A 113497-nucleotide genomic window follows, 5' to 3' on the forward strand; every position below is an offset into this window, starting at 1 on the left:
GAGGTAGTCGGCGCCGCGCATCAGCCCGCCCGCCGCCGATTGCAGAGCGAGCGTGCTGGCCTCGTCTCCCGGCAGCCCGGCGAGGAAGCGCCCGACGGAGAGTCCGGCCGGCCACGGGATGCCGAGTGCTCCGGCGGTGGCCCGCAGCCCTTCGACGGCGCCGGTGTCGGCCGGCGGCAGTGTGCGGAGCAGGCCGACCCCGGCCTGGGCCATGATCGTCCCCGCGCAGCTGCCCGCGAGCAACGAGACCTGTGAGTTCCACATGTCGGCGGGGGTGTGCGGCTCGAGATCCAGACGCCAGCCACGCGCAGTGCGGGTGACCGTCTGGTCCGGCAGGTCGAGTTCGACGGCGCCGCGGTTCAGCGCGACCTCGTGACGCAACTCCCCGAAGGCCGGCAGCGACGCGATCGAGGGGTGCAGGCGTCCGGCTGCGGCATCTGCGGTGACCCCGGCGTAGTCCAGGCGGGCGACCGACCGGATACGGCTGCGCCGCACCAACACATCGGTCACCGAACCGTCGGCGGAGACTCCGATGGTCCACAGCACGCACGGTCGCACCTGTTCGGGCAGAAGCGATCCTGCTCCCTCCGACAACTCTCGGGGGTGCAGGGGCACGGAACCGTCCGGGAAGTACACCGTCGACCCGCGGCGGCGGCTCTCCTGGTCGAGCGCACCCTCGGGGACGACGAGGGCGGCGACGTCGGCGATCGCGTAGTCCACGACGAACCCGTCCCCGTCCGGGGTGATGCGCACCGCCTGGTCGAGGTCTTTCGACGACGGAGGGTCGATGGTGACGAACGGGAGATGAGTGTGGTCCTCGCGGGTGTCGGCGAAACGGTCGACCGCGGCGCGAGCTTCGGCCAGCGCGTCGTCGCCGTACTCCTCGTCCACGCCCAGTTCGTTGCGGATGCCGGCGAAGTCGATGTCGGGGGCGGAGAGGATGCGCTTCACCCCAGTGACACTAACGCGCGGCCGGCCCGGACCGGCGGGCGCGGAATCGCGCGGACCGAGCGATGGGGCGAACGAGCCGGCACATAAGCCGGATCCTGTACCCGCTCCGGCCTCGCGACCGGTACGGGTGGCGACCATCCATCTGGGCACACCGTCGCCGGGTACCTCGAGCGGCCCACCCGCGGACTGGGGCGAGCAGCCCTCATGACGTCCGCGCACACGCACCTCGCGGTGCGTGCTTCGGCCTTGCTCCGGGTGGGGTTTACCTAGCCGGCACGGTCACCCGTGCCGCTGGTGCGCTCTTACCGCACCGTTTCACCCTTACCGACCTCACGGCCGGCGGTCTGTTCTCTGTGGCACTGTCCCGCGGGTCACCCCGGGTTGCCGTTGACAACCACCCTGCTCTGCGGAGTCCGGACTTTCCTCGATGAACGGCGTGACGGGAGCCCGCCCGTTCCGCTCATCGCGGCCGCCCGGCCGACTCGTTCGCGCACTCAGGATACGCCGGAGCCCTTCGCGGGCCGCGGGCGGCAGGCGACGAGCAACCGCCTGTCAGGAGCGCCAGTGCGCGGCGTCGTTGACGAGCCGCACGACCGACCCACCATCGCCGAAGAATTCCGCGATGGACACCGACGCGAGATCCAGATGAAGACGGAACAATAATTCGGGTCCGACGCCCAGGGCATCACGCAACATCGACTTGATGGGTGTCACATGCGACACCAGCACGACCGTCTGGCCCGAATAGCGCTTCAGCAGTTCATTTTTCGTGTCGACTATCCGGTCGGCAACCTGCGCGAAGCTCTCCCCGCCGGGAGGGGGCAGGGTGATGTCGGACAGCCATGCGCGATGGGTCTCGGGGTCACGTGCCGCGGCTTCGGCGAACGTCAGCCCCTCCCACTCGCCGAAGTCGGTCTCGATGAGCCCGGCGTGTTCGACGATCTCCACACCCGTGCGCGCGGCGACTTCTTCGGCGGTGGATCGGGTCCGGCTCAGCGGCGAGGTGACGATGGCCGCGATCGAACCCTCGCGGGCGACCCTGTCGGCCGCGGCCCGCGCCTGGCGGCGTCCCTCCTCGGTGAGCTCGGGGTTGCCGCGGCCCGAGTAGCGCCGCTCCACCGACAACGCGGTCTGGCCGTGACGCAACAGGATGAACCGTGTCGGCGCCCCCTGCTGTCCCTGCCAGGACGGCGGTGTCGCGGCCGGACCCGGCGCCGCGTCGGTGCGCTCACTCGGCGTCGCCGTCACGCGGTCAGAGTCCCGATTCCGCGGTGCGCACGAGGACCGCCCCGCACTCCTCGCAGCGGATCACCTCGTCGGAGGCGGCGGCGGCGATCGTGGCGATGGTCCCGCGATCCAACTCCATCCGGCACGCGCCGCAGCGTCGGGCGCGCAGCAGTCCGGCACCGATGCGACCGTTGGCACGCTGCTTGTCGTACACCCCCAGCAGGGCCGGATCGATCTCGGCCACAAGAGACTCGCGGCGTTCCCGGGCGTGCGCGAGGTCGTCGTCGATGGTCACCAGCGACTTGTCCCGGCGGACCTGCGCCTCGGCGACCTTCTCCTCGAGGTGGCTGATGGTGGCGGCGGCGCGGGAGCGTTCCGCCTCGACCGCTTCCTGCTGCTCCATCAGCGTCAGCAACTCGTCTTCGAGCACCGAGCGGCGACGCCCGAGCCCGGCCAGCTCGTGCTGCAGCTCCGACAGGGCCTTCGGGGCCAGCCCGCCTCCGCTGAGCAGTGCCGAGTCCTTCGCCTCCCGGTTGGTCATCCCGGTGACCTCGGAGTCGATGCGGCGGTATTCGCGACCGAGGTCCTCGGCGGCTATCTCGGCGCGCACGAGGTCGTCCCGGGCGGCGTCGATCGCACTGTTGTGTTCGGCGATCTCGGCGTCCTCGGGCAAGGTCTTGCGTCGATGCGCGAGTCGATTGATCTCGGCATCGGAGTCCGCGAGATCGAGTAGCAGTCGTTGCACGGCGGCATCGACTTTCATTGCGGCCTCCTGTCTCTGAAGTCCCCCCACCGTACGCGGCGGGGTGGTGTGCACCGGCGGCGGCTCGGCTTTCGCAGGGCTCAGACCGAGCTGTGCAGAACGAACGGATCGGTGGGCTCGTCGAACACCGTGACCTCGATGCCGAGTTCGGCGTCGAGAAGTGCTGCCACCTGTGCGCACCAGGGGAACTCGGTCGCCCAGTGCCCGGCGTCGATCAGGGCCGGACCGCCGTCGCGGAGGCTCTCGTCGGCGGGGTGGTGCCGGAGGTCGGACGTCACATAGACGTCCACACCGAGACCGCCGACACGGCCGAGCAGCGAATCCCCGGCGCCCCCGCACACCGCGACGGTGCGCACCAGTGCGTCCGGGTCACCCGCCGCGCGGACACCCGCGGGGGTCCGCAGAACCCGCGCCGCCATGGCGGTGAAATCCCGCAGTGTCATCGGCTCGACAAGCGTCCCGACTCGTCCCAGGCCGACGTCGCTGCCGAACTCGGCCAGTTCGAACACGTCGAACGCCGGTTCCTCGTAAGGGTGGGAGTTGCGCAATGCGCGCAGCACCCCGGACCGTGACCCGCGGGTGGCGACCATCTCCACGCGCGCCTCGTCGACGTGCGTCCGCATGCCGACCTCGCCGATCGTCGGCGACGCCGACTCGCCCGCCTCGAACTGTCCCGTGCCGACGACCGTCCACGAACAGTCCCGGTAGTCGCCGATGGTCCCGGCACCGGCGGCGAACATCGCCTCGCTCACCTGCTCGACATTGCCCTCGGGCACCATCACCACCCATTTGTCCATCGGGTCAACCGGTTTGGGCTCGATCGGCACGGTGTCGAACACACCGAGACGGTCGGCGAGGGCGTCGGACACTCCGGGTCGCGCACTGTCGGCGTTGGTGTGGGCCGCGAGCAACGCGATCCCGGAACGGATCAGCCGGTGGACGATCCGCCCCTTGGCGGTGTCGGCAGCGAGCGTGGTCACCCCGCGGAGCAGGAGCGGGTGGTGGGCGACCACGATGCCGGCACCCGCCTCGATCGCCGCGTCGACCACCGCGTCGGTCACGTCGACACACGCGAGCACGCCGCGGGCCTGCTCGTCGCGATCGCCGCAGACCAGACCCACCGCATCCCACGACTCGGCGAGGGACGGCGGGTACGCCCGTTCCACGACGCCGACGACATCGCCGACGGTGACCTCGCGTTCAGACGGCGGGGGCGACTGCATCACCGATCTCCTCTCGAACCTGTTCGATCGCACGCGCGAGATCCTGGACCTGCGATCGGGGGCGGACCGCCAGCCGCAGGTGAGCGTCCCCGAGTCCGACGAAATTGGCGCAGCTGCGCACCGCGAAACCGTGTTCGACGAGCCTGCGCTTGACCTCCGTGGCGTTCGGCACCTCGACGAGGAGGAACGGCGCCGACGGTTCGGCTGCCGCCGTGAGTCCGATGCGGGCCAGCTCATCGACCATCGCGGTGCGCTCCGCCGCGACCGCCCGGGCCTGGTCCAGGCAGTATCGGTGCCCGGCATCGCCCAGGCATGCGGTCAGCGCCGCCAGCGCAGGTGTGGACAACGCCCAGGGGCGGCGTCCGGCGCGTAGGCGGGCGAGCAGCCCCGCCGGCCCCAACAGATAGCCGGCTCGGAGTCCGGCCAGTCCGAATGTCTTTGTCACGCTTCGGATCACCAACAGATCGGGCCAGTCCACCGAAGCGAGCGACTGCGGCTCGGGTGAACCGTCGGCGCCGAGGGTGAGATCGGCGAAGGCCTCGTCGACGACGATGATCCGGCCCGGCCTGCGCAATGCGTCAATGGCATCGACCGGGTGCAGCACCGACGTCGGGTTGGTGGGATTGCCGAGGATCACCAGATCGGCGTCCTCGGGCACACCCGATTCCGAGGGCGTGCCGAGTCGCCACGGTGCGGTCAGTACCACCTGCGTGATCGGCACACCGGCGGCTCGCAGGACGATCTCGGGTTCGGTGAACGACGGCTGGATCAGCGCCGCATGACGAATCCCCAGCCGTGGGAGCATCTCGAACCCGTCGGCGGCGCCCGACAGCAGCAGCACGTCGTCGGGGTGTCGGCCGTGGGCCGCGGCGACGGCGTCGACGGCACGCTGCTCATCGGCAGCGGTCGGATAGCGGGCGAGATCGTCGAGCCCGGCACGAACGGCCTCGAGTACGAACGGGGGTGGGGTGCCCCGCACGTTCACCGCGAAGTCGACGAGCCCCGGTGCGGCGTCGCTGTCGCCATGACGCTCCGGATCGGTGAGGTCGGCGCCGGAAGGGTTCACGTCGGCGGTGGTCACCGCGATATCGAGCGCGCCGTACCCAGCTGTCATGCCTTCCGACCTTACGTGCACCATGGAATCGTGACGACGCCACCGGATCCCCGCCATCCCGACACCGTTCTGCTGGTCGACCTCGACGGCACGATCACCGACAGTTTCGCGGGAATCGCCAACAGTTTCCGGCACGCACTCGCCGAGGTCGGTGCCGCCGAGCCGGACCCTCGCGTGGTCGCGGGTATCGCGGGGCCGCCGATGATCGACACACTGCGTGCCCTGGGACTCGAACCCGAGACCGCCGACGAGGCGATGCTCGCCTACCGGGAGCGCTACACCGACACCGGCTGGCTGGAGAACTCCGTGTTCGACGGTATGGACTCCCTCCTCGCCGACCTGGACGCGTCGGGTCGGACCCTGGCGATCGCGACGTCGAAGAACGAGACGACCGCGCGCAAGATCCTGGAGCACTTCGGACTCGCCGACCATTTCCGCCACATTGCCGGCGCGAGCGACGACGGGAGTCGGCGACAGAAGTCCGACGTCATCGCCCACGCGATCGCACAACTCGGCCTGCCCACCGACCCGGACACCGGTCACGTCACCGGGCCGGTCGTGATGATCGGCGATCGCAGCCACGATGTGCACGGGGCAGCGGCTTTCGGCATCCCGGCGATCCTGGTGCGATGGGGTTACGCTCTGGACGGGGAGGAACAGGACGCGACCTGGGCGGTCGGGTCCGTGGCCGAACTGCGTGATGTCCTGGGAGCGTGACCCGCTCCCGACGTCCAGCCGACGGCGAATCGACTTGTTGAGGTAGTAGCAGTGTCAGACGAACTCCACATCTGTTTTGTGTGCACCGGCAACATCTGCCGATCCCCCATGGCGCAGAACATCTTCCGCACCGCACTCGACGACGCGGGACTGGGCGGCAAGGTGCGCGTCTCCAGCTGCGGGACGAGCGGGTACCACATCGGCGAACCAGCCGACAATCGCGCGCGGACCGAGCTTCTCGCACACGGCTATTCCGACGCCCACGTCGCCGCGATCCTGGGACCCGACCACTTCGACGCCGACCTGCTGCTGGCCATGGACGAGGGCCACGTCCGCGAACTCGAACGCAAACGACTCGGCGACCGCACCCGGCTGCTGCGGTCGTTCGATCCGTCCGCACCCGCCGACGACCTCGACCTCGCGGACCCGTATTACGGCAGCACCGACGACTTCGTGGTGACCCGCGAACAGATCGAGGGCTCGATGCCCGGGCTCATCGACTGGGTGCGGGACCGACTCGGGGTGTCCTGACCGCTCACCACCCGGCTCGCCCGGGGACACCCGTGCGGCTCACGCTGCAGGGGCCACCAGGTTGTGCACGAAACGGATCTTGGTGAGGACCTTCTGCGGCAAGACGAACGGGTAGAGGTCGGGGTGGCCCATCGACCGGTTGATCTGGTTGAGCGCCCAGGTCAGCGGTAGCCATTCGTCGATCACCCGGTCGAAGCCCACATCACCCGGCGGGAGACCGTCGAAGGTCGCCCCCGCGGGCGCCATCGCGAACGCCGCCGCGGTGTCGAGCGTGTCGCGGATGTGGAGGTAGTGGGCGAAGGTCTCGGCGAAATCCTCGGCCGGGTGCATCGTCGCGTACGACGAGACGAAGTCGCGCTGCCAGCCCTCGGGAGCACCTTCCTTGTAGTGCCGGTCGAGTGCGGCCTGGTAGTCCTCGTCGGGGTCGCCGAACAACTCCTCGTAACCCGCGCGATGGTCGTCGTCGATCAGGACCAGCTGATAGTAGTGACCGATCTCATGACGGAAGTGCCCCAGGACCGTCCGATACGGTTCGGCCAGTTCGACGCGCATCTGTTCGCGGTGCACGTCGTCGCCCTCCGCGAGATCGAGGGTGATGACCCCGCTGGCATGGCCGGTGATGACCGACCGCTTGGCGCTGGACAGCAGGTCGAAGGCCAGACCGCTGTTCGGGTTGTCCTCCCGGCTCTCGATCGGCAGCCCGAGTTCGGTCAGTTCGAGGACGAGGCGCCGTTTGGCGGTCTCGGTCTGTCCGAAGATCACCATCGCCTCGGTGTCGTCGTCGTCGGGACGGGTGCGTGTCAACCGGCACGACTCACACAGGGTCGGCGTGCCAGTCCACTTCACCAGCCAATTGCACTGCGCGAGCTTGATGTTGACACACCGCTCGAGGAGGACGCCGTCCACCTCGGCACGTCCGTCGTCGTCGAGCACGTGGATGGCCCGTGTCTGCAGCCAGAATCCGAGCTTGCTCCGGCAGTTCAGACACAGACTGTTCTCGAAGGAAAGACGCTGACCACACTTCAAGCAGACGAAGTCTCGCATTTCGATCAGGCTACCCCCGCTCGGTAACCTGGGTGTGTGCATGTTCTGCGAACGATCCTCCGCCCAGGGTGGATCGCCCTCGGTGTGGTGGTAGCAGCGTTCGCGGTGGCCTGCTTCACGCTGCTGGCGCCCTGGCAGCTCGGCAAGAACTCCGACACCGAGCGTCGCAACGACCTGATCCGCACCGCCACCTCGATCGAGACCGCGCCCCTGGGCGAGGTCGCCCCGTCGTCGACCTTCGACCCGTCGTCGGAATGGCGCTCGGTGCGACTGACCGGTCGCTACCTGGTGGACGATCAGGCACTGGTCCGGTTGCGCAACGTCGACGAACGTCCGGCCGTGGAAGTCCTCACCCCGTTCGCGGTCAGCGGCTCCGACCGGGTCATCCTCGTCGACCGGGGGTACGTACGACCCCGGGAGGGCGCGGTTCCCGACATCCCGGCGCCGCCCACAGGCGAGCAGACGATCACCGCGCGCATCCGGGCGGCGGAGAGCGTCAGCACCGACCGCGGCGCGCGGGAGGACAACGGGACACTGACGGTGTCCACCATCAACCCAGGCCTCGTGTCGGCGGTGACGTCGACACCGATGGACGACTTCTATCTGCAGCTGTCCCCCGACCAGCCGGGGTCCCTCGGTGAGATCTCCCTGCCCCAGCTGGACACCGGCCCGTACCTCTCCTACGGACTCCAGTGGCTCGCCTTCGGCGTGATGGCGCCCCTCGGTGTGGGCTACTTCCTCTTCTCCGAGATCCGTGCCCGGCGACGCGCAGCCGCCGCAGCCGCCGGCATCGAAGAGTCCGGAGCGGACACTTCCCAGCCGCCGAAACCCACCGCGACCGAGTCGGATTCACGCGCTCACCGCCGCCAGCAGAGGCGCGAGGAACTACGCGCCGCGGCCGGCACGACGGTGGTCCACCAGGTCGGCCGCATCGGCCACGGTCCACAGGCCGACGACGGATCGCGCGACGTCCGCGACAAACTCACCCGACGCTACGGCGACTGAGCCGCCGAGCCGCTGCCCTCGCACCCGGGCGGCCGAGAGCGGCGACGGTGCAGACGAGCAACGTCGCCCGCTGCACACGCCGCGACAGGGCCACGGCCGCACGGAGATCAGCAGGCCCGGGCACCGGCCCCGACCCAAGCGTCGGACGCATCTCGACGCCGTGCGGGTACACCGTCCGTCCACCCAGTTGCACACCCAACGCACCAGCGAAACCCGCCTCGACGACACCCGCATTGGGACTCGGATGGGCACCGCTGTCCCGGCGCCACGCCGCCACGGAACGTCTCGGCGCTCCCCCGACCGCCACGATCAGCACACCCGCTAGCCGGGCCGGCACCAGATTCACGACGTCATCCACCCGCGCTGCCGCCCACCCGAAACTGCGGTACCTCTCGTTGCGGTACCCGACCATCGCGTCGAGTGTGTTGATCGCCCGATAGCCCAGGAGCCCGGGAACACCGGCCAACGCTCCCCACACCAGCGGACCGACCGCAGCGTCCGAGGTGTTCTCCGCGATCGACTCCAACGCCGCACGACACAGACCCGCCTCATCGAGCGACTCCGGATCACGACCGCACAAGCTCGGGATCAACGCCCGCGCCGCCGCCACATCATCTGACTCCAGCGCATCGGCCACAGCGTCCCCCACCCGGCACAACGACGTCCCACCGAGCGCGACCCACGTCGCCGCCGCCGTGAGACCGGCCTTCCCCAGCGGCGACGCACGCCGCTCGGCGACAGCCGCCACCACCGCCGTCGACCCGACCATCACCCCCACCAGGCCGGCGCCGGCCACTCGCGAGTCGCGGTACAACGCACGCTCGACCACACCCGCCACCCGACCGAACCCCGCGACCGGATGACCGCGCACCGGATCACCGGCCCACTCGTCGATCACGAACCCGACCGCGAGCCCGGCCGCCGTCGCCAGGCCGCCACCGGCCCATCGGGCAGAACTACGGCGGGCATCACGGGACGGTCTGGGCACCGCGCGATGGTAACCCCAGCTCGCCGGCCCGCTCGCCCCGCTCCCGGCGCCCGACACCCACGGCCCGCTCGCTTCGCTCCCGGCGCCGGACACCCACGGCCCGCTCGCTTCGCTCCCGGCGCCGGGTGCCACACTTGGCCCCCGTGGCCAGGACACCCGCACAGCCGACGCCCGGCCGGTACGACATCGACACCGGCGTCGCCGAACTGAGCGCGGACACCATCTCCGGAGGATGGCTGCTGACCATCAACGGCGCCCACAGCTCGCACATCCACCCCGACGACCCCACCGCACTCGACTTCGAGTACCTCCGACAGATGGCCGCGGTCATCGACGAACGGCACACATCGTCGGAGCGACTCCGGGTCCTGCACCTCGGCGGCGCAGCCTGCGCGCTCGCCCGCCACCTCGACCACCGCTACCCCGGCGCCCGCCAGGTGGCCGTCGAGATCGACGCCGAACTCGCCCGACTCGTACGCGAATGGTTCGACCTCCCCCGCGCGCCCAAACTGCGCATCCGCGTGGGCGACGCACGCGAGGTCGTCACCTCCCTCCAACCGGGTACACGCGACGTCATCGTGCGTGACGCGTTCGCCGGGGACCGCACCCCGCGACACCTCACGACACGAGAGTTCACGACCGCAGTCCACGACGTCCTCGCCCCCGGCGGGCTGTACCTCGCCAACTGCGGAGACAGCCGTGACCTGGCCGGAGCGCGCGCCGACGCCGCCACCATCGGCTCCGTCTTCGAACATCTGATGCTCATCGCCGACGCCGCCATGTTCAAGGGGCGCCGCACCGGCAACATCGTGATCGTCGGCAGCGACGCACCGCTGGAGCCGTCCGCCGCACTCGTCCGTACCTTGCTCGCCGACCCGCTACCCGCCCAGATCATGTCGGGGCAACGAGCACGCGACTTCGCGCGCGGACCCGCACTCACCGACGACGACGCGTGAGGCAGAGCCGCGAGGTACGCGACTCCCACTCAGTCGATAGGGTTGGTTCGAGCCCACCGTTGATTGATCCGATCCGGCCGTAGAGTCGATCCAGCCGACACCGAGGAAGCCGAGGATGACGTGACCGATCCATCGTCACGGGCCGGCACCATGCTGGGTCCGTATCGCATCGACCGCCTTCTCGGTCGCGGCGGGATGGGCGAGGTCTACGAAGCCTTCGACACCATCCGCGAACGCCGCGTGGCACTCAAGGTGCTGCCCCCTCACCTCCTGCGGGACAAGGACTTCCGCGACCGCTTCGAGCGTGAGTCGAAAACCGCGGCCAAACTCTCCGACCCGCACGTCATCCCGATCCACGACTGGGGCGAGAAAGACGGTGTCCTCTTCATCGACATGCGGCTCGTCGACGGGCAGGATCTGCGCAAGCTCCTCGCTTCGGGTCCCCTCGCGCCGAACCGCGCCGTCCACATCCTCGGCCAGATCGCCTCCGCCCTCGACTCCGCGCATCGCGACGGCCTCGTCCACCGCGACATCAAACCCGACAACATCCTCGTCGACGCCGACGACTTCGCCTACCTCGTCGACTTCGGCATCGCGCAGGGCACCGCCGACAGCCGGCTCACCCAGATCGGCACGGCACTCGGCACCCTCGCCTACATGGCCCCGGAGCGCTTCGGTGACGAGCCCGCGGGCCCGAGCTCCGACAACTACGCACTCGCATGCGTGTTGTACGAATGCGTCACCGGCCAGACCCCCTACCCGGCCAAGACCGACCAGGGTCTGATGACCGCGCACATCACCAAAGAGCCGCCGACCACGGGCGGGCCGCTCGACCCGGTGATCGCGCGTGGTCTCGCGAAGGATCCGGCAGGCCGCTTCCCCACCGCCAGGGAGCTCATCCGCGCCGCGTCGACGGCACTGGCCTCGCCGCGCGACAGCTCCCCTCCCGCACCACCGACCGTGACACCCCCGGTCATGCTGCCCCCGACGTACGCGGCCGGTGGCGGATCGGGGCAGCCCGGGTTCGGTGCACCCGGGTCTCCCGTGCCCTCCGACCGCACCATCGTCTCCCCCGGCCAATCGACACCCGGCCATCGTTCCGGGCCCACCGGGGTGCCGTCGGACCCGACACTGATCCGCGGCCCCGGTTCGGGTCCCACGATGCCCGGCCCGCACGCCGGGACCGGTGGCGGATATCGTTCTCCGCCCGCACCATCGGGGCCCCAAGCGTTCTCGGGACCGCCACCGCACCCGGGGCCCCAGCGCCATTCGGGACCCCAGCGCCATTCGGGACCCCAGTCGTACTCCGGTCCGCAATCCTCGCACTCCGCACCACATCTCAGCGGCGGTCCGTGGGTTCCCGGCCCGACACCGGGCAAGTCGCACACCGGTCGCAACATCGCCATCGCCGCCGGTGTCGGCCTGGTGGTCATCGTCCTCGCGGTGACGGGAATCGTTGTGGCGCTGTCGGGTTCCGACGGGGGCGACACACCGACGCCCAGCACGTCCACGAGCGCCCTGCCCGCGGGCACCGTCGCATGCGACTACCCGGCACGCGCAGCGGTCGGTGGTATCACGCAGGCGAAACCAGCTCCGAGCCAGCCGAACACCGGCACGGTCGACGTCGAGATCCCGATCGCCGGCCAGGGCACGGTGAGCATGACGCTCGACCGCGGCGAGGCGCCGTGCAACGTCGGGGCGATGGTCTCGCTGATCAAGTCCGGTTTCTACAACAACAGCAAATGCCACCGGGCGTCCGCCAAGTACCTGATCTGCGGATCGTCGGGTGGTCAGGAGGGCACCAACCCCGGCTGGACCAGTCCCGACGAACTGCCCGAGGGACTTCCGTCCGCGGGGACCGACGACGACGGCGTGCCGCAGGTGACCTACCCGCGGGGGTCGGTCGGAATCCTCGACCTCCCCGACGACGAAGGCGCCACCGGTTCGACGACGTTCTTCATGCTGACCGACGACACGGACCTGCCGCTGACGTACTCGATCGTCGGGACCGTGAACGCGTCCGGACTCGCCGTCCTGGACAAAATCGTGGCTGGTGGCTTCACGCCGAACGCCCCCGGCGCCGCGTCGGGACCCCCGAAGCAGAACCTCCTCATCCAGCGGGCCACCGTCGAGGGCTGATCGCTCTCTCTCCGAGGTGCCAGGAGCGCGAGCGACGAGCCGTTCCGGCTCACCGGATCCGTTCCCGCTCACCAAGAATTGGTGAGCGGGAACGGAATCAGCGAGCGGACGCGCAGACTTCTCGGCCGCCGCTCAGATCACGTAGTTCATCCGGCTCAGGATCGCCTGCCCCAGAGCCTCATCACCGTCGAAAACGACCCTGGACGGGTCCGCGTCGCGACGCCCGCCGGCAAACCGCGCGAGGTTCACGCCATCGAGGGTGATGCGCACATCCGCAGCCGAGTCGCCGCCGTCGAACTCGTCGACGACACCGGCGCGGTCCGCGACGGCGATGCGCACGCTGCGCGGCGCGAGTCCGGTGACGTCGAACAACACCTTGCTGCCCTTCGGCGCGTCGGCGCGTTTCCCGACCACGAACGGCAACGACGCACAGAGTTCGTCGAGCGCCCACTTCGCGGGGGGTGGGTCGGTCACCGCGGGATTGTCGGTGCCGTCGCGCAGGTCGATCTCATGCACCCAACAGTCGAAGATGCGGATGCGCATGAACCGCCCGTAGGTGTCCGCGCCGGCCGGTGTCATCGTCTCGGCGTCGAACTCGTCCTGGGTCATCGCCTTCAACCTCTCCGTGCGCACGCCGATGATCTCGTCGAGCGAGTCGATGACCTCCGCGCGTGGCTTCGGGCGAAAGTGGTCCACCCACTTCTCGTTGAGTTCGCCGATCGGGTTGCGGACATGGTCGAGGGCGCTCACCGTTCGAGTTGCCTCGACGTCGCGGCCGTCGAGCATGCTCTCGGTGCCGATGACGTGGGCGACGATGTCGGCGTTGGTCCAACCGGGGAGGACCGAGGGGGCCGACCACGACTCGTCGTCGAGCGACCCGGCGAGGTCCCGGATCGCACCCCACTCGGCGATCAGCGCCGCCGTCACCTCGTCGATGGGCAGGATCGTCGTCGCCATCATCACTCCTCGGGTCTGTGTCGGCGGTCTGGTCGCCGGGGGCCATTCGGATCAACCGTATCGGGAGCCGAAGCGTGAATCCCGGAACCCGCCAAACGGGGACAACGGCCGGTGTCGACTGACGGCGAAGCACGGCGCACCCCTACGCTTGTCGATGTGTCTGCATCCGTGCGCGCCGGTGACCGGCTCGGCCCCTACCTCATCGAGGGGTTGATCGGCCGAGGCGGAATGGGTGAGGTCTACCGGGCCATCGACACCCGCAAGGATCGGGTCGTCGCCCTGAAGTTGCTCGGCCCGCAGGTCGCCGACGATCCGGCATTCCGCGACCGGTTCCATCGCGAGTCACGCGTCGCCGCCCGCCTGAACGATCCCCACGTCATCCCGATCCACGACTGGGGAGAGATCGACGGACGGCTGTTCATCGACATGCGCCTGGTCGATGGCCGTGACCTGCGCACGCTGCTCGTCGAGGACGGGCCCTTACCGGCCGAACGTGCGCTGCGGATCGTCGGCCAGATCGGTGACGCTCTCGATGCGGCGCACCGTTCCGGGCTCGTCCACCGTGACGTCAAACCCGACAACATCCTCGTCGACGACCGCGACTTCGCATACCTCGTGGATTTCGGTCTCGCGCAGGCCGACACGGATACCCGCTTCACGAGCACCGGCACCGCAGTCGGTTCCTTCGGCTATATGGCACCCGAACGATTCGGCGAGTCCGCCGTGGGACCTCCCGCAGACATCTACGCGCTGACCTGCGTGCTCTTCGAATGCCTTTCGGGCACACATCCGTTCGCGTCGGCGACCACCATCGAACGCTTGATCGCCGCCCATCTCACCACACCGCCGCCGCGCCTCGGCGCGGCCGTCGACCACGTCATCGCCCGCGGGATGGCCAAAGACCCGGCTCAGCGGCAACATTCGTCGGCCGAACTGATCGCCGACGCCGGTGCCGCCCTACGCTCGCAACCTCTCGTCGGTGCGCCGACGATCATTCCCACCGGACCCCCGACCGTCGTGCCCGTCTCTGCCGCCGGGCCCACTCTCGGCGGCCCGTCCGGTCCGGCCGTGCCCACGGCCCCGGCCGCGGCGTGGGATGCCACTCGGGCCGCGGTCTCGACCGCGCCGCCCCGACGCCGCTCGCCCCTGGTCCCGATCATCGTGGCCACGGTCGTCGTGCTGTTGATCTTCGCCGGCATCGTCGCCTGGGTGGTCGTCACCACCCAACGAGACGGCCCGGCCACCGCCGGCGATGTCACACCGCTGCCGACGACCGCCGAGACCATGCCGGCGACGTCGGCTTCGGTGGGGCCCAGCCCGACTCCCGGACCGACTTCTCCACCGGGTCCGTCGTCCCAGCCCGGCCCGGCACCCCGGCCCTCGGCGAGTTCACCGCGCGCGATCGTCCCTGGCGATCTGGGCCTCACCGTGCCGATGACCCGACCGGCGTGCGACGGCACGGGGATCGTCGTGGTCGCCAACGCGACCGCGCCCGGAACCTACGCCACCGAAGTGCAGAACTACCTGGACCAGAACCCGGGCGCCAGATACCTACGCACGGATCAATCGTGTCCGTCACTGCGGCAGTGGTTCGACGACGGCAGCCCGATCTACGCGGTCTATTACGTCGCGGGACCCGCACAGAGCGATGTCTGCTCGCTCAAGGGCCGTCTGGGCCCGACCGCCTACGGCAAATGGCTCGACATGGTTTCCGACCCGAGTGCACAGATCGCGTGCTGATCCGCTGACGACCTGCACTGGGCTCGGACCGAACAAGGACCGAAACTGTCCGCATCTTCGGGCACGATAGAACGCATGCTGGAAACGTCCGCTCGACTCCTCGCTCTGCTGTCGCTGCTGCAGACTCGACGCGAGTGGTCGGGCCGCGAGCTCGCCGAGCGTCTCGACATCACCACTCGTACCGTTCGACGCGATGTCGACAAGCTGCGCGAGCTCGGTTATCCGGTCGATGCCAACATCGGTTCGCGGGGCGGTTATCGCCTCGGCGCGGGCGCCGAGATGCCACCGCTGCTGCTCGACGACCAGGAGGTGCTGGCCGTCGCCCTGGGTCTGGACGCTGTGACCACGGGTGCGGTCGCCGACATGGCCGAGGCGTCGGCCGGCGCACTCGCGAAGCTGCGACAGGTCATGCCGTCGAGGCTGCGTCACCGGCTCGACGCGCTGCGCATCGAGGCCGTCCCGCGGACCGCGCCGGCCAGCGCGGTGTCGGCGGATCGGCTGACCGAGATCGCGACCGCGTGCCACCGGAGCGAGCGCCTGCGGTTCGACTACCGGCGCAACGACGGCGAGGAGAGTCGGCGCGAGGTCGAACCCTATCGTCTGGTCCGCAACGGAAATCGTTGGTATCTGGTCGGTTTCGACATTCAGCGCGCCGACTGGCGCTCGTTCCGCGTCGACCGCATGGAGCCGAAGGTGCCCACCGGACCGCGCTTCACACCACGTGATCCGCCGGAGGGCGGCGCCGCGGCGTTCGTGCTCCGCGGGCTCGGAGCGTTGTACAAACGGGCCACCGCGCGCGTAATGATCTACGCCCCGCTCACGGAGGTCTCGGCGATGGTGCACGAATCGTGGGGGGCGGTGGAGTCCGGCGACGAACATTGCTGCGAGGTGACGCTCTACAGCACCTCACTCACCGAGATCGCCCGGTGGATGTACGCCTTCGGCGCCGACTTCACCGTCATCGAACCCCCTGAACTCCGTGCCGAGCTCGCATCCGCCGCGGAGTATCACGACCAGGTCGCCCAGCGGTACCGAAGGGCCGCTGACGCCCGACCGTGACCGGCACCACACCCCGTGATCCGGCCGTGACTTCAGCACCGTGTCTGTCACATGAACGCCGCCGACCCGACCGACTCCGCCGAATTTCTCTACCGTCGGTGTCATGCGACTTCTCATCACTGGCGCCACGGGGTACGTCGGGTCCCGATTGGTGTGTGCACTGCTCAAAGAGGGACACGACGTGGTCGTCACCTCGCGGGACACCCGAAAGCTCGCCAAGTTCGGCTGGTCGTCGCAGGTCATCAAGGTGGCCATGGACGCCGACGACCCGGCTTCGGTCAAGAAGGGGATGGCGGATGCCGGCCAGATCGACGCCATCTACTACCTCGTCCACGGCATCGGTCAGGCCGATTTCGCCAACGGCGACCGTGACGCGGCCCGCAACGTCGCCGAGGCCGCCCGCGACTCCGGAGTCAGCCGGATCATCTACCTCGGCGGTTTCGTGCCGTCGGATGACAAACTCTCCACCCATCTGCAGAGCCGCGCCGACGTCGCCGAGGGGCTCGTCATCGACGGGGGGCCCGAACTCGTGTGGCTGCGTGCTGCGGTGGTCATCGGTGCGGGGTCGACGTCCTTCGAGATCATCCGGTACATGGCCGACCGTCTGCCGGTCATCCCCGAGCCCGACTGGATCGCCAACGAGATGGACCCCATCTCCATCCGCGACGCGGTCCACTATCTGACCGCGGCGTGCGATCCATCTGTGCTGCCCGCCGGAGAGTACGACATCTCCGGCCCCGACAGTGCGCGCTACATCTCGATCCTGCACGAGTACGTGTCGGCGATCCGGATGCCGAGACTGCGCCTGCCGGTCTTCGGGATCTCCACTCGTCTCGCCGGACGGGTCGGCGGCATGCTGGTGCCGGTGCCCGCGTCGCTCACCGAAGAACTCGTCACCTCGCTGAACCACCCGATGACCGCGTCGGAACACCGCATCCGCGACCTGGTGCCTCCGCCGGAGGGTGGACTGACACCGATGCGTGACGCCGTCCGGGCATCGGTGCACTCGCCGTATCCGCGCTCGGTGTGCGACCTGGACGACCTCCACCACCTCGCCGACACCGATCCCGCCTGGGCCGGCGGCGACTGGCTACGCGTGAAGCGCGGCGTGGTGGAGACGATCGGTACATCGCTCGGAGTGGCCACAAAGGTCGTCGGTGCCCTCCGTTCAGGTCGCGCCAATGTAGCGTCGTGACCGACAACCGATGATCGACCGATTTCCCTGACCGATCGACCTAGGTGGTGATGAGTGCTGGTGACCACACTGGCGCGCGACCTGTACGAGTCCATCGCCGCGGATCGTGACCCCGATCCCGGCGCCCATTACATTCGCCGACGCTGGCTCGTCGGCGTCTTCCTCGTCATCGGCGCGGTTGTTCTCGGAGTATCCCTCCGGGTGGAGCCGGGCGATGCCGCGTTCTACCCACTGACCATCGGCCTGGCGGCTGTCTGGATCGTCGGTGCGTTCGTCTCCGGACCGCTGCGGCTCGGCGCATTCAGTCCGACCCCGTCACGCGCGCCGAACCGGGTCGGTGCCGTCCTCCTCGGCACCGTCGTCGGCGTGGCCGTGGGCGGCGCATTCGTGGTCGGCGGCCTGGTCGCAAGGATGATCCCCGGCGTCAGCGATCTCGCCAATCAGGTGTTGGCCTTCGCCGACTTCGGCAGCCTCGCCGTGGTCACCGCGATCACGATGGTCAATGGCCTCGCCGAAGAACTGTTCTTCCGCGGTTCGGTCTACTCGGCGGCACGCCCACACAACCCGATCCTCGTCTCGACCGTGATCTATGTGCTGGTCACGATGGCCAGCGGCAACGTGATGCTCGGCTTCGCGGGCGCCGTCCTCGGCACCGTCTGCGCCATCCTTCGACGCAGCACAGCCGGGGTCCTCGCACCCGCGATCACCCACGTGATCTGGGGCGCAGTGATGGTCCTGGCTCTCCCGCCGGTCTTCGCCTGACGGCCAGACTTCACCTCGACTGCCAGACTTCGATCGAAGTCTGTCGGCCGAGGTGAAGTCTGGCGGTCAGACCCGGTTTGGGCGATCGGCATCGGAACGACTAAATTCGTGTGCGCAGCGCCACGAATGTGGCCTCCGCACGCGCGTATAGCTCAGCGGTAGAGCTCTGGTCTTACACACCAGCGGTCAGGGGTTCGAATCCCTTTGCGCGCACCACATATCACCAGGTCAGTCGATGAACCCGAACGTACGGTCAACAGGATTTAGTCACGAGACAGCCGAAGACCGGTCTCCGTCCATCTCATCCCCGATCCGGCATGGACGTTCTGAGCTACGACGAACCGATCAGAGACGTGGGACGACGAGGAGCACGGGAATGAACAGGCAGAACGTCACGAGCGTGACCATCTTCGCCATCGGCGCTGCTGCTTTGCTGGTGACCCGTCAGCCTGCGTCGGTGTGGCTGCTTTTCGGGGCCGCCGCTTTGGCCACCGCGGTCGTCGCCACGAGGCCGAAGGTCGCCTGACCGAGCCCTGCAGCCTCGCGAACGGCCACCTCGCCGGAGTGCGGTACAGCGTCGCGCGGGGGCATCGATCACTCCCCCACAAACCCCCGGCCGTAACGACGTCCGACGCCGAGTTGCCGGCGGACGGCCATCGGATCGCGGGCCGCGCGGCCGTGGCCGCGGCGCTTATGGGGCTTGCACAGAGCGCACCCGCGCCATGAGCGCGACGGATGAAGGTTGGGCATGTACGCCTCCGAGAGACTCCGCTTGATGCGAAGATCGCCAGCGTAGTCGACTCGCGACTGATCCCCTAGCCCCAACCCGCGCCCAGCACGGCTTCGAGCTATGAAATCGCTAGCGGCTGAGCCACTCCCGCGTATACACGTCCTGCCAACGCACCGCGATGTTCCGGCGGGCGTCGGCACTGCTCTGGCGACCGATCGCCTCGATGAGCACCGCGTCGACGATGTCGCGCACCTCGTCGGACAGCGCGGGCAGGTCGTCGGCGTACCGGGCGATCAATCCGACGCGAACACCCTCGACGGCGTCGCCGGAGCCGTCGACGGAGACGAACACCGTGAGCCGACCCAGTTCGCGGCGGGTGCGGATGGCGATCAACTGTTGGACGACGCGGTCGCTCGTCTTGATGCCGGGATCATCGGTCGCCAGCGTCCGTGCGGGGCGGCGGATGCGCCGGAGGTTGCCGGAAATCGACGAGATCAGCTGTTCGATGTCGCTCGTCGGCTCGGCCGCGATCTGCTGCGTCGCCTCGATGAGCCACGAATCGGTGACATCGGGTCCGGCGGGGTCTGGCGAGATCCTGTCAGACATCGCTGTCCCCTCCTTCCCGGTCGTCGACGATGTTCGTAGCTGTGGGTTTACCAGGGTTCCACGGCTCCAAACGGGTCAACAGGTACTTCCGGCTGCGCTGGAGGTGGCCGCGCACCGATCCGGTGGTGATGCGCAACACCTGTCCGATTTCTTCGAGGGTAAGCCCCTCGACTTCCTTGAGCCACCACGCTGCGCGCGAATTCGCCGGAAGATTGTCCAATTCGGCGCGGAGGGCGTCGATCAGCAGGCTGCGCTCGGCCATGTCGGAGGGCAGCGGCCCGGCGGCCTCCAGCTCGGCGAACCGCTCGTCGTCGAAGGGGACGTCGCGTCTGCGCCGGTGGTGATCGGCGGCCTTCCGGTGTGCGATGGTGAACATCCAGGTGCGGAAGCTGCTCCGAAAGGCGAAGTCGGGCAGGCCTTTCCACGCATCGAGGAGGGTCTCCTGCGTGAGATCCTCGGCGGTCTGCTGACCATCGACCATCCGCAGCATGTACCGCAACAGACCCGGCGTCACACGCCGGACGAGGACGTCGAACGCCTCGGTGTCGCCGACAGCGGCGGCGCCCGCGAGCTCGTCATCGCCGAGCTCCGAAAGGTCGAGCGACTGCCTGTGAGCCGAATCACTGGGTCCCATGCGTGCAACTCCCCCCGTCCGTCCCGACTGACCTTACAGACGGATCGTGAACAGCCTTTGCGATAGCGCATCATCCGAACGCGGTCCGTCTACGAAGAAGACACGACGACCGAAGGAGTTCGACATGTCCGCAAGCGCCACCACCACCAAGGACGCCACCAAGGACGACGCCACCACCGTCGCCGCAAAGCGCGATGATGCAGGCGCGGGCCGTGAACTCGCGCGCCGCGACGCGTCGGGCGATCGAGGACGCACCTCCATCGCCGACATCGTGGTCGCCAAGGTCGCAGGCATCGCCGCGCGCGAGATCGACGGCGTCCACGATCTGGGCGGCACCACCGAGCGTGTCGTCGGGCGGGTTCGCGACGTCCTCCCGGGCACCACCGTGAGCAGCACCCAGGGCATCGAGGTGGAGGTCGGCGAGCGCCAGGCCGCCGTCGACGTCTCGATCGTCGCCGAGTACGGAGTGGCGATTCACCAACTCGCGGCGGCCATTCGACGCAACGTGATCACCGCCATCGAGCAGATGACCGGACTGGAGGTCACCGAGGTGAACGTGACCGTGCGCGACATCGCCTTCGGTGACGACGACCAGGAGTCGAACACCACTCCGCGAGTCCAGTGATGACCGGCGTTCCCGGAGACGTGGACTCGCCGGGTCTGGCGCAGCAGCTCGCCACCGCGGCACTCGCCGTCCCCGGCGTGACCGGCCTGCACAGCGGCGTGTTCGGCGAGGTCGCCACATACCTGCCGGGACAACGTGTCTCGGGTGTCTCCCTCGACGACGACGCCGGCGCGATCCACATCGTCGTCGACCTCACCCACGACCTGCACAGCGTCGCCGCGCAGGTTCGCGACGCCGCGGAGGAGATCGCGGCCAGGCCGATCACGGTGACCATCGCCGACATCAACGTCGGTGTTCCCGCAGAAGAAGGTGACAAGGAATGAACAACGCGACAATCGGTCTGTTCGTGGGTCTCCTGCTCGCTCTGGCGGCCGTGGCAGGCGGGCTGGCGGGGTTCCTGCTGGCCGTGGTGCTCGGCGCTGCCGGACTCGTGCTGGGCCTGAACCGGGACGGCGTCATCGACCTGGGCGCACTCCTCCGGAGTCGGGGTCGTGGCTGACCACGATCCGGGCGCCGTCCGGGGTGAGGGCATGCACGCCGACGCCTCGCCGGGAACACTCTCCATCGCCGACCGCGTTCTCGAGAAGATCGCGGCCCGGGCGGCTCTCGACATCTCGGGGGTCGTCCGCCATCGCGGCGGCGTCGGTTCCGTCCTCGGGCCGGTCGGCGAACGGACTGCCCTGCCCAACGCGACCATTCACGCCGGCGGCTCGCGGATCGCCTTGTCCGTCGCGCTCGAATGGCCGTGCGCCGTCGCCGAGGTGGCCCGTCGCACACGTGATCACGTCGCCGCGGAGGTCGAGCGACTGACCGGGGTCGTGCCGCTCCGCGTTGACGTGACGGTGACCAGATTGGAACAACGGCAGGCGATCCGACGACTCCAGGGCGGCTACGTCGACCTGCCGCCTGTCCGAGACGATTCCCGGACCAGCGGCGCAGAAGAAGTCACGCCCGACCCACAGCACGACACCGCCGAGCTCTCTCCGACCACTAGCACCGACATGGGGGTACGACGATGACGCAGACCGCTCTCGAACCGGACCTCAGCCCTCGCGAGCACCGGATCAGCAACTCCGAGCACGCACTTCCGCCCGCTGCCCTGCCCGGCGCCGCCATCGCGGGTGCCGCACTGGGACTCGCGTTCATCGCACTCGGCGCGGTGGCCGTGCGTGACATCGCCGTCAGCGCGGCGTGGCTGGACGGCCGGGCGTTCTCGCTCACCGCGGCCGAGTGGATCGCGGACCTGCAGTGGCAGAACTGGATGTGGCCCGCCGCCATCGGGGCGATCATCCTCGGTCTGGTCCTCTTGTGGATCGCGGTGAAACCGCGACGCCGGACACATCTCGCACTCTCCGGCGACGACGGGATGTGGACGCGCCCCGGTGACGTCGCGAGACGGTGCAGCGCTGCGGTCTCCGACCTGCCCGGCGTGCTCGACGCCGACACGGTCGTCACCCGGCGCAAGTTGACCTGCACCGTGGGCGTACGGACCCAGATCGCCGACCGTGCACTCATCGAGAGCACGGCCACCGCGGTGGCCGCCGGCCTGCAGTCGTCGCCGAAGGTCGTGGTGCGTGTGCGCGATCGAGGACCGAGGAGCGTGCGATGAATCGTCTTCCCGCAACCGCACATCGGCTGTCGGTCGGACTCGTGGCCCTGGTGCTCATCGCCGTCGGCGGCGCCGCCGTTGCCTGGCGGGTCGGTGCAGACCCGGTGGCCGGGTGGGTCGAACGCTTCGACGAGCGCGCCGCTCTCGATGCGGCGCAGGCGTCCTGGTGGACCTGGGTCCTCGCCGGCATGACCGTCATCGCGGTCGGATGGGGTCTGCTGTTGCTGGCCACCAACATACGGCCCCGCGCGGTCGACGACGCCCTGCTCGACGGTTCGGATGCGACCGGAACTCTCACCGTCGCACCGAAAGTGATCGCGAGCGCAGCCGCAACCGAGCTCGCCGGTAACCCGCTGTTCCAGAAGGTGACCGCGAAAGCGATCGACGATCGATCGCGCAGCATCATCCGACTCGAGGTCTCGGCGAAACCGAACCGCAGTTTCGATGAGGTCACCGCACCGGTCTCCGACACAGTCGCGGCGATCCGAACCGCATTGGGACAGTCCGGAGTAGACGTTCAGGCGTTCGTCCACCTGGACAGCTGAATCGCAACAGATGACCAGAGGCGACCTCACCCGAGGTCGTTGTCCTACAGATGAGATGAAGGAGAGGAAAATGGGATTGAGTGACAAGGTGAGCAACAAGGCCGAGGACCTCTCGGGCAAGGCCAAGGAAACCGCCGGCGACGTGACCGGTGACGACCAGCTCAAGAGCGAAGGCAAAGGCGATCAGCTCTCCGCGGCTGTCAAGGACGGCGTGGAGAGCGTGAAGGACGCCGCGTCGAACATCAAGGACAAGCTGTCCGGGAACTGATTCCCTCGCCGTACACGGCCGAATCCCGAAGGTGCTGGGCACCTTCGGGATTCGGTCAGTCTGGAGAACGAACGGTTGTCACGTGCCCTTCACGTTGAGGATCTGCCGCAACGTGTGCTCGATGTCGACCAGATCCACGGCATCGGCCATCACCTGGTCGATGTCCTTGTACGCGTCGGGGATCTCGTCGACCCACTGCTCACCGTGCCGGTACTCGATTCCCGCCATCCGGGCCGCGAGGTCGTCAGCGGTGAACCGCTTGCGCGCCTCGGTCCGGGAGAAGCGACGACCCGCACCGTGCGGCGCCGAGCAGAGACCCGACTCGTTGCCCTTGCCGCGCACCACATATGACCGCGTCCCCATCGAGCCGGGAATCACACCACGAACGCCCTCGTGAGCATCGATCGCGCCCTTCCGCGTGAGCCACACGTCCTTGCCGGCGTGCGTCTCCTTGACCGTGTAGTTGTGGTGGCAGTTGATCCGGTCCACCTCGAGCGCATCCGCGTCGTCGTGCGCACCGAACCAGTCGGCGAAGACCGCGACGAACCGGTCCATCATCTCCGCCCGGTTCTCGAAGGCGAACCGCTGCGCCCACCCGAGCTCGCGCAGGTAGGCGGTCAGCTCCCGGGTGCCCTGCGGAAGGTAGGCGAGATCGGCGTTCGGCAGGTCGATCCACCACTGCTTGCACAGCTTCTGGGCGATCTTGATGTGCTTCTGCGCGATCTTGTTTCCCACACCGCGCGAACCCGAGTGCAGGAACAGCCACACCACGTCCCGCTCGTCGAGGCACAGCTCGATGAAGTGGTTTCCCCCACCGAGCGACCCGAGCTGCTCCCGCCACTTCGGCGAATGCGACAGGTCCACACCATCATTCGTCGCCAGTTCGGCGAGCGAGTCGATGCGCGCCCGCGTGAATGCGAACCGGTCCAGACCGCGGTTGTAATTGCCGGGCGACAGCGGGATCGCATCCTCGATCCCGGTCCGCAACCGCCCGAGGTCCATTCCGGAGATGTCGCCGGCGCGCAGGCGCAGCTGGACGGCGATCATGCCGCAGCCGATGTCGACACCGACGGCGGCCGGGATCACCGCACCGGTCGTCGGAATGACCGTGCCCACCGCAGACCCCATCCCGAAGTGCGCGTCGGGCATGAGAGCGATGTGCGGGTGCACGAACGGCATCCGGGCGGTCTGGGCCGCCTGAGCGAGAGTGTTGTCGTCCACGTGCGATGCGTAGTTCAGCACCTTGGACGACGCCATGGTCGGCATGAGGAGTTCCTTTCGTGAGCGCCCGGGTCGCGGGCCCTCACATCACACCGTCGTACCCCCCGAAAGGCAACGGGTTTTCACCCCCTGCACACCCGGGCCGGGCGATGTCGGAACTCAGCCGACGACGTCGAGCGCCTTGTCCCAGACGGCGTTGTCGCGGACCTCACCCGGGCCGACCATGTCGGCGTAGGCGATGAGGCCATCACGGTCGACGAGGAAGGTCCCACGGTTGGCGTACCCGCGCTCGTCGTTGAACACACCGTAGGCGCGCGCGGTGTCGCCGTGCGGCCAGAAATCCGACAGGATCGGGAACAGGAATCCTTGCGCGGCGGACCACACCTTGTGGGTCGGCGACGGACCGACCGACACCGTCACGGTGGTCACCTCGTCGTTGTCGAATCGCGGCTGCTGATCGCGGATGTAGCCCAACTCGCCCTGACAGGTGCCGGTGAAGGCAAGCGGAAAGAACACCACGAGCACGTTGCGGTCAGCTCGCAGTGCCGACAGCGACACGAGCTGGTTGTTCTGATCGCGCAGCGCGAAGTCAGGCGCACGATCGCCGACGGTCAGAGGCGCAGAAGGCGGCTCTGCGCTCATGCTTTCTTGCCCGAGCGGGCCTTCGGCTGGACCAGTCGGGCAGCCGACCAGTCACCCAGACTGATCGCCGATGTCTGGGTCAATCCGGCCGTGGGCGCGGCCTCTGCGACCTCACTCGGGTCCACATAACCGGGCTGACCTGTCTTGGGCGACAACACCCAGACATAACCGTCCTCGGCCAGCGGCCCGATGGCGTCCATCAGGGCGTCGACGAGATCACCGTCGCCCTCGCGCCACCAGAGGATCACGACATCGACGACATCGTCGGCGTCCTCGTCGACCATCTCGGCGTCGATCGCGTCCTCGATGTCGGCCCGGAGCTCGTCGTCGGTGTCCTCATCCCAGCCGAGTTCCTGCACTACCAAGCCCGCGGTAAGACCCAGTTTCTGGGCGTTGCTACCGTCCGTGGCGGCTACCACCGCGCGTGACCTCCTGAAGGTGATGATTCGTTGTGTGCGTCAGCGTTGTACGCCTCCGCGTTGTGTGCGTCCGGGTCGGCACCGGGTGCGTTCCCGGACACCGACTCGCCTGTCAGCATAGGCAACAGCCTAAAGCCTCACATTGCAAGCCGAACGCCGTCACCGGTTTCGGCGTTTCGCCCCCGGGTCACCGCCCTGAGCGGTCGTGCCGGTGAACGTCGCCGCGCAATCCTTACCCAGACCCCCTGGGTGTCAACCGCCCGGACGAGACGTACCCGTCGTGGTCGGGACGGCGGGGGTACGCGGCGTGGCCGACGACGCTGCCGGGAGCGGCGTGTACGCACCGCAGACGTCGAGCAGGCGCGCCTTGTCCCGGGACCATTGCCCCGACACCGGGTTGAGCCCCGTGTCGAGTTCACGACGGATCGCGTTCTCGAGGCGTGCCGTCGAGTCGAGGAATGTCCGCGCCGGCGCCGACACCTCCGCGGGTGCCGAACCGGTGATCTTCGGGCGGATCTGATCCGATCCGGCTATCAGACTCGCGCGGGCCTTCTCGTCGAGGTCTCCGACGGCCGGATACGAATGGGTCGTGTTGAGCCGGGCGATGAACGTGTTGAACCCGCGGACCATCACGACCATCGACGCCAACGACTCCCGACACAGTTCGACGCCCTCGGCCCGAACCTCCGCGGCCGCCGAGGCCGAGAGTTCGGACCGGTAGACCGCGACCTCACCCGGCACGGGCGATCCCGCGCCGCCCACCGTGGACGCGCACGCTCCCGACACCATCGCCCCGACGGCGAGGACGAAGGCCGTTGCGATCCGACGACGACCGTGCACAGCCCGGTCGAGCACGGTCCCCCCGCTGCCCGGCATCGCCTCTCCTTACTGATCAGTAACGGTTCGGTGGACGCTACCGCACCGACGCGAGTGCGACAGCGTACACAGATCCAGTCGGTGCCAAGCCACGTCACATGGGGCACGATGAGGGGTGACACCGCACAACATCGGAGCGGCGGTGTCACGCCATGCGGCCGGACCACCACCCCCAGTCCGGCCTGTCAGAGGGAGTAGGCATCACCGTGACCAACCAGATGGACCATGCGACATCGGACGTCGTACCGAGCACACACGCCGGTGACACCGGTGCACGCTCGAACGGACGCGCCGCCGGACAACGAGTCCGTGTCATCCGCGAAGGAGTCGCGTCCTATCTGCCCGACATCGACCCCGACGAGACCTCCGAGTGGCTCGACTCGTTCGACGCCCTGCTCGACGCCGCCGGCCCCGGACGCGCCCGGTATCTGATGCTGCGGTTGCTGGAGCGGGCCGGCGAGAAGCGCGTGTCCATCCCCGCGCTCACGTCCACCGACTACGTCAACACGATCCCCACCGAGGCCGAGCCGTGGTTCCCCGGTGACGAGGACGTCGAACGACGCTTCCGCCAGATGATCCGCTGGAACGCCGCGATCATGGTCCACCGCGCCCAGCGACCCGGCGTCGGCGTCGGCGGCCACATCTCCACCTACGCCTCGTCGGCATCGCTGTACGAGGTCGGTTTCAACCACTTCTTCCGCGGCAAGGACCATTCCGGCGGCGGCGACCACATCTTCATCCAGGGTCACGCCTCCCCCGGCATCTATGCGCGCGCCTACCTCGAGGGCCGGATCGATGAGGCCCGCATGGACGGCTTCCGTCAGGAGCACAGCCACGCGGGCGAGGGCGGCGGACTGCCGTCCTACCCGCACCCGCGGCTCATGCCCGACTTCTGGGAGTTCCCGACCGTCTCCATGGGCATCGGCCCGATGAATGCGATCTACCAGGCGCGGTTCAACCACTACCTCCACGACCGCGGCATCAAGGACACCTCCGACCAGCATGTCTGGGCTTTCCTCGGCGACGGTGAGATGGACGAGCCGGAATCCCGAGGATTCGCCAGCTTCGCCGCCACCGAGGGTCTCGACAACCTGACGTTCGTCATCAACTGCAACCTGCAGCGTCTCGACGGGCCGGTCCGCGGCAACGGCAAGATCATCCAGGAACTCGAGTCGTACTTCCGAGGCGCCGGATGGAACGTCATCAAGGTCATCTGGGGCCGCGAGTGGGATGCACTGCTCCACGCCGATCGCGACGGCGCGCTGGTCAACCTCATGAACACCACGCCCGACGGCGACTTCCAGACCTACAAGGCCAATGACGGCGAGTTCGTCCGCGAGCACTTCTTCAACCGCGATCCGCGGACGAAGGAATTGGTCAAGGACCTGTCCGACGCCGACATCTGGAACCTCAAGCGCGGTGGTCACGACTACCGCAAGATCCATGCCGCCTATGCCTCGGCGATGACCCACAAGGGCCAGCCGACGGTCATCCTGGCCCACACGATCAAGGGCTACACGCTCGGCAAGCACTTCGAGGGCCGCAACGCGACCCACCAGATGAAGAAGCTGACGCTCGACGACCTCAAGGCGTTCCGCGACTCGACGCGCATCCCGATCTCCGACGAGCAGCTCGAGAAGGATCCGTACCTGCCCCCGTACTACAATCCCGGCAAGGACTCGCCGGAGATCCAGTACATGCTGGATCGCCGCAAGACCCTCGGCGGCTTCCTCCCGAGTCGCCGGACCAAGGCGAAGGTGCTCAAGGCCGACGTCAGTTCGGCGCTGAAGGCAACCGCCAAGGGCTCGGGCAAGCAGCAGGTCGCCACCACCATGGCACTTGTTCGGGTGTTCAAGGATCTGTTGCGCGACAAGGAGATCGGCAAGCGGATCGTGCCGATCATCCCCGACGAGGCGCGAACCTTCGGAATGGACTCGTGGTTCCCGACCCTCAAGATCTACAACCGCAACGGCCAGCTCTACACCTCGGTCGACGCCGAACTGATGCTCGCCTACAAGGAGAGCACCGAGGGTCAGATCCTCCACGAGGGGATCAACGAGGCCGGCTCGGCAGCCAGCTTCGCCGCCGTCGGAACGTCGTACGCGACGCACGACGAGCCGATGATCCCGCTGTACATCTTCTATTCGATGTTCGGTTTCCAGCGCACCGGTGACAGCTTCTGGGCCGCCGCCGACCAGATGGCGCGCGGATTCGTCATCGGCGCCACGGCGGGCCGTACGACCCTCACCGGCGAAGGCCTCCAGCACGCCGACGGTCATTCGCCGCTGCTCGCCGCGACCAACCCCGCGGTCGTCGCCTACGATCCGGCCTTCGCCTACGAGCTCGGCCACATCGTCGACAACGGCCTCACCCGCATGTACGGCGACGACCCGGAGAACGTCTACTTCTACCTGACGGTCTACAACGAGCCGATCAGCCAGCCTGCGAAACCCGAGGGCCTCGACCCCACGGGAATCGTCAAGGGCGCCTATCGATTCAAGAAGGCACCCGAGGGCAAGGAGCATCCGGCCAACATCCTGGTGTCCGGGGTGACGATGCCCGACGCACTCCGGGCGGCCGAACTCCTGGCCGACGAGTGGAACGTCGGGGCCGATGTGTACTCGGTGACCTCGTGGAGTGAGCTCGCCCGCGACGGCATCCGGGCCGACCGCGAGGCCCTGCGCGACCCGGGCACCGAGCCCGCACCCGCGTACCTGACCGAGTTGCTCGCCGACGCCGCCGGCCCGTTCGTCGGGGTCAGCGATTACATGAGAGGCGTGCAGGAGCAGATCCGCGCCTACCTGCCGGGCACCTACCTCACGCTCGGCACCGACGGTTTCGGTTTCTCCGACACCCGTCCGGCGGCACGACGGTTCTTCAACGTCGACGCCGAGTCGATCGTCGTCGCCGTCCTCGTGGCGCTCGCCCGTGACGGCAACATCGAGATGTCGGTGGCCAAGGAGGCAGCCGAGAAGTACCAGATCACCGATGTGGCGGCTGCGCCCGAGCAGACCAGCGACCCGGGCGTCGCCTGAACCACGCGCGGACCGCCCTCGATCGAGTGCCGCGACCTCGGACAACACCGTCGGGGTCTAGATTGAGGGCGTGTCCGAGCCCCGCGTGAACAAGAAGCCACCACCGGCTGACGTGTTCGGTGAGCGGGGTGCCCACGTACCGGCCCCCGCCACCGTCCACGACGCACTGCCCGACACCCTGCTCCGGCGTGTCAAGCAGTACAGCGGGCGTCTTGCGACCGAGGCGGTCCACTCGATGCAGGACCAGTTGCCGTACTTCTCCGATCTCGACGCCGCCCAGCGTGCGAGTGTGCAGCTGGTCGTGCAGACCGCGGTGGTCAACTTCGTCGAGTGGATCCAGGATCCCGAGGGCAACGTGAAGTTCACGGTCCAGGCCTTCCAGGTGGTGCCGCAGGATCTGGCCCGCCGGATCACTCTGTTGCAGACCGTCGAGATGGTCCGCGTCGCCATGGAGTTCTTCGAGAAGTGGCTGCCGCTGCTCGCCCGCAACGACGCACAGCTGCGTGCCCTCACCGAGTCGGTCCTCCGGTACGGACGCGAGATCGGCTTCGCCGCGGCCGCGATCTACGCCTCCGCCGCGGAGTCCCGCGGCGCGTGGGACTCCCGGCTCGAGGCGCTGGTCGTCGACGCGGTGGTGCGCGGCGACACCGGTCCCCAGCTGTTGTCCCGGGCTGCCGCCCTCAACTGGGATTCCGACGCACCGGCCACGGTCATCGTGGGCACCCCTCCCCCCGAACAGAACGTCTCGGTCCCCCTCGCCATTCACACGACCGCCAAGCAGTTCGACCGCTCGGCGTTGTCTGTCGTGCAGGGCGCGGTGCTGGTGGCCATCGTGAGCGGCCCCATCCGGCCGACGGAGAAATTCGTCGGCGCACTGCTCTCCCACTTCGCCGAGGGCCCGGTCGTCATCGGCCCGACGATGCCCAACCTCGGCAGCGCACATTCGAGTGCCACCGAGGCGATGGCCGGCATCGAGGCGGTGGTGGGCTGGCCCAGCGCGCCGCGGCCCGTTCACAGCCTCGAGTTGCTCCCCGAGCGCGCACTCAACGGTGACGAGTCGGCGATGTCCGCGCTCGTGGACTCACTCGTGGATCCACTCGCCGACGGCGGGTCGACACTCACCACGACGCTCGAGGCGTATCTGGACTCCGGCGGCTCGGTCGAATCATGTGCACGGATTCTGTACATACATCCAAATACGGTCAGGTATCGACTGAAGAAAATTTCGGAAATCACAGGACGAGACCCCACAAACCCGCGGGACGCCTACGTTCTGAGGGTCGCGTCGACGGTGGGTCGTCTGACACACTTCCGGCACAAATCGCGGTCATCTGCCACTTGAGTCACAGCAGTTACATGTCCGATTTAGCGTTTCCGCTGATAGGGACCCTGAGAACACGGTTAGGTAACAAATCTCGGACTGATGACGAACCAGGTGACCTCACGGTCAAGTTTGTGGGAACCCCACAAAAGCCAGCAACAAGGTTCATGCTTCTCCACACCCACATACGGGGGTCAAAGGGTGTTCTCTGGTCACGTGCTTTCGATGCTTGCCCCAGGACAGGGCTCCCAGACACCCGGAATGCTCGTGCCATGGCTCGAACTGCCGGGCGCGCGTGACCAGATCGCCACCTGGTCCAAGCTGACGCAGCTGGACCTGGAAAGCCTCGGCACCACCGCGACCGCCGAGGAGATCACCGACACCGCGGTCACCCAGCCGCTGGTCGTGGTCGCCGCGCTGCTGGCCTACGACGAGGTCCGCAAGCACGCCGACCTGCCGTCCGACGCCGTCGTCGCCGGGCACTCGGTCGGCGAACTGGCCGCCGCCGCGATCACCGGGGTGATCTCTGCCGACGAAGCCGTCACGCTGGCCGCGATCCGCGGTTCGGAGATGGCCAAGGCCTGCGCCATCGAACCGACGACCATGGCCGCCGTCCTCGGTGGCGACGAAGCCGCGGTCCTCGCCCGACTCGCCGAACTCGACCTCGTCGCCGCCAACCGCAATGCGGCCGGGCAGATCGTCGCCGCTGGCGCCGTCGCCCAGATCGACGAACTCATCGCCTCGCCGCCGGAGAAGGCCCGCATCCGTAAGCTCGCGGTCGCCGGCGCATTCCACACGCACTTCATGGCGCCCGCCCAGGAAGCCGTGGCCGCGGCCGCCGCTCAGATCACCCCGTCCGACCCGGTCCGCACACTCCTGTCGAACTCCGACGGGCAGCCGGTGTCCGATGGCGCCGACGCGCTGACCAAACTGGTCGGCCAGGTCACCAAGCCGGTCCGGTGGGACCTCTGCTCGGCATACCTGCGCGACCACTCCGCGTCCGCCGTGGTGGAACTCCCCCCGGCCGGCACACTCGTGGGCATCGCGAAGCGCGAGCTCAAGGGGACTCCTGCGCTGGCGCTCAAGGAGCCCGGCGACATCGCGAAGATCACCGAACTTGGATAGCGGTCGCGGCTGGTCCGCGACCCCCGGAACGTCGGCCTGACGCCGGCGTGTCCAAGCGCGCGGACCATTCGGTCCGTTCTGCGCTCCGGAAACCATGAAGTCAACCAAGCCAAGGAAAGGGAACGCCACAGTGGCTGCCACCCAGGAACAACTCATTGCCGGCATCGCCGAGATCATCGAGGAAGTCACCGGCATCGAGCCGTCCGAGGTGACTCTCGAGAAGTCGTTCGTCGACGACCTCGACATCGACTCGCTGTCCATGGTCGAGATCGCGGTCCAGACCGAGGACAAGTACGGCGTGAAGATCCCCGACGAGGATCTCGCCGGGCTGCGCACCGTCGGTGACGCCGTCGCCTACATCCAGAAGCTCGAGAACGAGAACCCCGAGGCCGCCGCAGCCATCAAGGCGCAGGTCGAGGCAGACGAGGCCTGATGACCCCCTCTTCCCTCCGCGAGTACAACACGCTGGGTGGGAACTTCCCGAGTGTGGTGGTCACCTCCATGGTGGCCACCACCTCGTTGGGTGGGGATCTCGACTCGACCTGGAAGAACCTGCTGGCCGGCGAATCGGGCATCCGTGAGCTGACCGACGACTTCATCACCAAGTACAACCTGCCGGTACGGATCGGCGGTCGTCTCCTCCAGGATCCTGCCGAGGAGGTCACGCGCGTCGAGTCCCGACGGATGGCCTACGTCGAACGCATCGCCCACGTGATGAGCAAGCGCCTCTGGGCGCAGGCCGGCGAACCCGACATCGACAAGGACCGCCTGGCGGTCGTGATCGGAACCGGTCAGGGTGGCGCCGACGCAATGGTCGACGCCGTTCAGGCCATGGAGGGCACCGGCAACTACCGCAAGGTGTCTCCGCTCGCCGTCTCGATGGCAATGCCGAACGGGCCTGCGGCCGTCGCGGGACTCAACGTCGGTGCACGCGCCGGCGTCATCACCCCCGTCTCGGCCTGTTCCTCGGGTGCAGAGGCGATCGCTCATGCATGGCGCCACATCGTGATGGGTGACGCCGACATGGTGCTCACCGGTGGCGTCGAGGGACACATCGACGCGGTGCCGATCGCGGCATTCTCGATGATGCGGGCGATGAGCACGCGCAACGACGATCCCGCCGCGGCGTCGCGTCCGTTCGACAAGGATCGCGACGGCTTCGTCTTCGGCGAGGGCTCGGCGATGCTGATCCTCGAGCGCGAAGAGCATGCACGAGCACGCGGCGCGCACATCCACGCACGCCTCCTCGGTTCCGGTATCACCTCCGACGGGTTCCACCTCGTCGCTCCGGACCCCAGTGGGCAGGGCAACGCGCGGGCGATGACCCGGGCCCTGCAGACCGCCGGTCTGCAGAAGTCCGACATCACCCACATCAACGCGCATGCGACGTCGACTCCCATCGGCGACACCGCGGAGGCCGCGGGCATCCTGTCCGCCATCGGCCAGCACGCAGCGGTGTACGCGCCGAAGTCGGCCCTCGGTCACTCGATCGGCGCCGTCGGAGCACTCGAATCGGTCCTGACCATCAAGAGCATCGAGGAAGGCGTCATCCCGCCGACCCTCAACCTCGAGAACCTGGACCCCGAGTGCGACATCGACGTCGTCCACGGCGAACCCCGCTACGGACAGATCGAGTACGCGATCAACAACTCGTTCGGTTTCGGCGGGCACAACGTGGCTCTCGCCTTCGGTCGCTACTGACCATCAGCCGCACCCCGACACCCAGGAGACATCGATGACGACCTTGGCTCCCGTTCCCGGCCGCGAAGAAGCTGCCGATCCCCGCGACCCACTGTTGCGGCTCACCAACTTCTTCGACGAGGGGACGATGTCGCTGCTCCATCCGCGCGACAAGTCCGGAGTCCAGGCCGCCATCGGTCTCGTCCACGGCGTTCGCACGGTGTCGTACTGCACCGACGGGACCGTCATGGGCGGGGCCATGGGTGTCGTGGGGTGTGCCCACATCGTCAACGCCATCGACACCGCCATCACCGAGCAGGCGCCGGTCATCGGCATCTGGCATTCGGGTGGCGCTCGCCTCGCGGAGGGTGTCGAGGCGTTGCACGCGGTCGGTCAGGTCTTCGAGGCCATGGTCCGGGCTTCCGGGTACATCCCGCAGATCTCGGTGGTCGTCGGTTTCGCGGCCGGCGGGGCCGCATATGGCCCGGCGCTGACCGATGTCGTGATCATGGCGCCCGCCGGTCGCGTGTTCGTCACCGGTCCCGACGTCGTCAAGAGCGTCACCGGCGAGGAAGTCGACATGGAATCCCTGGGCGGCCCGGCCACCCACGGCAAGAAGTCCGGCGTCTGTCACATCGTCGCCGATTCCGAATCAGACGCGCTGTGGCGGGCACGGCGCCTGGTGTCGACCTTCACCCAGCAGGGCCATTTCGACCTCGAGCACGCACGTGCCGGGGACACCGATTTGAAATCCCTGCTGCCGGAGTCGAACCGGCGCGCCTACGACGTGCACCCCGTCGTCGCGCAGTTGCTCGACTCGGACACGGCCGCCGACGGCGAGACCGAGATCTCGAGCTTCGAAGAGCTGCAGGCGAAGTGGGCACCCAACATCGTGGTCGGCTTCGGCCGACTGTCGGGTCGCAGTGTCGGCGTCATCGCCAACAACCCGCTGCGCATGGGCGGTTGCCTCAACTCCGAGAGTGCGGAGAAGGCGTCGCGTTTCGTCCGTCTGTGTGATGCGTTCGGCATCCCGCTGATCGTGATCACCGATGTGCCGGGTTACCTGCCGGGTGTGGGACAGGAATGGAACGGCGTCGTCCGCCGCGGCGCCAAACTCCTGCACGCCTTCGCCGAGTGCTCCGTCCCCCGCGTCACCCTGGTGACCCGCAAGATCTACGGCGGTGCCTACATCGCGATGAACTCTCGCGCGCTCGGGGCGACCGCGGTCTTCGCCTGGCCCGGCTCGGAAGTCGCCGTCATGGGCGCCAAGGCCGCCGTCGGCATCCTGCACAAGAAGGCCCTCGCCGCGGCGCCCGACGAGGAGCGCGAGGCCCTGCACGATCGTCTCGCCGCCGAGCACGAGGCGATCGCCGGCGGTGTCGGACGCGCCCAGTCCATCGGCGTGGTCGACGAGATCATCGATCCCGCGCACACCAGGAGCATCATCGCCGAGGCGCTCGCGGCCGCACCCGCGCGCCGCGGACGCCACAAGAACATTCCGCTCTGACGCGTGTGCACCGACGACGAGTGCCCCGGCCCTTCTCAGGACCGGGGCACTCGTCTGTTCACGCTTCTCGCTCCCTGAGGAGCCCGGAGCTTGCGGAGGGCGTCCCACGCTTCCCGCTCCCTGAGGAGCCCGGAGCTTGCGGAGGGCGTCTCGAAGGGTCAGCCCACGCGCTGCTGCAACCAGGTGACCTCTGCGCCCGCGCCGCCCATGCGGTACTGCTCGAGCGCGTTGTCCCATGCGGTGCCCAGGGCGCCCTCGAGTTCGCCTGCGAGCCCGGCACTGTCGGGTTGCGACTCGATCATCGAGCGCAGTTGGTTCTCGCCGATGATGACATCGCCGTTGGCGCTCGTGGAACCGCGCCACAGGCCGAGGCCCGGGACATAGCAGAAGCGCTCACCGTCGACACCCTCGCTCGGGTTCTCGGTCACCTCGAAGCGGAGCGCCGACCACTCGCGTAGAGCCGTCACCAGACGTGCAGCAGTGCCGACCGGTCCCGCCCAGTCGACAGTGGCACGCTGCATGCCCGGCTCGGCATCCTGTGCCGACCATTTCAGGTTGGCGCGCGCATTCAGGGTCGACGACAGAGCCCACTCCACATGCGGGCACAGCGCCGCCGGCGCCGAGTGGATGTACACCACTCCTGTTGTCATGTCCGCAAACTGGTTCAGATTGCGCACCTTGTTCACCTCCGTTGTCGACGAGGAACGTCTTCCCCAACACACCTCGCGACAGCGGATATCACACTCGTGAGGTCAATTGTGCCTCATGGTGTACGTGTTGCGCCAGTTTCTGATGCGATGAATATTCATTCTTGTGACGAGAGTTCACTGACGACACGATCGTTGAACTCACTCCACAACGGCTTCGCCCATGGGCCGAACGGGCGATCCGTCAGCACGACGCAGGCGGCGTCGAGAACCGGGTCCACCCAGAGGAACGTCCCCGCCTGACCGAAGTGCCCGAATGTCCGAGGTGAGTTCCGCGTTCCGGTCCAGTGCGGCGACTTCTCCGACCGGATCTCGAAGCCGATCCCCCAGTCGTTGGGGCGATGCTTGCCGAAGCCGGGGACGAACCCGTCGAGCCCGGGAAACCGCACCGACGTCAGCTGTCCGAACGTCTCCGGCGCCAGCAGGCGCGGATTCAGCAACTCCTGTGCGAAGACCGCCAGATCCGCCGCACTCGATCGCGCGGCGTGCCCGGCCGGTCCGTAGAGCGTGGTCGACGGCATCCCCAGCGGCGCGCACACGGCTTCGGAGAGGTAGCGGCCGAACTCGATACCGGTGGCCTCCGCCACGACCTCGGAGGCCACCTCGAAGCCCGAACTCGAGTAGATTCGCTGCTCCCCCGGCGGCGCCTCCACCTCCCGGGTGTCGTAGGCGAGGCCGGACGCATGCGAGAGCAGATGCGCGAGAGTCGACCCCGACGGCCCCGCCGGGTCGCCGAGTTCGACGGCCCCTTCCTCGACAGCCACGAGAACCGCGTAGGCCACCAGTGGCTTGGTGACCGAGGCGAGCTCGTAGACGCGAGCGGGGTCGCCGAATTGTTCGGCGACCCCGTCACGGGTGATGATCGCCGCCGACGCGTGGTCGACGGGCCATTCCGTCAGAGAATCAAGGACAGACACATCGGGTCACGATACCCGGGTGCTCACCAGTCCTCTTCGGTGTAGCGGATGACACCGCGAATGTTCTTGCCGTCCAGCATGTCCTGGTAGCCCTCGTTGATCTGGTCGAGGCGGTACTGGCGGGTGATCATGTCGGCGATGTTGAGCTTGCCGATCTTGTACATCGACAGCAGCTGCGGGATGTCGAGCTTCGGGTTGGCACCGCCGAAGATCGAGCCCTGCAGGTTCTTCTGGAGCAGGGTCAGCATCGCGAGGTTGAGGGTCACATCGCTCTCGAGCATGTTGCCCATACCGGTCAGGACGCAGGTGCCGCCCTTGGCGGTGATTCCCATCCACAGGTCGACGTCCTTGCCGTGGACCTCGCCCACGGTGACGATCACCTTCTGGCACATACCGCCGTGGGTGGTCTCGGCGATCGCCATGGCGGCTTCTTCGACCGACGCGAAGGCGGCGGTGGCGCCGAACTTCAGTGCCTGCTCACGCTTCCACTCCACCGGGTCGACGGCGAACACGTTGCGCGCACCGGAGATCACCGCGCCCTGCAGCGCAGCGGTGCCGACACCACCGACGCCGACGATCGCGACGTCTTCGCCCGGGCGGACGTCACCACTACGGGTCGACGAGCCGTAACCGGTGGGGATACCGCAGCCACACAGAGCGGCGACCTCGAACGGGATGTCCTTGTCGATCTTCACCGCCGACGCCTCGTGCACCACCATGTAGGGCGAGAACGTGCCGAGCAGCGTCATCGGATAGACGTTCTCGCCGGCGGCGGTCTGGATGCGGAAGGTGTTGTCCGAGACGGCCTCGCCCTGCAGCAGCATCGCGCCGAAGTCGCACAGGTTGGCCATGCCCGACTGGCACGAGGGACACTTGCCGCACGACGGGATGAACGACAGCACCACATGGTCGCCGACCTCGAAGTCGGTGACACCCTCGCCCACCTCGGCGACGACACCCGCACCCTCGTGGCCACCCAGGATCGGGAAACCGGCCATCGGGATGCCGCCGGTCATCAGGTGATGATCGGAGTGGCACATGCCCGCGGCTTCCATCTTGATCTTGATCTCGTGCGCCTTGGGATCGCCCAGCTCGATCTCCTCGATCGCCCACGGCTTGTTGTGCTCCCGCAGCAGCGCACCTTTTGTCTTCACGATTCCAACCTCCACGACGAGCAGCTGGCCCGGACGCCACGTCCGGACGGTAACTGGAAGACTAGTTCGTCGGGACGCAAAATGGAACGTGTTCTAGTATCCGTGTCGATACGGAGGCTGGACGACGACGCCACGGGCTCCCAATGATAGTTCTCACCGATCGGGCTATCACGGACTGCGAGCCAGGCCTCCGCGAGAGGTCACATCGGACAGCCGGCGCGCCCCTCGGGGACAGCGAAAGAGTCGAGCGCATACTTCCGGTGCAGCCGCACCAGCTTCTCGTACTCGAGGCGGTTGCGTGCCAGCGGCAGCAACAACACGCGATCAGGCAGCAACCTCCATGACGTCCGCAGCAGCGCGCACACGATCGCGAACTCGACGTCGTGATGACGACGCAGCCGGAACCCGGTCATCTCTTGCACTCTCGGGTGCATCACCTTCGACGAACAGACCACGATCAGATGCCCGATCGTGGGGCGCACGACCGGCCAGAGGGGTGCGAGCACCCGGCGCGCCGACCGGGAAACGCCCAGTGTCGGCATGGGGAGCCGTGTCAGCCCGGCGAACTGCTCGACGAGGAACGGTGTGGATTCGAGCCTGGTCGCGACCATTTCCTCGTAGTAGGCGTCCGCGTCGACGACCGTGGCCGGCAGTTTTCCCGCAGCACCGGCCAATTCGAGGTCGGCGAACGCTTCACGGACAAGCTGGTAGGCGGCTTCACGTTCGTCCGCGTTCATAGTGATACCGGTGCAGGGACGAAAGGTGTTCAAGGCGAGCATCATTCCGCTGACCGCGATCCACTTCCAGTTCTCCGGTTGCAGCGCGCTGTATCTGATGTCGCTGTAGGCGCCCGCACCTCGACCACGAACGTCCTTGTGTCGCTCCTTGAGCCAGTCCGCCTCCGCCGCCCGATCTGCCGGGTCGCCCCACATCGCGTGCATCGCCGACAAGCCGCTGCGCACACCCCGGTCGCTGAAATTCTCCGCGAACCGGCCCGTGCGATCGACCGCCGCCGCGACCGCGGGCAGGGCGACCTGATCGAAGGCTGCGCCACCGAACAGGCCGCCCAGCTGGCTGCCGGTGTGTCGACGGAACTCTGCGATCACCGCGGATCGCACAGTTCCGCCCCCGACACCCACCGGCCCCGCATCCGCGGCGCGCACGTCGACTGAACCCGGTGTCGTCGCCACAGAAGTCATCATATCCCCGATTCGATAGATCAATGCTCGAAGTCTATCAACATCCTGCTGGGCGCGTACTGTCCCACAGTTTCCGTCCGCGCCTGGATCCGCTCCCCTCGAAGGAGCGCCCGTTGCGCGCCGGCGGGTGCACAGGCGGGGGTCGTGTTAGCGTGGCCGACATCGTTCTCCGCCACGACAAGCCAGGATGCGAGCGCTCGTGATCGACTATTCGCAGCCGCTCGCCGCGTCCTCCGTCGAGCTTGATCGTCTGGATCCGAAGTCACGTCAGATCATCGAGGCCGCCCGGCAGTGTTTTGTCGACCTCGGTTTCGAGGAGACCACGATGGTCCAGATCGCCGACGGTGCGGGAGTCGGGGTGGCGACCGTCTATCGCCGATTCGGGACCAAGGCCGCGATCGTCCGATATGCACTCATGGCCGAGGGGCTTCGGGTCTCCAACATCCTGCTCGAGGCCATGAAGAGATCATCCGGTCCGGTGAGCGGTCTCGCCGAGATGTTCGCGGCCTTCGTGCAGGAGGCGTCGCGCCCGCACCTCCTCACCCGCCGACTCCGCCACTCCTCGGCAGCGGGCGAGATGGTCGACTTCATGTCGGACGACACCTTCCTCTCACGTGGACGCACGATGGTCGCGCATTACATCAAGTACTGGCAGGACCGCGGCGAGCTCGGCGACTTCGATGCGGAGGTGGTGGCCGAGATCTTCGTGCGGTTGGAGATGTCATTCATCACCAACCCGCGCGGGGTCATCCCTCTGCATGACGAGGACTCCGCGCGCGCTTTCGCCCACCAGTTCCTCTCCCCGCTGCTGTTCCCGCACCTGAGGCCCAGGACCACGCCGACCGACGGCCGGTGACCTACTGTTTCGGCCGGACCTTGTCGGCCGCCGACGCCAGTTCGCTTCCCGACACGGTCTCGCCTCCGGCGACGGTGGCCGAAACGCGAAACCGCCCCCACCGAACACCCAGCAGGGCATCCGAAGGGGGCGGTGACGCGCGTGGCGTCAGTTGGCCAGGCCGGCGTCCTTGCTGCCGTAGCTCTGGCGCAGCGTCGGCTTGACTACCTTGCCGCCGGCGTTGCGCGGCAGTTCGTCGACGATGACGAGGTCCTTCGGGTGCTTGAAGCGCGCGAGGTTCTCGTTGAGGTACGGCTCGAGGTCGGCCAGGGTCAGGTCCCCGACACCTTCGGCGAGAACGACGACCGCGACGGGCACCTCGCCCCACTTCTCATGCGCGCGACCGATGATCGCCGCCTCGGTGATGCTCGGGTGCCCGAACAGCGCGTTCTCGACCTCGGCGCAGTAGATGTTCTCGCCGCCGGAGATGATCATGTCCTTGGCGCGATCGACGACATAGAGGAACCCTTCCTCGTCTTCGCGCACGAGGTCGCCGGAGTGGAACCAGCCGCCCGCGAACGCATCCGCGGTCCCCTGTTCGTTCTGCCAGTAGCCCTTCATCATGTTGGGGCCGCGGTAGACGATCTCGCCGACCTCGCCCTGCGCGACGTCGTTCATCTCGGGGTCGACGATCCGCGCGGTCACCGCCGGCACAACCTTGCCGATCGAGCCGATCTTGCGCAGCGCGTCCTTGCCCTCCAACACACAGGTGATCGGCGACATCTCGCTCTGACCGAACACCGCGACGTTCAATGCGTTCGGGAACGTCTCGTTCATCGCGTTCAGGACGGTGTCCGACGCCGGCGCCGCACCCCAACTGATCACCCGGAGCTTGAGGTCGCGCGGCTTGGCCTGCTGCGCCGCGCACACGGCCTGCCACTGGGCGGGCACCAGGAAGATCGAGGTGGTGCCTTCCTTCTCGATGGTGTCGAGCATGTCGTTGGGGTCGAAGGCGCCGAGCGGATGGATCACCGAGAGCGCACCCATGTAGAACAGCGGCGCCATCGCGCCGAGACCCGCGATGTGGAACATCGGTGCCACGCACGAGCCGATGTCGTCGGACCGGGTCTGCAGAGCCTGCAGGCAGGTGACGGCCTGCGCCTGCATGTTCGTGTGAGTGAGCATGGCACCCTTGGGCTTTCCGGTGGTGCCCGAGGTGTACATGATCAGCGCGACGGTCTCCTCGGGGACGTCGATCTCCTCGAGATCCGACGAATCCTCGGCGACCAGGGCCTCGTAGTCGAGGTGAGCGTCCTTGTCCGAACCACCCACCACGATGGTGTGCTCGATGGCGTTGCCGGTGGCCGCCGCGGCGGCATCGGCCAGCGGGGCGAGCATGGTCTCGGTCACGATGACCTTCGCACCGCTGTCGTTCACCAGGAACGCGACCTCGGCCGGGCTCATCCGGATGTTCACCGGCACCGGGATCGCGCCGATCAGGTTGGCGCCCAGCACGGCTTCGACGTACTCCGAGCGGTTGAGCAGGACGATGAGGACTCGATCACCGAACTGCACACCGCGTCGGCTCAACGCCGCGGCGAAGGCGCGGCTGCGCTCGTCGAGCTCTCTCCAGGTGGTCACATTGCCCAGGAACTTCAGCGCGGGCTTGTCCGGCGTCATGAAGGCGTGACGCCGGACCTGGTTGTTCCAGTGGTTGCGGCGCGAGCGCAAGGGCTCGGTGGCCAGATCGTTGAAGGTGTCGACGGTCGCGGTCATACGATCGGTCTCCTCGTTGTCTTTCTGGTGGTGATGGACTCGGGAACGCCTGTGATGCACCGAATCCGGTGTGGACGGGAAGTCAGTTGGAGGCGCCGGCGAATGCGGTGATCGCCGCCTGGAACTCCGGGGACTGGAGCAACTCGGTCTGGCCGTCGAGTTCTCGCTCGATGGCGGCGTCGAAACCGGACATGGTGTGTGCGTCCAGGGCCGACTTGGTCAGCCGGAGCGCTGCTGGACTCTTCGCAGCCAGCTTCGTCGCGACCTTCTCGACGGCAGCGTCGAGGGCGGGGCGATCCTCGAGCACCCCGTTGACGAGTCCGGCCTCGAGAGCCTCTCCGGCACGCAGCTTTTCACCGAGCAGCGCGAGCTCGTTGGCACGCACGCGCCCGACAGCCGTGGCGAACGACATCGATGCGGCGCCGTCGGGCATCAGACCGATGTTGATGAACGCGAGCAGGAAATACGACCGAGCTGTCGTGTAGATGAGGTCGGCACCGAGCGCGAGCGACGCTCCGATCCCCGCAGCCGCGCCGTCGACCGAGGCGATCACCGGGACCGGGACCGAACGCACCGCGCGCAGCAGGTCGGATCCACCGGAGATGATCTGCCGGGCCTGCTCCCGGGTGAACCCGGAGGCGCCACCCTCCGTCGACCGTTCGGCGAAACCCCGGACGTCGGCGCCCGCACTGAAACTCCCGCCGGCGCCGTCTATCACGACCACCCGGACATCGTCCCGGCTCGACCATTCCGCCAAGGTCTCCTCGATGGCGGTGTGGGCGGGACCGTCGAGGGCGTTCATGCGTTCGGGCCGCGAGATCGTCAGACGTCCGATGCCGCGCTCGTCCACCGACGTCACGACTCCGCCGTGCGTGGTCTCTTCGCTCACTGGTCTCCCCACTCAGACTTCGACCGACAGACTTCGACCTACAGACACAGCGTGTCCGATCTGTGCCATCGCCCTAGATTACTACCACAGTGCGACGCAGATCACGAGAATTTCTATTAACTTATTCGGTCGTCGAGGGACGTTTTACTGCGGTTTTCGTGTCATCGTCCGAAAGATGTCTCGAGAACGACGTCTCCGGTTAGGCTGTATCCCCATGGCCGCGCACCCGCAGACGTCGCAGACCGGTACGCCGCGTCGGCGCCCTGCCGATCGCCGGCGGTTGATCGTCGACGCGGCGGCGAGGGCGTTCAGCGACGGCGGCTATCACGCGGTCCGGCTCGACGACATCGCCGAGGCCGTCGGGATCTCGGCGCCGGCGCTGTATCGACACTTCCCCAACAAGTACGCGCTGTTCGCCGAGACGACGGCTGAACTCGCCACCGGCCTGCGTGGCGTGCTCGACACCGTCCCCGACGGGGGGCCCGACGAGCTGCACGCACTGGTCCACGCCATCACGGCGACCTCATTCGACAATCGGCGTCGCGGTGGTCTCTATCGCTGGGAGTCGCGATACCTCGAACCTCGCGATGCCGCGTTGGTCCGGGACGTGGTGGTCCATCAGCACCGGCGTATCCGCGCCGCGGCTCGCCGACTCCGCCCGTCACTCGGCGACGCCGATGCCAATCTCCTCGCCGCGGCCATGATCAGCGTGGCGGCGAGCCCGACGACGCACCGCGCAGCGTTGCCCGCCCGAGACGCCACCTCACTGATGAGCGGAGCGGCGTTGGGACTGCTCGACATCGATCTGCCGGGTCAGCCGATGCGCCCCCAGCTCACCGCGGGCGGCCTCGCACCGGCCGCCAGGCGTGAGGTCATTCTCACCGAGGCGATCAATCTGTTTGCCGCCCGCGGGTTCCGGGACGTCACCATCGAGGACATCGCGCACGCCGCCGGCCTTCCCGCGTCGGGCGTGTACCGCCATTTCCCCAGTAAGGTCGCGATTCTCGAGGCGTCGTTCTGGCGTGCGGGCGATCGAGTCGCGACGGTGATCTCCGAGGCACTCGCGGCGTCGACGACCCCCCGCGAGGCGATCGTCGAGATGCTCGGTCGATACGTCCGGTTGTCGTGCACCACAACGGATCTGATCACCATCTACGAAACCGAGATCGGACACACGACACCCGAGGCGCGGGGCGCGCTGCGCAATCAGCAATGCATCGTCGTCGACGAGTTCGCCACCTGGGTGACGCGCGACCGCACCGACCTGACGCTGCCGCAGGCACGGTTCCTCGTCCACGCGGCGCTGAACGTCGTCGCCGACCTGTCCCGGCAGTCCCCGCAGCCGTCGCCCGCGCGAATCGAAGCGCTGGCGTCGCGCTTGTTGCTCGGTCCGGGAGTATCCGACACCCGATGAGCGGACCGCCGGCAACCGGCCGATTCCGCGAATGGCGGTGGCCGGTTCAGAGCACGAGGGACCGGTTCAGAGCGCGAGGGACCGGTTCAGAGCACGAGGGATCAGAGCACCGCGAAATCGTCCATCAGCCAGCGGCCGTTCTGCTGCACGAGAGTGACCTTCACGCGCGACTGGTAAGGGAATCCGTCGGGGAACTGTTGGGCGGTCTGAGGGGACTTCAACGTCTGGTCGAGCGTGACCAGCACGACGGCCTTGCCATCGGCGAGGGACATGATCCCTGCATGTTCGGCCTTGGCCGAGGACACCGATTCCGCGGCCGTCGAACCGCGCCGGGCGTCCTGGGACGACTCGATGTAGGTCTGGGTGAACGCGGGCGTGGAGATGTCCCGGATGCGCCGATCCAGGTCGGAGTAGTCAGCGGAGTTGTAGGTCGAGATCTCGGCCGCGTAGTCGCGTGCGGTGTCGAGGATCGAACCCGTGCCCGAGCTGCTCGCCGCCGTATCCGCGCGACGATCGGCGTCGACGTAGGCCACTGCCAGCGCAGCCGTCGAGGCCGCGAGCACGATGGCGAGTGCCACCAGCGCCAGGACCGGCCACGAGAGTGTGCCGATCGCAGGAATCCGGCCGCGCCACGGCGAGCGCGGTGGGCCGCTCGGACCGCCCGCCAGCTTGCGCGGTGTTCGGTCGGAGTCCACCTCTTCGGTCCGGCTCTCGGCGTCGGGCTCGGTGTCGGTCTCGCCGGTCTCCCTACCCCGCTTCTTGCGCGCCGCCTTGGCAGCCTTCTCCTGCGCCTCGGCCCGGTACTTGTCCCGGTTGCTTCGATTCGCCTGCAGGAACTCGTCGCCGTCGAGTGGGGTCACACCCGCATCCGACGGCGACGCGGCGGCAGAGTCGGTTGAGTGTTCGTCGATGGAGGTCGGGTCGACGGACTGTTCCCGGGTTTCTTGACCGGACTCCGCCACCTCGCTGTCAGGACGATCGGAAGTGGGACCTGGCTTCGACATGCGTTCAATGTAGCGAGACGTTCACCACCGGCTCGTCTCGCAGCCGAATCCGGGACCGGGATCCGGACTACTGATGACATGCTCCAGCGTCACAGGCTCCAGGGGTCAGAGACTGCCGAGGTCGAGCGACACCCACTGCTTCGGATCGAGGTAGAGCTTGGTCTGCGGCCCGTGATCCTTCTCGGCCATCTCGACATACGGCTCCACCGCCTGGGGAGGCAGATAGCGGGAGGCCATCTCCTGCAGGTCGTTGCGGGTACCCGCAACCATGTCGACGGCGTCGCCCGAGACGGCCACGTACATCAGCCGGGGAGTCACCTCGTCGACCATGAGCGTGAAGCGCCCGGCCGCCCGGATCAGTTGCAGCTTGCGCGATTCGGTGCCGGTGAGCAGCCACGGCCGACCGCCGGGGGTGTACTGATACCAGACCGGGATCGTGAGCGGGGCACGGCCGGGTTCGGCCTCCACCGACAACGCCGCGACATGCGGCTCGGCCAAGAACGCTTCTCGTGCGGATGTACTGAGTGCCATGTTCCGACCGTAGACCCGCGCACCGACATCCGGTCGGTTTCTACTTCCAGGTGATTACTTCCAAGGGGCCAGGACCTCGCTGGCGCGCTCGGCCAGGACCATCTGGAACAGCGGGCCGAAACTCACCCGGGCCACGCCGAGTTCGGCGAGCGACGCCTTGTCGTTCTTGGTCGGGTGCCCGATGGCGTTGACCGGCAGCGGTAGCTCGTCGGTCAGTCGCTTCTGCACGACGTCGTCATGGAAACCGACCGGGTACAGGACGTCCGCACCGGCCTCGGCGGCCAGCTTCAGGCGGGCGATGGCGCGATCGACGCGGTCGGATTCGTCCCCGACCTGCTTGACGAACAGATCGGTGCGGGCGTTGATGACGACGTGGACGTCGGTGGCGTCCGACGCGGCCCGCAACGCACCGACGAAGTCCGCGTGCTCCTGGGCTTGACGCAGTCGGCCGCCTTCGCTGTGCACGGTGTCCTCGATGTTCAGGCCCACTGCGCCCGCGTCGATGAGGCCGTCGATCAGGGTCTTGGGGTCTTCGCCGTAACCGGATTCGATGTCGACGGAGATCGGGACATCGACGGCCTCCGTGATCTGCCGGATACGGGTGGTCAGTTCGTCGAACGTGATTCCCTCGTTGTCGGGCTTGCCGATGGAGTCCGACACCGGATGACTGCCGACCGTGAGCGCGGTGAAACCGGCCGAAACAGCGAGGTTCGCCGACCACGCGTCCCACACCGTCGGGAGGATCACCGGGTTGCCGGGCTGATGAAGTTCGAGCAGGGTACGGGCCTTGCTGGAGAGTTCCGTCATGGTCCCTACAACTACCCCGGTTCGCCGCCGCATTCCACCGATCCCACATGCCGGGAGAACCGTGGGCTCCTACTTCCGCCAGAGCAGGTGGTGGGTCACGCCCGACGGGCTGGGGATCGCTTCGTGGTGGAAACGGTCGTCGAGCTCGTCGGGCGAGTCCCACAGGCGCAACCCGGTCCCGATGGTGATGGGCGCGACTGCGACGTGCAGCGCGTCGATCAGACCGGCATCGAGGAATTCGCGGACCGTGCTGACCCCGCCCCCGATTCGCACGTCCTTGCCCCCGGCCGCCGCCTTGGCCTGTTCGGCGGCTTCTGCCGGAGTTGCGTCGATGAAGTGAAAAGTGGTGTCACTCAGTGTGAACGACGGACGGACGTGGTGAGTCAGTACGAAGACGGGAGTGTGGAACGGAGGTTCCTCGCCCCACCATCCCTGCCACTCGTGGTCGGTCCACGGTCCGCGGTGAGGCCCGAACTTGTTGCGGCCCATGATCTCGGCGCCGATGTTGTGCGCGAAGTCGCGGGTGAAGTAGTCGTCGAGGCCGCGGGTGCCACCCGGTTCGGTCCGGTTGGGCCAATGTGCGGTGGCACCCGCCCAGGACATCAGCGCCGCCGGATCCGCACCGTCGCCGAACGGGCGGTCGAGGGTCTGATTGTGTCCGGCACCGACACCGTCCTGTGAGACGGTGAAGTTCTGGACCCTGAGTAGCTGAGGCATGGTGGCGCTTTCCTGTCGTCGAGCCGCATCGTCTGCACGGGCAATCTATGCGGACAGACTAGGTGGCGCAGGAAAACTCATCGGCCCCGTCGGGTCACTGTCAGCCGAGCGCCTGCTTGACGATGTCGGCGACCGGCGTCGACGACCGGCCGATGAGACGCTGGAGGTCTCCTGACGTGGTGTCGAGTTCGCCGCGGCTGATCCCTGCGTCGGAGCTGGCCAGCATCTCGGCGACCGGCGCAGGCAGACCGGCGTCGCGCAGCACTGCGGCGTACTCGGCCTCGGGGAGGTCGGTGTACGCGACGTCCTTGCCCGCGGCGTCGGCGATGACCTTCGCCAGCTCGCCGTAGGTGAGTCGCTCGTCTCCGCCGAGTTCATAGACCTTGCCACCCTGGTCGGTGTCGGAGGCGAGGACCGCCGCGGCCGCGGCCGCATAATCGGCGCGGGCGGCGCCTGCGAGTCTGCCGTCGGCGGCAGCACCGAACAGCTGGCCCGACTCGGCTGCCTGCGGAATGGCGGCGAGGTAGTTCTCCCAGTACCAACCGTTGCGCAGGATCGCCGTCGGGATGGCCGACGAGGTCAGACGCTCTTCGGTGGCGACATGCTCGGGGGCGAGGCTGAGACCGCTGGTGTCCGCCTGGAGGAGGCTGGTGTAGGCGATGAATCCGACGCCGGCGGCTTCGGCGGCCTCGATGACGTTGGTGTGCTGCGCGACGCGGCGGCCCATGTCGGCACCGGACACGAGAAGCAGCTTGTCCACGCCCTCGAGGGCAACGCGCAGGGCGTCGGGATCGTCGTAGTCGGCGACGCGCACCGAAACACCCTGCGATGCGAGGTGTGCCGCTTTCGTCTCGTCACGGACGATCGCCACGAGGTCACTCGCGGCGACGCCGCGGGCCAGCAATTCCTCGATCACCAGTCCGCCGAGCTGCCCGGTCGCACCTGTCACTGCTGTGGTCATCTGATTCCTCTTCTCATCGGGTGTGGTGACCACAGTATGCACTAACTTTTCGTAAGTGCAACACTTGCAGTTAGCAAGATTACAGTCTGTCGGCTACCGTTGAGGACGTGACCGACATCAGTGACCAGTCCCTCGAGGCGGACGTCTTCGCCCGGGATTGTTCGTCGCGGACCACGTTGCAGACCGTCACCGGCCGCTGGGGCAGCCTGGTCCTGATCGCGTTGGGCGAGAGCAACTATCGGTTCAGCGCGCTGCGCCGCCGGGTCGACGGCGTGAGTGAGCGGATGCTGTCGCAGACGTTGCAGAACCTCGAACGCGACGGCATGATCGTGCGCACCGTCCTCGAGGCGATCCCACCGAAGGTCGAGTACCACCTCACCCCGCTGGGTAGGCAAGTAGCGCAACAACTCCAGGGATTGATCGATCTCGTGCAGGACAGCATGCCGGATGTGCGCGCCGCCCAGGCCGACTACGACGAGCAACACGGCGGTCGCGACTGACAGTCCGCGAGACCTCGGAAAGCACTCAGCCCGCCACCTGCCTTCGCGGGTGACGGGCTGTTCTGCTCCCCCAACTGGACTCGAACCAGTAACCGTTCGATTAACAGTCGAATGCTCTGCCAATTGAGCTATGGGGGATTGCTCCGGTCCTGTTCCGCACCCTCGGGCGCTTCACCAGAACCGAGGTCAGACTCTAGCGCATGGTCGCGCCGGAGAACAAAACGCGCGGTCAGGGCCATCTCGGATCGGACGGCCGACCGGCCCACGCCGGCGACGCGGCCCGCCGACAACGTACGCATGTGGCTGCTCCGCAGTCTGGCGGGTGCGGTAATCTCCACCCCGCAGGCTCGTTCTGCGCGGGGAGTTAGCTCAGTCGGTTAGAGCCGCGGACTCATAATCCGTAGGTCGCGGGTTCGAGCCCCGCACTCCCCACCGACGATCGACGGCCGTGCCTCGCCGCCCGCTCTCACGGTCGACGCGGCACGGCCGCAGGACAATTCGGGTGTCTGGAGGGTCGGGGCCCGAGGGTCACTCCCCCAGGTTCGGCGGCACTTCTCCGGAATCGGCCATCACCGACGATCCGGTGAGGGTCTCGTTGGCCCGGCGCTCCACGAGCAGCGGCACGAAGTCACGGACTTCGGTGCCGTCGAAATGCCGGTAAGCGGCCTCGACGGCCTCGGCGACCTCCTCGGGTCTTCTGTTCGTGTACATACCGATCAGACGGTGCTGTACCTCGGTGATCTGCCGGCGCTCGTCATTCGCGTCCACAGTCCCACGTTAGGCACCCGGCGCGGTGGCCGCAGCCGACAACCCGGATCGTCGCCGATTGTTCAGCTGGTGTTCGCCGGAGACCCCGCGGCGGCTCAGCGCTCCACTCGGCACCAGAACTCGGTCTCGCCGGGAAGGCGGGTCAGCCGGACCTCGTCGCCCCCGGGCCGCTCGAAGATCCGCGTGCCGCCGCCGAGGAACACCGGGACGAAGAAGATGAGCACTTCGTCGAGGAGCCCCTCGTCGATCATCTGTCGCGCGACCTCGGCGCCGATCACCGACACGTATGAGTCGCCCGCGAGTTCGGCGGCCAGCTCGACGGCCGCGTGCAGGTCGGCGACGAATGTGACCCCGTCGACGTCCTCGGTGGGCGGATTGTGCGTCAGAACCACTGCGGGACCCTCGTATTCGCCACCGAAAGCACCCTCGCGGTCGGTGCCTTTGTTCGGGTCGTCGCCGACGAAACTCCGGTTCCCGACGAGCAGCGCACCGGTACCCGACAAGAGTCGGGCCGCGGCATCGTCTCCGCTGCCCGCATGGGCGACGCCGCCGTCCGTGCCACCGGCACCGTCGAAGAACCGCGACAGCCAGGACATGTCCCCACCGGGACCGGCGATGAAGCCGTCGAGGGATGCCGTCGCCGAATAGATGGTCGTCGCCACTGTCTGCTCCGTTCTCAGGGATGCAGGGTCAGACTCCCCGGACACCGGGAACTCATCGCGCGCCCGGCGGCGGCCGGTCAGCCGGCGTCGACGATCGGGTCGACGGCCTGTTCCAACAGGCTGCGTCGGTACGCCTCGAGCGCGACGAGATCACCGAAGACTGCGTTGTAACCGTCCGGATCATCGCTGGGAGCCATCCGCCGCAGACGCGACTTGATGTCCGCGATCTGCGAACCCACCCACACCTCCTGCAGCCTGGCCAGCACGCTCGAGATGTAGCGGGCGATGTTGTCCTCGTCGACGGGCATCGACTCGACCGCCAGTTCGGTGACCAGCGGGTCGATCACCGGATCGTCGACCGCGTTGCGCACCGCGTCGACCCACGCGGCGCCGCCCATCCCCGACGACGTCCCGCCCAGGCCCGTCATCGCCTGACGAACGATCGCGTACGCGGGCTCGTTGAAACACTCCACGGGTAGCGAGTCGAACACCGTTCCGGCGATGCCTGGATACTGCAATGCCGCCTTGAGTGCTTCCCGCTGCGGCCACAGGCGCGGGTCCTTCGGTTGGGGCCGGGCCGATGTCGGGGCGGCCTCGGCCTCCGGCCGGTTGCGTGCACCGCGACCGTTCGCGCGGCCACTCGTCCCGGAGATCCCCTGCGCCTTGCGGATTCGAGCGCCTTCTTCGCGCACGCGTCCCAGAACCTGACCGACTTCCTCCCAGCCGACCCACCCCGCGAGCTGCCGCGCGTACTCGTCGCGCAGCGCGATGTCCTTGATGCGGGCAACCACCGGGACGGTGTCGCGCAGCGCATGCACGCGACCTTCGGCGGTGTCGAGGTCGTGTTCGGCGAGAAGCGCCTTGATCGCGAACTCGAACATCGGGACCCGGCGGGCGATCAGGTCGCGAACGGCCGCATCGCCCTTGTCCTGGCGGAGCTCGCACGGGTCCATGCCGTCGGGGGCGATGGCGACGAAGGTCTGACCCGAGATGCTCTGCTCGCCCTCGAATGCCTTGAGAGCCGCCGCTTTTCCGGCATCGTCACCGTCGAAGGTGTAGATCACCTCACCGCGGAAGTAGGAGTCGTCCATCATCAGGCGTCGGATGAGCGCCAGATGGTCTTCACCGAACGCCGTTCCACACGACGCGACGGCGGTGGTGACGCCCGCGAGGTGCATGGCCATGACGTCGGTGTACCCCTCGACGACCACCACCTGATGACCCTTCGCGATGCTCTTCTTCGCGTGGTCCAGACCGAAGAGGACCTGAGACTTCTTGTACAACATGGTCTCCGGCGTGTTCATGTACTTGCCGAGGTTGTCGTCGTCGAAGAGCTTGCGGGCCCCGAAGCCGATGATGTCACCGCCCAGGTTGCGAATCGGCCACAGCAGGCGGCGATGGAAACGGTCGATGGGGCCCTTGCGACCCTGTTTCGACAATCCGGCCGCCTCGAGTTCGCTGAACTCGAACCCCTGCGAGAGCAGGGCCTTCGTCATGGTGTCCCAGCCGGCAGGTGCGTACCCGCAACCGAACTGGACCGCGGCCACCGCGTCGAAGTTGCGTTCTTTCAGGTAGTCACGCGCCGGCTGTGCCTCCGGACTCTGCAACGCGGCGGCGTAGAACTTGGCAGCGGCGGCATTCGCCGCCACCAGGCGCGCGCGTGTGCCGCGGTCCCGCTTGATCGCGGTGCCGCCGCCCTCGTAGTTGATCCGGTAACCGATCCGGTCCGCGAGCTGCTCGACCGCCTCCACGAAACTGACGTGTTCCTGCTTCTGCAGGAAGCTGTACACGTCGCCACCCTCGCCACATCCGAAACAATGGAAGTGGCCGTGGTTGGGTCGGACGTGGAACGACGGGGACTTCTCGTCGTGGAACGGGCACAGACCCTTGAGGCTGTCGGCACCGGCTCGACGCAGGGCGACGTAATCGCCGACGATGTCCTCGATCCTCGTCTGCTCACGGATCGCCGTGATGTCGCGATCGGGAATTCGGCCTGCCACGCGACCAGTGTAGTGACGTCGGCGCGGCTGCCCGACCGGGTGCGTCGAGGCAGGGGCGATCACCGCTACCCGAGGTGGGCCTGGGCTCCCGAGTTGTTCTTGTCCGTCCGCTCCAGCCGCCCCTCGGTCATCGATGCGATCTGGTCGACGACCACGCGCATACGGGCCGAGTCGTCGGACGCGGCGTTCCAGAAGGGCACGAAGACGGGATCGAGTCCGCCCGGAGCCGCCTCGACGAACCAGTTCGCCACCCGGTGGATGCGCTCACGCTGACGACGCTGAGTGGCCTTGTGCCGCTCGTTGGAGAAGATGAACCGCAACGCCATGGTCTTGAGCATCGAGACCTCGGCCGCGATGAGGGGCGGCACCTCGAGGTCGGCGTCGTAGCGGGACACCGGGCGGTCCCCGACCGCCGCGCGGGTGCCGGTGATGGCCGCCGACGCAAAACGCCCGATGAACTCACTGGTCAACCGCTTGAGGGCGACGTAGGAGTCGAGCGTGCCGTCGAAGACACCGACCGACCGCACGATGTCCATGCGGTGGAGCCGTTGCGCGGCATCCACGAGTGCCTCCGGGTCCAGTCCGGGGAACTCCTTGGCGCCGATGTCGGCGAGTCCGCGCTGATCCTGCGGATCGCCGAGACTACGCAGGTCGATGCGGCCGCCGATGACTCCGTCCTCGAGGTCGTGGACGGAGTACGCGACGTCGTCGGACCAGTCCATGATCTGCGACTCGATGCACTGCCGGGTGCCGGGTGCGTGTCGACGCACCCACGCCAACATGTCCGCATCGTCGTCGTAGGCACCGAACTTGCCGCCCGGCGCGCGCCGCGTCCACGGATACTTCAGCGTCGCGTCCAGTGACGCCCGGGTCAGATTGAGGCCGACGCTGTTCCCGTCGGCATCGAGCAGCTTCGGCTCCAGCCGAGTGAGGATACGGAGATTCTGGGCGTTGCCCTCGAATCCCCCGTGGTCCGCGGCGACCTCGTCCAGCGCCCGTTCGCCGTTGTGCCCGTAGGGCGGATGGCCGATGTCGTGGGCGAGACCGGCCAGCTCGACGAGGTCGGGTTCGGCGCCGAGACCGATCGCGATCCCCCGCCCGATCTGCCCGACCTCCAGCGAATGGGTCAGCCTCGTCCGCGGGGTGTCACCCTCGCGGGGTCCGACGACCTGGGTCTTGTCGGCGAGTCGACGCAGGGCAGCCGAATGCAGGACGCGGGCTCGGTCGCGCGCGAAGTCGCTGCGGTGATCGGTCCGGGTGCCGGGCAGACTCGCCACCTTGGCGCCCTCGGGCACGAAACGTTCGACCGCTTCGGCACCGTAGGAGGCCATCGCCGGGAGAACGTGACCCACGGTCTCCGGATCGTGGTGGGTGCTAGTCAAGCACCCAGCCCCGGGCGACGGCGAAGTCGGTGACCCGCTGGCGGATCGCAACGATCTGACGAGCGGTGAGAGCGTCGTCGGCGTCGAGGAGCAGTTCGGTCAGCTCCTCGGTGAAGGCCGCCGAGTCGAGCGACCCCCCGCTGCGGGGCCGACGGCCACCACGATCATCCGAACGCCCACCGCGATCGCCGCGATCACCACGGTCACCACGATCGCGACCGTGGTGATCGTCGCGGCGGTGTCCGCGCGCGCCCGCGGTGTCGTCGGCCGGCGCTGCCTCGGTCACCGCGACGTTGACGGCCTTGGAGCCGCGATCGGTCTCCTCGACGTCGAACGACACCTTCGCACCGGGTTTCAACGAGTTCTCGTCGATGTCGATGTCGTTGATGTGCAGGAACACATCGGCACCGCCCGATTCCGGTGCCAGGAATCCGAATCCCCGATTTGCGTCGTAGTGAACGACTTTCCCACTGACAGACACGACTCCACTCACTTCCTCGTCGCGGGAGCGCCGGACCCCATGCCCTGCTCCACGCGACAACTCGCCATCAATTGTGACAGACCAGCGCAGGTCAGGCTCAATCGTGACGGACGGGAGTCCGCTTGCCCTCCGCTCAGGCGCCGAGCAGCTTGCCGCCGAGGTACTCGGCGACCTTGTCGAGGGCGACCCGCTCCTGACTCATGGTGTCGCGCTCGCGGACGGTGACCGCCTGGTCGTCGAGGGTGTCGAAGTCCACCGTCACGCAGAACGGCGTGCCGATCTCGTCCTGTCGGCGATACCGCTTGCCGATGCCCTGCGCGTCGTCGAATTCGACGTTCCAGTGCTTGCGGAGTTCGGCGGCGAGGTCGCGGGCCTTGGGCGACAGCTTCTCGTTGCGCGACAGCGGCAACACCGCGGCCTTGATCGGTGCGAGGCGACGATCGAGACGCAGCACGGTGCGGGTGTCGGTGCCGCCCTTGGCATTCGGCACCTCTTCTTCGGTGTAGGCGTCACACAGGAACGCCATCAACGACCGCGTCAGACCGGCAGCCGGCTCGATGACGAACGGGGTGTACCGCTCACCGGTCGCCTGATCGAAGAACGACAGGTCCTCACCCGAGTGCTTGCTGTGAGTGGACAGGTCGTAGTCGGTGCGGTTGGCCACGCCCTCGAGCTCGCCCCAGGGGTTGCCGGTGAAACCGAACTTGTACTCCACGTCGACGGTCCGCTTGGAGTAGTGCGACAGCTTCTCCTTGGGATGGTCGTAGAGCCTCAGGTTCTCCGGGTCGATACCGAGGTTCACGTACCAGTCGAAGCGCTGGTCGATCCAGTACTGGTGCCATTCCTCGTCCTCGCCCGGCTTGACGAAGAATTCCATCTCCATCTGTTCGAACTCGCGGGTCCGGAAGATGAAGTTGCCCGGTGTGATCTCGTTGCGGAAGCTCTTGCCGATCTGGGCGATGCCGAACGGCGGCTTCTTGCGAGCGGTGGTCATCACGTTCTTGAAGTTCACGAAGATGCCCTGCGCGGTCTCCGGACGGAGGTAGTGCAGGCCCTCTTCGTCGTCGACGGGACCGAGGTAGGTCTTCATCAGGCCGCTGAAGGCCTTGGGCTCGGTCCAGTTGCCGGGCTGCCCGGTCTCCGGGTCGTTGATGTCGGCGAGGCCGTTTTCCGGCGGGTGCCCGTGCTTGGCCTCGTACGCCTCGATCAGGTGGTCGGCGCGATACCGCTTGTGGGTGTGCAGTGACTCGACGAGGGGGTCGGTGAACACCTCGACGTGACCGGAGGCCTCCCACACCTGGCGCGGCAGGATCACCGACGAGTCGAGCCCGACGACATCTTCGCGGCTGATGACCATCGTCCGCCACCACTGGCGTTTGATGTTCTCCTTGAGCTCGACACCGAGCGGCCCGTAGTCCCACGCCGACTTGGTACCGCCGTAGATCTCACCGCACTGGTACACCAGACCCCGGCGCTTGGCGAGGTTGACGACGGATTCCACATTGGACTGGGCGGCCACGGTTAACTGCTCTCCACGGGTTCGATGTTCGGGCGGGACGGTTCTGCTCACATGCGACGTGCTCCTCGAAAACGACGGGCGATCGCACGGCAACCCTTACAGGGTACCGAGCAGGTGTCCCGTTTCACGAAAGCACTGCGGTCACCCGCGTCGTGGCGGCAACCGGTGGGCGTGGACGGTCCGGAACTGCCAGAGTGACAGGGTGACCGTTCGAGTACGACGAGCCCCGGGCACCACGGCTCTCTCCCGACGACCCCGCGTCGTTGCGATGTTCGCCTCGTCCGCGTTGACGCTGTGCGTCCTGGGATGCGCGCCCGACAGTTCGGACGAGTCGACGCGCGCGTCATCGTCGGCTCCGGTCTCCACACCGGTCCCCGGACCCCCCGTCGGCGAGGTCACCCCCGGAACTCTCGCGGACGCCGTCACGATCGAGAAGGTCATGGGTCACGTCCGGGCGTTCCAGCAGATCGCCGACAACAACGGCGGGAACCGGGCCGCCGGAACCCCCGGATTCGACGAGTCCGTGGACTACGTTGCCGGGCTGCTGCGGACCGCCGGCTTCGAGGTGACGACCCCGGCGGTGGAGTACGAGCGCTTCGACGCCGGCCCGGTCACCCTGACCGCTGACGGTTACAAGGTGGCGACGACGGTCCTCGAGTACTCCGCGGGCACGGGCGACGACCCCCTCACCGCGCGACCCGTCGGGGTGGGTGGCCTCGGTTGCGTCGCCGCCGATTTCCCCGAGACCGTTCGCGGCGCCGTCGCGGTGATCGTCCGCGGCACCTGCACATTCGCGGACAAGACGCGCAATGCCCAGGCCGCCGGAGCCGTCGGCGCGATCATGGTCAACAACGAGCCCGGTCAGCTGACCGGCGCCACTCTCGGGGCCGACGATCGCCCGACGATCCCCGTCGTGGGGGCGCCGTCGGAGGACGCCGACCGCCTGCGCTCGGCGGAGTCGGTCACCCTGGCCGTCGAAGCGCGGACCACACCGATCACCACCCGGAACCTGATCGCCGAGACCCGGACCGGCACCGTGGACGACGTCGTCGTGGCCGGCGCACATCTCGACAGTGTCGACGAAGGTCCCGGGATCAACGACAACGCGAGCGGCAGTGCCGCGGTCCTGGAGACCGCGCTGCGCCTGGGGTCCTCCCCGCGGGTTCCGCATCGTGTGCGGTTCGCGTTCTGGGGTGCCGAGGAGGACGGGCTCGTCGGGTCCACGGACTACATCCGGGGCCTCGACGCCGCCGGGCGGGCGGCGGTCGCCCTCTACTTGAACTTCGACATGCTCGCCTCACCCAACGGTGGGTATCTCACCTACGACGGCGACGACTCCGAACGGGACGGGGCCCCGGCAGGGCCTGGCGGTTCCGACGGTATCGAGCGCACGTTCGCGAAGTTCTATGCCGACCGGGGTATCGTCCTCGCGCCCAGCGACTTCGACGGACGTTCCGACTACGGGCCGTTCATCGCCGCAGGCATTCCCGCCGGCGGGGTCTTCACCGGGGCCGACGAGAAGAAGACCGAGGAGCAGGCGCGGCTGTGGGGCGGCGACGCGGGTGAAGCGTTCGACCCCGACTACCACACCGCGCGCGACACCATCGACAACGTCAACACCGAACTTCTCGCCGTGAACGCGGCGGCGGTCGCACATGCCGTCGCGACATATTCACTGTCGACCGGTGGCCCGGACGGGGTACCGCCGGTCGACCAGCGCCGTCGGGCCGAGGGCGGCTGAGCAGGGACGACACCCACGCCCTGATTGAAAACCATTTCCGATAGAATGAACTGTCCCTGCACCGCGAGCCCGCCGAGAGGAGCGCCATGTCTGCCGAATCACTGGGCGCACCCGAGCCGATGGACGCGGCAGACGCCGCCGCACGAGAGGCCGCAGCCGACCTCCTGCGTGCCCTTGCCTCCCCCACGCGCGTCGCCATCGTGCTGTCCCTGCGCGAACGGGTGCAGTGTGTTCACGAGCTCGTGGGACACCTCGGCCTGAGTCAGCCGCTCGTCAGCCAGCATCTGCGTGTCCTCAAGGATGCCGGTGTGGTGCGCGGGCAGCGCAACGGTCGCGAGATCACCTACGAACTGCTCGACGACCACGTCGCGCACATCGTGGGTGACGCGTTGGTCCACGCCATGGAGACGTCGCCGGGTGGCTCCCGCGTCTCATCCGACGCGACGGCGGTGAACGAGTGACCGGCATCGCCGCCTCGGGTCCGCAGCCGGTCACCGGCGTCCGGTCGACGCGTCAGCGCGCGGCGATCGCCGACGCGCTCGCGGGCACCGACGACTTCTGTTCGGCGCAGGAACTCCACGAGATACTCAAGGCCAGGGGCGAGTCCATCGGCCTGACCACGGTGTACCGGAACCTGCAGGCGCTCAGTCAGTCCGGACAGATCGATGTGCTGTGGGACGGTTCCGGCGAGACCCGCTACCGCCATTGCTCCTCCGGCCATCATCATCACCTCGTGTGTCGCAACTGCGGCACAACGGTCGAGGTGCAGGCGGAGCCGGTCGAACGCTGGGCCGCGAAGATCGCCGCGCAACACGGATTCACCGACATCAACCACACCGTCGAGGTGTTCGGACGCTGCGCCGAATGCCAGGTTTCCGAGAACGACTGAGCGAGAGCGATTTCGTAGCAAGAGATGGCATATCGCGCGCATTTTCGCTACCGGGTCGCAGGCAAGCGCTACTTCCCCATCAGTCGCTCGGCGGCGTCGACACCGGCGGCGAGCACGATGTGCAAGACCGTCAGCAGCGGCACGTCGTCGAGCTGTCCGGCCGGAAACGTGTAGTACTGCAACACATCTGTGGTGACACCGGCTCGATCGGAGCGTCGGAGGCTGCCGAAGCTGAGCTGCGCGGCACACGCCTCGACATCGTCGCGGAGTGTCGGGGTGTTGGGCAGGTCCATCGCGACCATCTGCGTCAAGGCCAAGACGTCGAGTCCGTCGGCCAGGGTGAGCACGCGGATCGAGGCGCGTGTCGGACCGACCTGGACGACCACGGAATCGGCATCGGGACGGTCGACCGGTCCGAGCTCGGCGACGATCTCCGCGGTCCGGTCCAGGAGCGCGGCGGCCTCGGTCACGACGGCTTCACCCCGCCGAAACGGCGGTCGCGCGAGGCATATTCGAGGCACGCGTCCCACAGGTCGCGGCGGTCGAAGTCGGGAAACAGCTTCTCCTGGTAGACCATCTCGGCGTACGCCGACTGCCACAGCAAGAAGTTCGAGATCCGCTGCTCCCCCGACGGGCGCAGGAACAGGTCGACGTCGGGCATGTCCGGCTCGTCCAGGTAGCGCGCGAACGTCGATTCGGTGATGCGTTCGGGATCGATCTCGCCGCGTGCCGCCCGGCGGGCGATCTCACGTGCGGCGTCGGCGATCTCGGCGCGGCCACCGTAGTTGACGCACATCGTCAGCGTCATCACCGTGTTGTCCCGGGTCATCTCCTCGGCGATCTCGAGTTCACGGATCACACTGCGCCACAATCGGGGTCGGCGGCCGGCCCAGCGCACGCGGACTCCCATCTCGTGCATCTCGTCGCGTCGACGACGGATCACGTCCCGGTTGAAGCCCATCAGGAAGCGCACCTCGTCGGGGCTGCGGGACCAGTTCTCGGTGGAGAAGGCATAGGCCGACAACCAGCCCACACCCAATTCGATGCAGCCACAGACGGTGTCCATGAGGACGGCTTCCCCGCGCTTGTGACCTTCGGTGCGCGGGAGTCCGCGGTCGGTGGCCCAGCGACCGTTGCCGTCCATCACCAGCGCCACGTGCTTCGGTACGAATTGGGCGGGTATGGCCGGTGGACGCGCGCCGCTCGGGTGCGGGTCGGGCGGCCGAACGTCGCCACGCGGGCTCGCGGACTTCCGCCCTTTCGCGGAACTACCCGGCCGCAGCGCCATCGTCGACTCTCCTCACACCCACGTCCACACCTGTGTCCATCAGCCTATGAGGCGCGGTGCGCTCGATCAGCGGCAGGGTTCGGAGCTGCCGTTCGAGATGCCACTGCAGGTGCGCGGCGGTGAGGCCGCTGGCCTGACGGCGCAGCGACGGCGTCGAGTCGATCACGTGATCCCACTGACCGCGGAACAACGCGTCCATCAGGTCGAGCACACCGGGTGAGGGTGTCGCCGAACCCGGCGGGCGACAGGGCAGGCACACCGCGCCACCCGCGGCGACGTGGAACGCGCGATGCGGCCCCGGTGTCGCGCATCGTGCGCACTCCTCCAGTGCGGGCATCCACCCCGCGCTGTACATGGCGCGCAGCAGATAGGCATCGAGGATCAGTTCGCGCGGTCGCCGATCATCGGCCAGAGCCTCCAAGGCCCCCACCGTGAGCCGGTGCAACTGCCGGGTGGGAGCGCGCTCTTCGCCCGCCAGACGCTCTGCGGTCTCGAGGACTGCGCAGGCCGTGGTGTAACGCCCGTAATCGGCGACGATGGCGTCGGCGAAGGCGTGCAGGCTCTGTACCTGGGTGACCACGTCCAGGCTGCGCCCCGGGTACAGGTGCACATCGATGTGGGCGAAGGGTTCGAGCCGGGCGCCGAACTTCGACCGGGTTCGGCGCACACCTTTGGCGACCGCACGCACGAGACCGTGCTCGGCGGTCAGCAGGGTGATGATGCGGTCGGCTTCGCCCAGCTTGTGCTGGCGCAGCACGACGGCCTCATCCCGGTAGAACCTCACCGACGCATTCTCCCACCGCACACCGACATGGCCCACCCCGACATGCCCGGCGGCCATTCGGAGCACGGAGACAGTCTCAGTCTCAGCCGGCGTTGACGATCTTGTCGAGCTTCGGCGGCAGCGTCATCCCACCCGGATACCGATGCCAGCCCTTCCGGTCGTAGTACTTGGTACCGAGCAGACCGAAGAGCACGCCGACCAGCAAACCGATGAAGCACTGGATGATCGACCGTCCGAGGCCCGCCGACAGATCGGCGTCGAAGTACAGGACCGCACGCACGCCGAGATAGATCACGTGCATCGGTTCGATCGCCGCGATCCACTCGAAGAAGCGCGGACTCGCCTCCAGCGGAAGCGTCCCACCCGACGACGGCAGACCGAACACCACGAAGAAGAGCAGGTTGAACAGCAGTCCGGCGTTGCCGAACACCGCCATCATCGCGCTGGCACTCACACCGACGGCGAAGATGCCGAGCACCGACAGCATCCAGAGCACGAACCCGTTCGGAATCGATGTCCCCACCATCGCGCCGACAGCGATGAAGAGGGTCGAGAGCACCACCGAGACCAGGAACATGATGGTCCACTTCGCCGCGAGCGTGGCCCACCGGCTGATCGCGAGCCGCTCACGCAGTTGGTAGAACGGCCCGTACTCGATCGGCGTCTGGCCGAGCATGCCGTCGACGACGATGCTGACCATCATCGCCCCGGTGAAGCCGGCGAGCACGAGCAGCAGCGTCAGGTAGAACGCCGACAGTCCGTTGCCCGCACCGTTGGGCAGCGGGGTCGGCTCGGACACCTCGACCGCCACGGGGGTGGCGAGAGCGAGCTGTGCCGCGCCGGTGAAGGTGATGTCGTTGCGATCGAGCTGGGTGCGGACCTGTTCGGTCAGCTGTGCCCCGACCTGGTCGTTGACGCGAGTACGCACCTGATCGGCCAGGGTGGTGGTGATCGACGACGCGAACGCGCCCGAGCCCCGGTTGATGAAGATGTCGATGGCCGGCTTCGTCGGTTCGGCGGTGAGGACCGTCGAACGGCCGAGTGCGACAGCCCGATTCGTGAAGTTCGACCCGACGACGATGACGCCGTACACCTTGCCGCTGTTGAGTTCGGAGAGCGCCGTCGACCGGTCGGTGCGGGTCACGACGATGCCGTTCTCCGCGGCCGAGGAGATGATGCCCTCGGCGACCTGCTCCCCGAAGTTCTGCTTGGTCGTCTCGCCCTGCGCGTTCTCCACCTCGCCGCCGGCATCCTCCTGCACCAACGCGACCGGGAAGTCGTGCAGATGGCGCTGCGGGTCGACGACGGCAGCCATGTACAACGCGGCCATCAGAGAGAACAACACGGCCACGAGAGCGAGGGGCGCCAGCCAGAACCGGGGCGACGAGAGCACGCTCGCGATGGTGCGTCCGGTCCGTTGGTCGGTCTCGGGGGCCTCGTGCGCACCGTGCCCGAGTTCTTCCTCCGGCCGGTCCGGCGATTCGTGCGTTCCCATGGACGTTCCTCCCCGCAGGCCGATCCCACCCGGCGATGTGCCGGCAGGTCACGCTGCTAGAAACCCAATCGACGCAGCTGCTTGGGGTCGCGTTGCCAGTCCTTGGCGACCTTCACGTGCAGATCCAGGTACACCTTGGTCCCCAGCAGCCGCTCGATCTGTGCGCGGGCAACTGTACCCACCTCTTTCAGGCGCGCGCCCTTGCGTCCGATGATGATGCCCTTCTGGCTGTCGCGCTCGACGAACAAGATCGCGTGGACATCGACCATCGGCGGCAATTCAGGGTCGCGATCCTCACGGTCGATGACCTCCTCGATCACGACGGCCAGCGAGTGCGGCAGCTCGTCGTGGACGCCTTCGAGCGCGGCCTCCCGGATGAATTCGGCCATGAGGACCTGTTCGGGTTCGTCGGTGAGCTCACCGTCGGGATAGAACGCAGGACCCTCCTCCATGAGTCCGACCAGGACGTCACTCAACACGTCGAGCTGCTTACCCGACTTCGCCGACACCGGCACCACCTCGGACTGCGGCCCGAGGAGCTCCGACAGCGCCAGCAGCTGTTTGGCGACCTGCTCGGCGCTCACCCGGTCGATCTTGGTGACGACGCCGACGATGGTCGTGCGCGGCGCCATCTCACGCACCTGCGAGATGATCCAGCGGTCACCCGGACCGATCGCCTCATCGGCCGGGATGCACACGCCGATGACGTCGACCTCGGAGTAGGTGTCGCGGACGAGGTCGTTGAGGCGCCGGCCGAGCAGGGTGCGCGGACGGTGCAGACCCGGAGTGTCGACGAGGATCAGCTGGGCGTCAGGCCGGTTGACGATGCCGCGGATGGTGTGGCGTGTGGTCTGCGGGCGATTCGACGTGATCGCGATCTTCTCCCCCACCAACGCGTTGGTGAGAGTGGACTTGCCGGTGTTCGGCCGGCCGACGAAACAGACGAAACCCGAACGGAACTCAGGCATCCGCGCGCCCGATTCGCTGCTGCGCCGCACCCGCGGTGTCGGTGAGGACGGCGTAGGCATCGGGGCTCAGTTCGTGCAGGGTGGCCAGACCCGGGTCGTCGGCCTCACCGTTGACGATGACCGCCGCCTCGAAAGCGGTCGCCCCGCTGGAGATCGCCGTGGCGACCGCGACCTGCAGGCCGGTGAGGGTCAGCGTCGCGGTGCGGACGTCGGCGCCCGCGTAGGTGCGGCCGTCACCGTCCCGAACCGCGGCCCCCGAAGGCGCCTCCGCACGGGCCAGCGCACCCCGCGCGAGCACCACGAGCTTGCGATCCTCGTCGGGGAGGGTCTCGGTCACTGGTTCATCCTTGCTCTCGAATCGTCTGTGCTGCGGCGATCAGCGGTGTCCGGATCGTCGGCCCGGCGTTCGTCCTCCGATCGGTCGGTGCCCCGTTCGGCTCGGCGCTCGTCGTCGTCATCGCGTCCGGAGGAGCGCTCGGAACGTGCCTGCGACCGGCTCGAGTGCCCACGATGCTCATCGCGCCGCGAATCCTCCTCCGCGCCGGGGACCCGTGTGACGAGCACCGTGATGATGCGTTGGCGCCCTTGTCGATTGGGTCCGCCCTCGGCCACCAGCTGCAGTCCGTGGGATTCGACGCGGGCGCCGGGCAGCGGCACTCGGCCGAGTTCCAGGCCGACGAGCCCGCCGACCGTCTCGACCTCCTCCTCGGAGATCTCGACGTCGAACAGCTCGCCGAGGTCCTCCACCGGCAGCCGTGCCGACACCCGGTAGGACCCGTCACCGAGATCCTCGACCGGCGCGAGCTCGTCGGTGTCGTACTCGTCGGTGATCTCGCCGACGATCTCTTCGAGAACGTCTTCGATGGTCACCAGTCCGGCGATACCGCCGTACTCGTCGACGAGCATCGCCATGTGGTTCCGCTCGCGCTGCATGTCGGCGAGGACCCGGTCGAGCGGCTTGGAGTCGGGGATGAACTCGGCGTCGCGCATCACGTCGACGACGCGAAGAGTGGTGGGATCGATGCGCTGGGCGACCGTGCGGGCCACGAGGTCCTTGAGATACACGATGCCCAGGACATCGTCGGTGTTCTCACCGATGACGGGGATGCGTGAGTGACCCGACCGGGTGGCCAGACTCGTGGCCTGCAGAGCGGTCTTGTCGGCCTCGATCCACACCATCTCCGGACGCGGGACCATCACCTCGCGGGCGCTGGTGTCGCCGAGGTCGAACACCGACTGGATCATGCGTCGCTCGTCGGCGGCGACGACGCCCGAGGCCTCGGCGAGGTCGACGACCTCGCGCAGCTCGATCTCGGTGGCGAACGGACCGTTGCGGAACCCGCGACCCGGGGTGAGGGCGTTACCGATCAGGATCAGCAGACGCGTCAGCGGCTTGAGCAGGACACCCAGCGCGAACAACAGGTACGACGACGCGAGCGCGATCGTGTACGCGTGTTGACGGCCCAGGGTGCGCGGGCCGACGCCCACGGCGACGTAGGAGACGACGGCCATGGCGGCGATGGCCACCGCCAGTCCGCCGCCGACGCCGATCAGTTGGGTCGCGGCGACCGCCACCAGCGCGACGGCGGCGGTCTCGCACACCACACGGAGCAGCACCACGAGACCTACGTAGGTCGCGCGCGCCTCGAGGATGCGCGCCAGTCGGCGGGCACCCGCGCGCCCGTCCCGGACCATGTCGTCGACACGGGCGTTGGAGACGGTGGACACCGCGGTGTCGACGGCCGCGAAGATGCCACCCACCCCGATCAATACGACTGCGGCCACGATGAACCAGTAGTCGGAGGGCACGTCCTCAGTCCTCCTCGGACCGCGGTGCGGTCTCCGGGTCGGGTGCGTCGCCCGGAACACCGGTGAATCCGATGTTCGACAGCAGTCGCGAGTCGCGATCGGTCTGCCGCTGCTCCTGCGCCCGCCGATGACGCTCGGCGTAGAACTCGTCGAGGATCTTGTTCTGCAGGCCGAACATCTCGCGTTCTTCCTCGGGCTCGGCGTGGTCGAAACCGAGGAGGTGCAGAACTCCGTGGATCGTCAGCATCGCGAGCTCGTGGTCGAAGGACCGCCGGGCCTCGCGAGCCTGCTTGCGCGCGAAATCCGGGCAGAGCACGATGTCGCCGAGGATCGCCGGCCCCGGCTCGGCCGCATCGGGGCGGCCGCCCGGGACCAGCTCGTCCATCGGGAAGCTCATCACGTCGGTCGGTCCGGGCAGGTCCATCCACTGGACGTGCATGTCCGCCATCGTGTCCTCGTCGACGCACAGGACCGACAGCAGCGCAGCCGGATTGACGTCCATCGCGTTCACGGCGTAGCGCGCGGCGTCGATGATCAGTTCCGCGGGGACGTCGACACCGGACTCGTTGGCGAGCTCGATGCTCATGAACGACGCCCCTGGGCCGCCGCGCGCCGCGATGCCCGGTTGCCGCCGATCGCGGCGTCGGACAGGCCGCGACGTGACTCCTCGGCTCGTCCGTAGGCGTCGACGATGTCGGCGACGAGACGGTGACGGACCACGTCCTGACTCGTCAGCCGGGCGAAGTGGATGTCCTCGATCCCCTCGAGGATCTCCGACGCGGCGAGCAGACCGCTGCGGGCGCCGCCGGGTAGGTCCACCTGGGTCACGTCACCGGTGACGACGACCTTGGACCCGAAACCGAGGCGGGTGAGGAACATCTTCATCTGTTCGCTCGTGGTGTTCTGCGCCTCGTCGAGGATGATGAACGCGTCGTTGAGCGTCCGCCCGCGCATGTAGGCGAGCGGAGCAACCTCGATGACCCCGGCAGCCATCAGCTTCGGGATCGCCTCGGGGTCCATCATGTCGTGCAGGGCGTCATACAGCGGACGCAGATACGGGTCGATCTTCTCGCTCAGCGTCCCCGGGAGGAAGCCGAGGCGTTCGCCTGCCTCGACAGCAGGGCGCGTCAGGATGATGCGGTTCACCGACTTGGAGTGCAACGCCTGAACGGCCTTGGCCATCGCCAGATAGGTCTTGCCGGTACCGGCGGGCCCCAGGCCGAAGACGATGGTGTGGGTGTCGATGGCGTCGACGTAGTGCTTCTGGTTCAGCGTCTTGGGCCGGATGGTCTTGCCGCGTCGCGACAGGATGTCCAGCGACAGCACGTCCGCTGGCGACTCGGCGGTGCCGTCGGACAGCATCGAGACACTGTGCCGCACCAGGTCCGGTGTCAGGGGGGTGCCGCGGCCGACGAGGTCGACCAGTTCGGCGATGACTCGCTCGGAGGCGGCGACATCAGCGGGCTCACCGGTCAGCGTGACCTGATTGCCGCGAACGTGGATGTCGGCGGGCAGCAGTTGTTCGAGCGTGCGCAGGTTGACGTCACTGGCGCCGAGCAGCCCGAATACGACACCGGGAGAGACTTCGACAGTGGATGTGACCCCAGGCCGCTGCGGTTGTTGCATTCGGCTGGATTGCCCGCTCTGGTCGGGGTTGTCGTCACTCACGTATGAAATCACTCCTGGTGTTCTGGATGTCCGGTGTTCTGCACGAGCGCCTTCTCACCGTCGGCGGACATGCAAGGGTGCCGCCAGTGTATCGCGGTGCAACGGCCGATCAGCAGGCAATATTTCCCTCAGACCCCGAGCACCCGAACGGTCTGCCGGGTACACGCGCTCCGGGGGTCGACGAAGGCGTCGTGTCCCTCCCCCGGTACGACGATGAGTTCGGCGGACTGGCCTCGTCGCGCGGCGTCGTCCACATAGCGTCGGCTGACCTCGAGCGGGATCAGATCGTCGGCGTCGCCGTGTATCGCCACGACGTGAGCGTCGAACACCGGCGCCAGCATCGGCGAGGCCTCGCGGTACCGGCGCGGCGACTCACGATACGGCCGGCCCATGTAGGCCTGCACCGACTCCCGCTCGGCCGCGCCGACGGTGTCGAGCACCGCGGCCTGGGCGACCACGGTCGTGATGGTACTCGTCGCGGTGCGCGCCCCGAGGTGGCCGACCGCCCACACCGCGAGCTGGCCGCCCGCCGAGTGCCCCACGACCGCCGTCGACGACAGATCGATGCCGTCCGCGGGCAGCGCATCGCGCACCGGCCCGTCGATGGCGCGGAGCGCGTCGACCACGTCCCGGCCCGTGTTGGGCCACCCGCCGCCGTCCTCGCCGACCCGCCGGTATTCGACGTTCCACACCGCCGCCCCGCGCTCGGCGAGCATCCGCGCGATCGCAGTCTGCGTGGTCGAGCCGAATTCCACAGACCACGACCCACCGTGCACCAGCACCACGAGCCGCGTCGGCGACGACACGTCAGGACGCTCGGCGGGAAGATACAAGTGCCCGAATTGCGATGGCGCCGAACCGTATTCGATCTTGGTGCGACGCACCGCCGCACGCCTGACGCCGCTCACCGGGCCCACCGCCGGGTCAGTACCCCGATCGCGCCGAGGGCCACCGCGGCGGCGGTCGACGTGCGCAGCACCTCGGGCCCCAGGACGACCGACCGGGCGCCCAGCGCGGTCAGGTCGGCGACCTCACCGGGGTCGAGACCGCCTTCGGGTCCGACGACGAGCAGGATCTCGGTGGCATCGGCGAGGGGTAGGTCCGCAAGCGGCTGCGCGGCCTCCTCGTGCAGGACGGCGACCACACCCCCGGCCGCGACCACCTCGGCGCAGCGAGCACGGACGTCGATGGTGGTCGCCAGGTCGGTGACCTCGGGGATCCACGGCCGGCGACTCTGCTTCGCGGCCGCCGACGCCGCGGCCCGCCACTTCGCGACGCCCTTGTCGGACTTGCCGGTCCAGCGGGCGACGCACCGGGCAGCCTGCCAGGGCACGATGGCGTCGACCCCGGCCTCGGTCGCGAGGTCGACCGCGAGTTCGGAGCGCTCCGATTTGGGCAGTGCCTGAACCAGCGTCACCGACGGTGTGGCGCGCGCCTCGAACTCCAGGTCGTGTACCGATGCCACGAGGGTGTCCTTGCCCTTGATCTCGCGGATCTCGCATCCGGCCACCGATCCGGCACCATCGCCGACGAGGATGCGTTCGCCCACTCCCAGCCGGGCCACCGTGACGGCGTGCCGCCCTTCAGGACCGGTCAGGACGAGGTCGGCACCGGGCGCCGGGACGGAATCCGCCCAGAACAGCGGCGGACTCATCGCTCGCCCGTCGGCATGACCGAGACGGCCCGGGACAACGGGCTCCTACTTTCCGGCGAAGGCGTTGCGCAACCGGGAGAACAACCCGCCGGGCGCGGCCGCTGCGGTGGTGTTGACCACCTCGATCTCGTCGGCGGCGACCTTGCGGAACTTTTTCAGCGCATCCGTCTGCGCGGCGTCGAGCCGGGTGGGGACGACGACGTCGAGATGAACGTGCATCGTGCCGCGAACCCCGGAGCTGACGTGTGGCATGCCCTGTCCGCGCAGTTTCACGACCTGCCCCGGCTGGGTGCCCGGGGCGATGGTCACGCTCACCGGGTCGCCGAGGATGGTCTCGACCTCGAAGTCGGCGCCGAGTGCCGCGTCGGCCATCGGCACCTTCACGGTGCAGTGAAGGTCGTCCTTGTCACGCAGGAAGACCTCGTGGGGACGTTCGCTGACCTCGACGTACAGGTCACCGGCCGGGCCGCCGCCCAGGCCGACCTCACCCTGACCAGTGAGGCGCACACGCATCCCGTTCTCGATTCCCGCGGGGATGCGGACGGTCATCGTGCGACGCGAGCGATACCGGCCGTCGCCGCCACATTTGTGGCAGGGATCCGGGATGACCTCGCCGACGCCGTGACAGGTCGGGCACTCGCGGACGGTCATGACCTGGCCGAGGAACGATCGCTGCACCGACTGGATTTCGCCGGCGCCCTTGCAGATGTCGCAGGTGACAGGCTTGCTGTCGCCGTTGGTACCCGACCCCGTGCACACGTCGCACAGGATCGCGGTGTCGACGGTGATCTCCTTGTTGACCCCCTTCGCGCACTCGGCCAGATCGAGGGTGAGGGTCACCAGCGCCGGCTCGCCGGGCTGGACCCGCGACTTGGGACCGCGACCCGAACCGAAGCCGCCCCCGCCACCGCCGAACGCTCCACCGTTGCCGAAGAACGCCTCGAAGACGTCGCCGAAACCGCCGCCGCCACCACCGAAGCCACCGAATCCGCCCGCACCCGCGCCGGCCAGCGGATCGCCGCCGGCGTCGACGATGCGGCGCTTCTCCGGATCGGTCAGCACCTCGTAGGCGGTGCTCACCTCTTTGAACTCGTCCTCCCGACCCGGGTTGACGTCGGGGTGCAGTTCGCGGGCCTTCTTGCGGTAGGCGCGCTTGAGCTCCTGGTCGCCGGCGCCTTTGGCCACACCCAGGATTTCGTAGTAGTCACGTGCCACGGTTGTAGTGATCCTTCGGTCTCAGTTGGTGCCTGCGGCGTGTGCTCACGCGAGCGCGGGGTTCGCCTGTGGGGAACCGACCCCGGTGCCGACGACCTGCTCGGGTCCTTGCGGGAACCGCGGGCGTCGCGCAGCGGTCATCGTTCGGCGAGCACCTCACCGATGTATTTGGCAACGGCTGCGACCGATGCAATGGTTCCCGGATAGTCCATCCGTGTGGGGCCGAGCACACCGACGCCGCCGAACACGGTTCCCGATGCACCGTACCCTGTCGACACGACCGAGGTCCCACGCAGGTTCTCGGTCTGGGTCTCCTCCCCGATCTGCACGGTGACCTGCCCCATGTCCTGCGTCGTGGCGAGGATCTTGAGCACCACGACCTGCTCTTCGAGCGCCTCGAGGACGGTGTCCATACCGCCTACGACGGGCGTGAAGTCGGCAGCCGAGCGCGCGAGGTTCGAGGTGCCGCCCAGCACCAGTCGGTCGTCCCCGCGTTCGACGAGCGTCTCCACCAACACCGTCGCGATGGCGAGGACGGCACGCCGCAGATCGTCGGGTGCGGAGTTGGCCAGCTCCGCGACCGCCGCCGACGCGGCCTCAAGTCGCCTGCCGTGCAGCGCGGCGGAGAACAGGTCGCGCAATCGGGCGATATCGGCTTCGTCGTGGTCCTCGTCGAGGGCCACCATCCGCTGTTCGACGCGACCGTTGTCGACGATGACGACCAGCAGCAGCCGAGACGGCGAGAGCGTGACGACCTCCAGATGACGCACGGTTGCCGCCGACAGCACCGGGTACTGGATGACCGCGACCTGCCGGGTGAGCTGGGCGAGCAGTTTCACCGAGCGGCGCAACACGTCGTCGAGGTCGACGCCGGAGTCGAGGACCGAGAGGATCGCGCGGCGTTCGGCCGACGACAGCGGCTTGATCTCGCTGATCCGGTCGACGAACATCCGGTAACCCTTGTCGGTGGGCACGCGCCCCGAGCTCGTGTGGGGCTGGGTGATGTATCCCTCGGCCTCCAGCACCGCCATGTCGTTGCGGACCGTGGCACTGGAGACACCGAGCTGATGCCGTTCGACCAGCGCCTTGGACCCGATGGGCTCCTGCGTGTCGACGTAGTCGGTCACGATCGCACGGAGGATCTCGAAGCGGCGATCATCGGTGGTTGACACGCGGTACACCTCCTGACTCGGATCACTGCCATACAGTTGGGTGCGTTCCATAGTACGAAACCGGTGCGCACACGCGGTTGACGTCCGCTGCGCGGATCGACGCGCGGCGCCGAGCCGGGCGTCGAGCACGGGCGTCGGAGGAGTTCTCATGATCTTCAAGGGGGTGCGGGAGGGCAAGCCCTACCCCGACCACGGGTTGTCGACGCGCGGCTGGGCGAAGATCCCACCGCGACAATTGCGCCTCGACCAGCTGATCCCCATCACCAAGGTCCTGGCCCTGGACAAGCTGCTCAGCGAGGACTCGACCTTCTACGGCGACCTCTTCGCGCACGTCGTGCGCTGGGAGGGAGACCTGTATCTGGAGGACGGGCTGCATCGGGCGGTCCGGTCGGCGTTGCGTAACCGCCACATCATCCACGCTCGCACCCTCGACCTCGACGCACTCGATCTGTCGCAGACGGCCGCGCCCCTCGACGAACAGCTCGAGGACACCGCGGAGATCCCGGCGCGGCGCCCGCCGACGGCACCCGACGCCGGCGGAGCGCATCGCCGCGGCGCGCGGTCGACCGGGTGGACCAGCCCCGCTCGTCCCGATCACGGCTGGTGACCCGCGCCCGGCGACCGGCGGTCAGTCCCAGAGCACGCGCCGGATGACGCCGTCGGCGAGCAACCGGCCGGCGTCGGTCAAGACGTACGCATCCCCCGTCGAGGTGAGAAGTCCGTCGGCGCAGAGCTTCTCGGCATTCGCCCGCTCCGGGGCGTCGAGGACCGCGCGCGGCAGGCCGCTGCGGCAACGCGTGGTGAGCATGACTGTCTCGAGGTGACGGTCGGAGTCGGTGAGCTCTTCCGACGACGCTATCGGCAGCTCACCGTCGGCCAGCGACTTCGCATAGCGCGCAGGATGTTTGGCGTTCAGCCAGCGGACACCACCGACATGGGAGTGCGCACCCGGACCGATCCCCCACCAGTCGTGGCTGTGCCAGTACGCGATGTTGTGGCGACACACCGAATCGCCTCCCGCCGCCCAGTTGGACACCTCGTACCAGTCGAGACCGCCGGCGCGTAGCCGGGAGTCGAGGATCTGATAGCGGTCGGCGAGCACGTCATCGTCGGGTGCGGGCATCTCACCACGCCGGATGCGTCGTGCCAGGGCCGTGCCATCCTCCACGATCAGCGCATAGGCCGACACGTGGTCGACCCCGGCCTCGAGTACGGCGTCGATCGTCGCGTGGAGATCGGCGTCGGTCTCGCCCGGGGTTCCGTAGATCAGATCGAGGTTGACGTGGTCGAATCCCGCGGCGCGCGCTTCGCGGGCGGCCGCGACCGCCCGTCCCGGGGTGTGGGTGCGATCGAGCAGTCTGAGCACATGCGCGGCAGCCGACTGCATGCCCAGCGAGATGCGCGTGAACCCTGCCTCACGCAATTCGGCGAAGAACTCCGGCGAGGTCGACTCCGGGTTCGATTCGGTCGTGACCTCGGCATCCGGGGTGAGGTCGAAGTGTGCGCGCACCGAGTCCAGCAGCCGACGCAGTCCTTCACCGCCGAGGAGCGACGGCGTCCCGCCCCCGACGAAGACCGTCGAGACCGGCCGAACCGGTGCCAGCATGCGGGCTGCCACCTCGAGCTCGGTGGCGACGGCCTGCTGCCATGACTCCGGCGAGGACGACGATCCGAGCTCACCCGCGGTGTAGGTGTTGAAGTCGCAGTATCCGCAGCGCGTCGCGCAGAACGGCACGTGCAGGTAGAGGCCGAGCGGTACGGCGGGGTCGGCGCTCGCGCACGCGCCGGCGATCAGCTCGGATTCGGGCGTGCGGAGGTCGACGGTCACCCTCCCATCATGCCGAGCCGCGCAAATCGGTCGGCTCGAGCCGTTCGCCGGCGCACGAGTTCGCCGATCCGGGAACAGCGGCGTCCCAGCATGCGTTGTCGGCCACAGGCAGGGATCGTCCCGCCCGGTTTCCATCATCGTGATGGAAAATAACCCCAAGTAGACGAGTCGATGGGCAGCGTGGCACTATGGACCTCGTGATTTTCCCCGGGGTGTGGCTCGCAGCGCGCCGCCACATTGATCTCAAGCGCGTCAACAGCGCTTTCTGTCGCATCTAGCGACGTCTCGGCCCCGATTTGTCCCCCGTTCTGCGGGGATGCCGGCACGTTTCAGCCCGTAATTCGTGCAACGAACGCCGGCCCTGTGTGCCGGCACAGGAGAGTTCATGACGTCCACCACCGACGCCCCCGCCGTGTCCGGCGCGGGTGCAGAGCCCGATGCCTCCGCCGCCCGCGAGGCGCCCGCCGAGAAGCCAGCTCGTCCGGCCCGCAAGGCCCGTCCGGCCAAGCGTCGCGCCGAGGGCCAGTGGAAGCTCGGTTACCGAGAACCACTGAATCCCAACGAGCAGGTCAAAAAGGACGACAACCCGCTCAACGTGCGCGCCCGCATCGAGAACATCTACTCGAAGCAGGGCTTCGACTCGATCGACAAGCAGGATCTGCGCGGACGGATGCGCTGGTGGGGTCTGTACACCCAGCGCGCCGAGGGCTACGACGGCACCTGGACCGGCGACGAGAACATCGACATCCTCGAAGACAGCCACTTCATGATGCGCGTGCGCTGCGACGGTGGCGCGCTCAATGTCGAGCAGCTGCGCACCCTCGGTGAGATCTCCACCGAGTTCGCCCGCGACACCGCGGACCTCTCCGACCGCGAGAACGTCCAGTACCACTGGATCCGGATCGAGGACGTCCCGACGATCTGGGAGCGACTCGAAGGTGTCGGACTCAAGACCACCGAGGCCTGCGGCGACTGCCCGCGCGTCGTGCTGGGCTCGCCGCTCGCCGGTGAATCCCTCGACGAGGTCCTCGACCCCACCCCGGCCATCGACGAGATCGTCCGCCGCTACATCGGCGACCCGAAGTACTCGAACCTGCCGCGCAAGTTCAAGACCGCGATCTCGGGTCAGCAGGACGTGGTGCACGAGATCAACGACGTCGCCTTCGTCGGCGTCGTCCATCCCGAGCACGGTCCCGGCCTCGACCTCTGGGTCGGCGGCGGACTGTCCACCAATCCGATGCTCGCCCAGCGCGTCGGGGCGTGGGTCCCCCTCGACGAGGTGCCCGACGTGTGGGAGGCCGTGGTCTCGATCTTCCGTGACTACGGGTACCGACGGTTGCGTGCGAAGGCTCGTCTGAAGTTCCTCATCAAGGACTGGGGCATCGAGAAGTTCCGCCAGGTGCTCGAGGACGAGTACCTGGGCCGCAAGCTGATCGACGGCCCCGCCCCGGAGCAGCCGGAACGCCCGATCGACCACATCGGTGTGCAGAAGCTGCGCAACGGACTCAACGCGATCGGCTTCTCCCCCATCGCCGGACGCGTCTCGGGCACGATCCTGACCAAGGCCGCGGAGGCCGTCGCCGCGGCCGGTTCCGATCGCGTCCGCTTCACCCCGTACCAGAAGCTCATCGTCCTCGACGTCCCCGACGACAAGGTCGACTGGCTGATCGACGAGCTCAAGCCGCTCGGCCTGCACGGCCGCCCCACCCGGTGGCGCCGAAACCTGCTGGCCTGCAGCGGAATCGAGTTCTGCAAGCTCTCCTTCACCGAGACCCGCAAGCGTTCGCAGGTGCTCGCACCGGAGCTCGATGAGCGGCTCGAGGACATCAACTCGCAGCTCGACGTGCCGATCACGGTGAACATCAACGGTTGCCCCAACTCTTGCGGACGGTCGCAGATCGCCGACATCGGCTTCAAGGGGCAGCTCGTCGAGGACGCCGACGGTAATCAGACCGACGGGTTCCAGGTCCACCTCGGCGGGAGCCTGGGCCTCGACTCCGGTTTCGGTCGCAAGCTGCGCCAGCACAAGGTGCTCGGCACCGAACTGGGTGACTACATCGAGCGCGTCGTCCGCAACTTCGTGGACCAGCGCGAAGAAGGTGAACGGTTCGCGCAGTGGGCCGTTCGTGCCGACGAGGAGGCACTGCGATGACCATCGAGACGACTGCCCGCGCAGGGCGACGGTTCAGCGAGGACCAGCTGCGCGACATCGCGCAGAAGGGTGCCGCCGATCTCGGTTCCGACGCCACCCCTGAGGAACTCATCCGCTGGACCGCGCAGACTTTCGGCACCAACTTCGTCGTCGCGTCGAACATGCAGGACGCGGCCCTGGTCGACCTGGCCGTGAAGAACATCGACCGCGATCTCCTCGACGGCGACCCGGTCAAGGTGTTGTTCCTCGACACCGGCTACCACTTCGCCGAGACCATCGGCACGCGGGACGCCGTCGAGCAGGTGTACGGCGTGGACATGGTGAACCTGACTCCTGAGCACAGCGTCGCCGAGCAGGACGAACTGTTGGGGCGCAATCTGTTCGCGCGGGACCCGGGCGAGTGCTGCCGCCTGCGGAAGGTCGTGCCTCTCAAGGCCGGCCTCGCCGGGTACGACGCGTGGATCACCGGCATCCGTCGCGTGGAGGCACCGACGCGGGCCAACGCCCCGCTCATCTCCTTCGACGAGGGCTTCGGGCTGGTCAAGATCAATCCGATCGCAGCCTGGTCCGACGAGACCATGCAGGACTACATCGACTCCAACGGAGTGCTGGTGAATCCGCTTGTCGACGAGGGCTATCCCTCCATCGGGTGCGCTCCGTGCACCGCCAAACCCGAACCCGGATCCGATCCGCGCAGCGGCCGCTGGGCCGGCCGCGCCAAGACAGAATGTGGGCTGCACGCATGACCGTCACCGAGACCGCCGTCACCGAGCCGGGACAGCCGACCCCGGCACTCACCGACGCCGACGACTTCACCACGCTCGACGCGTTGGAGTCCGAGGCGATCCACATCTTCCGTGAGGTGGCCGGCGAGTTCGAGCGCCCGGTGATCCTCTTCTCGGGGGGCAAGGACTCCACCGTCCTGCTGCATGTCGCGCTGAAGGCGTTCTGGCCTGCGCCGCTGCCCTTCTCGCTGCTGCACGTGGACACCGGGCACAATCTGACCGAGGTGCTCGAGTTCCGCGATCAGGTCGTCGAGCGTCACAACCTGCGGCTGCATGTCGCCAAGGTCGAGGACTACCTCGCCGACGGCCGCCTCACCGAACGCCCCGACGGGGTCCGCAATCCCCTCCAGACCATCCCGTTGCTCGATGCCATCACCGAGAACCGCTTCGACGCGGTCTTCGGCGGCGGGCGCCGGGACGAGGAGCGCTCGCGGGCCAAGGAGCGGATCTTCTCGCTGCGCAACGCCTTCGGTCAGTGGGACCCGAAGCGTCAGCGCCCCGAGTTGTGGAACCTCTACAACGGCCGCCACGCGCCGGGTGAGCACGTACGCGTCTTCCCGCTGTCGAACTGGACCGAACTCGACATCTGGCGCTACATCGCCCGCGAGCAGGTGCTGCTGCCCTCGATCTACTACGCGCACGAACGTGACGTCTTCGAGCGTGACGGCATGTGGATGACCCCGGGCGTGTGGGGCGGACCCCGCGACGGTGAGGAGCTGAAGCGTCTTTCGGTGCGGTATCGGACCGTCGGCGATGGTTCGTCGACCGGTGCGGTGCTCTCCGACGCCGCCGACAACGAGGCCGTGCTGGCCGAGGTCGCCGCGTCGCGACTCACCGAGCGAGGCGCCACCCGTGGCGACGACCGGGTCTCCGAGGCCGCCATGGAAGACCGTAAGCGCGAAGGATATTTCTGACATGAAGCACTCCCCCGATCTCCTCCGCATCGCCACGGCCGGCAGCGTCGACGACGGTAAGTCGACTCTGGTCGGACGCCTGCTGTACGACACGAAGTCAGTGCTCGCCGACCAGATCGACGCCGTGACCAAGGCCTCGGTCGACCGAGGTCTCGACACCCCCGACCTCTCGCTGCTCGTCGACGGACTGCGCGCCGAACGCGAACAGGGCATCACCATCGACGTGGCGTACCGCTACTTCGCCACGCCCGCACGGTCCTTCGTCCTCGCGGACACGCCCGGTCACGTGCAGTACACGCGCAACACCGTCTCCGGCGCCTCGACCGCTCAGCTCGTGATCCTGCTCGTCGACGCTCGCAACGGTGTGGTCTCGCAGACCCGCAGGCATGCCGCGGTGATGGCGCTGCTCGGCGTCCCGCAACTCGTGCTCGCCGTCAACAAGATCGATCTGGTCGACGACCAGGCTTCGGTCTTCGCCGCCATCTCCGCCGAGTTCGCCGACCTCACACGTTCATTGGGCTGGTCCGACGACCAGGTCACCGCGATCCCGGTGTCGGCGCTCAATGGCGACAACGTCGCGACCCGGTCGGAGACAACCCCGTTCTACGACGGGCCCACCCTCATCGAGCATCTCGAGACCGTGCCGAACCTCGTCGAGCGCCATCGGGTGGGTCTGCGGTTCCCGGTGCAGTACGTCATCCGGCCCCGGACCTCGGAGTACCCGGACTACCGCGGGTACGCGGGTCAGATCGCGGCCGGACGCGTGTCGGTCGGCGACGAGGTCGTCGTCCTGCCGTCGGGCCAACGGACCACGGTCAGCCAGATCGACACCGCCGACGGACAACTCGCGAGCGCGCACACCGGCCGCAGCGTCACCATCCTGCTGGCCGACGACGTCGACATCTCGCGCGGCGACCTGATCGCCTCGGCGGGCGACGCCCCGGAACCGCTGCAGCAGTTCACCGCGACCGTCTGCTGGTTGGCCGAGAAGCCGCTACGCGCCGGAGCACGTCTGCTGCTCAAGCACGGTACCAAGACCACGCAGGCGATCGTCGGCGCGCTCGACGCCCAGTTCGACGAGCAGAACCTCGCGCTGGTCGAGGCTCCGGAGTCGGTGGAGCTCAACCAGATCGTGCGGATCTCGGTGCAGACCGCCGAGCCGATCCCGGCCGACGACTATCAGGTGAACCGCGAGTCGGGCAGCTTCCTGCTGATCGACCCGCAGGGCGGGAACACGTTGGCGGCCGGACTCGTCGGCGATGCACTCGAACCGCTGCACCTCAAAGAGCTGGTGTGAGCTCGACCCTCGTCCTCGCCGCACACGGCAGTCGCGATCCGCGTTTCGGCGCGACCGCGCGCCGGGTGCGAGATGCCGTGGCGGCGCAGCTTCCCGGCGTCGAGGTGGTCCTGTCCTACCTCGATCTCGACGAACCGCTCGTCGGTGACGTACTCAGTGGGCTGCACGCCGCCGCGGACGGCCAGGGCGAGCCGGTCGTCGTACCGATGCTGCTGTCGGCGGGCTTCCACCACAAGGTCGATCTCCCCGGGATCATCGACGCGAACCACCCGTCCGCGCGCCGGACCGGTGTCATGGGTACGCGGTCGCTGACCGGTGCCCTGGCCGACCGGCTGCTCGAGGCCGGTCTCGGCGAAGGCGACGGAGTGATCCTGTCGGCGGTCGGCTCGTCCGACCCCGAGGCGGACCGCTCCGTCCGCCTGCGGGCGATCGAGTTGTCGACGCGACTGCACCGGCCCGTCGAGGTGGTCTTCGCGACCAAACTCGGCCCGGGTGATCGCGCGCTGCACTCCGCGGTGCGCCGCCTGCATTCCGGAGGCGCCCGAAGGATCGCGCTGAGTCCGTACTTCCTGTCGGCGGGGTTGCTCACCGAGCGGGTCGAGCGGGCACTCGATGCCCTTGTCGACGAGACCCTCGTGGCCGGGCCGCTCGGTACACATCCGGATGTGGTGGATGCGATCTGTTCGCTCTACCGGCTCTCCGCCACCCGAATCACGGTGCCTACCGGTCGCTGAAGGATCGGTGCCCCACACCCCGTGACTCGCCCAAATGGGGTCGCATGCGATCTCGTTTCGGCCGTGCGACCTCGATCGAGGTCGCGTGGCCGAAACGATGTCGCATGCGACGCGAACTCACGACCCACGACGGCCCGTCCTGCTCGACCGCGGCCGGCCGTAGGGCTGGGAACGGTCAGGCCGGGCTGGGTACGGTCAGGTCAGGCCGTCAGGAGCCACGCGATGACGACGAGGATCAGCAGGGCGAGCAGCGCCAGCGTGACCGGCGAGCGCAGTATCTTCACAATCCGGTCCCATCGTCGTCGGCGAATCGGCGTCTGTCGAACAGCGCGGCTGCGGCATCGACCACGATGCTGAGCACAAAGGCGATCAGGATCGCCAGGGGAATCACCACGGCGACGGTCACGAGCAGCTGGGGGACGAAGGACAGGCCGGTCAGCCACTCCTCCACACTGTCCCACCAGGCGAAGAACGCCGTCACCCCATCACCTCGTCCATCCGTTGCTCGACCGGCGACACTCGTGCGTCCGGTGCCTCTCACCTGCGGCTCGGCGGGCCGTGACGACCGCCACCATCGACCCTCCGGGGGCCGACTGGCGTAGGCGAACGCCCATCGCAATGATAGGTCCATGTCTGCCGCAGATGACTCCACCGTAACGCCCCTGCCGAGCGTGACGTCCCCGGCACCCGGGAGTTCGGACGGCGCCGGCGTCGCGCGAATCGGCGGCCCGGGGTCGGCGCCGGTCACACACTCGACCCCCTCACACACGAGCGCCTTCCCGCCCATCGGCGACTACGCCTTCCTCTCCGACACCGAGACCAACTGTCTGATCGCCCGCAACGGGTCGGTGGAGTGGATGTGTGTGCCGCGCCCGGATTCACCGAGCGTCTTCGGCGCGATCCTCGATCGCAGCGCCGGTCATTTCCGCCTCGCCCCCTACGGTGTCAACGTCCCCGTGGATCGCCGGTACCTGCCGGGCAGTCTGATGGTCGAGACCACCTGGCAGACCGACACCGGGTGGATCATCGTCCGGGATGCGCTCGTCATGGGCCCCTGGCACGACAACGAGCGGCGCTCACGCACCCACCGCCGGACACCCACCGACTGGGATGCCGAGCACATCCTGCTCCGGACCGTGCGATGTGTCTCCGGCACAGTCGAATTGCACATGAGCTGTGAGCCGGCTTTCGACTATCACCGCGGTACCACCTCGTGGGAGTACTCCGGCCCCGCCTACGGTGAGGCCATCGCCGTCGCCAAGGAGACCGACAGCGACACACCCACCCTCAAACTCACCACCGACCTGCGGCTCGGCCTCGAAGGCCGGGAGGCGCGTGCGCGCACCCGACTCGTGGAGGGCGACAACAGGTTCGTCGCACTCAGCTGGTCGCGGCAGCCCGCCCCGCAGAACTTCGACGAGGCGGCGCAGAAGATGTGGGCCACCAGCGAATCGTGGCGGCAGTGGATCAACATCGGCAGCTTCCCCGACCATCCGTGGCGCTCGCATCTCCAGCGCTCCGCCCTGACACTCAAGGGCCTGACCTACTCGCCGACCGGCGCCCTGCTCGCGGCCGCGACCACGTCCCTTCCGGAAACACCTCAGGGAGAGCGCAACTGGGACTACCGCTACGCCTGGGTGCGCGATTCGACCTTCGCCCTGTGGGGGCTCTACACCCTGGGCCTCGATCGTGAGGCCGACGACTTCTTCTCCTTCATCGCCGATGTCTCAGGCATCACCAACGGCGAACGCCACCCGCTGCAGGTGATGTACGGCGTCGGGGGCGAACGCACCCTGGAAGAGGAGGAGTTGACCCACCTCTCGGGCTACGACGGCGCCCAACCGGTCCGGATCGGCAACGGTGCGTACAACCAGGCGCAGCACGACATCTGGGGCACCATGCTCGATTCGGTGTACCTGAACATCAAGTCGCACGAGACGATTCCCGAGACGCTGTGGCCGGTTCTCAAGGCGCAGGTCGAAGAGGCGATCAAGCACTGGCGAGAACCCGACCGCGGCATCTGGGAGGTCCGGGGCGAGCCCCAGCACTTCACCTCGTCGAAGGTCATGTGCTGGGTGGCCCTCGACCGTGGGTCTCGCCTGGCGACGATGCACGGGGAACGCACGCACGCCCGCGAGTGGGCGGCGATCGCCGAGGAGATCCGGGCCGACATCCTCGAACACGGGGTCAACGACCGCGGTGTGTTCACCCAGCGCTACGGCGACGACGCGCTCGACGCCTCGTTGCTGCTCGTCCCGCTGCTGCGATTCCTGCCGCCCGACGACCATCGGGTGCGCGCAACGGTTCTCGCGATCGCCGACGAACTCACCGAGAACGAGCTGGTGCTCCGGTACCGGGTCGAGGAGACCGACGACGGCCTCAGCGGTGAAGAGGGCACCTTCACCATCTGCTCGTTCTGGTTGGTGTCGGCACTCGTGGAGATCGGCGAACTCCCGCGCGCGAAAACGCTGTGCGAACGCCTGCTCTCCTACTCGAGCCCGCTGAAGCTCTACGCCGAGGAGATCGACGCCAAGACCGGACAGCACCTCGGCAACTTCCCGCAGGCATTCACCCACCTCGCACTCATCAACGCCGTGATGCACGTGATCCGCGCGGAGGAGGCGGCACACCAGGCCACCTTCCAGCCCGCGAATCACTGAGCGCGGCCGCAGTTCGGTCGTCCCTGCCGGCGGCTCGAGCCGGCAGGGACATCTGTGTTTTTCGGTTGCTGCGGTCAGACCGTGGTTGCGCCGAGCGCGAGCATGTCGGCGACCATGGGTTGATGAGACAGCAGACCCGCGTCGACTCTGATCTCCTGGCCGTTGATGCCGGCGGCGTCGTCCGAGGCAAGAAACGCGAACACTTTGGCTTGCTGCTCCGGAGTGGGCATTTCCGGGTTGAGATTCTGGCGCCGGAAGATGTTCTTGATCTCCTCGGGGAGCTGCTGCGCAGGGGGCGAGGACGTGGTGCCCGGGCTGACGGCGTTGCAGCGCACTCCTTCTCGGCCGTACTGGGTGGCCAGGAACCTGGTGAGCGCAACCACACCGGCTTTGGACGCACCGTAACCGCTCAGGCTGGTGTCACCCGCGGATCCGTGTGTGGACGCAGTGTTGACGATTGCTCCGCCGGCTTTACGGAGGTATGGCAACGTGTGCTTGCTCAGCAGCATCACATTCACCAGGCACTCGGCGTTCATGGACGCATCATGCACATTCTCGCCGCGGACCTTCTCTACCTCTCCGATGACGAACAGTTCCGGCTGCGCGAAACCCAGCGCGAGTACGTCGCCGAGTGGATAGAGGCGATCTGCGCGATGTCCGACGAGGTGACCGTCGACGACGCACGCGCGCTCGCGCAGGCGGCGATCTCGGTCATCACCGACGTCAGCCAGAACCCGGAACTCAAGACCCGGCCCGGCCTCGCCGAGCAGCTGTCGGCGCTCGCCCACGCGATGGTCGTTCCCCAGGGACTCGAACCCTCGTGATCCCCACATGTCGAAGGGATGTCTGTCTTGTCCTCTCCCGAATCTCGTAGTGCCGTCGTCGTAGGGGGCGCCTCCGGCATCGGAGCCGCCATCGCGCGCGCACTGGCCGCCGACGGCGCTGCCGTCACCGTCGCCGATCGCAACATCGATCTCGCGAGAACCCTTGCCGCCGAACTCGGCTCGCCCCACGACGCAGCGCCGGTCGACGTCGTGGACGAAGAGCCGGTCCGTGATCTGTTCGCGTCAATGCGATCGCGCCTGGAATCGTGATGACACCCCTGACGGCGCCGTCGATGTCGGTGCCGGGTCTCGAGGAAGACTACCTGGCAAACACCCCGCTGGGACGATCGGGAACCCCCGAGGAGATCGCCGAGGCCGCGGTCTACATGACTCATGCATCCTGGCTCACCGGAGAGAGCCTCGACCTCAACGGTGGCGCACACCTGGTTCGTTACCCGGACCTACTCAAGCACTTTCATCAAGCCTCGGCCGTTTGAGTACGGCTGTACCAGATCGCCCGATCGCCGTACTTGCCCGACCGCTCATCGCCGCACGGTACCGACGCTGCGCTGCGCGGCGAGGCGTACCGGCGCGTTGTCCGTGCCGTAGCCGTCGTATCCGCCGAACCGCTGGACGAACTCGAAGAACACCGTGCCGACCGTGCGGGTGTAAAAGTGGATGAAGTGTCCCCCGTCGGGGCTGCGGTCGTAGAGCAGGTTGAGTTCACGCAATTCGGCAACGGTGGCGTCGGGCAGGCCGAACCGCCCCGACAGGTAGTCGTAGTAGTTGTCCGGCACAGTCAGGAACACCAGTCCGGCGGCCGAGGCCGACCGAGCCAACGCGAGGACGTCCGAACACGCGAACGCCACGTGCTGTGGCAGTCCGGCATCGTCGAGGATGTGGGGAGCGACGTTGAGCGGCAGCCGCACCGACGAATCCGCGTTGCGCAGCACCTGGCTGCGGACCAGGCCCGTGGGGCCCGGCACGTCGGAGGGGGCATCGGCGGTCATGCCGAAAACACTCGTGAGGAACAACCGGGCGTCCTCGGCGGTCTGCCACGGCTGGGTCAGGTTCACATGGTCGATCGCGCCGACGAAGCCCGGATCGGCATCGGGCAGACCGCGTTCGAACTCCGCAACCCACGCCGGAGTGCCGTCCCCCGCAGGCTCGGTCACCCAGAAGAATCCGGTGCCGTCCGGAGCGAGCGCACCGCCGAACGGCTGTTCGGCCGCAAATGTGCGTCGGTAGGCGACCGGTGCCATCAGCTCAGCAGCCCGTTGAGAGGTGGCATCGGCATCCGGCACCTGGATCCCGACGGCCGCGACATGCGCCACCTCGTCTCGTGCCTGTTGCTCGTTGAGCACGACGCGAGCACCACCGGCCGACCACAGCGACACCGGCTTGGTGCGATGCCGGCCGCGCGGCGTGAATCCCAGTTGGCCGAGCAGGACCTCGACCTCGCTCATGTCCTCAGCCTTGAGCTCGACGAAGTCGAATCCGGTGGGCGGTTTGGCGTCGGTGAGGGTCGACGACACCTGGTCGCGTAGCCACAACAACGACCGTAATGCGTGCACCGCGGTGTGGCCCGGGTCTGTCTGGCGGAAGGTGTCGTTGAATACCTCGAGCGACAGCGGGCCCGTATAGCCGGCGGCGAGGGTGTACCGCACGAACTCGGCCAGGTCGAAGGCACCTTCACCGGGGAACAACCGGTGATGACGACTCCACGACAAGACGTCCATTTTCAGCGCCGGGGCATCCGCGAGCTGCAGGTAGAAGATCTTCTGGCCTTCGATGTCGGCGATCGCCGCCGGATCGTGGCCGCGGGACAGAACATGGAAGCTGTCAAGGCAGATACCCACTGCCGCGTGGTCGGCGAGTTGCACGATTCGCCAGGCCCGACGGTAGTCGTCGATGAACCGGCCCCAGGCCAGCGCCTCGAAAGCGATGCGGATGCCGTAGCCGGCAGCCAGGTCGCCTATGCGGCGCAACTGGTCGGCGGAGAGCTCATCGGAGTCGATGGTGGCGGTGGCGACATTGCTGCAGACGAGCACGGTGTCGATACCGAGCCGCTGCGCCGTGGCGAAGGTGGCGCCGGCGCGGCGGAGGTTGTCGGTGAAGGTCGTCTCGTCGACGCCCTCGAGGTCGCGCAGCGGCTGATAGAGGTCGAGGGACAACCCGAGGCGACGCGCCAGATGTCGGATCTCCTCGGGCGAGTGCTCACTGGCGATCAGGTCGGGCTCGAATATCTCCACGCCGTCGAATCCGGCGTCGGCACAGGCGTGCAGCTTCTCGACGAGCGATCCGGACAGTGAGACCGTGGCGATCGACGTCTTCATCGTTCCTCCTGTGATGGGTGCCACTACCGCCGTCAATGTACCAAACAGTTAATTGAGACGGAAGGGTTGCTCGGGTACCCGAGTCGCCACCAGTAAGCTCTGTCGACATGGCCGCCAAACCGAGAGCTGAGCTGCAGCGTGATGCCGAGCGCACACGAGCGGAGCTGTTGGAGGTGGCCACCGAGGTATTCGCCGAGTCGGGATATTCCGGGGCCCGAGTGGATGAGATCGCCGAGCGCACCCGCACCACGAAGCGGATGATCTATTACTACTTCGGCGGCAAACAGCAGTTGTATCTGGCCGTTCTGGACAACGCATATCGCGGTATCCGCACTGCTGAGCAGCGTTTGCGCGTAGATCATTCCGATCCCGTGGTCGCGATCCGCAGGCTCACCGAGGTGACGTTCGACCATCACATCGCCCACGACGCCTTCATCCGTCTGGTCTCCATCGAGAACATTCACCGGGGCGAGTTCGTCCGACAGTTACGTGAGCTACCCGAACTGTCCCGGCCCGCGACGTCGCTGCTCGACGAGATCCTGCGTGACGGACGCGAAGCCGGCGCCTTCCGCGATGACGTCGACGCCCTCGACGTACACCTCGTGATCAGCTCGTACTGCGTGTTCCAGGTCGCCAACCGCTACACATTCGGATACCTCTTCGACGTCGACCTCTCCGAGACCTCGCAGCGCGCCCACCTGCGTCGCATGCTCGGTGACATGGTGGTCGGCTGGCTCACCAGCCGGCCATAAACCCACCCTCGGCGAGTCCCACCTCACATTCGCCCCTTGACGGGACTCGCATCACAGTGCTGTACTTTCCGTACGTACTAGTTCGTACATTAAGGAAGGCGCCTGATGACCTCCAAGTCGGACGCGGGACGGCCCTATCTGGTGGGCCTCGTGGGCACCGGTGTGGGTCCCTCTCTGACCCCCGCTTTGCACATGGCCGAAGGCCGTGCGCAGGGCCTGGACTACGTGTACCGGACGATCGACCTCAACACATTCGGAGTGGCCCCGCACCGGATCGGCGACGTGCTGTCGTGGGCGCGGACCCTTGGCTATGACGCACTGAACATCACCCATCCGTGCAAGCAGCTCGTCATCGACCATCTCGACGACGTCGATGAGCCCGCACGCACGCTCGGCGCGGTCAACACCGTGGTCTTCGACCGCGGGCGGACCATCGGGTACAACACCGACACCACCGGGTTCGCACACGGCTTCGCTGAAGGGTTGCCCGCAGCGCCGATGGCTGCCGCGGTGCTGGTCGGCGCCGGCGGCGCCGGCTCGGCAGTCGGCGACGCGCTGCTGCGAATGGGTGTCGCCCACCTGACAGTCGTCGACCTCGACGTCGACCGGGCCGCCACGCTGGCCTGTCAACTTGCCGACCGATACGCGTCGGCCCGCGTCGACGCATCCTCGCTCGACAAATTGTCGGTGCTGTTGCCCGACAGCGATGGCGTCGTGCACGCGACTCCGACCGGCATGGCCGAGCACCCGGGACTGCCGTTCGATGCCGCACTGCTGCGCCCCGGCCTGTGGGTGGCCGACATCGTCTACCGGCCTATCGATACTGCGCTGCTGCAGGCGGCCCGCGCCGCCGGCTGTCGGACCCTGGACGGCGGGCACATGGCCGTGTACCAAGCCGTCGACGCCTTCGCCCTGATCACCGGACGCACGCCGGACGCCGCGAGAATGTCGGCCCACTTTCGCGACCTCGTCGCCCGAACCGCCACCTGAACCCCTCACCACCCAGCACCATCTCGTTAAGGAGCAGCCGATGACCAACGACGCCCCCTCGACGCCAGACGCGCCTGACGGACGTACACCGAAACGCGCCGCGCTGGCCAGCTTCACGGGCAGCGCAGTCGAGTACTACGACTTCTTCTTGTTCGGATCGGCTGCCGCACTGATCTTTCCGCACGTGTTCTTCCCGTCCGACGACGAAGCCGCGCTGGTGATGTCGTTCGCGACGTTCGGATTCGCCTACGTGGCGAGGCCGGTGGGCGCGTTCATCCTCGGCCATTTCGGTGACCGCATCGGTCGCCAGCGCGTGCTGATGTTCACGCTCGTGCTGATGGGCCTGTCGACGTTCCTGATCGGCTGCCTGCCCAGTTTCGACACGATCGGCTGGGCCGCCCCGGCCCTGCTGGTGATCTGTCGGTTGATGCAGGGCCTGTCGGCCGCGGGAGAGCAAGCCGGGGCCAGTTCGCTGACCCTCGAGCACTCACCCGATGACCGGCGCGCATTCTTCACCTCCTGGACCCTGACCGGAACCCAGGGCGGACTCATCCTCGCCTCGCTCGTGCTGATTCCGTTCGTTTCCCTGCCCGACGAAGCCAAGTACAGCTGGGGCTGGCGCGTGCCGTTCTGGCTGAGCGCTGTCGTGGTCGTCGTCGCCTACTTCATTCGCCGCCAGCTGCACGAGACACCTCAGTTCGCCGAGGCCAAGGCAGCGGGGACGATCGCGCGGGTGCCGCTGGTGCCGCTGCTTCGCGACCACTGGCGTGACGTACTGCGCGTGATCCTCTGCGCGTTCATCGCCGCGGTGTCGACGGTGTTCGGCAACCTCGCGATCGCCTACGGCAAAGAAGTAGGCCTGGATACCGACGTCACGTTGTGGCTGGTCGTGGTCGCCAACGTCGTCGCACTCGGCACCCAGCCGATGTTCGGAATCCTCGCCGATCGCATCGGACGCAAGCCGGTGTTCGTCTACGGCGCAGTCTCTTCGGCCGTGCTGATGCCGTTCTACATGCTCTCGATGAGCGGTGACAACAATCTGCTGACCTTCGCACTCGCGGTGGCCACGTTCTCGTGCGGTTACGCCGCCGCCAATGCGGTGTGGCCCTCGTTCTACGGCGAGATGTTCTCCACGCGGGTTCGTTTCTCCGGCATGGCGATCGGCACTCAACTGGGCTTTCTCGTCGCCGGGTTCGCACCCTCGATCGTCACCGCGCTGGGCGGGGTGCGGGAAGGCGGCTGGGTGGTGATCAGCATCTTCACCGCGGTGGTCTGTCTCATCTCCGCCGCCGCGGCGCTGACCGCACGCGAAACCAAGGACGTCCCCACCACGATGCTGGGCCACAAAGTTCCGGAATCTGCCAAAGATCTTGTCCACCACTGATTTTCCAGTACCGGCTACAGCAGGCGCCCGATCCCTCGCGCGGCGACCTGCAGGGCTCCGAGCAACCGTTGGCGGTCGCGCTTGAGAGTGGGTACCACCACTCCGATCGCGGCCGCCACGGTGTCGTCGGAGACCCGTATCACCGGTACCGCCATCGAGCACGCCCCCCGTGACATCTCCTCGACGGTGGTGGCCACGCCGTCGCGCCGCACCTTTTCCAGCTGTGCCACAAGAACGTTGGGCGCGGTGATCGTGTACGGCGTCACCCGGGTGAGGTTCGCCAACGCCTGCCGCTCCACATCCTTCGAGGCGTGCGCGAGCAAGACTTTGCCCACGCCGGTGCAGTGCAGAGGCAGTCGACTGCCCACCGTACTGACAATCGGCACCGACGCACGGCCCGCCATCCGCTCGAGATACAACACCTGGGCGCCGTCGAGCACGGCCAGGTGCACGGTCGCCAGCGTGGCTGCGTAGACGTCGTGCAGAAACGGCTCCGCCACCTGCTTGAGCCTGCCCTCGACCGGAGCCTGCAAGCCGGCCTCCCACAACAGCCTGCCGATGACGTAGCGTCCGTCGTCACGACGGTCCAGCGCCCCACCCGCGACCAACTCCCCCGCCAGCCGAGAAGCTGTGGGAAGCACCAGATTCGACCGCTGCGCAAGCTCGGTCAGTGTCAGCGCACGATGCCCTTCGTCGAAGGCGCCGATGATCGCGAGCACTCGAGACGCCACCGTGGCCCCGGGCACCGAAGTGTTTCCGGCCATCTGTCCAGTCCTTTCACTGAGCGGAAGTATAGTCTTCCGTTCGCGAGCCAGGAATAGTTAGCCTCACGGTCATGACAGTCCCTATCGACACCAATCCCGACAGTGCGTCGACGAGCCAGGCGGAGATCAACGCCGAGATCGCCGCCATCGAAACCGGTTATCTACAAACCGGTGTCGAGGAGACGCAGCCACGTCTGGACTACGCGCCCTACCGCAGTAGCCTGCTCCGCCACCCCACCAAGAACCTTCATCACGCCGATCCGGAGACCATCGAAACCTGGGCGCCGGTGTTCGGAGCGCGAGACGTTCATCCACTGGAAGCAGATCTGACGATCCAGTGCGACGGCGAGCCGATCGGTGAGCGCATGGTGGTGACCGGACGCGTCGTCGACGGCGAAGGGCGACCGGTGCGCCGCCAGCTCGTCGAGATCTGGCAGGCCAATTCGGCCGGCCGCTACATCCACAAACGTGACCAGCACCGGGCGCCGATCGATCCCAACTTCACCGGCGTAGGGCGGTGCCTCACCGATGACGACGGCACCTATCGATTCACCACCATCAAACCGGGCCCGTACCCGTGGAAGAACCACCGCAATGCCTGGCGTCCGGCACATATTCACTTCTCGTTGTTCGGACAGGCTTTCACCCAGCGGATGATCACCCAGATGTACTTCCCGGGTGACCCGTTGTTCGCCCTGGACCCCATCTACCAGGCGATCACCGACCAGAAAGCCCGCGACAGGCTGGTCGCGGCCTACGATCACGACGTCACGACCCATGAATGGGCCAACGGATACCGCTGGGACATCGTCCTGGCCGGCCCACACCGCACGCTTTTCGAGGAGGACTGACATGGGCACGCTGCTGACCGCGACGCCGGGCCAGACCATCGGCCCCTTCTACGGCTACGCCCTCCCGTTCGACCGTGGCAACGAGCTGGTTCCGCGGGGTGTTCCGGGTTCCATCCGATTCCACGGCCTCGTCACCGACGGAGCGGGTGAGCCGGTGCCCGACGTGATGCTGGAGATCTGGCAAGCCGACGGTGACGGGAAGATCGCCCGATCGAGCGGGTCGTTGCACCGCGACGGCTGGACGTTCACGGGTTGGGGCCGAGTGTCGACCGACGACGAGGGCCGCTACAGCTTCACCACTGTCGAACCCGGGCCGACCGATCCCGGCCGTGCCCCGTTCTTCGCCATCACCGTGTTCGGTCGCGGCTTGCTCAACCGCTTGTTCACACGCGCATACGTGCCTGGCCCCGACCTTGCCGACGAATCCCTGTTGGCAGACCTGCCCGAGGACCGTAGGCAGACCCTGATCGCCGAGCGCGACGCGCATGGCCTGCGGTTCGACATCCGACTGCAGGGCGAGGACGAAACCGTCTTCCTGCGCTTCTCGGCCGGTGAGTGACTTGTTCTGGCCGGGCGATCACCGGGCCGGAGACGTGATGAGCACCGCCGCCCTCCTCGACGCCATGGTGAGCGTCGAGAATGTCTGGTTGGCAACACTTGTCGACTCCGGCATCGCGCCCGCCACCGCCGCAGCCGATCTCTCTGACCTGATCCGGCCCGGTGACCTCGATCCGATCGCCAGAGCCGCCGAACGTGACGGCAACCCGGTCACCGGCCTGGTCGCGCTGATGCGGTCCCGCGTCGACGGCGATCCATCCCGCTGGTTACACCGCGGCCTGACCAGTCAGGACGTGCTCGACACCGCACTGATGTGGTGCCTGCGTGACGGCCTGAAGGCCATCACCGATGACATCGGTCGGCAGCTTCATCAACTGATCGAACTGACAGAAGCGAACCGCGGCGCGCCGATGCTGACCCGGACCCTGACCCAAGCCGCGGTGCCCGGCACCGTCGGCCGCAAATTCGCAGTCTGGCTGACCGCGATTCTCGACGCCGCCGAAGGTGTGAAAGCCTGCTCTGCCCTGCCCATCGCCGCCGGTGGCGCGGCCGGAACGTTGGCCGCGACCACCGAGCTCGCCGGATCTCCGGAGGCCGCGGTGTCGCTGACCCGATCGTGGGCGGATGGTCTCGGTTTGGCGGCGGCCGATCCCTGGCACACCACCCGTTCGGTCATCACCCGAACCGGCGACGCGTTGGTCGGCTGCTGTGACGCCTGGGGGCATCTCGCCAACGACGTCGCCGCCGGAATCCGGGCCGGCGAACTGGCCGAGGGATCTTCCGGTGGCTCATCGACGATGCCGCACAAGAACAATCCGGTACTCACCGTGCTTCTGCGCCGGGCCGCACTGACCGCTCCCCCACTGGGGGCCACCCTGCACGCGGCGTCCGCGGCAAGTGTCGACGAACGCTCCGACGGCGGATGGCACGCAGAATGGGCCACACTCGCCACTCTGACGCGTCGTACCGTGGTGGCCGCGGCGGAGGCGACAGACCTACTTGCCGGGCTGCAGGTCGACATCGATTTAGCTGCCGAGAACCTCGCCGATGCCCAGGGCATTCGCGCCGAACAGCAGACGATGGCCGAATTGACCGGTAGAGAACCCGCACCCGACTACCTGGGCGCGACCGACATCTTCATCGACAACGCGCTGCAGCGAGCACGCGACTACCTGAAGGACACACCATGACCATCGATGGCGACGGCATGATCGTGCGTCGCGAGGTGCTCGGCGACGATCACGTCGACCGCGCACTCGCGGCCACCACGGATTTCACCGCCGAGTTCCAGAACCTCATCACCAGGTACGCCTGGGGTGAGATCTGGACACGGCCCGGCCTGGACCGGCGATCACGGTCGATGATCACCCTGACCGCGTTGATCGCCCGGGGCCACCATGAGGAATTGGCGATGCATGTGCGCGCCGCTCGACGCAACGGGCTCACCGACAACGAAATCAAGGAAGTGCTGTTGCAGAGCGCCATCTACTGCGGTGTGCCCGATGCCAACACGGCGTTTCGGATCGCGTCCCAAGTGCTCGCCGAGGACGGTGAACGGCACGAGAACCAGGGCGACGGCGCCTCTGACGTCTGAGGGCGTCGTCCACTCAGTCCAGCCGCCAGTCCTCGTAGGCGCGTGGATCGTTGATCGGTTCGACGTGCATCGTCACGTTGAGGTCGTCGACCGCGGCACGTAACTCGGTCTCCACCTGCTCGGTGAGGTCGTGCGCGCGCTGCACCGACCATTCGCCGGGAACGAGCATGTGCAGCTGGACGAATCGCTCGTGGCCGGCCTCGCGGGTCCGGATGTCGTGGAAGTCGATGCCCTCGGCACGGTGGGCGGCGAGGACCCCGTCGATCGCGGTGCGCTCGTCGTCGGGCAGGGCGGAATCCATCAGTCCCGCACCCGATCGCCGGATCAGCTGTCCGCCCACGACGAGGATGTTGACGGCCACCGCGATGGCGATCAGCGCATCGAGTGGCAGCCAGCCCGTCACCGCGACGAGGAGGACCCCGACGACGACGCCGACCGTCGTCCACACGTCGGTCATCAGGTGCTTGCCGTCGGCCTCGAGGGTGAGTGAACGATGCCGGCGTCCGGCGCGGATGAGGACCCATCCGACGGCCGCGTTCAGTCCGGTGGCCACCAGTGAGATCGCCAGCCCCACCCCGACTTCCTCGAGATCCCGAGGGTGGAACAACCGGTCGACGGCGGCGACGATGATCGTGACGGCGGCGACGACGATCATCACGCCCTCGAACACCGCCGAGAAATACTCGGCCTTGGTGTGCCCGAAGTTGTGGCCCCGGTCCGGCGGCTTGGCCGCCACGCGCAGGGCGACGAAAGCACCCACCGCGGCAACGAGATTGACCACCGACTCCAGGGCGTCGGACAGCAGGCCGACAGAGCCGGTGATCCGCCACGCGACGAGTTTCAGACCGATGACGACGATCGCGGTCACGATGCTGAGCACCGCGAAGGCGGAGAGGTCTCGGCGTCGGTTGCGCGTGGTCACGGACGAATGCCGGTCAGGCTGCCAGACCGCGGCGTCGAAGCAGCGGATCGATCCGCGGCTTGCGACCGATCAGGCCCTCATGGGCCACGAGCGGGTCGACGCTGTCACCGCGCGACAGGGTGGATTCGGCGAAGCGACGACCGTTCTCGCGCAGCAGCCCGCCTTCGGCGAGGAACCACTGCTCGGTCTCGGCGTCGAGCACCTCGGACCAGATGTAGCTGTAGTAGCCGGCCGAGTACCCGCCGCCGAAGATGTGGTTGAAGTACGCACTGCGGTAACGCGGCGGGATCAGCTCGGTCCGCAACCCCGCGGCGGTCAGCGCGTTCGCCTCGAACCCCTCGACATCGGTGATGGCCGCGGCCTCCTCCACCGACAACCGGTGCCAGGCAAGGTCGAGCGAGGATGCGGCCAGGTATTCGATGGTGCCGTGGGCGGATTCGGCTCCGGCGGACTGCCTCGCGGCGTCGGCGAGTTCGGCCGGGATGGTCTCGCCGGTCTCGTGGTGGCGGGCGTAATTGCCCAGCACGTCGGGGTGCAGCGCCCACATCTCGTTGACCTGAGAAGGGAATTCGACGAAGTCGCGGGGCACCGAGGTCCCGGATTGCGACGGGTACTCGACCGACGAGAGCAGGCCGTGCAGCGCGTGCCCGAACTCGTGGAACAGCGTGGTGAGCTGATCCATCGTCAGCAGGCACGGCCGGCCCGCGTCGGGTTTGGTCAGGTTCAGCACGTTGACGATGATGGGCTGGGCCTGCAGCACCGACGACTGGTCGACGATGTTGTTCATCCATGCGCCACCGCGTTTCGACGGTCGCGCGTAGAAGTCGCCCAGGAACAGGCCGATGCCGGTGCCCGCCTCGTCGCGCACCTCCCATGCCCGCACGTCCGGGTGGTACAGCGGCAGACCGGTCAGTTCGACGAAGCGCAGTCCGTACAACTTGTTCGCGGCATGGAAGACCCCGCGCGTGAGAACCGTGTCCAGTTCGCAGTAGTCCGCGAAGCCGTCCAGCGGCACCGATGCCGTCGCGCGTCGCTCACGGTCGAGCCAGAAGGTGAGGTCGGCGGGCCCGATCGTGGCGTCACCGGCGAACTCGGTGAGACGCGTCAGCTCTCGGCCACCGGCACGCATCGCTGACGCGTTGAGTTCACGGAGCATGTCGTCGACCGCGGCGGGGTCCGGAGCGGTCTGCTCGGCAATGACGAACTCCGCGTGGTCGCGGTACCCGAGTAGCTCGGCACGCCGGGCGCGCAACCGCACGATCTCGAGCACGAGGTCCCGGGTGTCGTGTGCATTGCCTCGCGCGCAACGGCTGACCGACGCGTCGAAGACGCGTTGACGCACCTCCGGGCTCGTCAGTTCGGTCAGCACCGATTGACTGGTCGGCAGTTCGAGGGCGAGCAGATACCCCGCTTCGTGGCCGGCGTCGGCCGCCGCACGCCTGGCGGCGGCGATCTGACCGGACGAGAGGCCGTCGAGGTCGGCGACATCGTCGACGAACACGGCGGAAGCGTTGGTGTCGTCGAGGATCTTCTGGGAGAACGTCGTCGTGAGATAGGCCAGGCGCGAGGCGATCTCACGCATCTCCTGCTGGTCACCGGAGGGCAGTCCGGCGCCCGCACGGACCGATTCCCGGTACCGCTTGTCGACGAGCCGGCGCTGCGGCTCGGTCAGGTCGAGATCGTCGGCACGTGCGTGGAGATCGGAGATCCGTTCGAACAACACCGGGTTCATAGCGACCGTGTTCGCGTGATCGGTCAGTCGCGTGGAGAGTTCCTGCGAGATCTCGTTGCGCTGCGGGTTGGTGTCGGGTCCGACGAGGTTGAAGAAGATCCCCGCGGCACGGGCCAGGTCGCGACCGGACAGTTCCAGTGCCTCGACCGTGTTGGCGAACGTCGGCGGGTTCGTGTCCGAGGCGATCGCGTCGACCTCCGCGAGATGCGACGCCATCGCGACCGTGAACGCGGGCAGGAAGTCGTCGTCGGAGATCGACGCGAAGTCCGGCAGATCGTAGGGCAGCGAACTCGGTGCCAGCACCGGGTTCGGAGTCGAGCTGTCGTGTGCGGTCAGGGTTTCGGCGCGATCCATCACTTCCCCTTCGGCTTGTCACCCACCGCGTCGGTGGAGAGCGCCGCCACGAACGCCTCCTGTGGTACCTCGACGCGGCCGATCGTCTTCATCCGCTTCTTGCCTTCCTTCTGCTTCTCGAGCAGTTTGCGCTTCCGGCTGATGTCACCGCCGTAACACTTTGCGAGCACATCCTTGCGGATGGCCCGGATGTTCTCGCGCGCAATGATCTTGGAGCCGACCGCGGCCTGCACGGGCACCTCGAACTGCTGGCGTGGGATCAGCTCCTTCAGCTTGATGGCCATGCGGTTGCCGTACGCGTAGGCGGCGTCCTTGTGCACGATCGCGCTGAAGGCGTCGACGGCCTCACCCTGTAGCAGGATGTCGACCTTGACGAGATCCGCTTCCTGTTCACCGGCCTCCTCGTAGTCGAGGCTGGCGTATCCGCGGGTACGCGACTTCAGCGCGTCGAAGAAATCGAAGATGATCTCGGCCATCGGCAGCGTGTACCGCAGCTCGACCCGGGTCTCGGACAGATAGTCCATCCCGCCCAGTTCGCCGCGCCGCGACTGGCACAGCTCCATGATGGCGCCGATGAACTCGCTCGGCGCGATCACCGTCGTCTTGACGATGGGTTCGTAGATGTGGCGGGTCTTGCCCTCGGGCCAGTCCGACGGGTTGGTGACCACGTGTTCGGAGCCGTCCTCCATCACGACGCGGTACACCACGTTCGGCGCGGTCGAGATGAGGTCGAGGTTGAACTCGCGCTCCAGGCGTTCGCGGGTGATCTCCATGTGCAGCAGGCCGAGGAACCCACAGCGGAAACCGAACCCCAGAGCGACCGAGGTCTCCGGCTCGAAGGTGAGCGCGGCGTCGTTCAGCTGGAGCTTTTCGAGGGCCTCGCGCAACACCGGATAGTCGGATCCGTCGAGCGGGTACAGCCCCGAATACACCATCGGCCGCGGCTCGCGATACCCCGTGAGTGCCTGCTCGGCGCCCCGGCGGGCGGTGGTGACGGTGTCACCGACCTTCGACTGTCGCACGTCCTTCACCCCGGTGATGAGGTACCCGACCTCACCCACCCCGAGCCCCTTGGTCGGTTTGGGCTCCGGTGACACGATGCCGACCTCGAGGAGCTCATGCGTGGTACCGGTCGACATCATCAGGATCTTCTCGCGGGGGACGATCCTGCCGTCGACCACTCGCACGTAGGTGACCACGCCGCGGTAGGTGTCGTAGACGGAGTCGAAGATCATCGCGCGGGCGGGCGCGTCGGCGTCGCCGACCGGCGCGGGCACCGAACGGATGACCTCGTCGAGCAATTCGGTGACCCCGACGCCCGTCTTGCCCGAGACCCGCAGCACGTCCTCCGGCTCACATCCCACGATGTGCGCGAGTTCGGCGGCATAACGGTCGGGGTCGGCGGCGGGCAGGTCGATCTTGTTCAGCACCGGGATGATGGTGAGGTCGTTCTCCATCGCGAGGTACAGGTTGGCGAGGGTCTGGGCCTCGATGCCCTGCGCGGCGTCGACGAGCAGCACAGCACCTTCACACGCCTCGAGCGCACGCGAGACCTCGTAGGTGAAGTCCACGTGGCCGGGGGTGTCGATGAGGTGCAGGACGTAGTCCTCGTCGCCTTCTGCCGAGGTCACCGTCCACGGCAGGCGCACGTTCTGGGCCTTGATGGTGATGCCGCGCTCACGCTCGATGTCCATCCGGTCGAGGTACTGCGCCCGCATCTGCCGCTCTTCGACGACACCGGTCAGCTGCAACATCCGGTCGGCCAGCGTCGACTTGCCATGGTCGATGTGCGCGATGATGCAGAAGTTCCGGATACGCGCCGGGTCGGTGAAGGTTGTGTCGGCGAAGGTGGGAATGGGAACTACTCCTCGAGACGTACAGCTGTGTGGGACCGAATTGTGGTACCGGCCGGGGACAAGGGTTGACCATCAGTTTCTCATGCGAGCCGCGACCCGCGCCCACGGCCACGTCTGCGACGGCCCCCGACGCGCGCCGGGCGATACGGTGACAGTCGTGTCCGACATCTCCGTCACCACCATCGAGAACGACGACGTCGCCGCCGACGTGCACCGACCGGTCGCCGTCCCCCGCGCCACGATCGTCCTCGCGCACGGCGCGGGCGGTGACCGCAACGCCGTCATCCTGCGTGCGCTCGCCGACGAGCTGTGCGATCGAGGGTTCGTCGTGGCGCGCATCGACCTGCCGTACCGGCGCCGGCGCCCGAAGGGCCCACCCAGTCCATCCACCTCCCCGGCCGACCGTGACGGCATACGAGCCGCATGCGCGACCTTCCGCACCGAATCCGACGGCCCCTTGTTCGTGGGCGGCCACTCCTACGGCGGCCGGCAGGCATCGATGGCAGTTGCCGAGGACGGCGCCGGTCTCGCCGACGGCCTGCTGCTCACCTCTTATCCACTGCATCCGCCCGGAAAACCCGACCGGTTGCGCACAGAGCACCTGCCGTCGATCGATGTGCCCACGCTGGTCGTACACGGCAGTACTGACCCGTTCGGCACCACCGAGGAGATGGTCGACGCCGTCGGGCTCATCGCCGGGCCCACTCGCATCGTCGAGCTGGAGAAGGTGGGACACGACCTGAATCCGAAGAAGAAACCCACCGCGACCCTGACCGCCGACGCCGTCGACGACTTCTTGATGTCGCCGCATGACGCCCACCATGACCGAGGAGACCGTTCATGACGAGCCACAACCTGCGCTCTGCCATCCGTCCCACCGCGGAGGTGGCACGCCAGATCAGCTACTCGCCCGACCTCGACGGTGACGCCGATCCCGGCGAGATCGTGTGGACCTGGGTCGCCTACGAGGACGATCCGAACCAGGGCAAGGACCGACCGGTACTGGTGGTGGGCCGGGACGCCAACGGGCAGTCGGCCGACGACGTGCTCGGCCTCATGCTCTCGAGCAAGGACCACCACGGTGAGGGCAACTGGTTCGCCGTCGGGTCGGGCACCTGGGACTCGCAAGACCGGCCGAGCTCCGTGCGGCTCGACCGAGTGCTCGTCGTCGACGCCGACGGAATCCGCCGTGAAGGTGCCGTCCTCGGCCAGGAACGCTTTGATGCGGTCGCGAAACAACTCCGCGACCGCTACGGCTGGCGGTAGCAGGTCACGGTCAGGCGAGCCGGGTGATCTCCACGATGACATCGAGATCCGTTGCGCCGCCGCCGGTGTAGATACCCTTCAGCGGCGACACGTCCGCGTAGTCGCGACCGACACCCACCGAGACGTGCTGTTCGGTGATCGGTGTGTCGTTCGTGGGGTCGTACCCCCACCAACCGCCCGTCCAGGCCTCGATCCAGGCGTGGCTCTGACCCTGCACGGCCTTGTCGATGGTCGCATCGGGTTCGGGATGCAGGTATCCGGAGACGTAGCGGGCCGGAATCCCGAGTCCGCGCAGCATCAGCAGCGTGAGGTGCGCGTAGTCCTGGCACACCCCCTTGCGATCGCTCCACGCGTCGACGGCCGTGGTGTGCACCCCGGTCGTGCCGGGGACGTACTCCATCTCTGCGTAGACGAAGCGGCACACGGCCTCGACGGCCTCCTCGGGGGTCAGGCCCTTGGTCACCTTCTTCGCCGTCGAGAGCAACTGCCGGTTCCGGGCGACGAACTCTGTGTAGGACAGCATCTCGTCGTAGCGATCCTTGACGGCCTCGCTGTTGATGTCGTCCCACGACACCTGGTCCTCGCCGGACGGACGGGCACCGCGGTCGGTCTCCACGACCGACAGACCCGACACCTCGAGTTCCTCGTGCGGTGCGTGCAGGTCGAAAGCGGTCACCGCCGTCCCCCAGTAGTCGGTGTAGCGGTATGACCTTGTCGCAGGCACGGTTTCGACGCGGTTGACGATGACGTTCTGCCGCGCGTCACTGCGTGGTGTCAGCCGGGCTTCGTTGTACGACGAGGTGACGGGACTGTGGTAGGCGAATCCGGTGGAATGGACGACGCGCAGACGCCAGCTCACAGCTCACTCTCCTCGATGACCTGGCCTTCGCTGGCGCGGGCATCGGCCCACGAGACATAAGGCGACACATGGAAATATTGTTTGGTGACCGCTTCGTTGACCGCCTGGCAGGTGTCCTGCAGGTCGACCAGACGGTCCTGTAGATCGTCCAACAATTTCCCCGGCTCGAGGAACTCCAGCGAACTGCGTGCACGACCGAGGAGCAGCTGCGCCTCGGCCTGGGCGCCGACGCGGCTGGGCCCCTTCTCGAGTTGTCCGAGGTTGCGTTCGGCGACGCTGAGCGCGTGGAAGATCGACCGCGGGAACAGTCGGTCGAGGAGCATGAACTCGACGATGTTCTCCGCATCGAGCACCCCGCGGTAGGTGCGCAGGAACGTGTCGTGCCCACCCGCGGACACCAGCACGTTGACCCAGGCCGGTGATGATGTGCGATCTCCCGCGCGCGACAACAACATCCGGATCGTCATGTCGACGCGCTCCACCGAGCGTCCGAGTAGCAGGTACCGGTACCCGTCGTCGTGACTCAGGGTGGCGTCGGCGAGTCCGGCGAACATCGCCGCGCGGTTCTTCACATAGGAGAGGAACTCGTGCGGACCGAGGCGACGGGAACGTCGTTCGGCGCCGTCGAGGCCGTTGTACGTCGTGTTGAGGCACTCCCACAATTCGCTGGAGGTGACCTCGCGCGCGCCGCGGGCGTTCTCACGCGCCGCGCGGATCAGATCGACGATCGACCCCACCGCATCGGCGTCGTAAGCGACGCGTTCGGTCAGCGACCACACGTCGAGTTCCTCGTCTGTCTCCGGCGCCGCAAGGCCCAGGACCTGGATGATCAGCCGCGCCTGCCGGTCCACGTCCACGGTCGTGTCCTCGAGGAGCTGGTGGATCGCGACGTCGAGGATGCGCGCCATGTCGTCGGCGCGTTCCACATACCGGCCGATCCAGTAAAGGGATTCGGCGTTGCGCGCCAGCATCATCGGACATCACCGCCCTGTTGCTGCGTCATAGAGCCCTGCTGTTGCTGCTGCATGGTGCCCTGTTGCTGCTGCATGGTGCCCTGTTGCTGCTGCTGGGTCTGTGTGTGCACCGGGTCGGGCGCGCTCTCGGCCGGCCGGGCCGCGGCGACACCGCTGGTGGTCACGACCTTGGCGCCGGACAGTTCCCGATCACCCTCGGACGTGCGCGACGCCAGCACCCAGGTGTCCTTGGAACCGCCACCCTGGCTGGAGTTCACGACCAGCGATCCTTCGGGCAGTGCCACACGGGTGAGACCGCCGGGCAGGACCCACACCGACTCGCCGTCGTTGACGGCGAAGGGCCGCAGATCGACGTGACGCGGACGGATGTCGTCGCCGATCTTCGTGGGGACCGTCGACAGCTGCACCACCGGCTGGGCGATCCACCCGCGCGGATCGTTGCGGACCTTCCGTGCCAACGCATCCAGTTCGGCACCGGTGGCGTCGGGACCGAATACGATCCCGTAACCGCCGGACCCCTCAACGGGTTTCACCACGAGTTCGTCGATGCGGTCGAGCACCTCCTCGCGTTCGTCCGGCAACCAGCAGCGCAGGGTGTCCACGTTCTGCAGGCTCGGCTTCTCGCCGAGGTAGTACTGGATGATCTCGGGCACGTAGGTGTAGATCAGCTTGTCGTCGCCGACGCCGTTGCCGACGGCGCTCGAGATGACCACGTTTCCGGCGCGCGCGGCGTTGAGCAGCCCGGCGACCCCGAGCATCGAATCCGGCCGGAACTGCATGGGATCGAGGTAGTCGTCGTCGATACGACGGTAGATGACGTCGACGCGCTGCTCACCTTCGGTGGTGCGCATGTAGACGATGTTGTCGCGGCAGAACAGGTCTCGTCCCTCGACCAGTTCGACACCCATGAGGCGGGCGAGCAGCGAGTGCTCGAAGTAGGCCGAGTTCGCGACCCCCGGAGTGAGTACGACGATGTTGGGATCGGCCTCGTTGAACGCCGCCGATGCGCGCAGGGCGCGTAACAGGTGACTCGGGTAGTCGGCGACCGCGCGCACCCGGTGCTTGGAGAACAGGTCCGGGAACACCCGGGCCATGGCGCGACGGTTCTCGAGGACGTAGGACACTCCCGACGGGGATCGGAGGTTGTCCTCCAGCACCCGGAAGTCACCGTTCTCGTCCCGGATGAGGTCGATACCGGCGACATGGATACGAACGCCGTTGGGCGGACGGATGTTTGCGGCCTGGCGATGGAAATGCTCACACGAGTGGACGAGTCGCTTGGGCAACACACCGTCGCGCAGGATCTCCTGCTCACCGTAGATGTCGTCGAGGAACAGCTCGAGCGCTTGCACACGCTGGGTGATGCCCGCCTCGAGCTTGCTCCACTCCGCGGCCGAGATCACCCGTGGCACAACGTCCAACGGGAACGGGCGCTCCTTACCCGACAGCGAGAAGGTGACACCCTGGTCGAGGTAGGCCCGACCCAGCGCCTCGACGCGTGCCTCCACCAGGTCGGACTGATCTTCGTCGGCCATGGCCTTGTAGATGCCACGATAGGGGGTGCGCACCTCCCCCGCGGCATCGAACATCTCGTCATATGCCTTGCCGTACGGCCCTTTTGCGTATCCGACGAAGTTCCCGGTGAAGTTGTCCGCAGTCGTCGACTTCGTCGACTTACCGCCCGAGCCAGAGCTTTTCGCCGCGCCGGCGCGGCCGGACGCCGCCCGTCCTGATGAGTTCGGTGATGCCGCTTTGGCGGCTGCGGACTTGCGCGCCGCCTTCTTGGCGGGCGCACTGGTCGATGCGGGGGTCATAAGGTGCCATGGTGCTACAAAACGGCGGGATCGGCAGGACGTCGACCGGCCGTGTCACGGGCGGATGTTCCCGGCACGTCGCAGGCGGCCGGGTCAGCGGGACCGGCGTGCCGCGATCATACGCCGCTTGATCCGGCGCAGGACGTTCGCCGCCCGCGTCCGTGCTCGCGGGCCGACTTTCGGCAGCGGAGCCGCGAGCACCATGGCCGCGATCGTGTCGAGGGCGACGTCGAGAACGGCAGCATCCGACGGCGCCGGGACGTCGGAAGCCGCGTGCTGTGGGGACACGGCGAGATCGGCCAGATCACCGACGACGTCGTACCCCGCCGCCCGCACCGCGTCGACCATCCGCACCGACTGGCAGGCCGCCCACTCCCGATGCTTCTCGGAGAGACCCTGAGGCGGCCCGGAGGGTGCCTCGAACAGGATCTCGCCGATCACCTGACCCTTGATGATCCGTTCGTACCTTCGCCACTCGACGACGTCGGGCTGTAGCCGGCGGTTGAGGCCGCGGAGGAACTCCGCCTGCGCGGCCGACAGCGAGCTGTTGAGACTCGGCACGGGAATGCGGAGCGGGGCGGGATCGATGTCCATGACCCGCAGGAACCGGTCCCAGAGCGTGTCACCGGCGGCGGCACCACGATCCGGCACGGTCACGACGTGCACCCGTTCGGGCCCGACACACCTGGCCCAGCGTTCGAGGATGCCGATGTAGTCCTGGAACTCCCAGAAGGGTTCCTCCTCGTGCGGCTCGGTGCCGCCGGGCACTCCGTGCCCGAGCCCGCCGGCGGCGTAGGCGACCGAATCGACGAACTCGTCGAACGATGCCCGGCGCTGGTTCTTGACGTTCTCCTGCCACACCGACGGAAGCTGGCGCGCCAGATCCCGGACCGTGACGATCACGTGGACCTCGTCGGCGAAGGACAGGTCGCCCATCAGACGTTCGATCTGCGCGTCGGTGGCCGTGCTGTACAGCTCATGCGACAGCAGGGAGATCTGGGGCCAGGCGCGTATCTGCCCCAGCATCTTCGGCCACGTCCCGGCGAAGGCGGGGTCCACCCAGTCGAGGTACCGCTCCGGTTGCAAGTGCACTGCGGCGTGGAAGTGATCGGAGATCACATTGCCCGGGTAGAGCAGTCCGGAGGACTGTAGGGCGAGGTCGCGGTTTCGCCAGAGGCGATCCTGCAGATGTGTGGTGCCGGTCTTGGGTAGGCCGATGTGTACGTAAACGACGGACATGATGGGTCCACCGTAGACATAAGTTCACGGTGATTCTTATCGGTGGCGGGTGCTGCGGGGTCGGGTCACCGCGCGGATTTTGGGCTGGATGAGCCGACTGGTAATGTGGTGCGCTGTTGCGGTGATGCCGTGGGAACGTTCCGCGTGCGCACACCGCCTGGTGCGAGCAGGGCCATCCCGGTCACCGCCCGACCATGAACAGACAGACATATCCACCAGCAACGACAGAGGTAGACACGCGTGGCAAACATCAAGTCTCAGATCAAGCGCAATCGCACCAACGAAGCGAACCGCCAGCGCAACCAGTCGGTGAAGTCGGCGCTCCGTACCGCGATTCGCAGCTTCCGTGAGGCTGTCGACTCCGGCGACAAGGACAAGGCCGCCGAGCTCGGCCAGTCCGCGAGCCGCAAGCTCGACAAGGCTGCCAGCAAGGGTGTCATCCACGCCAACCAGGCCGCCAACAAGAAGTCGGCGATCGCCCTCGCGGTCAACAAGCTCTGATCTGAGCCTGCCCGGCCACCGCCGGACCGACGGCTCTGCCGTTCCACATCTTCATACTTCTCGCTCACCCCGGCAGCATCACGCGGTTGCCGGGGTGAGCGGCGTTCGCATCGGCTGTGAGCTCCGATCGTCGGCTCCGCCTGTCAGCTCCGACGACGCCCGTCCGGTCTGAGATCGGCCACGGCCGCGACCGCGTGGGTGAGACTGTAGTCGGGGTCCGCGGCCTGACCTTTGACGTCGGCGTTGAGCGCTGCGACCACACCGATGGCGCGGGCGATGGACTCCGAATCCCAGGCCTTGGCCTTGGCCTGGACGTTCTTGACCCGGTTCGGCGGCATGCCGAGCTCGCTCGCCGCGGCGAAGTGATCGATCGACCCCATGGGGCGTACCCGTGCGATGGCATGCACGGCCTCGGCGAGCGCGTCGGCGAGGAGCACCCGCGGGACGCCGTGGTGAAGCGCCCAGGCCAGCGATTCCAGCGCTCCCGCGCGGTCGCCGGTCACCGCCCGATCGGCCACCTCGAAACCGGTCACCTCGGGCCGTCCCTGGTAATACAACCGCACGGTGTCGCGGTCCACCTTTCCGCCGGTGTCGGCGACGAGCTGGGCGCAGGCAGCAGCCAGCTCGCGCAGCTCCGAGCCGACACCTTCGACGACCTGCTCGACCACATCCGCACTGACCTTGACGCCGAGCGCACGGAACTCGTTGCGAACAAAGGCCATCCGATCCGACGGCCACTTCGGTGCGGCCGTCGCGTGCTCGACCGCGCCCGCCTTCTTCAATGCAGGCACCATCGACTTGGCGCGTCCCCCTCCGTGGTGCACCACCATCAGGGTGACGCCTTCGGGGAGCGAGGACGCGGTCGCGGTGATGAGCGCGGCGGGCTCCTTACCCGCGTCCGCTGCGGCCTCGACGACGACGACGCGCTCTTCGGCGAACAGTGACGGGCTCAGCAACTCGGCGAGTTCGTGCTCGCTCACATCGCCGGCTCGCACCCGGGTCACCGGGATCGAGGTGCCTGCCGTCGTCGATACTGCGTCGGCGACGGCGGAGATCACCCGACCGGTGAGGAAGTCGTCGTCTCCGAGCAGCAGGTGCAGGCGATCGGTCACGGCGACAATGGTGCCAGACGACGCCGACGACGGTGAGACGGATGCGGCCCAAGCGAATACGACAAGCCGGACAGACCCATCAGGTGCGTGAATTGCGCCTCTCATCGCTCGTTACCGTGAGATCCGCCAGAGTTCCATCAGCGGATCAGGAGACGTCCACGTGACAGTCGAACACCCCGGCACCGAGACCGGTGCGGACACCGATGAGGGGTATCAGCGCGGGCTGACCGCGCGCACGGTCCAGATGATCGCGATCGGTGGCGCCATCGGCACCGGCCTGTTCTACGGCGCAGGCGGGGCCATCGAAAAGGCGGGGCCGGCGCTCATCCTCGCGTACGCGCTCGCGGGGCTGGCCATCTTCATCGTGATGCGCGCGCTGGGCGAACTCCTCATCTACCGCCCCATCTCCGGCGGCATCAGTGAGTACGCCGACGAGTTCCTCGGCCGATTCGCGGGATTCAGTCAGGGCTGGACCTACTGGGCCGTCTGGACCACGACCTGTATGGCCGAGATCACCGTCGCCGGCAAGTACATCAACTACTGGTGGCCCTCGATACCTGTGTGGGTGACCGCATTGGTCGCCCTCGTCGTCCTGTTCGGTGCCAACCTGATCTCCGTCGGGGTGTTCGGCCGCGCCGAGTTCTGGTTCTCCGCGATCAAGGTGACCGCCATCCTGGGCATGATCATCGTGGGTATCGGAGTGCTGCTGCCGATCGCGGGCCTCGGCCCCGAAACCGGGCCGTCGGTGACGAATCTCTGGAACGACGGCGGCTTCTTCGCCACCGGCTTCAGCAACGCCATGCTCAGCCTGCAGATCGTGATGTTCGCCTACGTCGGTGTCGAACTCGTCGGCGTCACCGCCGGCGAGGCACAGAACCCCCGGGTCACACTCCGCCGGGCGATCAACTCCGTGCCGTTCCGGATCGGCATCTTCTATGTCGGATCGCTGTTCGTCATCCTGTCGGTCCGGAGCTGGAAGGACTTCCAGGCCGGCGAGAGCCCGTTCGTGTCCGTGTTCTCCTACATCGGCATCCCGGGGGCGGCGGGCATCGTGAACTTCATCCTGCTGACCGCGGCTCTGTCGTCGTGCAACTCGGGTATCTACTCCACCGGCCGTATGCTGCGCTCACTCGCCCACACCGGCGACGCGCCGCGTCAGCTCACCAAGCTGTCGAACAAGAAGGTCCCGGCCGCGGGTATCACCCTCAGCGCCGCCGTCATGGCGATCGGCGTCGTGGTCAACGTGATCGACCCCGAACACGCCTTCGCCTACATCACCGCGGTCTCCACGGTCGGCATCATCGTCATCTGGTCGACGATCCTCATCTGCCAGATGGCCTACCGTCGCAAGGTGGCGCGCGGCGAACTCCCCCGGTCCGACTACCGCGTTCCGGGTGCCCCGGTGACGACGTGGCTTGCACTCGCCTTCCTCGCGCTCGTGTTCGTGCTGCTGTTCTTCGACCAGGACGGCCGGATCGCGCTCGTCGTCGGCGCGGTGTGGTTCTCCGCCGTGGGCATCGGCTACCTCGTATGGAACCGAGCCGCGGGCCGCCCCGCCGAGACCGACGGGCGTCTGGTCGACCGGTGACGTCGGGTCCTCCGCTGCAGCTGTCGCAGATCGTTGCGACCGGCGCAACGAAGTACTACATCCACGAGACCCGATGCCCAGGGAACAACCGGCCGGCGGGCACTCAGTCGATCGGTGACGACACGTCCACACTCGCCCAGCCGAACCCACCGAGGGTGCGCGCGCACCACACCATCCACCAGAGTTCGGGTGCAAGTGCCCGGATCAGCAACTCGGCGACGAAGGCACCTGGACCGTCGGGAGGCCCGAGCGCGCCGATCAGTGCGGCCAGCGTGCCGACCACGCTGATCACCGCCACCACCGGCGCGACGAGAATGTTCGCGACGATCCCGACAACGGAGAACCGCCCGGTGACCAGCACGACGATCGGCGCGGTCACCACCTGCGCGGTCACGGCCATGGCGATCACCTCGGCGACACCCGGTGGACAACGCCACTGCCGTAACCGGTCACGGAGACGAGGTGCCCACACCACGATCGCGCAGGTCGCGGCTACCGACAGAGCGAAACCCGGTTGCAGGGCGAGCTCGGGCCACCACAGCAGACCGCCGACCACGGCCGCTCCCAGCGCCGGAAACGACTGCGCCCGTCGTGATGTGAACAGCGCGAGGACGCCCACCGCGCCCATCAGTGCGGCGCGCAGCACACTGGGTGACGGCCGGACGAGAACGACGAATCCGAGGATCACCACCAGGCCGACCACCGCTGCGGCCCGCGGCGGCACGCCCATACTCCGGACCACGAGAAGTGCTGCGCCACAGACGATGGCGAAATTGCTGCCGCTGACCGCGGTGAGGTGGCTCAGTCCCGCGTCGCGAAAATCCTCCCGCAGCTGCTCGTCCAGCGCACTCTCGTCGCCGAGTACGAGGCCCGGCAGCAGACCTGACGATTCCGATCCCAGCCCGCGCGCGGCCACCGTCCGCAACCGCTCCCGGATCGCCCCCGCACCGAGCTCATGGGCCGGCGGGCCGCCCACCGTCCGCGGTTCCTGCGAGGTCAGGCTCGCGACGAGCAGCGAATGATCCGGTGGGGGTCGAACACGCACCACCGCGACGACGCGTTGCCCCGGCAGCAGACCCAGCCACGCCCTCGCCTCCCCCATCAGCTCCGCGGGCGCCTCTGGAACGGGCCGGGCTCCGATCTGCTCGACGTCGACGCGCACCCGGACGCGGCCCGTCCGAGGACCGCCGACAGGCGTCGGGTCGCCGCGCAGTGTCATGACGACCGTCGCCTTCCCGGCCTCCTCGCGCAGGGGATGATCGGTGCGGGCTTCCTGCCTCAACGACAGCGACGTCGCGCACACCGCGGCCAGCCCTGCCGCGACGACGACCAGACCGATTGCATCCCAGCCGATACGGCCCATCGCGCACGCGCCGGTGAGCACCACCGCGACCACCCCCGCACCGATCGCGAGACCGACGGTCGTCACCGGCGACGCGAGCAGACCCGCAGCGGTCACCGACCACACCACCACAGCCGGCAGCAGCAGCCGGAAGTCCATCCGTCAGACCGTCACGAGGTCACGCAGCTTGGCCAGGCGCGCGGGCCCGATCCCGTCGACCTCGGCGAGCTGGTCCACGGAAGCAAAGCGCCCGTGAAGGTCTCGCCACGCGAGGATCGCCTTCGCGGTCACCGGCCCTACGCCCGGCAGGTCGTCGAGGTCTGCCTCCGTGGCGGTGTTCAGATTCACGAGGCCGCCCGCTCCCCCGGTCGGATCAGGAACACCCGCACCACCGGCCGATGCTCCTTGTCCGGTGGGTCCGCCCGGCGTCGCCGGAGAACCAGACGCACCGACGACCGCGCTGCGCAACGACATCTGACCGTCACCGCCGGAGTACCCGACGAGGATCTGGTCACCGTCGCGGAGCACCTGAGCGAGGTTCAGCGACAGCAGGTCGGCGTCCTTGCGCGCACCGCCCGCACGGTCGATCGCCTCCGCAACTCGCGCTCCTGCCGCGAGGCGAACGAGGCCCGGCCTGTCCACCAGGCCGACGACGCTGACCACCATGGGGGACGGAGTCGACTGAACAGGCGTGGACGAGACGGGCTGCGGACCCGGGTGAGACGACGAGCCGGCCACCGATCCGAAATCCACCACCGGAGCCGTGTCGGATCCCCGGAACAGGCCGAAAGCCGCGACGGCACAGGCGATCATGCCGACGGCAACGAGTGCGATGGCCGCCGGCGGAGCCACCGCGAAGCGTCGCCGGTCGATCACGTCGTCGGCATCCGCGTCGTCGTCGAGGTCGCCGTCGAGGTCGCCGTCGAGGTCGCCGTCATGGTCGAATCCCGCCCGCCCGCCCGACGAACGGCGCGGCGGAGCGTCGAGCCAGGTCGGCATCCCGCCTATCCCCCAGCCCGGATGGTCGGGCTCTGTGACCGGCGCTTCCGGGTCGTCGCCATCGGATGCGCCGGACGACGGTGAGCCATCGAGGTCAGGCGACGGCGAGTCGACCCGACGGTCCGGTGATCCCACCCTCGGCCCGAGTCGGTCCAATGGACTCCGCCGGCCTGTTGCGCTCATGGGGCCACACGCTAGGCGCGCCGCGCGTCATCATCGGCGGACTCCGTCGTCGGCCACCGGAATCTGTGGACGGTTCGGAACCCTGTGGATGGAGCGGTTGGGCGCTGTAGCGCTCGTCAGTCGGCGTCGAGGCCCTCGATCGGGTCCAGGTGAGCGGCGAGGACGACGCCGACCGCGCCGGGTCCCACATGACTTCCGAGAATCGGGCCGAGGTCGACGGTCAGTTCGGAGGTGACCACCCGCAACCGACCGTGGACCGCGGCACGCAGTTCCTCCGCGACGTCGGGGCTCTGACAGTGCTGGATGCCGACGGTGACCGCTCGGCCACCGGCCGAGTCGACCGCGGCGTCGACCATCTTGTCCAGTGCCTTGGAGAACGTGCGGTGCCGCTCCTTCAGCGTGAGGGTGCCGTCGACCATGTGCAGGATCGGCTTGATCGACAGCGCCGAACCGAAGAGTTTGCCCGCCGCGCTGATCCGGCCGCTGTTGCGGAGGTTGTCGAGTTGCTGCACACACAGCAGAGAATCGACCGTCGCCGCCTGGCGGATCGCGGACTCGTAGACGCGATCGCGATCGGCACCGCCTGCTGCCGCCTGCGCCGCGGCGATGGTGGTGAAACCCACTGCCAGACCGACGGATCGGGAATCGACGACGCGCACCTTGCCGGAGAATTTCTCCGCGGCCATCCGCGCCGAACTCCAGGTGCCCGACAGCCGCCGGGACATGTGCACCGCCACCACACCGTCGCCCGCACTGTCCTCGAGCGCGGCCTCGAAGCAGTCCGCGAGGTCGTTGGGATTGGCGCCGGAGGTCGTCACACCGGGGGTCGTCACGATATCGGCCGGGATGTCGTCGACACCCTCGCGATAGTCCTTGTCCTCGACGTTGACGTGCAGTGGGACCTGCCGGATCCGGTAGTGCTCGGTCACCGACCGCGGCAACCGGGACGAGGAGTCTGTGACGACGACGACAGGCACGCGTCTACGTTAACCGGTTCACGCGACGGCCCCGACACGGGAGTCGGCTCGCTCGGCACCGTCGGGTGCCGCACACTCAGCCGGGGAGGGCGGCCTCGACGACCGGGATGACACGATCGGCGATCTGTCGGTGGCACGCGAACCCCCAGTGGATGCCGTCGGGGTTCATCTCGGTGTCCGGATCGTCGAACGAGTCGCGGGTCGCCGGGTAGAAGTCGACGCACGGCAGGTCGTGGGCGGCAGCCCATCGCGCCATCGCCGCGGTGGTGGGGATTCGGCCCGAATGGACGTAGCCGTAGTACGGACTGCGATGCGTCGGAGGCAGACACACGACGACGGGCAGATCCGGACGCAGATGTGTGAGCGCCTCACGGATCTTCTCGAGATACTCCGTCGTGACCCGTGGCGGCAGCGCCAGCGGCCAGCCGAGACGGGAGCCGCGCGGCTGCACCCATGCGTACCCGTCCCGAATCCACTGCCGCAGCCGGTTCGGACGGACGTACCGGATCTGCTCGCGGAACGCGGTGGGCAGCGGCGACGGCAGGGTGTCCATCCCGCCGAAGGCGAGGATCACGACATCGGCGTGCGGCACGGTGGCCCAGATGTTCGGGTCCTGGGTCAGCGCCCACCACACGTCCCGACTCGTCCACCCGATCCGCCCGAACAGGCGCACCGTACGCCCCAGATCGGCCCCGACGAGCGACGGCCAGATGTTCGGATCGTCCGCGGGCAAACCGCCTTTCGGCCCGTAGTAGGCCAGCGAATCCGACAGCACCAGGATGCAGCGGTCCGTTCCGGACACACTCGCCGACCGGTCCTCGCGGGGTGCGGGGTCGGTCACTGAACCGCGGGGTCGGAATCCTCGGCCGAGGCATTCCACACATCGAGCCGCCAGCGCGGGGACTCACCCGGCTTGGCATGACCCGAGAGCTGAACCCAGCTCGTGTTCGCCAGGCCGCCGAAGGCGGGCCAGTTCTCCACCGGCAGGCCGAGCAGTGCCGCCGTCATCGCGGCGATGACCCCGCCGTGTGCGACGAGTACGACCGGCGCCTCGGCGCTGTCACCGACACCCCACTCCGGCAGCTGCTCGATGAGTTCGTCGACCAGCGGGGTGGCCCGCTCGGCCACATCCACACGACTCTCCCCGCCCGGCGGAGTCCACGTGGCGTCGTCGCGCCAGACCGCACGCGCTCCGGGCATGACCTCGTCGACATCGAGATGTGTGAGGCCCTGCCACTCGCCGAGATGCGTCTCGCGCAGCCGCACATCGGTGGTCACCGGCAGACCGGTGCGCTGGGCCAGCGCTTGCGCGGTGTCGCGGGCCCGGCGCAGGTCCGACGACCAGATCACCAGCGGTTGACGCTTCGCGAGCTCGACGGCCGCCGAATTCGCCTGCCGCACACCGAGCTCGGACAGATCGGTGTCGAGCTGACCCTGCATGCGGCTCGCCGCGTTGTATTCGGTCTGCCCATGACGCAACAGGATCAGACGACGGACGATGGGGGTCAGCCGCTCGACAGCGGTGTCGTTCGAATCCGGACCGCCACTCACGAGAGTCCTTCCACCTCGATGACCGGGCAGTCCTTCCACAGACTCTCCAGCGCGTAGAAGCGTCGTTCGTCTGTGTGCTGGATGTGCACGACGATGTCGGCATAGTCCAGCAGCGCCCAGCGACCCTCGCGGGTGCCCTCCCGACGCAACGGCTTGTGCCCGGCTTCCCGTAGCTTCTCCTCGACCTCGTCGACGATCGAATTGACCTGTCGCTCATTGTCTGCCGAGGCGATGACGAAGGCGTCGGTGATCACCAACTGCTCCGACACATCGATCACCGTCACCTCATGGGCGAGCTTCTCGGCAGCGGCCAGCGCCGCCACTTTTGCCATCTCGATTGCTTCAGCTGACGCAGTCACTCGAGTCCTCTCATTCACTTGTCGCTTGTTTCGTCCACGCGCCGCGTCGATTCGGCGGTTTCCGAGTCACGCTTCTCGGGGCGGTTGGCACCAGGGAGGGCCGGGGCGGACACACCCGGCGACGATGCGCGCGCCACGCGATACAGCTTCCGCTTCGCGATGTACTGCACGACACCGTCGGGGACCAGGTACCAGACCGGCCGTCCCTGCGATGCCCGCGTGCGGCATTCGGTGGACGAGATCGCGAGCGCGGGGATCTCCAGCAGGTGCAGGGTGTCCTCGGGCATCGCCTCGAGATGATGGGCCAGGTGTGTGGCGTCGAGTTCGTATCCCGGCCGGCTCACCCCGACGAACCTGGCGAGGCCGAAGAGCTCCTCCCAGTCCTGCCAGGAGAGGATCGATTCGAGCGCGTCGGCGCCGGTGATGAAGTACAGCTGCGCATCCGGCAGCAACGCCCGCAGGTCGCGCAGGGTGTCCACGGTGTAGGTGTCGCCGTCGCGGTCGATGTCGACACGGCTCACGCTGAACTGCGGATTGGAGGCCGTCGCGATGACCGTCATCAGATAGCGATCTTCTGGCGGACTCACCGTGGTGAGTTCCCCGATCTTCTGCCACGGGCGGCCCGTCGGGACGAAGATGACCTCGTCGAGCGCGAACCGGTGAGCGACCTCGCTCGCCGCCACGAGGTGACCGTTGTGGATCGGATCGAACGTGCCACCCATGACACCGATACGGCGCGCGCGAGGGCGGTCGGGTGACATGGACGGTCAGTCTACGCGTCGACCACCTGCTCAGATTCGGCGCGGGGATCAGATCGGCAGCAGGTCGGCGATCACGGTGCCGAGCTGGCCGGCGTTGCGGCACTCGAACATGTCGATGACCTCCGCGTAGTCGGTGGCGATCGAGTCGCCCGTCCCCCAGTGTTGCTTGGCCTCCGGGTTGAGCCAGTACGCGTGGCGCGCGCGCTGTACCAGCTCGCGCAGGGCGTCGGCGTGCGGGTCGTGGTAGTTGTTGCGAGCATCCCCGAGAACGAGGAGCGCACCGCGGTGGGTCAGTGAGTCGCCATAGTCACTGACGAAGCCCGCCAGCATGTTTCCGTAGTCCGAGTGCCCGTCGCGTGTCGATATCCGTGCGGTGGAGATCATGTGGTGCATCGCCGCACCGAAATCCTCCTCACCGTGGTCGAAGAAGTCGGTCACCTCGTCCACGGTGTCGACGAACGCGAAGACGCGAACCTTCGAGAACTGCTGGCGCAGCGCGTACACCAACCGCAGGGTGAACTGGCTGAACCCCGCGACCGATCCGGACACGTCGCAGATGATGGTCAGCTCGGGACGCCCGGGCCGCGGCTTGCGGTGACTGAGCTCGATGGGGACGCCACCGGTCGACATCGACGCCCGCAGAGTCTTGCGCACGTCGACCGCACCGCGATGGGCCCGGCGTCGCCGCGTCTCGAGTTTCGCGGCGAGCAACCGGGCCAGCGGCTCGATCGTCTTGCGGATCTCCACCTGTTCTCTGGCCCCTGCCGAGAGGAAGTTGACGTTCTCGGGCAGGGGCGGAACCGCGTACGCCCCCACCTTGTCCCGGCCGTTGCGGTCGGCCATGCGCCGTTGCGTCTCCCGCTCGATCGCCGCGCGCAGATCATCGGCCCTCTTACGTGCCGCCTGGCGATACAGCGGCTCGGTGCCGGCCCGCGACCCCTCGTCGCCCTCGCCGCCGGCCATCGCCGCCGCGATCTTCGCGATCAACGTCTGCGGGCTGACCGCCGAGAGTGCCTGATAGGCCGAGAACGCCTCGCCCTTGGTGGAGCCGTATCGACCCAGTTCGTCGACGATCATCGCGATCGCCTGGTCGAGCCGTCCGTCGTTGGCGGCCGAATCGTCGGCGAGGAGTTCGGCGAGCAGCTCCCGAACCGCGTCGACGTCGAGTACACCGTCGGCCTCGCGCGGGAGATCTTCGGTGACCGTGCGCATTCCGGCGCCGACGGGGAACCACAGGTCGAAGACCCGATCGAACACACCCCGGTGGGCGTGGTCGACGAGCAGCGTCGTGGCCAACCCCTCACGGAGTCGCGGCCGTTCCAGCAGGTCGAGAACCTCCATCGCGCTCGCGGCGTCGATGAGACCCGACGGCCCCACCACGATCCCGCGGCGACGCAGCTCGTCGACGAAGTCGGTGAGGTGCGCGACGAGCGGAGCCGTCATCAGCCCAGCTTGAGTTCTTTGAGTGCCGTCTTCAGATCCGGCCGATGCTTGAGCACCACGCCCAGGGTCCGGGCGATGAGCCCGTCGTCGAGGCCCCCGCCCTTGGCGGTCGCCTTCTCCCCCGCCCCCAGTGCGAGCAGCGTGTTGGCCCAGTCGATGGTCTCGGCCACTGATGGCTTCTTGCGGATGTCGAGCGTGCGCAGGACACCGACGATGCGCACCAGTTCGGCGCTGAGCGACTCCGACAGGTTCGGGACCCGCGACGCGAGGATCTCCTTCTCCCGCTCGGCATCGGGGAAGTCGATGTAGAGGTACAGACAGCGCCGCTTGAGCGCCTCGGACAATTCACGCGTGGCGTTGGAGGTCAGCAGTACGATCGGGCGGCGTTGGGCGGCAACGGTTCCCATCTCAGGGATCGTGATGGCAAAGTCGCTCAGCACCTCCAGCAGCAGGCCTTCCATGTCGACGTCGGCCTTGTCGACCTCGTCGATGAGCAAGACCGTGGCGCCCTCGCGGGAGATCGCCTTCAACAGCGGCCGCGGCAGCAGGAACTCGTCGGAGAAGATGTCGGTCTTGGCCTCGTCCCAGGCACGGGTGCCGGTGGCCTGGATGTGCAGGATCTGCTTGGCGTGATTCCACTCGTAGAGGGCCCGCGCCTCGTCGATGCCCTCATAACACTGCAACCGGATGAGCTCGGCATCTGTCGCCGCCGCGATCGAGCGGGCCAGCTCGGTCTTGCCGACGCCGGCGGGCCCCTCCACCAGGAGCGGCTTGCCGAGACGATCGGCGAGGAAGGTCGACGTCGCGGTGGCATCGTCGGCGAGGTAGCCCGTGGCGCGCAACCGTGTCACCACGTCGTCGACGGCGGTGAACGACGGCACCACCGCGGGCCCGGCGCCCGTGTACTCCGCCATCAGGCCGGCCGCACGTGGCCGTTGCCCCAGACCACCCATTTGGTCGAGGTCAGCTCGGGCAGGCCCATCGGACCGCGAGCGTGGAGTTTCTGGGTGGAGATGCCGATCTCGGCGCCGAAACCGAACTGCTCCCCGTCGGTGAACGCGGTCGACGCGTTGACCATCACCGCCGCGGCGTCGACCCGGCGGGTGAACTCGTCGGCGGCCG

At 67.6% G+C, this 113497-nt stretch carries 115 protein-coding genes, 3 tRNA genes, 1 other RNA gene and 1 pseudogene (2 of these 120 only partly in view); 51 read left to right on the forward strand and 69 right to left on the reverse strand.

The genetic code is table 11. From position 1 onward, the window contains the following. The 6 genes from ACSUZC_RS14730 to cobC form a co-directional block, all read right to left on the reverse strand. A protein-coding gene (locus ACSUZC_RS14730; protein WP_439029267.1) for an RNB domain-containing ribonuclease crosses the window boundary here: on the reverse strand, nucleotides 1-951 show its 5' portion. Its footprint begins 471 nt before the window's first position; only the first 951 of its 1422 coding nucleotides appear in the window; it begins with the start codon at nucleotides 949-951; its stop codon lies off the left edge, out of view. A 68-nt stretch (nucleotides 952-1019) separates the two neighbouring features. After that, an RNA gene (rnpB, locus tag ACSUZC_RS14735) (RNase P RNA component class A) lies at nucleotides 1020-1436 on the reverse strand. Nucleotides 1437-1503: 67 nt separating this feature from the next. Continuing rightward, nucleotides 1504-2199, reverse strand: coding sequence for a histidine phosphatase family protein (locus tag ACSUZC_RS14740; protein ID WP_439029268.1), 696 nt, complete (start codon nucleotides 2197-2199; stop codon nucleotides 1504-1506). Nucleotides 2200-2203: 4 nt separating this feature from the next. Then, a complete protein-coding gene (locus ACSUZC_RS14745; RefSeq protein ID WP_439029269.1) occupies nucleotides 2204-2941 on the reverse strand; it encodes a zinc ribbon domain-containing protein in 738 nt (245 codons plus the stop codon). 80 nt (nucleotides 2942-3021) lie between these two features. Beyond that, entirely contained in the window at nucleotides 3022-4164 is a 1143-nt protein-coding gene (locus ACSUZC_RS14750) for a Nif3-like dinuclear metal center hexameric protein (protein WP_439029270.1), read from the reverse strand. Next, nucleotides 4142-5278, reverse strand: coding sequence for an Rv2231c family pyridoxal phosphate-dependent protein CobC (cobC, locus tag ACSUZC_RS14755; protein WP_439029271.1), 1137 nt, complete (start codon nucleotides 5276-5278; stop codon nucleotides 4142-4144). The genes ACSUZC_RS14750 and cobC overlap by 23 nt, the downstream gene beginning before the upstream one ends. A 30-nt stretch (nucleotides 5279-5308) precedes the next feature. On the opposite strand from cobC, the gene ACSUZC_RS14760 reads away from it, so the two are divergent. Together ACSUZC_RS14760 and ACSUZC_RS14765 are read left to right on the forward strand one after the other, a co-directional pair. After that, nucleotides 5309-5995: an HAD hydrolase-like protein gene (locus ACSUZC_RS14760; protein WP_439029272.1), complete on the forward strand. Its 687-nt coding sequence runs from the start codon at nucleotides 5309-5311 to the stop codon at nucleotides 5993-5995. A gap of 51 nt (nucleotides 5996-6046) precedes the next feature. Continuing rightward, nucleotides 6047-6526 (forward strand): low molecular weight protein-tyrosine-phosphatase, encoded by a 480-nt coding sequence (locus ACSUZC_RS14765; protein WP_439029273.1) that lies wholly within the window; start codon nucleotides 6047-6049, stop codon nucleotides 6524-6526. 39 nt (nucleotides 6527-6565) lie between these two features. Here the strand turns inward: ACSUZC_RS14765 and ACSUZC_RS14770 are convergent, their stop codons facing one another. Continuing rightward, nucleotides 6566-7570 (reverse strand): zinc-binding metallopeptidase family protein, encoded by a 1005-nt coding sequence (locus ACSUZC_RS14770; RefSeq protein ID WP_439029274.1) that lies wholly within the window; start codon nucleotides 7568-7570, stop codon nucleotides 6566-6568. A 36-nt stretch (nucleotides 7571-7606) separates the two neighbouring features. On the opposite strand from ACSUZC_RS14770, the gene ACSUZC_RS14775 reads away from it, so the two are divergent. Then, nucleotides 7607-8575, forward strand: a complete 969-nt coding sequence (locus ACSUZC_RS14775; protein WP_439029275.1) for an SURF1 family cytochrome oxidase biogenesis protein — start codon at nucleotides 7607-7609, stop codon at nucleotides 8573-8575. Here the strand turns inward: ACSUZC_RS14775 and ACSUZC_RS14780 are convergent. After that, nucleotides 8553-9506, reverse strand: coding sequence for a cobalamin biosynthesis protein (locus ACSUZC_RS14780; protein WP_439033136.1), 954 nt, complete (start codon nucleotides 9504-9506; stop codon nucleotides 8553-8555). The two genes, ACSUZC_RS14775 and ACSUZC_RS14780, sit on opposite strands and share 23 nt — an antisense overlap. A 200-nt stretch (nucleotides 9507-9706) precedes the next feature. Here ACSUZC_RS14780 and ACSUZC_RS14785 point away from each other — a divergent pair, with 200 nt between their 5' ends. Both ACSUZC_RS14785 and ACSUZC_RS14790 read left to right on the forward strand, forming a co-directional pair. Then, nucleotides 9707-10519 carry a spermidine synthase gene (locus ACSUZC_RS14785; RefSeq protein WP_439029276.1) on the forward strand — a complete coding sequence of 271 codons (813 nt, stop codon included), beginning with the start codon at nucleotides 9707-9709 and terminating at the stop codon, nucleotides 10517-10519. 120 nt (nucleotides 10520-10639) lie between these two features. Then, nucleotides 10640-12658, forward strand: coding sequence for a protein kinase domain-containing protein (locus ACSUZC_RS14790; RefSeq protein ID WP_439029277.1), 2019 nt, complete (start codon nucleotides 10640-10642; stop codon nucleotides 12656-12658). A gap of 132 nt (nucleotides 12659-12790) precedes the next feature. On the opposite strand, the gene ACSUZC_RS14795 is transcribed toward ACSUZC_RS14790, so the two are convergent. Next, nucleotides 12791-13615, reverse strand: a complete 825-nt coding sequence (locus ACSUZC_RS14795) for a maleylpyruvate isomerase family mycothiol-dependent enzyme (RefSeq protein ID WP_439029278.1) — start codon at nucleotides 13613-13615, stop codon at nucleotides 12791-12793. Nucleotides 13616-13771: 156 nt separating this feature from the next. On the opposite strand from ACSUZC_RS14795, the gene ACSUZC_RS14800 reads away from it, so the two are divergent. From ACSUZC_RS14800 to ACSUZC_RS14825, 6 genes are all read left to right on the forward strand, one after another. Next, nucleotides 13772-15355 carry a serine/threonine-protein kinase gene (locus ACSUZC_RS14800; RefSeq protein WP_439029279.1) on the forward strand — a complete coding sequence of 528 codons (1584 nt, stop codon included), beginning with the start codon at nucleotides 13772-13774 and terminating at the stop codon, nucleotides 15353-15355. A gap of 75 nt (nucleotides 15356-15430) precedes the next feature. Continuing rightward, nucleotides 15431-16414, forward strand: a complete 984-nt coding sequence (locus tag ACSUZC_RS14805) for a helix-turn-helix transcriptional regulator (RefSeq protein WP_439029280.1) — start codon at nucleotides 15431-15433, stop codon at nucleotides 16412-16414. A 103-nt stretch (nucleotides 16415-16517) separates the two neighbouring features. Beyond that, nucleotides 16518-17609: an NAD(P)H-binding protein gene (locus tag ACSUZC_RS14810; protein WP_439029281.1), complete on the forward strand. Its 1092-nt coding sequence runs from the start codon at nucleotides 16518-16520 to the stop codon at nucleotides 17607-17609. A 54-nt stretch (nucleotides 17610-17663) separates the two neighbouring features. Further along, a complete protein-coding gene (locus ACSUZC_RS14815; protein WP_439029282.1) occupies nucleotides 17664-18371 on the forward strand; it encodes a CPBP family intramembrane glutamic endopeptidase in 708 nt (235 codons plus the stop codon). Nucleotides 18372-18512: 141 nt separating this feature from the next. Beyond that, nucleotides 18513-18587: transfer RNA gene (locus ACSUZC_RS14820), tRNA-Val, on the forward strand. Nucleotides 18588-18747: 160 nt separating this feature from the next. After that, nucleotides 18748-18897 carry a hypothetical protein gene (locus ACSUZC_RS14825; RefSeq protein ID WP_439029283.1) on the forward strand — a complete coding sequence of 50 codons (150 nt, stop codon included), beginning with the start codon at nucleotides 18748-18750 and terminating at the stop codon, nucleotides 18895-18897. Between the two features lie 333 nt (nucleotides 18898-19230). On the opposite strand, the gene ACSUZC_RS14830 is transcribed toward ACSUZC_RS14825, so the two are convergent. Further along, nucleotides 19231-19707 (reverse strand): hypothetical protein, encoded by a 477-nt coding sequence (locus tag ACSUZC_RS14830; RefSeq protein WP_439029284.1) that lies wholly within the window; start codon nucleotides 19705-19707, stop codon nucleotides 19231-19233. After that, nucleotides 19700-20341, reverse strand: coding sequence for an RNA polymerase sigma factor (locus ACSUZC_RS14835; RefSeq protein WP_439029285.1), 642 nt, complete (start codon nucleotides 20339-20341; stop codon nucleotides 19700-19702). The genes ACSUZC_RS14830 and ACSUZC_RS14835 overlap by 8 nt, the downstream gene beginning before the upstream one ends. 124 nt (nucleotides 20342-20465) lie before the next feature. Here ACSUZC_RS14835 and ACSUZC_RS14840 point away from each other — a divergent pair, with 124 nt between their 5' ends. From ACSUZC_RS14840 to ACSUZC_RS14870, 7 genes are all read left to right on the forward strand, one after another. After that, nucleotides 20466-20966: an Asp23/Gls24 family envelope stress response protein gene (locus ACSUZC_RS14840; RefSeq protein WP_439029286.1), complete on the forward strand. Its 501-nt coding sequence runs from the start codon at nucleotides 20466-20468 to the stop codon at nucleotides 20964-20966. Then, nucleotides 20966-21289: a hypothetical protein gene (locus ACSUZC_RS14845; RefSeq protein ID WP_439029287.1), complete on the forward strand. Its 324-nt coding sequence runs from the start codon at nucleotides 20966-20968 to the stop codon at nucleotides 21287-21289. Before ACSUZC_RS14840 ends, ACSUZC_RS14845 begins: the two co-directional genes overlap by 1 nt. Further along, the gene (locus ACSUZC_RS14850) at nucleotides 21286-21465 is read left to right on the forward strand and encodes a DUF2273 domain-containing protein (protein ID WP_439029288.1); all 180 of its coding nucleotides are present in this window, start codon (nucleotides 21286-21288) and stop codon (nucleotides 21463-21465) included. Before ACSUZC_RS14845 ends, ACSUZC_RS14850 begins: the two co-directional genes overlap by 4 nt. Further along, the gene (locus tag ACSUZC_RS14855) at nucleotides 21458-21985 is read left to right on the forward strand and encodes an Asp23/Gls24 family envelope stress response protein (RefSeq protein WP_439029289.1); all 528 of its coding nucleotides are present in this window, start codon (nucleotides 21458-21460) and stop codon (nucleotides 21983-21985) included. The genes ACSUZC_RS14850 and ACSUZC_RS14855 overlap by 8 nt, the downstream gene beginning before the upstream one ends. After that, nucleotides 21982-22575: a DUF6286 domain-containing protein gene (locus ACSUZC_RS14860; protein WP_439029290.1), complete on the forward strand. Its 594-nt coding sequence runs from the start codon at nucleotides 21982-21984 to the stop codon at nucleotides 22573-22575. The genes ACSUZC_RS14855 and ACSUZC_RS14860 overlap by 4 nt, the downstream gene beginning before the upstream one ends. Next, complete coding sequence (locus ACSUZC_RS14865; protein WP_439029291.1) at nucleotides 22572-23120, forward strand: hypothetical protein; 549 nt, start codon at nucleotides 22572-22574, stop codon at nucleotides 23118-23120. The genes ACSUZC_RS14860 and ACSUZC_RS14865 overlap by 4 nt, the downstream gene beginning before the upstream one ends. 70 nt (nucleotides 23121-23190) lie before the next feature. Beyond that, complete coding sequence (locus tag ACSUZC_RS14870; RefSeq protein WP_439029292.1) at nucleotides 23191-23388, forward strand: CsbD family protein; 198 nt, start codon at nucleotides 23191-23193, stop codon at nucleotides 23386-23388. A gap of 78 nt (nucleotides 23389-23466) precedes the next feature. Here ACSUZC_RS14870 and ACSUZC_RS14875 read toward each other — a convergent pair whose 3' ends face one another. The 4 genes from ACSUZC_RS14875 to ACSUZC_RS14890 all read right to left on the reverse strand — a co-directional run bounded on the left by ACSUZC_RS14875 (nucleotide 23467) and on the right by ACSUZC_RS14890 (nucleotide 26459). Beyond that, nucleotides 23467-24654, reverse strand: a complete 1188-nt coding sequence (locus ACSUZC_RS14875; protein ID WP_439029293.1) for an RtcB family protein — start codon at nucleotides 24652-24654, stop codon at nucleotides 23467-23469. Between the two features lie 114 nt (nucleotides 24655-24768). Beyond that, on the reverse strand, nucleotides 24769-25251 hold the full coding sequence (locus ACSUZC_RS14880) for a peroxiredoxin (RefSeq protein ID WP_439029294.1): 483 nt from the start codon (nucleotides 25249-25251) through the stop codon (nucleotides 24769-24771). Then, the gene (locus ACSUZC_RS14885) at nucleotides 25248-25670 is read right to left on the reverse strand and encodes a DUF3052 domain-containing protein (RefSeq protein WP_439029295.1); all 423 of its coding nucleotides are present in this window, start codon (nucleotides 25668-25670) and stop codon (nucleotides 25248-25250) included. Before ACSUZC_RS14885 ends, ACSUZC_RS14880 begins: the two co-directional genes overlap by 4 nt. A gap of 252 nt (nucleotides 25671-25922) precedes the next feature. Next, nucleotides 25923-26459, reverse strand: coding sequence for a hypothetical protein (locus ACSUZC_RS14890; protein WP_439033137.1), 537 nt, complete (start codon nucleotides 26457-26459; stop codon nucleotides 25923-25925). Nucleotides 26460-26698: 239 nt separating this feature from the next. Here ACSUZC_RS14890 and aceE point away from each other — a divergent pair, with 239 nt between their 5' ends. From aceE to ACSUZC_RS14920, 6 genes are all read left to right on the forward strand, one after another. Then, entirely contained in the window at nucleotides 26699-29581 is a 2883-nt protein-coding gene (aceE, locus tag ACSUZC_RS14895; RefSeq protein WP_439029296.1) for a pyruvate dehydrogenase (acetyl-transferring), homodimeric type, read from the forward strand. Between the two features lie 70 nt (nucleotides 29582-29651). Beyond that, on the forward strand, nucleotides 29652-30923 hold the full coding sequence (locus tag ACSUZC_RS14900; RefSeq protein WP_439029297.1) for a PucR family transcriptional regulator: 1272 nt from the start codon (nucleotides 29652-29654) through the stop codon (nucleotides 30921-30923). Nucleotides 30924-31118: 195 nt separating this feature from the next. Next, complete coding sequence (locus tag ACSUZC_RS14905) at nucleotides 31119-32027, forward strand: ACP S-malonyltransferase (RefSeq protein WP_439029298.1); 909 nt, start codon at nucleotides 31119-31121, stop codon at nucleotides 32025-32027. A 130-nt stretch (nucleotides 32028-32157) separates the two neighbouring features. Then, complete coding sequence (gene acpM, locus ACSUZC_RS14910; RefSeq protein WP_004022984.1) at nucleotides 32158-32460, forward strand: meromycolate extension acyl carrier protein AcpM; 303 nt, start codon at nucleotides 32158-32160, stop codon at nucleotides 32458-32460. Continuing rightward, the gene (locus ACSUZC_RS14915; RefSeq protein WP_439029299.1) at nucleotides 32460-33728 is read left to right on the forward strand and encodes a KasA/KasB family beta-ketoacyl-ACP synthase; all 1269 of its coding nucleotides are present in this window, start codon (nucleotides 32460-32462) and stop codon (nucleotides 33726-33728) included. Before acpM ends, ACSUZC_RS14915 begins: the two co-directional genes overlap by 1 nt. Nucleotides 33729-33762: 34 nt before the next feature. Beyond that, nucleotides 33763-35214, forward strand: a complete 1452-nt coding sequence (locus tag ACSUZC_RS14920; protein WP_439029300.1) for an acyl-CoA carboxylase subunit beta — start codon at nucleotides 33763-33765, stop codon at nucleotides 35212-35214. 158 nt (nucleotides 35215-35372) lie between these two features. Here ACSUZC_RS14920 and ACSUZC_RS14925 read toward each other — a convergent pair whose 3' ends face one another. From ACSUZC_RS14925 to ACSUZC_RS14940, 4 genes are all read right to left on the reverse strand, one after another. Beyond that, nucleotides 35373-35891 carry a DUF3145 domain-containing protein gene (locus ACSUZC_RS14925; protein ID WP_439029301.1) on the reverse strand — a complete coding sequence of 173 codons (519 nt, stop codon included), beginning with the start codon at nucleotides 35889-35891 and terminating at the stop codon, nucleotides 35373-35375. Between the two features lie 128 nt (nucleotides 35892-36019). After that, nucleotides 36020-36838, reverse strand: coding sequence for a serine hydrolase domain-containing protein (locus ACSUZC_RS14930; RefSeq protein ID WP_439029302.1), 819 nt, complete (start codon nucleotides 36836-36838; stop codon nucleotides 36020-36022). Nucleotides 36839-36861: 23 nt separating this feature from the next. Then, nucleotides 36862-37992 (reverse strand): NDMA-dependent alcohol dehydrogenase, encoded by a 1131-nt coding sequence (locus ACSUZC_RS14935; protein ID WP_439029303.1) that lies wholly within the window; start codon nucleotides 37990-37992, stop codon nucleotides 36862-36864. Between the two features lie 200 nt (nucleotides 37993-38192). Beyond that, nucleotides 38193-39191, reverse strand: a complete 999-nt coding sequence (locus ACSUZC_RS14940; protein ID WP_439033138.1) for an oxygenase MpaB family protein — start codon at nucleotides 39189-39191, stop codon at nucleotides 38193-38195. A gap of 199 nt (nucleotides 39192-39390) precedes the next feature. Here ACSUZC_RS14940 and ACSUZC_RS14945 point away from each other — a divergent pair, with 199 nt between their 5' ends. Next, the gene (locus tag ACSUZC_RS14945; RefSeq protein ID WP_439029304.1) at nucleotides 39391-40047 is read left to right on the forward strand and encodes a TetR/AcrR family transcriptional regulator; all 657 of its coding nucleotides are present in this window, start codon (nucleotides 39391-39393) and stop codon (nucleotides 40045-40047) included. A gap of 147 nt (nucleotides 40048-40194) precedes the next feature. Here ACSUZC_RS14945 and fadD5 read toward each other — a convergent pair whose 3' ends face one another. Both fadD5 and ACSUZC_RS14955 read right to left on the reverse strand, forming a co-directional pair. Then, on the reverse strand, nucleotides 40195-41802 hold the full coding sequence (gene fadD5, locus ACSUZC_RS14950) for a fatty-acid--CoA ligase FadD5 (protein ID WP_439029305.1): 1608 nt from the start codon (nucleotides 41800-41802) through the stop codon (nucleotides 40195-40197). Nucleotides 41803-41884: 82 nt separating this feature from the next. Next, complete coding sequence (locus ACSUZC_RS14955; protein ID WP_439029306.1) at nucleotides 41885-42691, reverse strand: enoyl-CoA hydratase-related protein; 807 nt, start codon at nucleotides 42689-42691, stop codon at nucleotides 41885-41887. 214 nt (nucleotides 42692-42905) lie between these two features. Here ACSUZC_RS14955 and ACSUZC_RS14960 point away from each other — a divergent pair, with 214 nt between their 5' ends. Next, entirely contained in the window at nucleotides 42906-44105 is a 1200-nt protein-coding gene (locus ACSUZC_RS14960) for a TetR/AcrR family transcriptional regulator (protein WP_439029307.1), read from the forward strand. A gap of 101 nt (nucleotides 44106-44206) precedes the next feature. Here the strand turns inward: ACSUZC_RS14960 and ACSUZC_RS14965 are convergent, their stop codons facing one another. From ACSUZC_RS14965 to ACSUZC_RS14985, 5 genes are all read right to left on the reverse strand, one after another. Next, a complete protein-coding gene (locus tag ACSUZC_RS14965) occupies nucleotides 44207-45109 on the reverse strand; it encodes a hypothetical protein (RefSeq protein ID WP_439029308.1) in 903 nt (300 codons plus the stop codon). Between the two features lie 105 nt (nucleotides 45110-45214). After that, nucleotides 45215-45640: a pyridoxamine 5'-phosphate oxidase family protein gene (locus ACSUZC_RS14970; protein ID WP_439029309.1), complete on the reverse strand. Its 426-nt coding sequence runs from the start codon at nucleotides 45638-45640 to the stop codon at nucleotides 45215-45217. A 54-nt stretch (nucleotides 45641-45694) separates the two neighbouring features. Further along, complete coding sequence (locus tag ACSUZC_RS14975; protein WP_439029310.1) at nucleotides 45695-46447, reverse strand: isocitrate lyase/PEP mutase family protein; 753 nt, start codon at nucleotides 46445-46447, stop codon at nucleotides 45695-45697. Between the two features lie 69 nt (nucleotides 46448-46516). After that, nucleotides 46517-47164: a dihydrofolate reductase family protein gene (locus ACSUZC_RS14980; protein WP_439029311.1), complete on the reverse strand. Its 648-nt coding sequence runs from the start codon at nucleotides 47162-47164 to the stop codon at nucleotides 46517-46519. A 100-nt stretch (nucleotides 47165-47264) separates the two neighbouring features. Next, nucleotides 47265-48125 (reverse strand): SDR family oxidoreductase, encoded by an 861-nt coding sequence (locus ACSUZC_RS14985; RefSeq protein ID WP_439029312.1) that lies wholly within the window; start codon nucleotides 48123-48125, stop codon nucleotides 47265-47267. A 107-nt stretch (nucleotides 48126-48232) separates the two neighbouring features. Between ACSUZC_RS14985 and ACSUZC_RS14990 the strand changes: the two genes are divergently transcribed. Continuing rightward, nucleotides 48233-48625: a winged helix-turn-helix transcriptional regulator gene (locus tag ACSUZC_RS14990; RefSeq protein ID WP_439029313.1), complete on the forward strand. Its 393-nt coding sequence runs from the start codon at nucleotides 48233-48235 to the stop codon at nucleotides 48623-48625. A gap of 65 nt (nucleotides 48626-48690) precedes the next feature. Here ACSUZC_RS14990 and ACSUZC_RS14995 read toward each other — a convergent pair. Continuing rightward, nucleotides 48691-48763, reverse strand: a tRNA-Asn gene (locus ACSUZC_RS14995). A gap of 220 nt (nucleotides 48764-48983) precedes the next feature. Between ACSUZC_RS14995 and ACSUZC_RS15000 the strand changes: the two genes are divergently transcribed. Next, nucleotides 48984-49057 (forward strand) — tRNA-Ile (locus ACSUZC_RS15000). Between the two features lie 96 nt (nucleotides 49058-49153). Here ACSUZC_RS15000 and ACSUZC_RS15005 read toward each other — a convergent pair. The 6 genes from ACSUZC_RS15005 to ACSUZC_RS15030 form a co-directional block, all read right to left on the reverse strand. Then, on the reverse strand, nucleotides 49154-49393 hold the full coding sequence (locus tag ACSUZC_RS15005) for a three-helix bundle dimerization domain-containing protein (RefSeq protein ID WP_238419907.1): 240 nt from the start codon (nucleotides 49391-49393) through the stop codon (nucleotides 49154-49156). Between the two features lie 95 nt (nucleotides 49394-49488). Continuing rightward, nucleotides 49489-50055, reverse strand: a complete 567-nt coding sequence (locus ACSUZC_RS15010; RefSeq protein ID WP_439029314.1) for a dihydrofolate reductase family protein — start codon at nucleotides 50053-50055, stop codon at nucleotides 49489-49491. A gap of 77 nt (nucleotides 50056-50132) precedes the next feature. After that, nucleotides 50133-52055, reverse strand: coding sequence for a DNA primase (gene dnaG, locus ACSUZC_RS15015; RefSeq protein WP_439029315.1), 1923 nt, complete (start codon nucleotides 52053-52055; stop codon nucleotides 50133-50135). Between the two features lie 65 nt (nucleotides 52056-52120). Continuing rightward, nucleotides 52121-53386, reverse strand: a complete 1266-nt coding sequence (locus ACSUZC_RS15020; protein WP_439033139.1) for a deoxyguanosinetriphosphate triphosphohydrolase — start codon at nucleotides 53384-53386, stop codon at nucleotides 52121-52123. A gap of 43 nt (nucleotides 53387-53429) precedes the next feature. Further along, on the reverse strand, nucleotides 53430-53918 hold the full coding sequence (locus ACSUZC_RS15025; protein WP_439029316.1) for a cold-shock protein: 489 nt from the start codon (nucleotides 53916-53918) through the stop codon (nucleotides 53430-53432). 133 nt (nucleotides 53919-54051) lie between these two features. Beyond that, nucleotides 54052-55437 carry a glycine--tRNA ligase gene (locus tag ACSUZC_RS15030; protein ID WP_439029317.1) on the reverse strand — a complete coding sequence of 462 codons (1386 nt, stop codon included), beginning with the start codon at nucleotides 55435-55437 and terminating at the stop codon, nucleotides 54052-54054. 268 nt (nucleotides 55438-55705) lie between these two features. Between ACSUZC_RS15030 and ACSUZC_RS15035 the strand changes: the two genes are divergently transcribed. From ACSUZC_RS15035 to ACSUZC_RS15045, 3 genes are all read left to right on the forward strand, one after another. Continuing rightward, nucleotides 55706-57178 carry a M28 family peptidase gene (locus tag ACSUZC_RS15035; RefSeq protein WP_439033140.1) on the forward strand — a complete coding sequence of 491 codons (1473 nt, stop codon included), beginning with the start codon at nucleotides 55706-55708 and terminating at the stop codon, nucleotides 57176-57178. 86 nt (nucleotides 57179-57264) lie between these two features. After that, nucleotides 57265-57639 carry an ArsR/SmtB family transcription factor gene (locus ACSUZC_RS15040; protein WP_439029318.1) on the forward strand — a complete coding sequence of 125 codons (375 nt, stop codon included), beginning with the start codon at nucleotides 57265-57267 and terminating at the stop codon, nucleotides 57637-57639. Then, nucleotides 57636-58067 (forward strand): Fur family transcriptional regulator, encoded by a 432-nt coding sequence (locus ACSUZC_RS15045; protein WP_439029319.1) that lies wholly within the window; start codon nucleotides 57636-57638, stop codon nucleotides 58065-58067. Before ACSUZC_RS15040 ends, ACSUZC_RS15045 begins: the two co-directional genes overlap by 4 nt. Before the next feature lie 68 nt (nucleotides 58068-58135). On the opposite strand, the gene ACSUZC_RS15050 is transcribed toward ACSUZC_RS15045, so the two are convergent. From ACSUZC_RS15050 to hrcA, 13 genes are all read right to left on the reverse strand, one after another. Beyond that, nucleotides 58136-58537, reverse strand: a complete 402-nt coding sequence (locus tag ACSUZC_RS15050; protein ID WP_439029320.1) for a hypothetical protein — start codon at nucleotides 58535-58537, stop codon at nucleotides 58136-58138. Next, nucleotides 58534-59355 (reverse strand): isoprenyl transferase, encoded by an 822-nt coding sequence (locus tag ACSUZC_RS15055; RefSeq protein ID WP_439029321.1) that lies wholly within the window; start codon nucleotides 59353-59355, stop codon nucleotides 58534-58536. The genes ACSUZC_RS15050 and ACSUZC_RS15055 overlap by 4 nt, the downstream gene beginning before the upstream one ends. Further along, on the reverse strand, nucleotides 59336-60139 hold the full coding sequence (recO, locus tag ACSUZC_RS15060; protein ID WP_439033141.1) for a DNA repair protein RecO: 804 nt from the start codon (nucleotides 60137-60139) through the stop codon (nucleotides 59336-59338). The genes ACSUZC_RS15055 and recO overlap by 20 nt, the downstream gene beginning before the upstream one ends. An 82-nt stretch (nucleotides 60140-60221) precedes the next feature. Next, entirely contained in the window at nucleotides 60222-61634 is a 1413-nt protein-coding gene (locus tag ACSUZC_RS15065; protein WP_439029322.1) for a YhgE/Pip domain-containing protein, read from the reverse strand. 56 nt (nucleotides 61635-61690) lie between these two features. Further along, nucleotides 61691-62602: a GTPase Era gene (gene era, locus ACSUZC_RS15070; RefSeq protein ID WP_439029323.1), complete on the reverse strand. Its 912-nt coding sequence runs from the start codon at nucleotides 62600-62602 to the stop codon at nucleotides 61691-61693. Continuing rightward, the gene (locus ACSUZC_RS15075) at nucleotides 62595-62939 is read right to left on the reverse strand and encodes a cytidine deaminase (RefSeq protein ID WP_439029324.1); all 345 of its coding nucleotides are present in this window, start codon (nucleotides 62937-62939) and stop codon (nucleotides 62595-62597) included. Before ACSUZC_RS15075 ends, era begins: the two co-directional genes overlap by 8 nt. Further along, complete coding sequence (locus ACSUZC_RS15080; protein ID WP_439029325.1) at nucleotides 62936-64411, reverse strand: CNNM domain-containing protein; 1476 nt, start codon at nucleotides 64409-64411, stop codon at nucleotides 62936-62938. The genes ACSUZC_RS15075 and ACSUZC_RS15080 overlap by 4 nt, the downstream gene beginning before the upstream one ends. A 4-nt stretch (nucleotides 64412-64415) precedes the next feature. Beyond that, on the reverse strand, nucleotides 64416-64997 hold the full coding sequence (ybeY, locus tag ACSUZC_RS15085) for an rRNA maturation RNase YbeY (protein WP_439029326.1): 582 nt from the start codon (nucleotides 64995-64997) through the stop codon (nucleotides 64416-64418). Continuing rightward, nucleotides 64994-66079: a PhoH family protein gene (locus ACSUZC_RS15090; protein ID WP_439029327.1), complete on the reverse strand. Its 1086-nt coding sequence runs from the start codon at nucleotides 66077-66079 to the stop codon at nucleotides 64994-64996. Before ACSUZC_RS15090 ends, ybeY begins: the two co-directional genes overlap by 4 nt. Before the next feature lie 128 nt (nucleotides 66080-66207). After that, nucleotides 66208-66987 (reverse strand): alpha/beta hydrolase family protein, encoded by a 780-nt coding sequence (locus ACSUZC_RS15095; RefSeq protein ID WP_439029328.1) that lies wholly within the window; start codon nucleotides 66985-66987, stop codon nucleotides 66208-66210. After that, on the reverse strand, nucleotides 66984-67733 hold the full coding sequence (locus tag ACSUZC_RS15100; RefSeq protein WP_439029329.1) for a 16S rRNA (uracil(1498)-N(3))-methyltransferase: 750 nt from the start codon (nucleotides 67731-67733) through the stop codon (nucleotides 66984-66986). The genes ACSUZC_RS15095 and ACSUZC_RS15100 overlap by 4 nt, the downstream gene beginning before the upstream one ends. Nucleotides 67734-67778: 45 nt before the next feature. Next, nucleotides 67779-68948, reverse strand: a complete 1170-nt coding sequence (gene dnaJ / locus ACSUZC_RS15105) for a molecular chaperone DnaJ (protein ID WP_439029330.1) — start codon at nucleotides 68946-68948, stop codon at nucleotides 67779-67781. 137 nt (nucleotides 68949-69085) lie between these two features. After that, a complete protein-coding gene (hrcA, locus tag ACSUZC_RS15110) occupies nucleotides 69086-70120 on the reverse strand; it encodes a heat-inducible transcriptional repressor HrcA (RefSeq protein ID WP_439029331.1) in 1035 nt (344 codons plus the stop codon). Between the two features lie 148 nt (nucleotides 70121-70268). On the opposite strand from hrcA, the gene ACSUZC_RS15115 reads away from it, so the two are divergent. Beyond that, nucleotides 70269-70727 (forward strand): type II toxin-antitoxin system VapB family antitoxin, encoded by a 459-nt coding sequence (locus ACSUZC_RS15115; protein ID WP_439029332.1) that lies wholly within the window; start codon nucleotides 70269-70271, stop codon nucleotides 70725-70727. Between the two features lie 21 nt (nucleotides 70728-70748). Here the strand turns inward: ACSUZC_RS15115 and hemW are convergent, their stop codons facing one another. Next, on the reverse strand, nucleotides 70749-71948 hold the full coding sequence (gene hemW, locus ACSUZC_RS15120) for a radical SAM family heme chaperone HemW (RefSeq protein ID WP_439029333.1): 1200 nt from the start codon (nucleotides 71946-71948) through the stop codon (nucleotides 70749-70751). Nucleotides 71949-72333: 385 nt separating this feature from the next. Here hemW and ACSUZC_RS15125 point away from each other — a divergent pair, with 385 nt between their 5' ends. Genes ACSUZC_RS15125 through ACSUZC_RS15145 form a run of 5 tightly spaced genes read left to right on the forward strand, consistent with a single transcriptional unit; the run spans nucleotide 72334 to nucleotide 77830 of the window. Next, nucleotides 72334-74100: a nitrite/sulfite reductase gene (locus ACSUZC_RS15125; protein ID WP_439029334.1), complete on the forward strand. Its 1767-nt coding sequence runs from the start codon at nucleotides 72334-72336 to the stop codon at nucleotides 74098-74100. Further along, the gene (locus ACSUZC_RS15130) at nucleotides 74097-74846 is read left to right on the forward strand and encodes a phosphoadenylyl-sulfate reductase (protein WP_439029335.1); all 750 of its coding nucleotides are present in this window, start codon (nucleotides 74097-74099) and stop codon (nucleotides 74844-74846) included. The genes ACSUZC_RS15125 and ACSUZC_RS15130 overlap by 4 nt, the downstream gene beginning before the upstream one ends. Continuing rightward, nucleotides 74828-75799 (forward strand): sulfate adenylyltransferase subunit CysD, encoded by a 972-nt coding sequence (cysD, locus tag ACSUZC_RS15135; RefSeq protein ID WP_439029336.1) that lies wholly within the window; start codon nucleotides 74828-74830, stop codon nucleotides 75797-75799. Before ACSUZC_RS15130 ends, cysD begins: the two co-directional genes overlap by 19 nt. Nucleotide 75800: 1 nt before the next feature. Next, nucleotides 75801-77096 carry a sulfate adenylyltransferase subunit 1 gene (locus ACSUZC_RS15140; protein ID WP_439029337.1) on the forward strand — a complete coding sequence of 432 codons (1296 nt, stop codon included), beginning with the start codon at nucleotides 75801-75803 and terminating at the stop codon, nucleotides 77094-77096. Further along, nucleotides 77093-77830, forward strand: a complete 738-nt coding sequence (locus ACSUZC_RS15145) for a sirohydrochlorin chelatase (protein ID WP_439029338.1) — start codon at nucleotides 77093-77095, stop codon at nucleotides 77828-77830. The genes ACSUZC_RS15140 and ACSUZC_RS15145 overlap by 4 nt, the downstream gene beginning before the upstream one ends. Before the next feature lie 280 nt (nucleotides 77831-78110). Here ACSUZC_RS15145 and ACSUZC_RS15150 read toward each other — a convergent pair whose 3' ends face one another. Next, nucleotides 78111-78311 (reverse strand): hypothetical protein, encoded by a 201-nt coding sequence (locus ACSUZC_RS15150; RefSeq protein WP_439029339.1) that lies wholly within the window; start codon nucleotides 78309-78311, stop codon nucleotides 78111-78113. Between the two features lie 148 nt (nucleotides 78312-78459). On the opposite strand from ACSUZC_RS15150, the gene ACSUZC_RS15155 reads away from it, so the two are divergent. Further along, the gene (locus ACSUZC_RS15155; RefSeq protein WP_439029340.1) at nucleotides 78460-80490 is read left to right on the forward strand and encodes a glycoside hydrolase family 15 protein; all 2031 of its coding nucleotides are present in this window, start codon (nucleotides 78460-78462) and stop codon (nucleotides 80488-80490) included. 74 nt (nucleotides 80491-80564) lie between these two features. Here ACSUZC_RS15155 and ACSUZC_RS15160 read toward each other — a convergent pair whose 3' ends face one another. Then, nucleotides 80565-81026, reverse strand: coding sequence for an SDR family NAD(P)-dependent oxidoreductase (locus ACSUZC_RS15160; protein ID WP_439029341.1), 462 nt, complete (start codon nucleotides 81024-81026; stop codon nucleotides 80565-80567). Nucleotides 81027-81035: 9 nt separating this feature from the next. Between ACSUZC_RS15160 and ACSUZC_RS15165 the strand changes: the two genes are divergently transcribed. Further along, nucleotides 81036-81314: a hypothetical protein gene (locus ACSUZC_RS15165; protein WP_439029342.1), complete on the forward strand. Its 279-nt coding sequence runs from the start codon at nucleotides 81036-81038 to the stop codon at nucleotides 81312-81314. Nucleotides 81315-81332: 18 nt separating this feature from the next. Beyond that, nucleotides 81333-81811: pseudogene (locus ACSUZC_RS15170) on the forward strand (SDR family oxidoreductase). A gap of 45 nt (nucleotides 81812-81856) precedes the next feature. Here the strand turns inward: ACSUZC_RS15170 and ACSUZC_RS15175 are convergent. Beyond that, nucleotides 81857-83650, reverse strand: coding sequence for a TIM barrel protein (locus ACSUZC_RS15175; protein WP_439029343.1), 1794 nt, complete (start codon nucleotides 83648-83650; stop codon nucleotides 81857-81859). A gap of 107 nt (nucleotides 83651-83757) precedes the next feature. Between ACSUZC_RS15175 and ACSUZC_RS15180 the strand changes: the two genes are divergently transcribed. The 3 genes from ACSUZC_RS15180 to ACSUZC_RS15190 all read left to right on the forward strand — a co-directional run bounded on the left by ACSUZC_RS15180 (nucleotide 83758) and on the right by ACSUZC_RS15190 (nucleotide 86776). Continuing rightward, a complete protein-coding gene (locus ACSUZC_RS15180; protein ID WP_439029344.1) occupies nucleotides 83758-84402 on the forward strand; it encodes a TetR/AcrR family transcriptional regulator in 645 nt (214 codons plus the stop codon). A gap of 105 nt (nucleotides 84403-84507) precedes the next feature. Continuing rightward, entirely contained in the window at nucleotides 84508-85392 is an 885-nt protein-coding gene (locus tag ACSUZC_RS15185) for a shikimate dehydrogenase (protein ID WP_439029345.1), read from the forward strand. Nucleotides 85393-85432: 40 nt separating this feature from the next. Next, a complete protein-coding gene (locus tag ACSUZC_RS15190) occupies nucleotides 85433-86776 on the forward strand; it encodes an MFS transporter (protein ID WP_439029346.1) in 1344 nt (447 codons plus the stop codon). A gap of 14 nt (nucleotides 86777-86790) precedes the next feature. Here ACSUZC_RS15190 and ACSUZC_RS15195 read toward each other — a convergent pair whose 3' ends face one another. Next, nucleotides 86791-87540, reverse strand: coding sequence for an IclR family transcriptional regulator (locus tag ACSUZC_RS15195; RefSeq protein ID WP_439029347.1), 750 nt, complete (start codon nucleotides 87538-87540; stop codon nucleotides 86791-86793). 71 nt (nucleotides 87541-87611) lie between these two features. Between ACSUZC_RS15195 and pcaH the strand changes: the two genes are divergently transcribed. From pcaH to pcaC, 4 genes are read left to right on the forward strand one after another with little or no spacing between them, the layout of a single operon-like run. Further along, nucleotides 87612-88391, forward strand: a complete 780-nt coding sequence (gene pcaH / locus ACSUZC_RS15200; RefSeq protein ID WP_439029348.1) for a protocatechuate 3,4-dioxygenase subunit beta — start codon at nucleotides 87612-87614, stop codon at nucleotides 88389-88391. A gap of 1 nt (nucleotide 88392) precedes the next feature. After that, on the forward strand, nucleotides 88393-88950 hold the full coding sequence (gene pcaG / locus ACSUZC_RS15205) for a protocatechuate 3,4-dioxygenase subunit alpha (protein WP_439029349.1): 558 nt from the start codon (nucleotides 88393-88395) through the stop codon (nucleotides 88948-88950). Continuing rightward, nucleotides 88943-90139 carry a lyase family protein gene (locus ACSUZC_RS15210; protein WP_439029350.1) on the forward strand — a complete coding sequence of 399 codons (1197 nt, stop codon included), beginning with the start codon at nucleotides 88943-88945 and terminating at the stop codon, nucleotides 90137-90139. The genes pcaG and ACSUZC_RS15210 overlap by 8 nt, the downstream gene beginning before the upstream one ends. Beyond that, a complete protein-coding gene (gene pcaC, locus ACSUZC_RS15215; RefSeq protein WP_439029351.1) occupies nucleotides 90136-90543 on the forward strand; it encodes a 4-carboxymuconolactone decarboxylase in 408 nt (135 codons plus the stop codon). The genes ACSUZC_RS15210 and pcaC overlap by 4 nt, the downstream gene beginning before the upstream one ends. Before the next feature lie 13 nt (nucleotides 90544-90556). Here the strand turns inward: pcaC and ACSUZC_RS15220 are convergent, their stop codons facing one another. From ACSUZC_RS15220 to lepA, 3 genes are read right to left on the reverse strand one after another with little or no spacing between them, the layout of a single operon-like run. Continuing rightward, on the reverse strand, nucleotides 90557-91465 hold the full coding sequence (locus tag ACSUZC_RS15220; protein WP_439029352.1) for a cation diffusion facilitator family transporter: 909 nt from the start codon (nucleotides 91463-91465) through the stop codon (nucleotides 90557-90559). 13 nt (nucleotides 91466-91478) lie between these two features. Beyond that, on the reverse strand, nucleotides 91479-93551 hold the full coding sequence (locus ACSUZC_RS15225; protein ID WP_439029353.1) for a M3 family metallopeptidase: 2073 nt from the start codon (nucleotides 93549-93551) through the stop codon (nucleotides 91479-91481). After that, complete coding sequence (gene lepA, locus ACSUZC_RS15230; RefSeq protein ID WP_439033142.1) at nucleotides 93551-95407, reverse strand: translation elongation factor 4; 1857 nt, start codon at nucleotides 95405-95407, stop codon at nucleotides 93551-93553. The genes ACSUZC_RS15225 and lepA overlap by 1 nt, the downstream gene beginning before the upstream one ends. Nucleotides 95408-95564: 157 nt before the next feature. On the opposite strand from lepA, the gene ACSUZC_RS15235 reads away from it, so the two are divergent. Next, a complete protein-coding gene (locus tag ACSUZC_RS15235) occupies nucleotides 95565-96251 on the forward strand; it encodes an alpha/beta hydrolase family protein (RefSeq protein ID WP_439029354.1) in 687 nt (228 codons plus the stop codon). Next, nucleotides 96248-96673: a type II toxin-antitoxin system PemK/MazF family toxin gene (locus tag ACSUZC_RS15240; RefSeq protein WP_439029355.1), complete on the forward strand. Its 426-nt coding sequence runs from the start codon at nucleotides 96248-96250 to the stop codon at nucleotides 96671-96673. The genes ACSUZC_RS15235 and ACSUZC_RS15240 overlap by 4 nt, the downstream gene beginning before the upstream one ends. 10 nt (nucleotides 96674-96683) lie before the next feature. On the opposite strand, the gene ACSUZC_RS15245 is transcribed toward ACSUZC_RS15240, so the two are convergent. The 4 genes from ACSUZC_RS15245 to ACSUZC_RS15260 form a co-directional block, all read right to left on the reverse strand. Then, on the reverse strand, nucleotides 96684-97532 hold the full coding sequence (locus ACSUZC_RS15245) for a transglutaminase family protein (protein WP_439029356.1): 849 nt from the start codon (nucleotides 97530-97532) through the stop codon (nucleotides 96684-96686). Continuing rightward, nucleotides 97529-98506: an alpha-E domain-containing protein gene (locus tag ACSUZC_RS15250; RefSeq protein ID WP_439029357.1), complete on the reverse strand. Its 978-nt coding sequence runs from the start codon at nucleotides 98504-98506 to the stop codon at nucleotides 97529-97531. The genes ACSUZC_RS15245 and ACSUZC_RS15250 overlap by 4 nt, the downstream gene beginning before the upstream one ends. Continuing rightward, nucleotides 98503-100320, reverse strand: coding sequence for a circularly permuted type 2 ATP-grasp protein (locus ACSUZC_RS15255; RefSeq protein ID WP_439029358.1), 1818 nt, complete (start codon nucleotides 100318-100320; stop codon nucleotides 98503-98505). The genes ACSUZC_RS15250 and ACSUZC_RS15255 overlap by 4 nt, the downstream gene beginning before the upstream one ends. 93 nt (nucleotides 100321-100413) lie before the next feature. Continuing rightward, on the reverse strand, nucleotides 100414-101559 hold the full coding sequence (locus ACSUZC_RS15260) for a sulfotransferase family protein (protein ID WP_439029359.1): 1146 nt from the start codon (nucleotides 101557-101559) through the stop codon (nucleotides 100414-100416). A gap of 240 nt (nucleotides 101560-101799) precedes the next feature. On the opposite strand from ACSUZC_RS15260, the gene rpsT reads away from it, so the two are divergent. Further along, nucleotides 101800-102060: a 30S ribosomal protein S20 gene (rpsT, locus tag ACSUZC_RS15265; RefSeq protein ID WP_439029360.1), complete on the forward strand. Its 261-nt coding sequence runs from the start codon at nucleotides 101800-101802 to the stop codon at nucleotides 102058-102060. Nucleotides 102061-102203: 143 nt separating this feature from the next. On the opposite strand, the gene holA is transcribed toward rpsT, so the two are convergent. Beyond that, entirely contained in the window at nucleotides 102204-103172 is a 969-nt protein-coding gene (gene holA / locus ACSUZC_RS15270; protein WP_439029361.1) for a DNA polymerase III subunit delta, read from the reverse strand. Between the two features lie 160 nt (nucleotides 103173-103332). Here holA and ACSUZC_RS15275 point away from each other — a divergent pair, with 160 nt between their 5' ends. Then, complete coding sequence (locus tag ACSUZC_RS15275; protein ID WP_439029362.1) at nucleotides 103333-104760, forward strand: amino acid permease; 1428 nt, start codon at nucleotides 103333-103335, stop codon at nucleotides 104758-104760. A 103-nt stretch (nucleotides 104761-104863) separates the two neighbouring features. On the opposite strand, the gene ACSUZC_RS15280 is transcribed toward ACSUZC_RS15275, so the two are convergent. The 10 genes from ACSUZC_RS15280 to ACSUZC_RS15325 form a co-directional block, all read right to left on the reverse strand. Further along, entirely contained in the window at nucleotides 104864-106261 is a 1398-nt protein-coding gene (locus ACSUZC_RS15280; protein WP_439029363.1) for a ComEC/Rec2 family competence protein, read from the reverse strand. 3 nt (nucleotides 106262-106264) lie between these two features. Next, nucleotides 106265-107284: a helix-hairpin-helix domain-containing protein gene (locus ACSUZC_RS15285; RefSeq protein WP_439029364.1), complete on the reverse strand. Its 1020-nt coding sequence runs from the start codon at nucleotides 107282-107284 to the stop codon at nucleotides 106265-106267. 116 nt (nucleotides 107285-107400) lie between these two features. Continuing rightward, a complete protein-coding gene (locus ACSUZC_RS15290) occupies nucleotides 107401-108261 on the reverse strand; it encodes a DegV family protein (RefSeq protein ID WP_439029365.1) in 861 nt (286 codons plus the stop codon). A 76-nt stretch (nucleotides 108262-108337) separates the two neighbouring features. Beyond that, nucleotides 108338-109102 (reverse strand): diglucosylglycerate octanoyltransferase, encoded by a 765-nt coding sequence (gene octT / locus ACSUZC_RS15295; RefSeq protein ID WP_439029366.1) that lies wholly within the window; start codon nucleotides 109100-109102, stop codon nucleotides 108338-108340. After that, on the reverse strand, nucleotides 109099-109812 hold the full coding sequence (locus ACSUZC_RS15300) for a histidine phosphatase family protein (RefSeq protein WP_439029367.1): 714 nt from the start codon (nucleotides 109810-109812) through the stop codon (nucleotides 109099-109101). Before ACSUZC_RS15300 ends, octT begins: the two co-directional genes overlap by 4 nt. After that, complete coding sequence (rsfS, locus tag ACSUZC_RS15305) at nucleotides 109809-110171, reverse strand: ribosome silencing factor (protein ID WP_439029368.1); 363 nt, start codon at nucleotides 110169-110171, stop codon at nucleotides 109809-109811. The genes ACSUZC_RS15300 and rsfS overlap by 4 nt, the downstream gene beginning before the upstream one ends. A gap of 14 nt (nucleotides 110172-110185) precedes the next feature. Further along, nucleotides 110186-110932, reverse strand: a complete 747-nt coding sequence (nadD, locus tag ACSUZC_RS15310) for a nicotinate-nucleotide adenylyltransferase (RefSeq protein ID WP_439029369.1) — start codon at nucleotides 110930-110932, stop codon at nucleotides 110186-110188. A 48-nt stretch (nucleotides 110933-110980) separates the two neighbouring features. Next, nucleotides 110981-112375: a vWA domain-containing protein gene (locus tag ACSUZC_RS15315; RefSeq protein ID WP_439029370.1), complete on the reverse strand. Its 1395-nt coding sequence runs from the start codon at nucleotides 112373-112375 to the stop codon at nucleotides 110981-110983. Continuing rightward, entirely contained in the window at nucleotides 112375-113289 is a 915-nt protein-coding gene (locus tag ACSUZC_RS15320; protein WP_439029371.1) for an AAA family ATPase, read from the reverse strand. The genes ACSUZC_RS15315 and ACSUZC_RS15320 overlap by 1 nt, the downstream gene beginning before the upstream one ends. Continuing rightward, on the reverse strand, nucleotides 113289-113497 hold the end of the coding sequence (locus ACSUZC_RS15325; protein WP_439029372.1) for a glutamate-5-semialdehyde dehydrogenase. 1132 nt of this gene lie beyond the right edge of the window; 209 of the gene's 1341 nt are visible here — the last part of the coding sequence; its start codon lies off the right edge, out of view; it ends in the stop codon at nucleotides 113289-113291. Before ACSUZC_RS15325 ends, ACSUZC_RS15320 begins: the two co-directional genes overlap by 1 nt.

Source organism: Gordonia terrae, from assembly GCF_051789125.1.
Taxonomy (GTDB): Bacteria; Actinomycetota; Actinomycetes; order Mycobacteriales; family Mycobacteriaceae; genus Gordonia; species Gordonia terrae_A.

What these genes read in the sequence shown, in the direction of transcription:
- ACSUZC_RS14745 (WP_439029269.1), bottom strand. Translation starts at nt 2,941, where the DNA reads ATGAAAGTCGATGCCGCCGTGCAACGACTGCTACTCGATCTCGCGGAC.
- ACSUZC_RS14750 (WP_439029270.1), bottom strand. Translation starts at nt 4,164, where the DNA reads ATGCAGTCGCCCCCGCCGTCTGAACGCGAGGTCACCGTCGGCGATGTC.
- cobC (WP_439029271.1), bottom strand. Translation starts at nt 5,278, where the DNA reads ATGACAGCTGGGTACGGCGCGCTCGATATCGCGGTGACCACCGCCGAC.
- ACSUZC_RS14770 (WP_439029274.1), bottom strand. Translation starts at nt 7,570, where the DNA reads ATGCGAGACTTCGTCTGCTTGAAGTGTGGTCAGCGTCTTTCCTTCGAG.
- ACSUZC_RS14795 (WP_439029278.1), bottom strand. Translation starts at nt 13,615, where the DNA reads ATGGCGACGACGATCCTGCCCATCGACGAGGTGACGGCGGCGCTGATC.
- ACSUZC_RS14805 (WP_439029280.1), top strand. Translation starts at nt 15,431, where the DNA reads ATGCTGGAAACGTCCGCTCGACTCCTCGCTCTGCTGTCGCTGCTGCAG.
- ACSUZC_RS14810 (WP_439029281.1), top strand. Translation starts at nt 16,518, where the DNA reads ATGCGACTTCTCATCACTGGCGCCACGGGGTACGTCGGGTCCCGATTG.
- ACSUZC_RS14825 (WP_439029283.1), top strand. Translation starts at nt 18,748, where the DNA reads ATGAACAGGCAGAACGTCACGAGCGTGACCATCTTCGCCATCGGCGCT.
- ACSUZC_RS14830 (WP_439029284.1), bottom strand. Translation starts at nt 19,707, where the DNA reads ATGTCTGACAGGATCTCGCCAGACCCCGCCGGACCCGATGTCACCGAT.
- ACSUZC_RS14835 (WP_439029285.1), bottom strand. Translation starts at nt 20,341, where the DNA reads ATGGGACCCAGTGATTCGGCTCACAGGCAGTCGCTCGACCTTTCGGAG.
- ACSUZC_RS14840 (WP_439029286.1), top strand. Translation starts at nt 20,466, where the DNA reads ATGTCCGCAAGCGCCACCACCACCAAGGACGCCACCAAGGACGACGCC.
- ACSUZC_RS14845 (WP_439029287.1), top strand. Translation starts at nt 20,966, where the DNA reads ATGACCGGCGTTCCCGGAGACGTGGACTCGCCGGGTCTGGCGCAGCAG.
- ACSUZC_RS14850 (WP_439029288.1), top strand. Translation starts at nt 21,286, where the DNA reads ATGAACAACGCGACAATCGGTCTGTTCGTGGGTCTCCTGCTCGCTCTG.
- ACSUZC_RS14860 (WP_439029290.1), top strand. Translation starts at nt 21,982, where the DNA reads ATGACGCAGACCGCTCTCGAACCGGACCTCAGCCCTCGCGAGCACCGG.
- ACSUZC_RS14865 (WP_439029291.1), top strand. Translation starts at nt 22,572, where the DNA reads ATGAATCGTCTTCCCGCAACCGCACATCGGCTGTCGGTCGGACTCGTG.
- ACSUZC_RS14870 (WP_439029292.1), top strand. Translation starts at nt 23,191, where the DNA reads ATGGGATTGAGTGACAAGGTGAGCAACAAGGCCGAGGACCTCTCGGGC.
- ACSUZC_RS14875 (WP_439029293.1), bottom strand. Translation starts at nt 24,654, where the DNA reads ATGCCGACCATGGCGTCGTCCAAGGTGCTGAACTACGCATCGCACGTG.
- ACSUZC_RS14880 (WP_439029294.1), bottom strand. Translation starts at nt 25,251, where the DNA reads ATGAGCGCAGAGCCGCCTTCTGCGCCTCTGACCGTCGGCGATCGTGCG.
- ACSUZC_RS14890 (WP_439033137.1), bottom strand. Translation starts at nt 26,459, where the DNA reads ATGGTGTCGGGAGCGTGCGCGTCCACGGTGGGCGGCGCGGGATCGCCC.
- aceE (WP_439029296.1), top strand. Translation starts at nt 26,699, where the DNA reads ATGCGGCCGGACCACCACCCCCAGTCCGGCCTGTCAGAGGGAGTAGGC.
- ACSUZC_RS14915 (WP_439029299.1), top strand. Translation starts at nt 32,460, where the DNA reads ATGACCCCCTCTTCCCTCCGCGAGTACAACACGCTGGGTGGGAACTTC.
- ACSUZC_RS14920 (WP_439029300.1), top strand. Translation starts at nt 33,763, where the DNA reads ATGACGACCTTGGCTCCCGTTCCCGGCCGCGAAGAAGCTGCCGATCCC.
- ACSUZC_RS14940 (WP_439033138.1), bottom strand. Translation starts at nt 39,191, where the DNA reads ATGACTTCTGTGGCGACGACACCGGGTTCAGTCGACGTGCGCGCCGCG.
- fadD5 (WP_439029305.1), bottom strand. Translation starts at nt 41,802, where the DNA reads ATGACCGCGACCGTCGACACCTTCAACGATCTGGCCACCGAGCCCTTG.
- ACSUZC_RS14960 (WP_439029307.1), top strand. Translation starts at nt 42,906, where the DNA reads ATGGCCGCGCACCCGCAGACGTCGCAGACCGGTACGCCGCGTCGGCGC.
- ACSUZC_RS14965 (WP_439029308.1), bottom strand. Translation starts at nt 45,109, where the DNA reads ATGTCGAAGCCAGGTCCCACTTCCGATCGTCCTGACAGCGAGGTGGCG.
- ACSUZC_RS14970 (WP_439029309.1), bottom strand. Translation starts at nt 45,640, where the DNA reads ATGGCACTCAGTACATCCGCACGAGAAGCGTTCTTGGCCGAGCCGCAT.
- ACSUZC_RS14975 (WP_439029310.1), bottom strand. Translation starts at nt 46,447, where the DNA reads ATGACGGAACTCTCCAGCAAGGCCCGTACCCTGCTCGAACTTCATCAG.
- ACSUZC_RS14980 (WP_439029311.1), bottom strand. Translation starts at nt 47,164, where the DNA reads ATGCCTCAGCTACTCAGGGTCCAGAACTTCACCGTCTCACAGGACGGT.
- ACSUZC_RS14985 (WP_439029312.1), bottom strand. Translation starts at nt 48,125, where the DNA reads ATGACCACAGCAGTGACAGGTGCGACCGGGCAGCTCGGCGGACTGGTG.
- ACSUZC_RS15020 (WP_439033139.1), bottom strand. Translation starts at nt 53,386, where the DNA reads ATGGCCTCCTACGGTGCCGAAGCGGTCGAACGTTTCGTGCCCGAGGGC.
- ACSUZC_RS15035 (WP_439033140.1), top strand. Translation starts at nt 55,706, where the DNA reads ATGTTCGCCTCGTCCGCGTTGACGCTGTGCGTCCTGGGATGCGCGCCC.
- ACSUZC_RS15040 (WP_439029318.1), top strand. Translation starts at nt 57,265, where the DNA reads ATGTCTGCCGAATCACTGGGCGCACCCGAGCCGATGGACGCGGCAGAC.
- ACSUZC_RS15055 (WP_439029321.1), bottom strand. Translation starts at nt 59,355, where the DNA reads ATGGCGCTGCGGCCGGGTAGTTCCGCGAAAGGGCGGAAGTCCGCGAGC.
- ACSUZC_RS15065 (WP_439029322.1), bottom strand. Translation starts at nt 61,634, where the DNA reads ATGGGAACGCACGAATCGCCGGACCGGCCGGAGGAAGAACTCGGGCAC.
- era (WP_439029323.1), bottom strand. Translation starts at nt 62,602, where the DNA reads ATGCCTGAGTTCCGTTCGGGTTTCGTCTGTTTCGTCGGCCGGCCGAAC.
- ybeY (WP_439029326.1), bottom strand. Translation starts at nt 64,997, where the DNA reads ATGAGCATCGAGCTCGCCAACGAGTCCGGTGTCGACGTCCCCGCGGAA.
- ACSUZC_RS15100 (WP_439029329.1), bottom strand. Translation starts at nt 67,733, where the DNA reads ATGAGTCCGCCGCTGTTCTGGGCGGATTCCGTCCCGGCGCCCGGTGCC.
- ACSUZC_RS15115 (WP_439029332.1), top strand. Translation starts at nt 70,269, where the DNA reads ATGATCTTCAAGGGGGTGCGGGAGGGCAAGCCCTACCCCGACCACGGG.
- ACSUZC_RS15125 (WP_439029334.1), top strand. Translation starts at nt 72,334, where the DNA reads ATGACGTCCACCACCGACGCCCCCGCCGTGTCCGGCGCGGGTGCAGAG.
- ACSUZC_RS15130 (WP_439029335.1), top strand. Translation starts at nt 74,097, where the DNA reads ATGACCATCGAGACGACTGCCCGCGCAGGGCGACGGTTCAGCGAGGAC.
- cysD (WP_439029336.1), top strand. Translation starts at nt 74,828, where the DNA reads ATGTGGGCTGCACGCATGACCGTCACCGAGACCGCCGTCACCGAGCCG.
- ACSUZC_RS15140 (WP_439029337.1), top strand. Translation starts at nt 75,801, where the DNA reads ATGAAGCACTCCCCCGATCTCCTCCGCATCGCCACGGCCGGCAGCGTC.
- ACSUZC_RS15155 (WP_439029340.1), top strand. Translation starts at nt 78,460, where the DNA reads ATGTCTGCCGCAGATGACTCCACCGTAACGCCCCTGCCGAGCGTGACG.
- ACSUZC_RS15160 (WP_439029341.1), bottom strand. Translation starts at nt 81,026, where the DNA reads ATGAACGCCGAGTGCCTGGTGAATGTGATGCTGCTGAGCAAGCACACG.
- ACSUZC_RS15165 (WP_439029342.1), top strand. Translation starts at nt 81,036, where the DNA reads ATGCACATTCTCGCCGCGGACCTTCTCTACCTCTCCGATGACGAACAG.
- ACSUZC_RS15175 (WP_439029343.1), bottom strand. Translation starts at nt 83,650, where the DNA reads ATGAAGACGTCGATCGCCACGGTCTCACTGTCCGGATCGCTCGTCGAG.
- ACSUZC_RS15180 (WP_439029344.1), top strand. Translation starts at nt 83,758, where the DNA reads ATGGCCGCCAAACCGAGAGCTGAGCTGCAGCGTGATGCCGAGCGCACA.
- ACSUZC_RS15185 (WP_439029345.1), top strand. Translation starts at nt 84,508, where the DNA reads ATGACCTCCAAGTCGGACGCGGGACGGCCCTATCTGGTGGGCCTCGTG.
- ACSUZC_RS15190 (WP_439029346.1), top strand. Translation starts at nt 85,433, where the DNA reads ATGACCAACGACGCCCCCTCGACGCCAGACGCGCCTGACGGACGTACA.
- ACSUZC_RS15195 (WP_439029347.1), bottom strand. Translation starts at nt 87,540, where the DNA reads ATGGCCGGAAACACTTCGGTGCCCGGGGCCACGGTGGCGTCTCGAGTG.
- pcaH (WP_439029348.1), top strand. Translation starts at nt 87,612, where the DNA reads ATGACAGTCCCTATCGACACCAATCCCGACAGTGCGTCGACGAGCCAG.
- pcaG (WP_439029349.1), top strand. Translation starts at nt 88,393, where the DNA reads ATGGGCACGCTGCTGACCGCGACGCCGGGCCAGACCATCGGCCCCTTC.
- pcaC (WP_439029351.1), top strand. Translation starts at nt 90,136, where the DNA reads ATGACCATCGATGGCGACGGCATGATCGTGCGTCGCGAGGTGCTCGGC.
- ACSUZC_RS15225 (WP_439029353.1), bottom strand. Translation starts at nt 93,551, where the DNA reads ATGGATCGCGCCGAAACCCTGACCGCACACGACAGCTCGACTCCGAAC.
- ACSUZC_RS15240 (WP_439029355.1), top strand. Translation starts at nt 96,248, where the DNA reads ATGACGAGCCACAACCTGCGCTCTGCCATCCGTCCCACCGCGGAGGTG.
- ACSUZC_RS15250 (WP_439029357.1), bottom strand. Translation starts at nt 98,506, where the DNA reads ATGATGCTGGCGCGCAACGCCGAATCCCTTTACTGGATCGGCCGGTAT.
- ACSUZC_RS15255 (WP_439029358.1), bottom strand. Translation starts at nt 100,320, where the DNA reads ATGACCCCCGCATCGACCAGTGCGCCCGCCAAGAAGGCGGCGCGCAAG.
- ACSUZC_RS15260 (WP_439029359.1), bottom strand. Translation starts at nt 101,559, where the DNA reads ATGTCCGTCGTTTACGTACACATCGGCCTACCCAAGACCGGCACCACA.
- ACSUZC_RS15280 (WP_439029363.1), bottom strand. Translation starts at nt 106,261, where the DNA reads ATGGACTTCCGGCTGCTGCTGCCGGCTGTGGTGGTGTGGTCGGTGACC.
- ACSUZC_RS15285 (WP_439029364.1), bottom strand. Translation starts at nt 107,284, where the DNA reads ATGAGCGCAACAGGCCGGCGGAGTCCATTGGACCGACTCGGGCCGAGG.
- nadD (WP_439029369.1), bottom strand. Translation starts at nt 110,932, where the DNA reads ATGTCACCCGACCGCCCTCGCGCGCGCCGTATCGGTGTCATGGGTGGC.
- ACSUZC_RS15315 (WP_439029370.1), bottom strand. Translation starts at nt 112,375, where the DNA reads ATGACGGCTCCGCTCGTCGCGCACCTCACCGACTTCGTCGACGAGCTG.
- ACSUZC_RS15320 (WP_439029371.1), bottom strand. Translation starts at nt 113,289, where the DNA reads ATGGCGGAGTACACGGGCGCCGGGCCCGCGGTGGTGCCGTCGTTCACC.